Here is a 114312-nt window from a genome sequence, read left to right as displayed (position 1 = left end):
CATCTTCATGGTCACGGCACCGCTGTTGACGACCGGTGTCAACGTCAACCTGCCGCAGGCGCCGGCCAAGGTCATGGACATGGCCGACGATGATCCGATCGTACTGACGGTGACCGCGGACGGCGACATGTCGCTCAATGTCGGGGAATCGACCGATCAGCCGCTGACCCCTGACGAGGTGACGAATACGGTCGCCAAGGTACTCAACGCGCGGCCCGACGCGCCGGTCGCCGTGCGCGGCGATGGTGAGGGTACGTATGCGAGTGTCGTACGCGGGATGGTGTTATTGCAGCAGGCGGGCGCCGAGCACGTTGGTCTGATCACGGACAACGTCGATCGCGATAAAGCACGGAGTGGTCGATAGTGCTGGATTGGTTGGAGCGAGTCGGTGAGCATTGGCGCGCAGTCGTCGCTGCCGTACTCGTACACGTGATTCTCGGTGGGCTGCTCTTTTTCAGTCTCGACTTCTGGCATTCGGACGCGAGCCAGGGCAATCAAGGCCAGACTATCGTCGATGCGTCGGTTCTCACCGGGGCGGCCGGTTCCGATGCGCCGACACCCAAGCCGGATCCAACGCCGAAGCCGGCGCCCGAGCCGGACCAGAACCAGAACAAGCTGCAGCCGGACGACACACAAGCCGACGAGGACCCGGCGCAGGCACAGGAACAAGCCGCCCGCGAAAAGAAAGCCGCACGGGAAAAAGCCGAGCGACAGAAAGCTGCTGAAGCGAAGGCTGCCCAGCAGAAGGCCGCGCAGGAGAAGGCTGCCCAGCAGAAGGCTGCCCAGCAGAAGGCTGCCCAGCAGAAGGCCGCGCAGGAGAAGGCGGCTCAGCAGAAGGCCGCGCAGCAGAAGGCCGCTCAGGAGAAGGCTGCTCAGCAGAAGGCCGCGCAGCAGAAGGCTGCGCAGGAGAAGGCCGCTCAGGAGAAGGCCGCTCAGGAGAAGGCCGTTCAGGAGAAGGCTGCTCAGGAGAAGGCTGCTCAGGAGAAGGCCGCGCAGGAGAAGGCTGCTCAGGAGAAGGCTGCTCAGGAGAAGGCTGCTCAGGAGAAGGCCGCTCAGGAGAAGGCTGCTCAGGAGAAGGCTGCTCAGGAGAAGGCTGCTCAGGAGAAGGCCGCGCAGGAAAAAGCGGCTCGCGAGAAGGCGGCGAAAGAGAAGGCGGCCAGGGAAAAAGCCGCGCGTGAGAAGGCCGCGCAAGAAAAAGCGGCAAAGGAAAAGGCTGCACGCGAGGCAGCGGCCCGTGCCGATCTGCAGGAAGCACTCGAACAGGAATCGGCCGGGCGTCAAAAGGCCGCGGATCGCAAGGCCCTGGCCGGCTACGTACAGGCCATCAAGGACAAGGTCGAAGGCAACTGGATTCGCCCGCCGGGTGCCAGCAATATTTCCTGCCAGGTCCATGTCACCCAGTTGCCCGGCGGTCAGGTCACCGACGTGCGGCTTCTCGGATCGTGCGGCGGGCCGGCAATCGATCGTTCAGTACGACAGGCGATCTACAAATCGGACCCGCTGCCGTCGCCGCCATCAGGTAATCTGTTCCAGTCGGATATCGAATTCACGTTCAAGCCGGACCAATGACACATAAAAAACTGTATCTCCCGTTTGTCCGCCTGGCGCTACTCGTTGTGGCGGCGGTTGCCACCTTACCCGCACACGCGGCATTGCAGGTCGATATCACGCAGAGTTCGGACAGCGCGATTCCGATCGCCATAGCGCCGTTCGCCAGCCAAGGCGGCAAACTGCCCGTCGATATCGCCCAGATCGCCAGCCAAGACCTTGCGTCGACCGGGCTGTTCAAGACATTTGATCGCGCCAACATGATGGGTAGCCCCGGCACCCCCGATGAGGTGAACTACAAGAACTGGCAGACCCAGGGCGTCGACAATCTCGTGATCGGTTCCGCTGCGCCGAACGGCGCGGGCGGCTATCGAATCACCTTCTATCTGCTCGATGCCGCACAGGGTCAATCGGTCGCCAGCTACCAGATCAATGCGAGCGCCAACCAGCTGCGGCAGGCCGGTCACACGGTCGCCAATCTGATCTATCAGCGCTTCATCGGCAAGAAAGGCTATTTTCTTTCGAAAATCAGCTATATCACGGTCACCGGCAATTCCGCGGATAACCGGACATTCCGTCTGGTGGTCTCGGATTACGACGGCAGCCATCCGGCGACGGTCTATTCATCCCAGGACCCGGTCATGTCGCCGGCCTGGTCGCCGAACGGCAAGCAGCTGGCCTACGTTGCCTTCAATGTCTACAAGGGCACGAGCAGCGTCCGTGTTCAGGATCTGTCGACGGGCAACGCGCGGACGATCGCGAGCGGCCACGGCGTGAACGGCGCGCCTGCGTGGTCGCCGGACGGCAGCCGGATCGCATTCGCGAAATCGCAAAACGGCGATACCGATGTCTTCGTCTACAACATGGCCTCGGGCCAGACGCGCCAACTCACGCACAGCGGTGCCATCGACACCGAGCCGGCGTGGTCGCCGGACGGACAACACATCGCCTTCACCTCGGATCGTGGCGGTCAACCGCAGATCTATCTCATGAACACCCAGGGTGGCGATGTCCAGCGTCTGACTTACGATGGCAAGAGCAACCAGCGTGCGGATTTCTCGCCAGACGGCAAGTCTCTGGCTTTCGTTCAGAAAAGTGGCAATGGATTCCGTATTGCGGTAATGGACCTGTCGAACAATAATGTGCGTGTTGTCAGTGACGGTCCCCTGGATGACAGTCCGGCTTTCGCGCCGAACGGCCAGGCCGTGATCTACGCCAAGCAGGGTGGACGTAATTCGCTGGCCACGGTGTCGGTCGACGGCGATGCCAAGTCCTCGTTGTCGCAGGCCGGGGAAGTCCGCGAGCCGGCCTGGGGGCCGCTCGGTTACTGATCCGATCCATTTCCAATAATCAACTCATACCGAATCTTCGGCATGCATAATCACAAGGAGCTTTTCATGGATCATTCGACTCGTCCGGCCGTGCGCGGTCTGTCTATCGCCGTTGTGCTGGTCGCCGCGGCATTCACCCTGACCGCCTGCGGCGGCGGCAAGAACACACGCGGCGGCGCGCCGGGTATGCCGGCGGCCGGCATGAACGACAACGGCCAGTCCAACGGCATGTCGTCGGGGCGCGATATCGACGTCCGCGGGCTGGAAGGCATTCCGGCAGAAGACCGGCACCTGTTCACCGATCCGAACAACCCGCTGTCGACGCGAACCGTCTATTTCGACCTGGACAGCAGCGCGATTCCGTCGCGCTTCTCGCAGGCGATCCAGGCACACGGGCAGTATCTGGCCAACCATCCGAACGTCCACCTGCGTCTGGAAGGCAATACCGACGAACGGGGCACGCGCGAGTATAATGTGGCGCTCGGCGAGCGACGCGCGGACTCGGTCAAGCAGGCGATTGTGCTATCCGGTGCGAACGCCGGTCAGATATCGACCATTTCTTATGGCGAAGAGCGGCCGGCCGAACTCGGTCAGAATGCCCAGGCGTATTCGAAGAACCGTCGCGTGGACTTCATCTACACCAATAACTAGTAGGTTTTCGCATGGTCAAGCCGGTCATCATCTCGATCACGGCAGCGACGATCGGTCTGGCGACCGTCGCGCTGCCGGCCGGCGCCGCTTTCGCGGCGTCGCAGCCGATGCAGCTGGCCCAGAACAACAGCGGACCGAATCTGTTCGCGCTGTATCAGCAGATCCAGCAACTCCAGCAGCAGGTCCGCGATCTGAACGGCCAAGTCGATACGTTGCAATACAAGCTCAAGCAGCAGGAGCAAGGGCAGCGTGATCTGTATCAGAATCTTGACAAGCGGCTGAGCGCGCTCGAAAACGGAACATCCAACGGCCAGGGCGAGGGTCAATCGGGCGGCAATGGCAGCAACGGCGAACAGCCGTCCGCCAACGTTGCACCTGACGTGCAATCGGCCTACATGGACGCATTCAACAAGCTCAAGGGCGGGCAGTACGATCAGGCCGCCTCGGCTTTCAAGCAGTTCGTGCAGGCCCACCCGGATACGCCGTTGACCGGCAATGCATGGTATTGGTTGGGTGAGGCCAGCTACGTGCAGCAGAATCTCGACGAATCTCGCGAGGCGTTCGAGAGGGTCGTCAACCGGTTCCAGGCCTCGCCGAAGGTACCCAGCGCGCTCTACAAGATCGGTCTGATCCAGACCAGCCAGAATCAGAACGATAACGCGAAGGCGACGTTCCAGCGCATTCTGGATCAGTACCCGGACAGCAATGCGGCCAGTCAGGCCAAGACCAAACTCGACTCGCTCGGCAGCTGATCAGGCCGTGTCGGACATCATTGACGCCGATCGTCGACGCAATACTCGCGGCGTCGCTGAAAGCCGTTGGCCACAGCGGGTGGATGCGTTGCGCATCACCGAGATCTTCTGCTCCCTGCAGGGCGAGGCCAACGGTGCGGGCCGCGTTTGTACCTTCATCCGCCTGACCGGATGCCCGCTGCGCTGCCACTACTGTGATACGGCGTATGCCTTTCATGGCGGCGAATGGATGCCACTCGATGCCATCGTGGCGCGTGCAGAGGCGCTCGGGGCGACGGACATCTGCGTTACGGGCGGTGAGCCGCTGGCCCAGCCGAACGTGATCCCGTTGGTCGCACGTCTGTGCGATGCCGGTTATGCGGTGTCCGTGGAGACGGCGGGCGCACTGGATATCCGATCGATCGATACGCGTGCCTCGCGCGTCGTGGACATCAAGACACCGGGGTCCGGCGAAGATCGGCGCAATCGCTGGGATAATATCGAGGCGCTGACCGATCATGACCAGCTCAAATTCGTGATCTGCTCACGCGCGGACTACGAGTGGGCACGCGATACCTGGCGCGGGCTTTCGCTACCGGCCGGCGCTACCGTCTGGTTTTCGCCGAGCGCCGGCGAAATCACGGCGCGCGACCTGGCCGACTGGATCGTGGCGGATCGAATCGACGTCCGTTTCCAGCTGCAGTTGCATAAACTTCTCTGGGGCGACGCTCCCGGCCATTGAATGGCGTGGGCCGCTTCATTCCTCCATCTCTCGGAACGACGATTTGCAAAGTGCTCCCGACAAGTCTGCCATTGTCCTGCTTTCGGGCGGGCTGGATTCCACGACCTGTCTTGCCGAGGCACGTGCAGCCGGTTATGCGTGCTATGCGCTGAGTTTCGACTACGGGCAGCGCCATACCGCGGAGTTGACCGCGGCCGATCGCATCGCACGGGACGCTGGCGTCATCGAACACAAGGTCGTGCGCATCGACTTCGACGGCATGGGCGGCTCGGCGCTGACCGATGACACGATCGCGGTGCCGGAAACCCCGTCCGACGGCATTCCCAGCACCTACGTGCCGGCGCGCAACACCTTGTTTCTTTCCGTGGCGCTCGGCTGGGCCGAGGTCGTGGGTGCCGAGGCGATATACATCGGAGTCAATGCGGTCGACTACTCGGGTTATCCGGACTGTCGCCCGGAGTTCATCGCGGCCTTCGAGCGGCTGGGGGCACTCGCCACCAAGGTCGGCGTCGAGGGACAGCCGATTGCCGTGGCCACGCCGTTGATGCATCAGAGCAAGGGTGAAATCATCCAGCGCGGCGTCGCGCTCGGCGTGGATTACGGCTTGACAGTGAGCTGCTATCAGGCGGATGACGACGCGCGGGCTTGCGGTGTCTGCGATGCCTGTCGCCTACGTCGTGCCGGCTTCGAGGCGGCCGGTGTGGCCGATCCGACCCGTTATCAGCCGAATCGATGAAAACCTGCTGTATACGGGGTGGCATTTCTACTGAATTCCAGTATCATACGCGCTCTTCGCGGGGTCGTTAGCTCAGTTGGTAGAGCAGTTGACTTTTAATCAATTGGTCGCAGGTTCGAATCCTGCACGACCCACCAGACAAGAAAAGCCGGCGTGATCGCCGGCTTTTTTGTGCGCATGTGCGCTATCTCGCCTCGCTCGGTCAGGACGAGGCGCCCAAGGCGGACTGCAGCGCGGGTATGATCTCGAACAGGTCGCCGACAAGCCCGATATCGGCGATTTCGAAGATGGGCGCATCGGGGTCGGCGTTCACGGCCACGATCGTACCGGCGTCCTTGATCCCGGCCAGGTGTTGAATTGCCCCCGAGATACCGAAGCAGATATAGAGCTCGGGCGCGATGATCTTGCCGGTCTGGCCGACCTGCATGTCGTTGGGCACGTAGCCGGCATCCACGGCGGCACGCGAGGCGCCCACGGCTGCGCCGATCGAATCGGCGAATTCACGGATTATGTCGAAGTTGGCTGCACTGCCGACGCCGCGACCGCCGCTGACCACGCGTTTGGCGGTTGCCAGGTCGGGGCGGTCGGTGGCGTGGTTCTCGATGCCAACGAATCGGCTGTGTGTCGGCAGTTCGATGTCGTCGTCGAGCTGTCGTGCTGCGACATCGGCCTGAGCGTCTGCGGCGACCGGCTTGAACGAGGCCGTGCGCACGGTGGCCACCAGCGTTTCGTCGGGCGGCGTTTCCACGGTCGTCAGTGCATTACCGGCATAGATCGGCCGCTGGAAACGATGGGTGTCCAGTACGGCGGACAGGTCGGTCACCATTTCCACGCCCAGCAATGCAGCCACTCGGGGCATCATATCCTTGCCGAAGCTCGTGTTCGGTGCCAGCACGTGGCTGTAATGTCCCTGAGTGACGGCGGCAACGATCTGCGGCGCGGCAATCGCGGCGATGGGATGCGCGTTTTCGGCCCGATCGAGATGCGTCACGCGGTCGACACCGGCGAGACGGGCGGCTTCGCCGGCGATCGCCGCGCCGTCGGCGGCCAGCACCAGCACATCGAGTGCTTCATGGGCGATCTCGCGGGCGCCGGCGACGGCCTTCGCGGTGGCCGCGGTCAGCGTACCCTCGAAATGATCGGCGATGACGAGAATTCTGCTCATACGAGCCCCTTGTCGTTGAGACGCGCCACGAGCGCGTCGACCGAGTCGACCCGCTCGCCCGCCGGTCGCGGCGCTGGTGGCGTGGTGTCGACCACGCGGTGACCCGCGGCCGGGGTGACACCCAGGGCTTCGAGCGTTGTGTCCTCGATCGGTTTCTTCTTGGCTTTCATGATGTTGGGCAATTTCAGATATCGCGGCTCGTTGAGTCGCAGATCCGTTGTGATGAGGCCGGGCAAGTCGATTTCGAGTGTCTCCAGACCGGCATCGATCTCTCGCGTCACGCGGGCACTGTGGTCGCCGAGCGTGATCGCGGAGGCAAAGGTCGCCTGCGGCCAGCCGAGCAGGCCGGCCGTCATCGCGCCGGTCTGACCGTTGTCGTCATCGATGGCCTGCTTGCCGAGCAGCAGGACATCGGGCGATTCCTGTGCTGCGATCGCGGCGAGCGTGCGCGCTGCCGTGAGCGAAGAGACGGGTTGATCGGTCCGGACATGCAGAACGCGGTCACAGCCGAAGGCCAGGGCGGTGCGCAGCTGTTCGACGGCGGCATCGCCGCCGATGGTGACGGCGACGACTTCGTCGGCCGTGCCGTCTTCCTTCCAGCGGATCGCCTGTTCGAGCGCGATCTCGTCGAACGGATTGATACTGTGCTTGACGCCATCGGTGACCACGCCGGAGCCGTCGTCGGCGATCCGGATATGCACGTTGTAATCGATCGCGCGTTTGATACTGACCAGTACTTTCATAGGCATCGTGTCATGTCGTTCGGGCGGCGGTTGCCGGTCCGGGGCCCGTTGATGAGTGGTGCACGTACCGCTTTGCGGCGCGTCGCAAGTTATGTCCTGCAAGGCGTATCCGCCGATGATGGCCTTTTACGGCCGGCGCCGGCAACGCACCGATACCGGTCTCGGCCCATGCCGTCACGTGAACGCGACCACCACCGGACTGCGACATCAAGCCTTGCATTGACGTGGGCAACCTCGCGTTCGGCCAGTCCGCTCGCGCGGGGCCAGCGCGCCAGGGCTGTCGCGGCCCGGTCCGCACACTGGCCCGCGACAGGGTCTGGCTTGTCTGTGCCGCGCTCGCGAGTGTCCGCGCCGAACGACTGCATATCAAGCCCTGGATCGGCCGCGGTATCGGCTTTGATCCGGGGTGACCGCGCCCGAAAACGCAGCGATTGGCGTTCGTGTCATTGCTCCGGCACCAAAAAAGCTGACGACATCAGCTTTTTTCAAGGCCATCGAAAAATAAACACCGGCGCGTGTCCATCTTTTATTTTCAATGGTTTGACGGCCGTTGGCCGCGACGGCAGGGCCTAGAGATCCTGGTAGTTGGGCCCTGAGCCACCCTCCGGCGTCACCCAGTTGATGATTTGATACGGGTCCTTGATGTCGCAGGTCTTGCAGTGCACGCAATTGGCGGCGTTGATCTGAAGACGCGGCCCCTCGTCGCCGTCGTCCACCATCTCGTAGACCGAGGCCGGGCAGAAGCGGGTGCAGGGGTTGCCGAATTCGACCGTACAGCGGGTCGTGCAGATGTCCGGTTCGAGAATCTGGAGATGGACGGGCTGATCTTCGTCGTGCGCGGTCTGGGCATGATAGACCGAGGCCTGACGGTCACGCGGCGCCAGCATACGCGCGCGATAGCCTTGGCGTTCCGCCGGTGCCGGCTCGGTCAGGCCATCCAGATACTCGGTTGCCTGCCAGTCGGCATGGTTGGATAGCGTCCACGGGGAGAGCCCGGCTGTCGCCGTTTCCCATACGGCGTTCGCCAGGCCGGCTTTCAGGCCCTTGCGAAAGCCGGGGCGGATATTACGCACGGCCTTGAGCTCGCGGCCGACGGTCGAGGCGCGCAGCCGGGCATCGTAGCCGTGGGGTGTCTCGTTCTCCAGCCAGTGGTCGGCGGCCAGGATGCCGCTCGACATAGCCGTATGCACGCCCTTGATCTTCGGCACGTTGAGCGTGCCGGCACCGTCACCGATGAGCAGCGCGCCGGGCAACTCGACCCGCGGCAGGGATTGCCAGCCGCCTTCGACCAGCGCACGCGAGCCGGCCGACAGGATCTCGCCGCCGGCCAGCATCGGCTCGATCGTGGGGTGATGCTTCCATTGTTGAAAAGCCTCGAAAGGCGAAAAACGCGGGTCGGCGTAGTCCAGACCGGCCACGAAGCCGAGCGCGATCCGTTCCTCGTCCAGGTGATAGACGAAACTGCCGCCATAGACATCGTCATCCAGCGGCCAGCCAACGGTATGCTGGACAAGACCGGGCGTGGCCTGGCCCTTGGGTACACGCCACAGCTCCTTCAGACCGATGCCGTAAGTCTGCGGATCGGCGTCCTCGTCGAGGCCGTAGCGGGCCACGAGCGTCTTGGTGCAGTGACCACGACAGCCCTCGGCGAAGATTGTCAGCGGCGCGCGGACCTCGATGCCGGGTTCGAAGCCGGGCTTGGGCTGACCGTTGATATCCAGCCCCATGTCCGGTGTACGTACACCGGCGACGCCGCCCTCGGCATCATAGACCGGTGCCGCCGCCGAAAAGCCGGGATAGATCTCCACCCCGATCGCTTCGGCCCGGTTGCCGAGCCATGCGACGAAATCAACGAGCGAGACGATGATGTTGTCATCGTTTTTCATCTGCGGCGGGGTTGGCAGCCGCTGACGGCGATCATGCGTGAACAGCCAGAATTCATCCGCGCTCGGTTGCACGCAGATCGATGGCGGGGCGTCACGCCAGTCTGGGACGAGTTCGTCGAGCGGGCCGGTCTCGATGACCGCACCGGCGAGCGAATGCGCACCGAGCGTTGCGGCCTTTTCCAACACGCATACCGATCGCTCGGGATCCTGTTGCTTGAGGCGCATGGCGGCAGCCAGGCCGGCCGGGCCGGCGCCGACCACGACCACGTCGTAGGGCATGACTTCGCGTTCGATATCTTCCATCCGGTCTGTTGGGGCACGGCGCGATCGGGGCACTATTGTAACCGCCAACGGCCACGGATTCGCGGCGAACGCCCACACACCGGGCGCCAGCGCAAAAAAAGGCGGGCCTGTGGCCCGCCTCGTGACATCGTTGAGCTCGGCTTATTTATTGCCGCTGTGCTCGACGAGTTCGATCCAGTACCCGTCCGGGTCCTTCACGAAGGCGATATTGCTCATCCGGCCGTCTTCGGGGCGTTTCTTGAAGGTCACATCGTTGGTGTCCATCCAGTCACAGGCGGCCTGGAGATCGGGCACGGTGAAACAGATGTGGCCGAATCCCTGCGGCTCGGCGTTGCCATCGTGATAACGGGCGTTCGGGTCGTTCTCGGTGCCCCAGTTGTGGGTCAGCTCGAGAACGCCGGGCAGGGTGCCCATCAGCTCGGCGCGCGCCTGCTCGTCTTCGGGCACGTCGTAACCGTCCGTGCGGGCGAGGAAATACAGCGTGAATTCGCCGTTCGGATTTTCCTTCTGTCGCAGCAGCCGCATGCCGAAGACCTTGGTATAGAAGGCCAGCGAGGCTTTCGGGTCGACCACACGGAGCATGGTGTGGTTGAAGATGAAACCGTCGGTCTCGCTCGGCACGTCCTGATGCACGCCGGCTGCGTTCTCGGTATTGAATGCCATGTCGGTCATTCGATCGATGAGTTGTGGCGACACTATGCAACAACCGCGCGCGAGAGAAAACGCAGGCCCTGTACGGTCTGCGCGGGGCGATCGCAATGGGTACACTGCCCGGGCCACTCGCATCGCCAACAGGCTCGCCGTGAAAGCTTCCGATCTTTTTGTGAAATGCCTCGAGGAAGAGGGTGTCGAATATGTCTTCGGGGTGCCCGGCGAGGAGAACCTCGACGTCATCGAGTCGCTTCGTGCCAGCCATATTCAGCTCGTGGTGACACGCCACGAGCAGCATGCCGCGTTCATGGCCGCGACCTATGGCCGCCTGACCGGGCGTGCCGGTGTCTGCCTGTCGACGCTCGGCCCGGGCGCGACCAATCTGATGACCGGGGTCGCCTACGCGCAGCTCGGCGGCATGCCGCTGCTGGCGATCACCGGCCAGAAGGCGTTGCGCGATAATCGCCAGGGCAAGTTCCAGCTGATCGATGTGGTCGATACCTTCCGCCCGGTCACCAAGTGGAACAGCTCGCTGGCGGATTCGGGCGTCATCCCGCGCAGTATCCGACATGCCTTCAAGGTCGCCGAGGCCGAACGGCCGGGGGCGGTGCATCTCGAATTGCCGGAGGACATCGCCGGCGAGTCCATCGAGCCGACACAGCCGCAGAAGCGCCTGACGCTGCGCCGGCCCAACGCCGACGAGCAGGCCACGGATCGCGCTGCCGAAATGATTCGCCAGGCACGCCAACCGGTGATCGTCTACTCCGCCGGGGCCAACCGCAAGCGCATCACCGAGCAGCTCACCGCGCTCTGCGAGGAAACCGGGCTTTATGCCATCGGCACCCAGATGGGCAAGGGCGTGGTCGCCGACGACCACCCCCAGAGCCTGTTCGCAATGGGGATTCACAAGCACGACTACGTGCACACCGCGATCGACGAAGCCGATCTGGTCATCACGCTGGGCTACGACGTCGTGGAGTACCCGCCCTCGGTCTGGAACGAGTCCAAGGACAAGACGATCCTGCACATCGACTTCGTCCCCGCCGATCCGGATGAGTATTACAGCCCCGCGCACGAGGTCATTGGCGATATCTCGAATACGCTCAAGGCGCTGTCGCCGCGTCTGCAGGGCAAGCGATTCGATGATCCGCGCATGAAACGGCTGCACGATTACATCGCCGAGGCGCTGCACGTCTCGGAATCCGAATACAGCTATCCACCCAGGCCTCAACGCGTGGTTCAGCAGGTACGCAGCGTCATGGGCCGCGACGACATCATCAGCCTGGACAACGGGATCTACAAGATCTGGTTCGCGCGGATGTATCCCGCCTACAGCAACAACACGGTGTTGCTCGACAACGCGCTGGCGAGCATGGGCGCCGGGCTGGCGGCAGTGATGGCGGCTAAGATGGTCCATCCCGATCGGCGGGTGATGGCGATCTGCGGCGACGGCGGGTTCATGATGAACAGCCAGGATCTGGAGACCGCGGTGCGTCTGGGCCTGGACCTGGTGATTCTGCTGCTGCGCGACGATGCCTACGGTTTCATTCGCTGGAAACAGGCGGGCGACGGATTCGCCGATTTCGGCATGCGTTTCGGCAATCCGGATTTCGTCGATTACGCACGGGCCTATGGTGCGACCGGCCTGCGCCACACGGACGAGAACAATCTGTCCGAAGTGCTCGAACACGCTTACGAGAAGGGTGGGGTGGTCCTGGTCGACTGCCCGATCGACTACAGCGCCAACACGCTTCTCGACGAGCCGCATTCGGTGCCGGAGCGGGTGTTGTCCGGCGAGGCGGAATCGTCGTCCGACAGCGCGTGAGCGCAGAAGGGATGGTGCCGCCGGAGGGACTTGAACCCCCATGGCCTTTCGGCCACTAGGACCTAAACCTAGCGTGTCTACCCATTCCACCACGGCGGCGACGCAGCGAATGATAAAGCATCGTCGCCGCCAGGCCCAGACACTGTGTGCCCAGGGCCGGTTGATGTTTCGTGCGAGTCCGCGCCAAACCCGCCCTGAAATTGACGATGGGCGGCAAGACGAGGCGTCGTGCGCGCCGTGCCGCCATGCTGCACCCGCGGGCTACAACGCTGGATTGCCGTCGTGTTCTTGATATTGGGGCGCTTGTCCCTTCGGGTCGGGTCGCCCATGAAAAATCGACGATGGGCGCCCGGCGGCGTTGCGAGTCTTGCAGGACACGATTTGTGGCGCCAACGCGGCGCTCGCACGAAACATCAACAGGCCCTCGCGTTGATGAAACGGGTTCGTTCAGGGCGGATCGTCCTGCAATGCGTGCAATGCCTCTGAATCGAGACAGCGATAGACAAAAGCCGGGCGGCCGACGGCGCCGTAGGCGAATTCCTCGCTCAGAAGCCCGCGCGAGACCAGATGGCGCAGATACTTGCGCAACGAGACGCGCGACATGCCCGCGGCCTCGGCGATCTCATCGGTCGAGAAGCGCATGGCGTCGTGCGCGATGATACTGCCAACGACGCGGGCCAGCGTCGGTGCGGTCAATCCCTTGGGCAGGTCATCGGCGGCGGCGGAGCGCGGCTGGGCTCGAAAGACTGCATCGAGTGCTTGTTGATCGGCGGGCCCATGCAGGCGCGCAAGCGCGCGCCGACGGCGCGTCACGGTGTCCACGGCTTCGGCGAAACGCTCGAATGCGAAGGGTTTGACGAGATAGTCCGAGACGCCGAGGCGACGCGCGGATTGGACGGTCTCGAGTTCGCTGGCCGCCGTGATCAGGATGATATCGACGCCGGGCCGATTGGCGGCGAGCCATTCGGCGATCTCCAACCCGCTGCGTCGTCCCAGATAGACATCGAGAAGGACGAGATCGACGGTATCGGCACGCAGTCGCGCCAGCGCGCTGACCGCGTCACGGCACTGGCCGACCAGCCGCGTGTCGCGCAGCCGGGCGAGATATTGTGCGTTGAGCCGGCTGACCATCGGGTCATCCTCGACGATCAGGACATTCATGTCGTATTCGGCACGTTGAATGCGCAATCGCCGGCGTAGGGCAGTACGACTTCGACGAGCGTGCCCTGGCCGGGCGTGGAGTAGAGGGCGAGCTCTCCATCGGCCGCGGTGACTTGTCGGTCGACCAGATAAAGGCCGAGACCCCGGTCCGCGCCGTGGGATGAATAGCCGCGCTGGCGACTGTGTGCGAGCGTGGCCGGATCCATGCCGTGACCATTGTCCTGAACCGCGATCGAGAGCGTGTCGGCATCGTAGGCGATTGTCAGCGCGACTTTCGGCGTATCGCGATCGGCGACCGCATCGAAGGCGTTGTCGATCAGGTTGCCCATCACACTGACCACGCGATGGATATCCTGCTCCAGACGGGCCGGCGGAATGCGATGCTCGACCTGGACCGACAGCGCCACGCCGAGCTCGTCGGCCTCGCTGTGCTTGCCCAGTACGAAACCGCCGAGCGTGGGTTCATCGATCCGTTCGGCCAGTGCCCCGGCGGTATCGATGCGCAGAGCGATCAGCGTGCGGACGTAGCGCGCCAGTGCATCGATGTCGCCGGTCTCGACCAGGCCGAGAACGACGTGCAGACGGTTCTTGGTGTCGTGCTGGGCGGCGCGCAGGGCCTGGGCATAGCGTCGGGCGCCGGTCAGTTCCTCGCCCAGACGCTGCAGCTCGGCCGTATCGCGGAATGAGATCACACAGCCGACCGGGGTCGCGGTCGCGCCCATCGCACGCAGCGTGCCGCGAAAACGTTGATCGCCGATCACGAGCGGGCCATCCACGGCTTGTGTGTCGGCGTCGCCGTGCGGACGCGGATCGGTCAGCTGTTCGCCGATCTCCGGTGCCGGCGTGCCACCACGGGCCAGCAACCGCCGCGCTGCCGGATTGATCAGGCGCAGCCGCTGTTGCATGTCGACGACGATCAGGCCTTCGTGCACGGCATCCAGCATCGCCTGATGCTCGGCCACGAGTGCCGCGATATCGTCGGGCTCCATATCCATCAGGCGCTGCTTGATCTGACGGGCGAGCAGCAGTGCGCCAGCGCCGCCGAGGCAGACGACGAGCAGCAGCCCGCCGATCAGCGTGGTTCGTGAATTGGCTTCGAGCGGGGCGAGTGCGGACAGCGTCACACCGACCGAGACCGCGCCGATAACCGCGCCGGAAGGCGCGCGCACCGGGGCGAAACCCCGCACGCTGCGTCCCAGCGTGCCCCGGGCGATGGAGACATAGTGCGAGCCGGCCAGCGCCGGCGGCTCGTCGCCGCCGCGGAAATGATGGCCGATCCGTGCCGGCTTGGTGTGCGTCAGGCGAATCGCCCGCTTGTTCATGACCACGATGAAATCGACATCGAGGCCACGGCGCAGTGATTCGATGCGGCCCTGGATCGGCGCCTGCGCATCCGGGGCAGCGCCGGCGGCAAGTGCCGAGACCACGCTCGGCAGCCGAGCGACGGTCTGGGCGATGTTCTCGACGCGCTGGCCCTGACTGCTCTGCAGGTTCTGCCAGAGCTGCTGACTGAAGAGTAGCCAGGCCACGCCCAGACTCGCAACCACCAGACCGAACGCCCAGATACCGGTCAGCCCGGCCAGCGAGATGCGACGGGTTGCGGCATGCCCGGCTCTTGCCACGTTGTCTTTAGACCAAGGTGTCATTCCAATACGGCGTTTGTTTTTTCAACACGCTTTTCGCGCTTTCTTTAATTGCAAAAGGCTTTGTCTATTTCGAAAAGCCGCCAGCCATCATGCCGGCCCTCTACTGTGCCGTAGAGACACAACAATACCGCGTCCGCCGGTCGCGCAAGCGCATCACGGCGACGATGCGGTTAACAGCGGAGGTAAGCGATGAGCGATCTGGCCCAGCAATCCCATGCCGGCGCGGACACCCCGTGGCAGGAAAGACTGCCACACGTTCGTATTTTCGGCCTCAGTCCGGTCATGTTCGGGGCGGCTGTCGCTGTCATGATCACGGCGATGGCCACCGATACGCTGCCCTCAGGCATGATCGGCGCCTTCATGGTGATCATGCTGCTCGGCGAGTTCTTCGGTTTCGTGGGCGATCGGCTGCCGGTGGTCAAGAGTTATCTCGGCGGCGGGGCGATACTGGCCATTTTCTCGGCCGCCGCGCTGGTTCATCTCGAATGGCTGCCGGCTGATGTCACCGCCAACGTCACGGAATTCATGAAGGGTGGCGGATTTCTGAATTTCTATATCGCTGCACTCATCACGGGCAGCATTCTCGGCATGCCGTCGACGATTCTGATCAAGGTCGGCAAGCGCTTTGCGCTACCGTTGATCAGCGCGGTCGCGGGCGCCTGTCTACTGGCTGCCCTGGTCGGCATGGTGCTCGGTTTTTCGCCGACCGAGGCCGTGACCGTGATCACGCTGCCCATCATGGGCGGTGGCATGGGCGCCGGCGCGGTGCCCATGAGTCAGATCTACGAGCAGCTGCTGGGCAAACCGGCCAGCTACTATATTTCCATTCTGGTGCCGGCGCTGGCGCTCGGCAACGTGTTCGCCATCATCATCGCCGGCCTGCTGGATGCCCTCGGACGACGGGTGCCGAGCCTGACCGGCAACGGCCAGATGATGCCCGGCGTGCATATCGAAAAGAACGAGTCGACGCCGACGTTGGAGACGCTCGGCATCGGTCTGGTGGCGGCACTGACGTTCTATGTGGCCGGGGCAATCCTCGGGCGCTTCATCCCATTGCATCCGTATGCATTGATGATCGTTCTGGTCGCGGCCATCAAGATCGCCGGCCTGATGCCAGCGGCGGTGAACACGGCCGCGGCACACTGGTTCCAGTTCGTCGCGCGGAACTGGACGCTGGCTCTGTTGTTCGGCATCGGCGTGGCCTATACCGATCTGGGCCAGGTCATCGATGCGATGAGCCTCACGTATGTCCTGATCGTCTTCGCGGTCGTGGCCGGGGCGGCACTCGGGGCCGGGCTCGTGGGCCGTCTGATGGGTTTCTATCCGATCGAGGCAGCGATCACGGCCGGACTCTGCATGGCCAACATGGGCGGCACGGGCGACGTGGCCGTCCTCTCGGCCGCCAACCGAATGCAGCTCATGCCGTTCGCCCAGATTTCCTCGCGCCTCGGCGGGGCGCTGATTCTGCTCATCGCCGGCATCGTCGTGCCGATGCTGGGCTCGAGCCCGACGGGCTGATCGGACGGACCGGGCAACACACGTCTTGGCTGGCGCGTACGGGCACATGCGCCTCGTATGCGCCATGACCGAAGCGACCCCAGTCGGCCTGGAGCCGTCTGGGGCCTGTTAACACGTCCCGCGTGCGCCGCGCCGGGAATCATTTTTTGCAAGACAGGGTAGCGGGCGCGTACGGCTGTCATTCTGGCGTCGCGAACGACAACGCCGGATTGCGGAAAATGACCGCCGTCCCATCGGGCGGTAACGCGGCCACGTGCGAAGTGTTAAAAGGCCCTGGGGCCTTTTGATGTTTCGTGCGAGTCCGCGCCAAGCGCTGTATTGCCGCAAAACAGCGCTTGTCCCTTTGGGTTGGGCCGCCCATGAAAAATCGACGATGGGCGCCCTGCGGCGTTGCCCGTCTGGATCGTGGCGCGCCACGATCGGCGACTCGCGCCTTGCCGGACACACGGCGGTCTCTCGACGAAAAGACGCTCGAACGACACATCGACAGACCCTAGCCTCAGGTCGCTACGGCATGTGCCTATGAAGCGCGCTGGACCGCCGCATCGAGCTGGTAACCGATCCCATGCACGGTGCGAATCATCTTGCGTGCGGTTGGGCGCTCCAGGAGCTGGCGCAGGCGGTGGATGTGTCCGCGCAGTGCGGCATCTGACTCCGGCGGTTGATCGTTCCAGATCTGTTTCTCGATCTGGGCTCGGGTCACCACGCCGGGGAAGGCGCGTACGAGCAGCTCAAGAATACGAAAGCTGATGGGCGCGAGCTCGACCGGCACCTGACCGCAATACACGCTCTGGCGTTCCAGATCCATGTGCAGGTCGCCGGCGCTCAGCTGCGATAGCGGGTCACCGCACTCGGCCACGAGTCGATGCAGGCCCTTGAGCAGCAGCGTCGGATCGTCTTCGGCCCGGAACACGGCACTGCGCATGCGTTCGCCGCGGCAATGACACAACAGCTCGTGCCGTGCCGCCAGTGCCAGTACCGGCGTGTCGCGTCTTGCCGCATCGCGCAGCCGTTCGGTAAAACACTGTGCGTCGCCGCATTTGGGCAGGGTCGCATCCAGCAGTATGGCGTCGTAGCGATTCATTTCGCACAACCGGATGGCCAGCGGCACATCGTCTGCGAAATCAGGCTCGTCGCCCGCTGATTCGAGCGCATCGCCGATATGCATCGCCAGTTGAGGATCGTCTTCGATAATCAGTACATGCATGGCCTTTTCCGCAGGCGCGTTGTTTTCCGAGTCGTTATTTCCCTATGTGACAATCCTCATTCGTAAAGGTTTAATCCGCGGCAAAAAAAATCGCACATGAAAACGAACGGCCGGTCGGGACGCGAAGCACCGGTCTGTGACCGCGCATGAAAAAGGCGGCCTCGAAGGCCGCCTCGCAACGCACATCCGCTGTGTGTTCAGGTGCGCATCAGATCCTCGATACGGATGGGCAGGTCGCGGACGCGCTTGCCGGTCGCATGGTAGACGGCGTTGGCCACGGCCGCTGCCATGCCCGTGATGCCGATTTCCCCAATACCACGCACGCCGAGTTCGTTGAGCTTGTAGTCCGGATAATCCAGCAACACGACATCGATGCTCTCCGGGCTGTCCGCGTGGGTCGGCACGACGTATTCAGCGTAGTTGTTGTTGACCGGCATGCCGCTGCGGTGGTCGTACTCGGTAGCCTCGAACAACGCCATGCCGATACCCATCTCGATCGCGCCCTCGACCTGGTTGGTCGCGGTCTTTTCGTTGACGATCTGGCCGACATCGATGGCGCTGACCACCCGATGCACGCGCAGACGCGAGATGCCGGGATCCCAACCGATCTCGACGAAGTGGGCACCGAAGGAACGATACGAATAGCCGTCCTTTTTCTCGTCGCCACCGGTATAGGCTTCACCGAAGGCTTCGGCCAGCCGTTGGCCCTTGAGTACGGCGGTGTAATCGGTTGATTCACCGCCCTCGAGCGAGAGCGTGCCGTTATCGAAGGACAGCTTGTCGGTCGAGGCATCGGCGTAGGTTGCACCGTCCTGCGTGGCAAACCCCTTGAGCTGATCGACAGCCTTCCTGGCTGCGTTCTGGACGGCCGGCAAGGCCGAAGCCGAGGCCCAGGAGCCGCCCGAGATCGGCCCGCTAGGATAGGCGCTGTCGCCGATTTCCACGTCGATGCGATCCAGCGGCAGGCCGGTGATGTCGGCCACGGTCTGGGCAATGATCGTATACGTGCCCGTGCCGATGTCCTGGGTGGCGCAGGACACCATCGCCCGGCCATCGGCACGCAGCGCCACCCGGGCATGACTGGACTGGCGCAGTGCATCCCAGTTGCAGGCCGCCATGCCCCAGCCGAGGATTTCCGTGCCGTTGCGCATCGAGCCGATTTCGGGATCGCGCTTCGACCAACCGAATTTCTCGGCGCCGCGATCGTAGGCCTCCATCAGATGGATGCTGGAAAAGGGCTTGTCCTGGCTGCCGTCGCGCTCGGTATAGTTCTTCTTCCGGAATGCCAGCGGGTCCATGTTCAGGGCTTCGGCCATCTCGTCGATCGCCGATTCCAGCGCGAACAGACCCGGGGCGGCGCCCGGGGCGCGCATCGATGTCGGCGTACCCTGGTTGACCTGGGCCGTTCCTTCGGTGACACGGACGTTGTCGCAGCCGTACAGACTGCTCGTACAGACCCCGCAGGTCTCGACGTAGCGATTCACGAACGACGTCGAGTTCACGGAATCGTGGCTGATCGATACCAGCTTGCCGTCGTCGTCGGTCGCCAGACGCAGTTTCTGTTGCGTCGCCGGTCGATGGCCCGTCGTCGTGAACATCTGATGGCGGGGCACCATCAACTGCACGGGGCGCCCGAGCTCGCGTGAGGCGGCCGTGGCACAGACCGCGTGCGGCCAGATCCAGAGCTTGCTGCCGAAGCCGGAACCGATATAAGGCGACCGGGCATCGATGCGTGCCGGATTGATGCCGAAGATGGCCGCAATCGTGTTCTTGGCGAACACCACCCCCTGGCTGGCCTCGTAGAACGTCAGATCGCCGTCGTTCCAGGACGCCGTGGTCGCGTGCATCTCCATCGGATTATGCGTTTCGACCGGGGTGGTATAGGTGGCCTCGATCTTGTGCGGGGCCGATTGGTAGGCGCCGTCGGGATTGCCGCGCTCGTGTTGGTTCTTCTCGGACGGTTTCGAGCCGTTCTTCTGCAGCGCCTGGGAAAGACTCGTGACCGGTTCGCTCGGCGTGTACTGGACATCGACGTAATGCGCGGCATCCCGGGCGTTTTCGAACGTGTCGGCCACTACAAGCGCCACGAACTGGCCGCCGTAGTAGATCGTGTCGTCCTCGAAGGGCAGCCGGGTCTCGTCGACCTTGGTCTGGCTGGCGAAACTCGAAGGCGAGCGATGCAGATGCGGGAAATTGCCGTGATGAAAGATCTCGATCACGCCCGGCTGCTGCCTGGCCTTGGAGACGTCGATCGAGGCGATCTTGCCGGCGGCAATGGTCGAGAACACGCCGTAGGCATAGGCCATGTTCGCCGGGAAATGATCGGCCGCATAGCGTGCCTGACCGGACAGCTTGGCCGGGCCGTCGACGCGCGGCTTGGCCGCGCCGATGATGCTCTGGCTCATGAAAAGGCTCCCGTGGGGTCTGTTGATGCTCCGTACCAGACCGTGCGGAGATTGATGGGGACACAGGGGGCGACGTCTGTCGTCGTGCGCACGCCCGACAAGACGAGGCGGGCCGTGGATTGCGTGATCACGATGCCTGCGGGCCCGTGACCGTCGTCAGGGCCCGTACGATCGCCTGCTTGCCGAGCGGCACCTTGAAGGCATTGGATTCCGTCGGGCGCGCGCCCTTGAACGCGATCTCGGCGACCCTGGCGAACGTGTCTTCGCTGGCTGGCTGGCCGATGAGCGCCTTTTCGGCATCGGCTGCGCGCCACGGCTTGGTGCCGACGCCACCGAGTGCGATGCGGGCATCGCGGATGGTGTTGCCATCGGTGGCCACGATCACGCCGGCCGAGGCGAGCGCGAATTGATACGAGGCACGATCGCGCAGCTTGAGATAATGAGAGCCGGCCCCCTGAAGCGGCGCATCGAGCGTGACGTGCGTGATCATCTCGCCGGGCTCGAGCGCATGCTCCTGCGCCGGCGTATCGCCCGGCAGAAGATGGAAGTCGAGGAAATCGATATCACGCTCGCCCTGTGGGCCGTTGACGGTCACATACCCCCCGATCGCGGCCATGGCGACACACATGTCGGAGGGATGGGCCACGATGCAGTGATCGGATACGCCGAGCACCGCGAACACGGCACGGCTCTTGCCGCCGATCGCCGAACAGCCGGAGCCCGGTTCACGCTTGTTGCAAGGCGAGACGTTGTCGCGGAAATAGGAACAGCGACAGCGTTGCATGATGTTGCCGCCGGTCGTGGCCTTGTTGCGGATGCCTGTTGCGGCGCCGGCGAGAATCGCCTCGGACAACACCGGGTAGTGCTCCTGGACCAGCGGGTGGTAGGCCAGGTCGGTATTGGTCACGTTGGTGCCGATACGCAACCTGCCGTCGCTCGTGCGCTCGACCTGGTCGAGACCGGTCTTGCGCACGTCGACCAGATGCCCCGGTCGCATCACTTCAAGCTTGGCCAGGTCGAGCAACGTTGTGCCGCCTGCGATATAGGCCGCGTCCTGGCCCTGGGCGTGCGCCTTGACGGCCGCACCGACCGAGCCTGCCTGCGTATAGGAAAAATCGCGCATGGATCAGGCCCCCTGAAGCTTGCCGCGTGCCTGGGCGATCGCGGCTTCGATGTTCTTGTAGGCACCGCAACGGCACAGATTGCCGCTCATGGCCTGGCGCAGTTCGTCGCCGGAGGTGCCGATTCGCTTGTCCTTGAGGATATAGGCGGCGGTCATCATCTGGCCGGATGTACAGTAGCCGCACTGATAGCCGTCGGCTTGCCAGAAGGCCTGTTGCAGATCGCCGAGATCCTCGGCGCTGCCGAGGCCTTCGACGGTGGTGATCTCGTCGCCGTCGTGCATGACGGCCAGGCTCAGGCAGGAATTTATCACGGTGCCATTGACGTGCACGTTGCAAGCCCCGCACTGACCGTGGTCGCAGCCTTTCTTGGTACCCGACATTTCGAGATTCTGTCGGATCGCATCGAGCAGCACGGTGTTGGGTGTGACATCGACCTGCTTCATCTGGCCGTTGATCTTGAAGGTCACGCGCTGTTTGCCAGCGCCCGGTGCGTCGGCGTCTGTCTCGTCGGCGTGCTTGTCGCCGGCGGCAAAGGCACTGCCAAAGCCGGTGCTGGCGGCGCCGGCAGCCAGGCTCGACAGGCCGATATTGCGCATGAAGCGTCGTCGCGACGGCGAATGCTCGCGACCGGTGCCGGCGGCCTTGGCCTCGTCCGTCGGCCGCTTGGCGTCGTCGTGGTCGTCTTTCATTGAATGCCTCTCCATCGGGCGGCAGTCGCCGCCTTGAAGTCGCCATTGGGTTAGGAGAATTACACCTTTACGAGTGCACGGGAGACCGTCAACAAGACAGCACGACCGCGTTATGCACTCGGGTAATCAACGCGCGGTGCGCGTTGCGTCGGCCGGCCGATCGTTCGGTCGCGCGGTGAACGCCTCAGTTGCGAGTGCGTATCATTTGGCGGGTGTCGATATCGTCCGCCGACGTGCTACTGCATGGCATGTGCACGAATTGTGTGTGTCCAAGCGCGGCGAGTCCGGCGCGCAGACCGGCATCGTCGGCGCCCGATCGTGCGGGTATCGCGGCGCGCGCCACACGGACCGGATGGCCAGGGCCCCGGTCGCCGTCGGTCCGAGCTGCCAGCGCCCCGTGGCGACAGGCGCGCGCCAGAGCAGTCAGACAGTGCCGTGAGACCGTCGGGATGTCGCCCAGATGAATCAACAGCGCGCTGTCCAGACGCGGTGCCGCGCGGAGCCCGTGACCGAGCGAATGGGCGAGTCCGGCGCGCGGGCAGGGATTGCGCACGATGCGCAGACGGCGCGATATCAGTCCATGGCGTGCCAGGGTAGCGATGAGGCGCCGTGACTGATAGCCGACGACAAGGGTCACCGGCCCGCGGGTCGCCTGCAGCACGCGGGCCACGGTGATCACGATCAACGGCCGGGCGGGCGCTTGGGCAAGCAGCTTGTTGGCCGGACCAAACCGACGCGAGGCGCCGGCGGCCAGCACGATCGTGTTCATGCGAATGCAGCGATCGGGCAGGCCCTCGGCCGGGCGGCGACCACGCGGGCCACGATCGACAGGGCGATTTCGCGCGGATTGGTGGCAGCCATGTCGATACCGGCCGGCATGTCGATCCGCGCGATCTCGGATTCGGGGACGCCGCGCGCGATCAGGCGGGCCCGGCGCTCGTCGGCCTTGCGTCGGCTGCCGAGTACGCCAAGCCGAAAGGCCGGAGAGGCCAGGCCGTGCAAGAGCACGCTTTCGTCATCGTCGATGTCGTGCGTAAGGCTGTAAATGGCCGTGGCCTGATCGCAGACCACGGCCGGCAACGCAGTGGCCAGCGCTCGTGTGTCATAGAAGGCCAGCCGCACACCGGGCGGCGGCGCGCTCGGGCCATAGGGGCGCAACAGGCCCACTTCCAGTCCAAGTTGCTCGGCAAGCTGGGCCACCGCCAGGGTGATCGGATCGCCGCCGACGAGCACCAGCCGTGCCATTGCCGGATAGTGTTGACGAAACACCCCGGTGCGCGGCCCGGGGGCCTCGGCCGCCACCGCATGTTCGCTGCCGTGTTCCAGATCGATATCGAGCCAGCAATCACGGCGTGCGCGGCGTTCGGCGCGCCGATGAGCGACATGACGGCCGAGATCGTCCAGGCGCCGGACAAGGATGGCGATCCGCCCGCCGCAGGTCAGCTGCACGTCCAGCACCGGGCTGCCTGCGCCGTAGTCGAGTAGCTTCGGGCGGCCGCTGCTGATCACCTCGCCGGCTTCCGCGGCGACCGCGCCCTCGACGCAGCCGCCCGAGACATAGCCGGCGATCCGGCCATCCGCGGTGACCGCCATTTCGCTACCGAGCGGTCGCGGTGATGATCCGACGATCTGCACGAGGGTGGCCAGGGCGGCGGTGGTCACGCCCGACCGCTGCCAGGCTTCGAGCCGGGGCAGCAGGTCGTCTTCGAGGCCGTAGGTCGGCCAGGCTGGCCAATCGACGGTCGTCGGTGTACTGAGAACGCTATTCACGGTCACAAGCTTAGCGTGCGACAACCCTTTGTGTGCAACCTAAGGAACCTCTGATCTATTCATCCACGGTCGCGTTTGAGTCGCCAAAGGCCACGATACAAGGCGCATGGCGCCGCGTCATAGCCACGCCATGATCCAGCCATGCAACGCCGTAGCGCGGCCTTTTGGGCCAAACCGCTTGGCGGCCGGGCTTTTGCGCGCGCCTGAGCGGCGTTGCCGCTCGCTCATTTGCATTCAGCAAACGGCGCTCGCGGCGTCTTGTCAGACGCGCGCAAAAGACACCGGCGCGACCGTGGATGAATAGATCAGAGGTTCCCTAAATGCCGGATCAGGACGGGGTCCGTCGGGCTGTGGCCAGCGTCTTGCATACCGCCGGCCACTCCTGCCAGGTGTCCAGCACCGCATCCGGGCCGAGCTCGGCGACGTCGTTTCCGGCATAGCCGAAGCGGGTCAGCACAACGGGCAGGCACGCGGCACGCGCCGCCTCGCGGTCCACGGCCATGTCGCCGACGTAGATGGCTGCCTCGCGGTCCGAGCCCAGCGCGGCGAGACAGGCGAGCAGCGGTTCCGGGTCCGGCTTGAGCTGATACGTGCCTGCGCCGATCAGTACATCGATACGGGATTCGAGCGCGAGTCCCGCCAGCACGCGTTCGGCGATCGCCTGTGGCTTGTTGGTGCAGATCGCCAGGCGACAGCCTTGTTGCCTGGCGGCATCCAGCATCTCGAGGGCGCCGTCGTAGCACACGGTATGCGTGCAGGGGGCATCGGCATATGCGGCATGGAAATCATGCAGACGTGCCTCGAGCGTGGCTGCATCGAGGCTGCGATCGCGCGCCGCCAGAACGCGTTCGAGCAGCCGGGCGGCGCCGTCACCAATGTAATCACGAACTTCGTCGGGCTCGACCGTGATGTCGTCTGCGGAGAGCGCGCGACTGACGGCGGCCGCGATATCCGGCGCGCTGTCGATCAGCGTGCCGTCGAGATCGAAGATGATGGCTGCAGGCCAGGGGGCGTTCGCGTTCATGGCGAGCTCGGTTCTCGTGAAGACCGGCACAGTCTATCGGCTCGTGCGGACCCGTGGGCCGCTTGGGGCATGGCGTAGACTCTCGCACATCATTTCGCCGGCAATGGCACCGTCACGTGTCGGATTCCGCACACACCCCGTCGCTCTGGCCGCTGCGCCGTCAACTGTTTCACCAGACGTGGCCGATGGCGATCGGCATTCTGTCGCTGCTCGGTTTCCAGCTTGTCGATGCGGCCTTCGTTTCGCGTCTGGGAACCCAGCCCCTGGCCGCGCAATCGTTCACGTTTCCGGTCACGTTCCTGATGATCGGTATCCAGGTCGGTCTCGGTATCGCGATCGCCGCGCTCATTTCGCGCGCGATCGGCGCCGGTGAAATCGCGCGATCGCGCCGGCTCGGCTCGCTCGTGTTGTTCGGCGGGAGCATGGCGTTGGGCGTTCTGGCGGTTCTGCTGTGGTTCACCCATGCCCCAATCTTCAGCCGGCTCGGCGCCAACGCCGACACGCTGTCGCGTATCTCGCCGTACTGGGCGATCCAGCTGGTGGCGAACTGGCTCGCCGCGCTCCTGTATTTCGGCTATACGCTGTTCCGCGCGCACAACAACACGCGTCTGCCGGGCCTGCTCATGATGCTCACGAGTCTGCTCAACCTGGTGCTCGATCCGATCTTCATCTTCGGTTTTGGCCCGATCCCGGGACTGGGGCTGCCCGGCGCGGCGGTCGCGACCGTGCTCGCGTTTCTCGTGGGGCTGGTTGTTCTCGTGTGGCGGCTGTCGCAAGAAGACTGGCTGGCCCGGCACGGCCTGGGGGCCGAGATCAAGCGCTCGACGGGGCCGTTCGCGGTGATCGCCGGGCCGGCGATGATCAGCCAGCTCATGCCGCCGCTGGCGGCGATGGCCGCCACGGGCCTGATCGCCTCGCTCGGCGATTCAGCGGTCGCCGCCTGGGGGCTGGCAAGCCGGCTGGAGACCATGTCCCTGATGCTCGTGCTCGGTCTGACGATGTCGCTGCCGCCGTGGCTGGGGCATTGCTATGGGGGCGGCGACTGGGGACGGATTCGGGCACTGACCTATATCGCCTTTCAGGCCGCGCTCGTCTGGCAGCTGGTCTTCGGCCTGGTCATGGCCCTGGCAGCGCCCTGGGTCGCGGCCGGCCTGGCCGGCGCGCCCGCGGTCCAGCAGGGGCTGACCGCGCTGATCCGGTTCATGTTGCCCAGCTATGCGCTGCTCGGGATCTGCATGCTTGTCGTTTCGGCCTCCAATGCGCTCAACTGGCCGGTCCGCGGGATGCTGATTTCTTTCGCCCGGTTGTTCGTCTGCTATCTGCCCTGTGTCGCGATCGGCGTCTGGGCCGGCAGCATGACGAGCGTGGGCATGGGCGCGCTGACCGGCAATCTGCTGGCCGGCATCATGGCCTGGGCGGTGTTTCGTCGGAGCCTGGCGCAGGCCTCGCCCGACACGACCATCTCGGTGTAGCGATGGCCGAGTACGACGATACGATCGCCCCCGTGCCGCTGCCCAGACGACATGCCACGCGGCTGCGTCATTACTGGCGCAGTCAGGGCTGGGCCTGTCATGACAATATCGATCTTGACCTGTTGCGCTGGGGGCTCATCGTGGAATATCCCGAGCGCGAGATCGCCAGCCGATTCGAACTGAGTGCCGGTGGGCGCGATGCCCTGACGGCCGGACTGCAGGCCAATCGCGCGGCTCGGGCGGCGCATGCCCGGAGCGTGGCGGCCACCGCCCGGCACCTGGTCGATGGCGGCCGGCTCGTTTTCACCGAGCTGTCGATTCGCACGATCCACGAAGACAAATGGCGGACCTGCCGGCCCGATGTGCTGTCGCTCGTACCGGGGCTGCGTGCCGATCATCTGGTACCGCAGGTCCATGAGATCAAGGTTCGCCGGTCCGATCTGCTCGGCGAGCTGCGCCATGCCAAGATCGAGCGTTATCGCGAACTGGCCGCGGGCATCTATTTCGTGTTGGCTGATGACATCGCCGATGTCAGCGAGATTCCCGATGCCTACGGCGTGGCCTTTCATCATCCGAACCACGGATATCGCATCGCACGCTCTGCGCCGATCGGCGACTATCAGCTGGAAACACGCCACTGGATGGCCCTGGCCAAGGCGCGGCCGTTCGCCGAGCCGCCGCCGGAATCGCCGCAGCTGGCGTTCTGAGTGCTGCATGGGGCTCGCGTCCGCGGGGGCAGTGGCTCTAACATCAAGCCTTCGATAACCCAAGGACCGAGCGCCCATGCGTACAAGCCTCGTTCGTCGTGCCGTGCCGATACGCCCGGTAGTGATGCTGATTCTACTCGCCATGCTGGCCGGTTGCGGCGTCAACCAGATTCCCAAGGACAATCAGGCGGTCAAGGCGGCCTGGTCCCAGGTACAGAACGAGTACCAGCGTCGGGCGGATCTGGTGCCCAACCTCGTGGCGACGGTCAAGGGCTATGCCGCGCATGAAAAGGAGACGCTGACATCCGTCGTCGAGGCCCGCTCGCGGGCGACGGCCATCAATGTGGACGCGGACACGCTCGATCAGCCGCACAAGATGCAGCAATACATCGATGCCCAGGAACAGTTGACCGGTGCGCTATCGCATCTGCTGGCGATTTCGGAGCGGTATCCCGATCTCAAATCCAGCGAGAACTTTCTGACACTGCAATCCCAGCTCGAAGGCACCGAAAACCGGATTGCTGTCGCGCGACGGGATTACATCCAGGCTGTCCAGGCCTACAACACGGAACTCGTCACGTTTCCGGGCCGTTTCTGGCACTGGCTGCTCTACGGTGACATGACACAGCACGCCAATTTCGAAGCCACGACCGCTGGCGCCGCCGAGGCACCGCAGGTCCAGTTCTGATGAAGACACGCCTGATGGGATGCGCCGTTGTTCGCTACGGCCGGGTGATGCTGCTGGCGCTGCTGCTCGTGCAGGCCGCGGCGGCGGCACCGGATCTGCCGGCGCTGACCGGGCGCGTGGTCGACAAGGCCGACATGCTCTCGCCAGCGGCCGAACAGCGCCTCACCGACATGCTCGCCGGTCTGGAGCAGACCAATGGCGATCAGGTCGTGGTCGTGACCGTGCCGGATCTGGGGGATACGTCGATCGTCGATTACGGCGTGCAGCTCGGCCGGGCCTGGGGCATCGGCCAGAAGGCCAAGGACAACGGGGCACTGCTGCTCATCGCGAAGAAGCAGCGCGCGATCCGTATCGAGGTCGGGTACGGTCTGGAAGGCCAGCTCACCGATGCGCGTTCGTCGATGATCGTGCGCCGTATCATACGGCCAGCGTTTCGCCAGAACGACTATGACGGCGGCGTGATCGCCGGCACGGCGGCCATCGTCAAAACGCTCGGTGGCAATCCCGGGACCGGTCAGGGCACCTCGCAGGGCCATACTGCGCCAACCCCGCATCACGGCCCCTCGATGATGCATACGTTTCTCTGGCTCGGTCTGATGATCGGCATCGCCGGCGTTTTCGGCTCCGGCATGGGCGGGCTGTTCAACGGCCGCGGCCGTCGACGGCGTCGGCGCGGCGCGCCCTGGATCATGCCCACCGGTGGCGGTGGCTCTGGCGGTCTCGGCGGCGGCGGCGGCTTTTCCGGCGGGGGCGGCAGCTTTGGCGGCGGCGGCGCTTCAGGAGGCTGGTAGACAATGACGCTATTCGATACCAATGCGCGCGAGCGCATCGCCGCGGCGATCACCGAGATCGAGCGGCACACGGACGCCGAGGTGGTCACAGTCACCACGGCGGCTGCCGATGACTATCGCTGGATCGGCCTGCTCTGGGCCGCTTTGATCGCGCTCGTGCTCCCCGGGGTGGTCGTTTTCTTTCCCGCGTTTGTCGATACGCGCACGCTGATTCTGGTGCAGTGGGCGGTCTTCGTCGGTCTCGGGCTGATCTTTCGCCATCCGCGGATCGCGCCGCGACTGGTGCCGCGTGGCGTGCGTCACGTGCGTGCCGCGGCCCTCGCGCGCAGCCAGTTTCTGGCGCAGAATCTGCATCGGACGGCAGCAGCCACGGGTGTGCTCGTCTTCGTGGCCGAAGCCGAGCGCTATGTCGAGATTCTGGTGGACCACGGTATCGCCGAACGGGTCGACGATACAGCCTGGCAGGACATCACGCAGGCGTTTGTTGCCCGCGTGCGTGCCGGTGAAACCGAGGCCGGCTTCCTTGAATGCATTCAGGCCTGTGGCACGCAGCTGGCCGAGGCTGTCCCGGCCACCAGGGCACGCAACGAGTTGCCCAATCGGCTCGTGGTGCTCGAATGAGGCGGCTCGCGTATCAGTCTTTTGTCGCAGCCGCCGCCAGAATGCGGCGCGCTTGCTAAACTACGCCGCTTTTTAGCGACCCGAAGGGGACGAGAATGCGTACGGAAAGCCCGCTCGTCGGCGTGATCATGGGCAGTTCCTCTGATTGGGACACCATGAACCACGCGCACGAGATGCTCGAGCAATTCGATATTCCGCACGAATGCGAGATCGTCTCGGCCCATCGCACGCCGGACAAGATGCGCGACTACGCGCATGCCGCCGAATCACGCGGGCTGGAAGTCATCATCGCCGGCGCCGGGGGGGCTGCGCATCTGCCGGGCATGGTCGCGGCCCAGACGCTGGTTCCGGTGCTCGGCGTGCCCGTCAAGAGTCGTGCGCTCAACGGGCTGGATTCGCTGCTGTCGATCGTGCAGATGCCGGGTGGCGTGCCCACGGCCACCTTCGCCATTGGTGACTCCGGCGCACGCAACGCCGCACTATTCGCCATTGCGCAACTGGCCACCACGCGTCCGGCGCTGCGTCAGCGGCTGTCCGATTTTCGTACCGAGCAGGCCGCCAAGGTCGAAGGACAGTCACTGACATGAGCCGAATCGAACACGACACGATCCGGCCCGGGGCGACGATCGGGGTGCTGGGCAGCGGCCAGCTCGGTCGCATGCTGGGCCTGTCCGCGCGTCGGATGGGCTATCGCCTGGCCACGCTGTCGCCGGGGCGTGATACGCCCATGGGCCAGATCGCCGACCTCGAGATGGTGGCCGACTACATGGATCTGGATGCGGTGGCCGACTTCGCCGCGCGGGTCGATGTGGTCACCTTCGAATTCGAGAACGTGCCGTTCGAGGCCGCGGCGACCGCCGCCGAGCGGGTGCCGGTGCGCCCCGGCGGGCGAGTGCTGCACGTGGCCCAGCATCGTCGTCGAGAAAAGGATTTCCTGCACGAGGCGGGTTTTCCCACGGCGCCTTTCGAGCACGTGCCCGACCGGGCCACGCTCGACGCCGCCATCGCGCGACTGGGCACGCCTTGTGTTCTCAAGACCGCGGGTTTCGGTTATGACGGCAAGGGACAGGCCGTGATCCGCGCGCCCGAGGAAGCCGATGCCGCCTGGCAGTCGATCGGTCAGGGCGAGGCCGTACTCGAAGGGTTCGTGGATTTCGCGTGTGAAGTCTCTGTCGTCGCCGCTCGCGGCCTCGACGGCGCGTTCGCCCATTACGGCGTGACCGAGAACCGTCATCGCGATCACATCCTGGATGTCTCGATTCCCGATGCCGAGCTCGATCCGGCGGTGAGCGCGCGCGCCATCGAGATCGCGCACGGCGTGCTCGAGGCGCTGAATGTGGTCGGCGTGCTGTGTGTCGAGTTCTTCATCGGTCGTGATGGGTCGGTGGTGGTCAACGAGCTGGCGCCGCGGCCCCACAATTCCGGTCATTTTTCCTTCGATGCTTGCGTGACCGGGCAGTTCGAGCAGCAGCTGCGCAGCGTCTGCGGCCTGCCGCTGGGCAACACGCAACGTCTTCGCCCGTCGGCGATGGTCAACCTGCTCGGGGAGCTGTGGTCGGCCGGTGAGCCGGATTGGGCGCGCGTGCTCGACGATCCGGATCTCAAGCTTCATCTGTACGGCAAGCAGGCAGCGCGCCCGGGCCGGAAGATGGGACACATGACCGTGTTCGGCGCGGACCGCGAAGACGCCGCCGCCAGAGCCATTGCGGCACGTGAAAAGCTGGCCGGAGCGGCTGCGGGCACCCGTTGATCGCACGTCTGCGGCGCGCGATGCGTCGACTCGGACGCCGCACACCGACCAGCTATTTCTGGCATCTGCTCGGTTCGCCGTATTTTCGCTACCTCAACGCGCGCTATCTGCACGCGATCCGGGTCGGGGTGGCGGTCGCCGCATCCATCGGGCTCACCGCCGGCCTCGGTATTCCGCACGGGTTCTGGGCCTCGGTGACGCTACTCGTGGTCATTGGTGGCCTGCAGCATCACGGCAATATCCGTCGCAAGGCCTTCGAGCGCGGCGTGGCCACGGGCATCGGCGCCGTGCTAGGGCTGGCGCTCATCGGGCAACACGCGTTGCTCGGCTCGAACCTGCTGACCTATGCGCTCGCCTCCATCATGGCCGGTGTCTGTGCCTATCACGCGATCGGTCGAGCCGGCTATATCGCCCTGTTGACCGCCATCACGCTGGTGATCGTGGCGGGCAACGGCAGCAATCCGATCGATGTCGGTCTCTGGCGGGCGGCCAACGTGGCCATCGGAACGGTGCTCGCGCTGCTGTTTTCGTTCGCGCTTCCGCTCTATGCCACCTACGACTGGCGATTCCGGCTGGCCGACAATCTGCGCGAGTGCGCCCGTCTGTATCCACGCGTGATGATCGGTACCGCGCTGTCGGCCTCGGAACAGGTCACGGCGTTCGCACGTCTGTCGCAGCGGCTGGTGGTGATGCGCTCGCTCATCTACCCGGTCTCGCGGGAACTCGGCGTCGATGCCGCGCGGCTGGAAGAGATCCAGCGTCTGCATCGCTCGATCCTGTGTGGGCTCGAAATTCTGGCCGCGGCCAACGATGGGCGCGACGATGCGCCGCACTGGGGCGATACGCATGAGCTGCTCGGCATACGACGCTCCGTGCTTCGGCGCCTGTTGCTGGCGATGTCGCGTGCCCTGCGTTCGGGAGATACTCGCCGACTGGGACTGCTGGTGGCCCGACATCGGCCGGATGCGCCCGGCCCCGCGCCCGACCGGGCGCTGGCCTATCACATGCAGGGCAGCTACTGGCTCGCCCAACGACTGGCCGAGCAGGTCCACGCGCTGGCCGATGAAATCGCGCGTCTACAGTTGCGATAGTCGAGACCGGCACGCCGGCTGGCGTCGGTCGCCCGACGTGTTACTTTAGCGATACGGCAATCAACTAAGAGTTGCGTCATATCATGAGAAAAAAAGTAGCGCGCAATTATATTGTTTCGGCGTGCGCTGTGTCACTGGCAACCGCGTTCACTGTGCTGCCGGCCTTCGCGGCCGATACGGCGTCCCAGACCCAGCATCTTCGCGGGGTGATCACGGCCAGCACGAAGCAGAGCGTCAAACTCAAGACCGATAACGGCCAGGTTCGGACCGTGGCTCTGACCGCCGATACCGGGGTAGCCACGGCCGTGCCGGGTGATCTCGACCACATCGAGCAGGGCACATTCATCGGCACGGCCAACGTCGAGCGCGGCGGCCAACATCAGGCGCTGGAGATGGTGATCTTTCCGCCCAGCATGAAAGGGACCGGACTCGGCGATTATGGCTGGGATCTGTCGCCTGCCGAGGCCGGACAGGGAAACGGCTCGATGACCGCAGGCTCGAGCATGACCAATGGCACAGTACAATCGAAGTCGAGCGGCTCGATGACCGCCGGATCGTCCATGACAAACGGCACCGTCGAATCGAAATCCGGCGGCGCGATGAGCGCCGGTTCCAGCATGACCAACGGCACCGTGAAGCATACGAACAGCGGCGGCGACACGATCACGCTGAAAGTGGATTACGGCCAGGGCACCAAGACCATCGTCGTGCCGCGGGATGTGCCGACGGTCAAGGTTGCCCCGGGCGCGGTCCCGGATCTGAAAACGGGGGCACATGCCTTCGCGATAGTCACAAGCAACGCGGACGGCCGTTTGACGGCCAAGAAAGTGATCGTCGGCAAGAACGGCACTGTGCCGCCGATGTAGACAGCGGTTTCGAGCGCTGCTCGACGACAAAGCGGCGCCTCGGCGCCGCTTTTTTCATGCCGGAGCCCGTGGCCAGGGCCTGTTAACACGTCCCGCGTGCGCCGCGCCGGCGCGCATTTTTTGCAAGACAAGGCATCGGGCGCGTACGGCCGTCATTCTGGCCTCGCGAACGACCACGCCGGATGGCACAAAAATGACCGTCGTCCCGTCGTGTTGCGCCCAAAAACCGGCCACGCGGCTACGTGCGAAGTGTTAACACGCCCTAGCGATACTGGTCGTCGAGTGCCCAGAGCCGGGCCAGCGTGTCAATATCGGGCGTGCCGTCATACCGGCTGGGCCGGAAATGCATCTGGAAGGCGCGCAGCACCTGACGTGTTCGCGCGTCCATCACGCCGGTTACGTCCAGATCGTAGCCGTAATGCGCAAGCCGCGACTGCATGGCGCGGACGTCGGGTCGCTGGCTTGCGAACAGGCGGCGATAGCGCGCCACGCGTTGCGCATCCGGCCAGGCGCCAACCCCGGCGCGATGCAGGGCCTGCCAGGGAAATGCCGGGCCGGGGTCGATCTTGCGGCCCGGCGCGATGTCCGAATGGGCTACCACGTTGGCCGGATCGATATCGTATCGATTGATGATGTCTCGAGCGAGAGCGGTAACTGCGGCGATCTGCTGCGCATCGAACGGGTGCCATCGATCCAGGCGTTGTCGATCGTACGGGCCCTGATTGACGATCTCGATGCCGATCGATGAATCATTGATCTGGTGTCGGCCGGCCCAGCTCGACACTCCGGCGTGCCAGGCCCGTTCGTTTTCCGGAACCAGCTGACGCACGATCGGAGCGCCGCCGCGGGTGGCTGGTGTTTGCCCGACCAGATAATGTGCGCTGACGCGCGGGCCGGTGAGGACTTTGAGCGACCGGGGGCCGTCGCTGTCGGTGTAATGCAGCACCAGAAACCGCACGCGATGGTTGTAGGCTGTGGCCGCCACGCTCTGGTCGGCCCAGTAACCGGCACGCGGCTTGAGCGTGGCCGGCGCGCCGCAGGCCGAGAGCAGGGCGCACACGAGGCCGAGCAGGGCGAGACGTCGCAGGCCCGAGGCAAGACGCGGCATCAATCGGGTTTTTCCGGATCGCCGAAGCGATCACGACCGTAGGTGATCTGGGTCTTGCCGTGGGGTTGGGGCTTGCCGTTCTCGTCGACTGCCACAAAGACCAGTTCTTCGATGGTCAGGATCGACTTGCGCGAGATCATGTTGCGCACGGCGGCGTGCATGGTGATGGACGTGCGGCCGAATTTCGTGGCCTCGATGCCGAGCTCGATGATGTCCGACTGGACCGCGCTGGAAACGAAATTGATTTCCGAGATGTACTTCGTGACGATACGCGGGTTGTCGAGCTGGATGATGGCGTAGATCGCTGCTTCCTCGTCGATCCAGCGCAGCAGGCTACCGCCGAACAGCGTGCCGTTGGGGTTCAGGTCCTCGGGCTTGATCCACTTGCGCGTATGAAAATTCATGTTGGCTCGGTGTGAAATCACCCAAGCCTAGCCCAAGCGTGGCCCCGCGTCAGTGCCTGCGGGCGCGCCCAGCCGAGAGAGATTGTTTGACCGCCCGCGAGACTGATACCCAAATCCTGCTGGCCGAGGCACGCACGCGTGATCGGCATCGGCTGGCCATGCGCCTTGAGCGTGCCGAGGGCAAGGCACGCGACGCGGTGATCCGCGAGCTCGAAACGAGTGCCGCGACGACGGCGGCCCGGCGCGATGCCCGCCCGCCGATCACACTGGCCGAGGGCCTGCCGGTCACCGAACGGGCCGATGAGATTCGCGAGGCGTTGATCGACCATCAGGTCGTCATCGTCTGCGGCGAGACGGGCTCCGGCAAGACGACACAGCTGCCCAAGATCTGTATGCAGGCCGGACTGGGGGCCGCCGGACGCATCGGCCACACCCAGCCGCGCCGGCTGGCCGCGCGCAGCGTCGGCCAGCGAATCGCTGCCGAGACCGGCACCGAATTCGGCGCGCTGGTCGGCTTCGCCACACGTTTCGAAAGCCAGGTAGCGGATACGACCCAGGTCAAGTTGATGACCGACGGCATCCTCCTGGCCGAGACGGCGCGCGATCGCTATCTGAACCAGTACGACACGATCATCATCGACGAGGCCCACGAGCGCACGCTCAATATCGATTTTCTGCTGGGCTATCTCAAGCGCATCCTGGCGAAACGCCGCGACCTGAAAATCATCGTCACGTCGGCGACGATCGATCCGGAGCGGTTCGCGGCATTCTTCGACAATGCGCCGATCATCAATGTCGAAGGCCGGGGTTATCCGGTGACTGTGCGCTATCGGCCGCCGGCCAACGACGATACGCCGAGCGCGGTGGAGCGTGCGATCCGCGAGCTCTGGCGCGAAGGCCCGGGGGACGTGCTGGTGTTTCTGCCCGGCGAGCGTGATATCCGCGATGCCGAGCAGCATCTGTCGAAAGCGTTGACCGGGGGCAAGACGCCCGCCGAAGTGGTACCGCTCTATGCCCGGCTGACCCGCGCGGCACAGAACCGGATCTTTTCGACCTCCAACGGCTACCGCGTGGTGCTGGCGACCAACGTGGCCGAGACCTCGCTGACCGTGCCGGGTATCCGCTACGTGGTGGACACCGGTCTGGCACGCATCAGCCGCTATTCGACCGCGGCCAAGGTCCAGCGCCTGCCGATCGAGCCGGTCTCGCAGGCCTCGTGCAACCAGCGTGCCGGTCGCTGCGGGCGCGTGGCGCCCGGTATCTGCATCCGGCTGTTCGACGAAGACGACTTTGCCAACCGGCCGGCTTTCACGGATCCGGAGATTCGGCGCACGAATCTGGCCAACGTGCTGCTCACGATGGCCGATCTGAAACTGGGCGATATCGAGGCCTTCCCCTTCATCGATCCGCCCGAGCGGCGCTATATCAACGACGGGCGCAATCTGCTGACCCAGCTCGAAGCGTTGATGGATGGGCGGATCACCAAGCTGGGCCGCCAGCTGGCGCGCCTGCCGCTGGATCCGCGCGTCGGCCGCATGCTGATTGCCGGCCAGGCGGCGGGCGTGCCCGTCGCCCTGCGGGTTATCGCCGCTGGCCTGACCATTCAGGATCCGCGCGAACGCCCGGCCGAAGCCCGACAGGCCGCGGACGAGGCGCACAAGCCGTTCGTGGATACGCGCTCCGATTTCATGGGCCTGCTGCGTCTGTGGGATGCCTTCGGCCAGGCGCGCCGCGAACTGTCCGGCAACAAGCTGCGCAGCTGGTGCAAGAGCCGATACCTCAATTTCATGCGCATGCGCGAGTGGGAGGACCTGGTCCGCCAACTGCGCCGTATCGGCCACGACATCGGTCTCGAAAGCACGCCGTCCAAGGCGCCGCTGGCCGATACGGACATCGTGGCCGTGCACAAGGCGCTGCTGCCCGGGCTGCTTGATCAGATCGGGCAGCTCGAGGTTGCGCCCGACAACGCCCGCGGCGGCGCGAAATCGCGTCGCAAGCAGAAATTCGCCGAATATCAGGGCGCCCGTGGACGCCGGTTCCGGATCTTTCCCGGCTCGGCGCTGTCGCGCCGCAACCCGCAGTGGCTGGTGGCCGGCGAGCTCATCGAGACGAGCACACTGTTCGCCCACACGGTGGCCGGCGTGGACCCACAATGGATCGAGGAAGCCGCGGCACATCTGGTGACCCGCGAGCACTACGATCCGCACTGGGAGAAGCGCCGTGGCCAGGTCGCTGCGCGCGAGCGCGTGAAACTGTTAGGCCTGACGCTATCGGATGCGCGCAAGGTCGATTTCTCGCGTATCGATCCGGCAACGGCCCGCGAGATATTCATCCGCGACGGTCTGGTGGCATTTGCCGTGGCTGACCGTCGCGGTCGGCTGCCGACGTTCCTGGCGTGGAACCAGGCCGTGGTCGAGGAGATCGAGGCCCGCGAGGCCCGTTTCCGGCGTCGCGATCTGCTGGTCGATGACGCGACACAGGCGGCCTTCTACGATGCCCGCCTGCCGGATCACGTGACCGACCGCAAGACACTCGACAAGTGGCTCCGGAACAACGACGGCGCGGTGCTCCAGTTCGACGAGGACCAGCTGTTGCGTTCTGCCGGCGTGGATCTGGCCGAGAACGCCTATCCCGAATCCATGACGCTCGGCGATCTGCCGGTCGCCCTGGACTACGCGTTCGAGCCGGGTACGGCCAGCGACGGCGTGACCGCCCGAATTCCATTGGCGGCGTTGAACCAGATGTCGGCCGAGCGGGCCGAATGGCTCGTGCCCGGCCTGCTCGAGGAGAAATTCCGCGAATATCTCAAGGCACTGCCCAAGACATGGCGCAAGTCCGTGGTGCCGGTGCCGGATTTCGCCCGCGCAGCGGCCGAACGCGCCGAGTTCGGCGCGGGCGATCCGCGCATCGCGTTACGCAAGGCGATCCGTGACATGACCGGGCTCGATATACCGGCAGACGCCTGGGCGGACTTCACGCCCAGCGCGCATCTGCGCATGCGTTTCGAGATCATCGATGACGAGGGCAACCCGATTGCGGCCGGGCGGGACATCGAGGCCCTGCGCGGCGAGCTGGGCGAACGTGCCCGCACGGCCGTGGCGGAGTCGGCCACGCACGACATGCGCCAGCAGGGGCTCACGGCGTGGCCCGATGCGGATCTGTCGGAGGCCGTGACGCTGACGCACGCCGGCGTTTCGCTCGTGGCCTGGCCGGCGCTGGTCGATCGCGGGGAAACAGTGGACCTGGAGTTGCTCGACGATGCCGATAGCGCCCGTATCGCGCAGCTCGGCGGACAGGTACGCCTGATCCGGCTGGCTGCCGCCAAGCCTTGCCGCCTGGTCAAGCGGGATCTGGGCGGGCTGAAGAAACACGCGGTGGGCGATCTGGTCGATCCGCCGATCACGGCCGGTATCGCGGCCGATATCGTGCAGGGACAGCGGGCAGACGCCGAAGGCCCGCTGGTGGCTGAATTGCTCAACGCCCTCATCCGCGCCCGGCTCAATGAGGCAGTCTGGACGGCCGCGGCGTTTTCGGCCGAAGTCGAACACGTGCGCGGACAGCTCATGCCGGATGCGGTCGCCCTGTGGGACGTGCTCGGCCCGGCACTCGATCGGCTTGCCGGATTGCGCAAGCGGCTGTCGAAGAACATCGGGCTCGACTGGATGGCCGCGATCGAGGACATCAACGATCAGCTCGCGCATCTGGTGCACGTCGGTTTTCTCGTCACGCGTGCATCGCCGCTGGCAGCGGCCCGCGATCTCGATCGTTATCTGAAGGCCATCGAGGCCCGCGTGGACAAACTGGCACGGGACGGCGCCGGCGACGACAAGGCCCGTATGCGCGAGATCGCATCCTACTGGGCGGCGTACAAGCAGCGCGCGGAAAAGACGATGCGGCGTGAGGGCCGCCTCACCGGTTCACTGGTCGAACTGCGCTGGATGATCGAGGAATATCGGGTCCAGATCTTCGCCCAGCCGCTGGGCACCGCGATGAAGGTTTCGGCCAAGCGTCTCGACGCCCAGCTGGCGGCGTGTTGAACCGCTGCGCCGACGGTCGATCGGCCGCGCTATCGGCCGGCCGTATGGCCAGCGCGGTGGGGCGTGTCTTGCGGGTTCGGGCGTCGATGATTGGTTGATCATTGCATCACAGCTCACGATGTCAGCTCAGCTGGCCCAGCGATGGCGCTATCGTCGGTGGATCACAGCAACAGCAGTGAAAGGATCCAGACGGTCACGATGCCGACAATCCCCTGAACCAGGGTGGCCATCGTCTGGGCGCGATAGGCCAGACCGACCGGTATGCGACTGAACTGGGAGACGACCCAGAAAAAGCTGTCGTTGGCGTGGGAGACGGTCATGGCGCCCGCGCCGATGGCGAGTACGGTGAGCGTACGACCGAGATCGCTGCCCAGGCCGAGATCACTCAGCATGGGCGCGACCAGCGCAGAGGTCGTCACCAGCGCCACCGTCGACGACCCCTGTGCTGTCTTGAGCGCGGCGGCGACGACGAAGGGCATGAAGATCCCGAGTCCCTGCGCGGCCAGAGTGTTGCCCAGCCAGTCGGCCAGCGGCGTGGCCTTCAACACGGCGCCGAACGCGCCGCCCGCCCCCGTGATCACCAGAATGGGTGCGGCCGCCACGATACCGTCATGGACACGTGCCGATAGCGCATCTCTTCGATTGCCGGTCGGCAACAGGGGCAGGGCCGCCACCACGCCGGCCGCGAGTGCGATTACGGGCTGACCGATGAACGTCGCCGCGGTCGCCAGGACACCGTCGCCCAGCGGCGCGGTCGGAAACGCGGCAATGGAGCCGATGCAGATGAGCGCGATCGGCAACAGGATCGGCGTGAAGGCGGCCACGCCCCCCGGCAGGGCACCGTATTCGGCTTCGAATTGCTCGAAAGCGTCGTTGGCCGATGGATCGATCGCGTTCTCGCCGAGCGTCGCAGCGCTCTCGTCTGCGTGACCGGCGAATAGCCTTGCCCAGACCAGACCGGCGAGCGCGGTGATCGCGGCCACCACGCCGCCGAGGCCGATCAGCAGACCCAGATTGGACCCGAGGCCCACGTTGCCCGCCGCCGCGATCGGACCCGGGGTGGGGGGAACGAAGGTATGGGTGGCAAAGAGCCCGGTGGCCAATGCCACGCTCATGGTCGTGATCGAGACCCCGGTCCGGGCGGCCACGGCGTTCTTCAGGCCGTTGAGGATCACGAAGGCCGAGTCGCAGAACACCGGAATCGAGACGATATAGCCGATCACGGTCATCGTCAGCGCCGGGAAACGACGTCCCACGAGGCGAATGACGATCGCGGCCATCGACAGCGCGGCGCCGGATTTTTCCAGCATCACGCCGATGATGGTGCCGAACACGATCACCAGGCCAATGCCCGACAGGATGTTGCCGAAACCCTGACCGATGAGTTCGACCACCTTGACCGGTGCCAGCCCATAGGCGATCCCGCCAATGAGTGCCGCAGCCAGTAGCACGAGAAAGGCGTGCAGACGGAACAGGGCCGTGGCAATCACGATGAACGCGATCAGGGCGACGAGAATCAGGACATAGATCATGCGCGAGACGTCTCCGGACGGCACTCGCCACACTCTGAGCAGCGGCACATCGTCTGGCCATAAGCCATTCGGTGCACAGACCAAGATTTTTCGGCGCGATGCATCGCCGGCCTGTCTCGAGGGCAGCCATTGACCAAAATCGAATACATCGATTTATGTGGTGTATGCAAGAATCGCGACGCAGCCCTGCAAGGAGATCGATGATGAAAGACTCGTGGCGCCCGGCACAGCGCCATGCGGTCGTGGCCTGTGTCGCGGCCTGGATGCTGGATGCCTTCGATTTCTTCATCCTCGTTTTCATTCTGTCGGACATCGCCGATGCGTTTTCCAGCAGCGTCGAAACCCTGTCCTACGCGATCATGCTCACGCTGGCGGTACGGCCGATCGGCGCCCTGATCTTCGGTCGTGCCGCCGAGCGCTACGGGCGTAAGCCGGTGCTGATCGTCAACATCGTTTTGTTCTCGGTATTCGAGCTGGCCTCCGGGCTGGCACCGGGACTGATCTCGCTGTTCGTCATCCGGGCGTTCTACGGCATCGCGATGGGCGGGGTCTGGGGCGTGGCCTCATCTCTGGCTATGGAGTCGATCCCGGCCCATGCGCGTGGATTCGTCTCGGGCCTGTTCCAGGCCGGCTATCCGGCCGGTTATCTGGTGGCCTCGATCGTCTACGGACTGCTGTTTTCGCTGATCGGCTGGCGTGGCCTGTTCTTCGTCGGCATCGCGCCGGCGCTGCTGGCGGTCTATGTCCATTTCTGCGTCGAGGAGTCGCCGGTGTGGAGACAGGCCCGCGCGGCCGGGACGAACGAGGTCGATCTCTGGGACATCGTGCGCCGCAACGCACGTTTCGTCGGCTATGCGGTCGTGCTGATGGCGGCGTTCAATTTCTTCTCGCACGGCACGCAGGACATCTACCCGACGTTTCTGAAGATTCAGCACGGGCTGGATGCGCATCAGGTCAGTCTGGTGGCGATCTGTTACAACATTGCCGCGATCCTCGGAGGCGTGGCCTTCGGCGCATTGTCGCAGCGGATCGGCCGTCGACCCGCGATCATCGCCGCCGCGCTCGGTTCGCTCGTGGTGGTGTATCCCTGGGCCTACGCGCAGGGGCTGGTCTGGCTGGCAGCCAGTGCGTTTGCGATGCAGTTCATGGTTCAGGGGGCCTGGGGCGTCGTGCCGGCGTATCTCAACGAGTCGGCACCGGCCGGCAGCCGTGCGGTGTTGCCCGGTTTCGTCTACCAGGTCGGCAATTTCGTGGCCGCGGCCGATGGTCCATTGCAGACCTCGATCGCCGGATCGCGCGGGGGGAACTATAGCCTGGCATTATTCTTGGTTGCCGCGATCGTGGCGGTCGCGATTGCGATTTGTGCGCTGCTCGGGCGAGAATCGCGGGGTCGCGAGCTGACACAATCAAAGGCTTGACTCGTGGGCGCGTCGTCACTCGGGTTCGTGTATCGTGACGCGCGTCTCTAGGTTCGAAGGGGAAACAGGAATTATGTCGAAATCTTTCCGGCTGTCCGCCATCGCGCTGGTTGCGGCCTCGTTCATCGGCTTGACGGGCACTGCTGCGGCTCAGGGCCAGGGGGCGAACAACGCACAGGACAACGTCAAGATCTCGCATTACAACGACTGGGAAGTCCGTTGCCCGAAAAGCGGCGGCTCGAAGGGCGATTGCGAGATGACGCAGCTGATCAACAGCCCGAGCACTGGCAAGCCGATCATGCGTGTCGTGATGGGCTATCCGCCGCAGATCGATTCGGCGGCGATGATCTTCATCCTGCCGCTGGGCACGCGTCTGGCACCGGGCGTGCAGCTGTCGGTAGACGGCGACCAGGCCCGTCGTTTCCCGTTCCAGATCTGCCTGGAACAGGGCTGCCGCGCGGATTTCCCGGTCAACGGTTCGTTGCTCAACAAGATGAAGAACGGTCGCTCGGCGCAGGTCACGATCGTCGGCCCGAAGGGCGACCAGATCAATCTCAAGATCTCGTTGTCCGGTTTCACCGACGCGAACAACGCGATCGCGAGCTGATCACCTCTTCCGCACGACATCACCCGACGCCTTGCACGGCGTCGGGTGATGCCGATCAGGTCTCGTGGCGTGCCGCGATGACCGTTTCAAGCAGATCGGCAAGCACGGGCGCGATCGCGTTCTCGAAGGCCGGTCCCTCTCGCTGTATCGCCTCGCCTGCGCTGGCGTCGGCGAGACCGCCGCGACGTTGCAGGCGCGCGCTGACATGGCGCACGGCCTGTGCTATGCCCGAAGCCTGTCGATAGCTCGCCAGCAGACGCGCGAAAGCGCGCGGCTCGGGTGGCTCAGCGCCGATGCCAGACGTCGGCCATTCCCGGTTCAACTGGTCAGTCGCACGCTCGGCAAATCGCTCGAGTGATTCGGCCGGATGATGCGCCTGCCAGTGACGTGCCAAGGCATGGTCCAGACCGATATCGACCAGAATCCCCGCATAGCGGCGCAGCGGCGGCGCGAAACGCGCCCGCAGGTCGTGGTGTCGTGGATGGGCATCGGCGGCGCTGTCGATCCGCCGATGCAGCCGGATGCCTTCGAGAAGTGGTGCATCCAGCTCGGTCCTGGTTTCAAGACGCCCCTTGATGATATCCCCGAGCAGCTGCCCGGCCATCGACGTGGCGCTATGGTCGGCCAGCCACAGGTGGGCGAGCCAGTTCATCGGTCCGCCGCCGTCAGCGGTCGTTGATACAGCCCGACATCCCACGACCGGCCGAACTTGACGCCGACGGCTTCAAGCCGGCCGGCTGCATGAAAGCCCAGCTGTTCATGAAAACGCGCGCTCGCCGGATTGGGCAGGGTGATGACCGCAATGGCCTGGCGGTGTCCGGTCTCGACGAGTTCGGCGAACAATTGCCGATAAAGCGCACGTCCGATGCCTTGTCCCTGTGCATTCGCAGCGATATAGGCCGAGGTTTCGGCGGTGGCGTCGTAGGCCGCGCGCTGGCGAAACGCGCCAGCGTAGGCATAGCCGAGACAGTCGTTGTCGTCGACGGCGACGAGCCAGAGCCGACCGCTGGCTCGATGCGCGGCCACGCGTTCGGCCATGGTCGCCGGGCTCGGCGCCTCGAGTTCGAAGGATACGGCCGAGTCCGTGACATGGGGGGCATAGATGGCGGCCATGGCCACGGCATCGGTTGCCGGATCGGCGGGGCGGATACGCCAGCTCATGAGGCCAGCTGGGACGCCAGATCGATCAGATCGCGTGCGTGGCAATCGTTGTCCCCGGGCGCGCTTGCGGTCTTGGGCGCGTCTGCTCCGAATTCCTGCGGACGCTCGATGTAAGCGGTCTGCAGACCGAAACCGGCGGCGGCATCCAGGTCGTTCTGGTGGGTGGCTACCATCATGATTTCCTGCGGGCGACAATCGAAGATTTCGGCCACACCCAGATATGTCGCAGCGTCCGGTTTGTAGCGCCGGAAATTCTCGGCCGAAAGGATGCAGTCCCAATGGATCCCGGCGTGTCGTGCCTGCTGTGTCAGCAATCCGATATTGCCATTGGAAAGCGTCACGCAGATCCGGTCGCGGCGCAGCCGAGCCAGCCCTTCGGGCACATCCGGCCACACGTCGAGCCGATGCCAGACACGATTGAAGTCGGCGCGCGCGGCCTCGTTCCAATGGTCCAGCCCGTAGTCGCCCAGCATGTCATCGAGCAGCCGTCGATGCAGTGCGTCCAGCGATTGCCAGGGCCACTCGCCGGTGGCTACGCGATCCATCGCCGGGCGATAACCGGCGCGCCAACGGCGGGCGAACGCGGCGCCGTCGATTGCGGGCTCGCGGGTGGTGATCTCGTCGCGAATCGTGCCGTGCCAGTCGGCTACGGTGCCGAAGACATCGAAGGCGAGAACGTGTGGCGACGGGGTTGTCATCGATACGACCTCATGGCGTCAACAAATGTCGCCGGCCGGGCACGCGGCGCCGATCACAATCCCGCGTGCCCGGCCGCTACCGATGTCAGCCTTCGAGGAAGGAGACGCGACCGGTTTCCACGGAGTACTCGGCGCCGACGATCTTCATGCCGTCGCTCTGGACCATGTCCTCGAGAATATCCGAGCCGTGGCGCAGCTGATCCACGGAGCGACGCACGTTCGCGCGCACGGCAGCAGCGGCCAGCGCGTCGTGGTCATGGCGCAGGTCGGTCTCGAGCAGTTCGGCGACCGAGGGCCGTACGCGATCGACGATCGAGCGCAGGTTCGGCGACTGATTCTCTGTGGGCTGCTGGAGTTCCGATAGCGTCGCGCCGATGGCGCCGCACTTGGTGTGGCCAAGGACCACCACCAGACGCGTGCCGAAGGCCGAGGCGGCGAACTCCACGCTGCCGATCTGCGAGCGCGCGACGATATTGCCGGCGACCCGGATGACGAACAGATCGCCGATCGCCTGGTTGAACACGATCTCGGCGGGCACGCGGGCGTCCGAGCAGCCGAGGATGATGGCGAACGGTTTCTGCTCCTGGACCAGTTCGGCCGGCGGGGCGCGTTCGGCGAGCGTCTCGCCGTTGGACAGACTGGCGACGAATTCGGCGTTGCCGTCCTGCAGACGTTGAATCATGGCGTTGATTTCTTGCATGAGCGAGGTGTCACTCCGGTGAGACAGGCGGGGAACTCAGGATTCTACAGACTGCGTGCTGATTCGTCGGCGGCGGTCCGGGCGATCTCTCGATGAAGGGCCCGGGGCGTGTCGTCACGAAACAGGCCGGCCAACCCGAAGGGACAGTGGGCAAGCGACGACCATCCGGCGTTATCGCTCGCTCACGTGGCTGGGCCACGCCAGGCTCGCGATGCCTTGTTTTGCCGCCGCTTGGCCGCGGGGGCGACGGCTTATCTCGTGACGACGCGCCTTGGGGCCTCGGTACCCGGCGCGAAAACCGTTCTGCCGTCACGGGATTGTCACGGTTCGCGTCTATATTCGCCCTCGATTGAAGTGTAAGGCACATCGATTTACGGGAGGTTTTCATGTGGGGGCGGAAATTCACGGTCGCGAGCGTGGCGTGCGCGGTCACGATTGCGACGATCGCCGGTTGCAACGGCGACGACGACAATGTCGATACGTCATCAGGTTCGTCGACTGGCGGATCGAGTGCGTCGCGTACCGCGACGCCGATCAAGCATCTGGTCGTCATTTTTCCGGAAAATATCTCGTTCGATCATTACTTCGGGACGTATCCGCACGCAGCCAATCCGGCCGGAGAACCACGGTTTACCGCGGCCGACGACACGCCGACGGATATCGATAATTACACGGCCGAGTTGTTGAACGATAACCCGAATCTCAACCCGGCCAATGGCGACGGCGCGACCAATCCGTTCCGCCTGGATCGCAGTCAGGCGCTGACCGCCGACCAGGACCATGCCTACGAAGATGAGCAGATGGCCTTCGACGATGGTGCGATGGATCTGTTTCCGAAATCGGTTGGGCGCGGCGGTCCGCCGCCGGACGTGACAGAAGCCACCGCGACACAGAACAAGGGGTTGGTGGCCGGCTATTACGACGGCAACACGGTGACCGCGCTGTGGAACTATGCCCAACACTACGCGATGAGCGACAACGCCTATGGCACCACATTCGGCCCGTCCACACCGGGGGCCATCAATCTGATCTCCGGTCAGACCAACGGACTCATCGATATGACCCCGGTCGACAGCACCTGGGCCTATGTCGCCGACGGCAACGGTGGCAAGACATTGATCGGAGACCCCGATCCGATGGGCGATCGTTGTTCGGGCAATACGCAGGCCCGTATGGGCGGTCGCAACATTGGCGACTTGCTCAACAAGGCGGGTGTGACCTGGGGCTGGTTCGAGGGTGGCTTCGATCTTGGCGTCGTGAATCCCGACGGCTCTACCGGCTGCGAGCGCGCCCACGTCACCCGCGTGGCGACCACGGGCAAGGACAGCAATACACGGGTGCAGTCGAACGACTACATCCCGCACCATGAGCCGTTCCAGTATTACGCGTCGACCGCCAACCCGGAACATGATCGGCCCTTCAATACGGCTTCGATCGGCCACTCGTACGAGGTGAATTCGAACGGCGAGGTCACCGACACCAAGGACCCGGCGAATCATCAGTATGATTCCCACGACTTTTTCGACGCGGTCGAAGCCGGTAACTTTCCGCAGGTCTCGTTTCTCAAGGCGCCGGCCTATCAGGACGGCCATGCCGGTTATTCCGATCCGCTGGACGAACAGGATTTCATCGTCAAGGTGGTGAATTTCCTGCAACAGCAGTCGGCCTGGAAGAACACGGCGGTGATCATTGCCTATGACGATTCCGACGGCTGGTACGACCATCGCTACAGCCCGAACGTGAATCCCTCGGCCACGACCAGCGACGTCCTCAACGGGGCCAATACCTGCAACGAGGGTGGCGATGGTTCCAAGCCGCGCGCGACGCCGCTGGACGGCATCGACGGCAAACCGGCGCAGGGTCGTTGCGGGCACGGTCCGCGGTTGCCGCTTCTGGTGATCTCCCCGTGGGCACGATCGAATTACGTCGATCACACGGTCACCGATCAGACCTCCGTGCTGCGTTTCATCGAGGACAACTGGCTGGACGGTCGACGGATCGGGCAGGGCTCTTTCGATGCGCTGGCCGGCTCGCTCGAGGGCATGTTCGATTTCAGCGCCGACGCGCCGCCCAATCAGTCGACCCTGCTTCTCGACCCCGAAACGGGAACGATCGAGAACCACGGCTGATACGCGACCCGAGCCCGTTGGCACAGGCCGGACCGGCCATGCGGCGATCTGAGCGCGCCCCGATTCCGGGCGCGCTCGCTCGTCAGCGGCCAAGATACACACGCGTCGTCGATTGCCGTTCAGGGCGCGACGACACAACCAAACAGGATTGACCGGATCGATGAACCCGACGCGACGACGTTTCATCCTGGGGGCCGCCGGATGGGGCGGTGCGCTTTCGACTGGCTGGTTGCCAGCGACCACGGCCCAGGCGGCACCCGATAAAGGTGACACGATCGATCCCCGGACGCTCGCGTCGTTCGTGGACGCGTTGCCGATACCGCCGCAGGCATCGCCGACACGCCAGCATTCGATGCCGGATGCTAGCGGCGAGCCGGTTGCGCATTACCGCATCGATATGCACGAGGCCCATATCAAGGTACACCGAGATCTGCCGGCGACCCGGATGTGGACCTACAACGGTCATTTCCCCGGGCCGACCATCGAGGTGGTGCGAGACAAGCCCATCACGGTCGAATGGGTCAACAAACTGCCGCCGAAGCACTTTCTGCCGGTCGACTTCACGATCTGCGGCATGGAGCCGGGGGCGCCGACCGCGCGCAGCATCGTTCACGTCCACGGCGGCCGCACGCCCTCGGACAGTGACGGGTATCCGGAAGACTGGTATACCCCGGGCAACGCGCGGACCTCGCGTTATCCCAATGGTCAACCGGCAACGACGCTCTGGTACCACGACCATGCCATGGGCACGGCGCGTCTGAACCATTACGCGGGGCTGATGGGGTTCTACCTGATTCGCGACGCCCAGGAAGCCGCGCTCGCGCTGCCACGCGGCGGCTACGAGATCCCGCTCATGCTGACCGATCGCTCGTTCGGCGCCGACGGGAGTCTGTACTACCCGACCTCGGGCGTCGAGGGCCGCCCGTGGGTCGCCGAGGTGCGCGGCAACGCCATACTCGTCAACGGCAAATATGCGCCTTACCTGGATGTCGAGCCGACGCGCTACCGGTTTCGCGTGGTCAATGCGTCGAACCAGCGATTCTTTCGATTGAAGCTCGCCGGCGGGCGGCCCATCACCCAGATCGGCTCCGATCAAGGCCTGCTTGCTGCGCCGGCCGAGCGCGGCGACATCCTGCTGGCGCCGGCCGAGCGCGCCGATGTGATCGTCGACTTCAGCACTTCGTCGGGCAGCCGGTTCACGCTGAACAGCGACGGCGTGCCGATCATGCAGTTTCGCGTCGCCGCTTCACCCGGGAGCGTCGTGTCCGCGCCGGCCGTGCCGGACCGGCTCGCCTCCATTCCTGCGCCGGAAACGTCGAAGGCAGTGCGCGAGCGCCATCTATCACTCGACGAGTACTTTCACACCACGGGCCGCTCCATGCTGATGCTTCTGGGCGGCAAGCGCTGGTATGCCGATGTGACCGAGGATCCGGTCCTGGGCACGCAGGAAATCTGGCATCTGATCAACACGACCGAAGACACACACCCGATCCATCTGCATCTGGTTCGGTTTCGCGTACTGGATAGACGGCCGTTCGATGTATTTCAGTACCAGAACTTCGGCCACATGCGTTTTCTCGATGCCGCGAGCGCCCCGAACGCGGGCGAGACGGGCTGGAAGGACACCGTCCAGGCGCATGCCGGCATGGTCACGCGGATACTGGTGCCGTTCGATGGTTATCCCGGGCGCTATGTCTGGCACTGCCACATCTGGGAGCATGCCGCGAACGAAATGATGCGGCCCTACGTGCTACGTGCACCCGATGACGACACGCAGCCCGCCTGATATTGAACAACGGGCCGAGACGCCCGGTTTTCGAACAGGATGGGCTTAACGCGAGAGCTCGCCGGGTTCGGAGAAGACCGTTGTCGTGCCCGCCTCGCTGTCATCGCGCTGTTCGGTCACGACGCGGCGCGTGCGCCACTCCATGGTGCAGACCACAAGCTGGATCATACCGCCGAAGGCCAGCGCGCACGGAATGGCGGCGCCGGTCGCGTCACTGGACGCGGAAGATAGCAGGGTGGTATTCGCAATCGTCAACAGCACGGCCACGACGGCGTAACCGAACAGGCCCAGCGTGGCCGGAAGAAACAGTGTCGTTTCCCCATGACGGTCATTCATGGCGTTCCCTCGATTGGTCGGATTGGGCGGCAAAGCCTTGATCCGTTTCGAGCTCAAGGTAGCAAAGCGTTTTGGTGGCGCCATCTGGACTTTGGTGGTAACACCAAAGACGTATGCGTGATGCACCTCGTCTTGCCGCAGAACAGCGTCTGGCGCGGATTCGCACGAAACCTCAACAGGCCCTAGATACGGGATCGGCGAGGCCGGTCCCGGTCCATGTTTTTCGTTGTCGTTGCGCGTTTGATGCACGACAGGTGGCATTGTTATTGCTTTGCTGAATGAGGCGTCTGCCGGCACCCGGCCCGGTTCACGACCGGGCCGATGAGCGCGGTCGGGCGTGGTGACGTGCTGGCGGCTCTGTGGTGGAGCCGCCATTTTTTCCGGCTGACAGCGGCTCCCGGCTCATGCGTCTCGCCTTCGCAGACAGGCATGCATACGGACCATCACCGCCAACGAATCAACGGATCCCGCGGGGCCCCGAAAGACCGGCATCAATGCCGTACAGGTGCCGATATAGCCCGGGATCGTGGATCATGCCATGGTCCGATGGCAGCCGCTCCGTGGCTGACTGTGGCAGGATCTCATACGCATCGATTGCGCGGCGCGCTGCAGGCTTGGCAGATCGAGCCGTCGGATCGATGCGATACGACTTGACGGCGGCTGGCCAGCTAGGGCCTATTGATGTGTCGTGCGGGCGCTGCGTTGGCGTCCGCCGATCGTGTCCTGCGAGTCGCGATATCGTGGCGTGCCACGATACGGACTGGCAACGCCGCAGGGCAGCCATCGTCGATTGTTCATGGGCGGCCCAGCCCGTCGGGACGAGGGCCCAAAATCAAAAACACGACGGCAATCCAGCGTGCCAGCACGCCGGCGCCGAACGACAGGCCATGCGTGCGATGCTTCGTCCGGCCCCCATCGTCAATCTCAGGGAGCCCTTGGCGCGGACTCGCAAGACACATCAATAGGCCCTGGAACAGGGTTGCCATAACAATTGATCGAGGAGACGGGCATGTCCCGGAATATTCTTTTGCCGCGACTGAGTGAAATCGGCGCCGGCGCGCTCGACCGAGTGCCATCGGTTTTGAAAGCGCTCGGTATCGAGCGGCCGCTGATCGTCACCGATTCGATGATGCAGACGCTCGGCTATGTCGATCGGCTGACGTCACAGCTTGAGGCGGCCGGTGTGGCGCACGCCGTGTTCGCCGACACCGTGCCGGAGCCGACCGAAAGTTCAATCAAGGCAGGGGTCTCGTGCATGACGGCCGGGCTGGACGGCGGTGCGGCCTTTGACGGCCTGATCGCACTCGGCGGTGGGAGCCCGATCGACTCGGCCAAGGCGATCGGCGTGCTCGGTCATTTCGGGGGCACGAGTCGTGATTACAAGTTCCCCAAGGAAGCCGATCGCATCGGCTTGCCAATGGTCGCGATTCCGACGACTGCGGGCACCGGATCCGAAGCCACGCGATTCACGATCGTGACCGACGATACGGCCGGCGAGAAGATGCTCTGCGTGGGCGTCGGATTCATGCCCACTGCCGCGATCCTGGACTATGAATTGACGCTTTCCGTGCCGGCGAGGGTCACTGCGGATACCGGCATCGATGCGCTGACACATGCAATCGAAGCCTACGTGAGCCGCAAGGCCAATCCGTTCTCCGACGAGCAGGCACTGGCAGCAATGCGACTGATCGGGCCGAACCTGCGTCGCGTCTATCGTCGACCGCGCGATCGCGCGGCGCGCGAGGCGATGATGCTGGGCGCGCATCTGGCCGGTGTGGCGTTCTCCAACGCCTCGGTGGCCCTGGTGCACGGCATGTCGCGCCCGATCGGCGCGGCCTTTCACGTCCCGCACGGCATGTCCAACGCCATGTTGCTGCCGGCGGTCACGGCTTATTCGATCGAGGCCGCGCCGGCGCGCTACGCTGAATGCGCCCGTGCCATGGGTGTGGCCAATCCGCTGAATACGGATCTCGCGGCGATCAACCTGCTGCGAAAAGAGCTCGTCGCACTCAATGCCGAACTGAATGTCCCCACACCCGGCGATTTCGGGATCGCGCGCGACGATTGGGCCGCGCATCTCGATACGATGGCCGAGCAGGCACTGGCGTCCGGCTCGCCCGGTAATAATCCACGCGTGCCTGATGCCGATGAGATCAAGGCAATCTATGAACGGAGCTGGTTCGCTGACGTGGATGCATGATCGCCGGGCCGGTCAGGGGGCAATCATCGTGTCGTCGGGCCCGATCGGGTGGGGCGGTTGAATCGTTCCTGATTGCTACTTGCGCGTCGGTCGCGGCGCGCATGCCAAGCCGTATCGTGTTTTCCGGAGTTTTCGTGGCTTTCAGGCAGATGTGACCGTGTTGGATGGACATCGCACACGGCCTCGCCACAATCCGATATTGGCCCGGTTCGTGACCACGGAGCGTGGCCGGTCCTGTCCGTCGAATGAAGGCCGATCAGTGCGGAGCCCGAATCGCATGTGCAGCCAACGATGATGGCATCGAGCTCGTGGCCGACAGCCGGGCGATGTGATCGGCGCACGCCGAGGATATGCGTGATGGCAACGGCATTGGCGCTATCGACGATACATGTGCGAGCGGGCTGTCTGGCGTGCGCGTTGTTACGCCGCCGGAGACTGGGTTATTTCAGCTCGCTACCCAGCTTGAGGACGCGGTCCCCGTCGTCCTGTTCGATCAGATACGCCGGATTGTCTTCGGTCCCGTTGCGCGTGATTTCGCTGCCCTGAAGCGTTTTGCTGACGCGCTCGGTATAGACCTGAACGATCCGCCCCGAACCCTCGCCATCGCCCCAGTTCCAGCGAGCGGTTTCACCTGTCTGCCTTGCCATATGTGGTACCTGTGAAAAAGAGCCCGGCGCAAGGCCGGGCTCGATGGCATATGACGGCCGATTACTGCGGCGTCATGAACGACTGAATCCGTTCGGTCAATTTCGGATCGTTCCGGGCCTGGTTGGCGATCTGGTTGTAGACCTCGGGATCGAGACCGCTGCTCTTGACGGCCTTGACAAGGGCATCGTTCTCCTGTTTCTGGAGCGTCTGCTTCTGGTCGTCGCCGTCGGCCTTGGCGATCTTGGGCTGCCATTCTTTCATCACGCTCTGGACATTGCCCTGCGCCTTGACGAACTGCTTGAGCTGCTTGTCACTGAAGTCACCCGACTGTGTCTGGGTGGCTTGATCCGCGCTGTCGGCACCGCTGTCCGCCGCGAACGCCGTACCAACCGGCGCTGCACCAATCACGCCGGCAACCGCTGTCATGGCAATCATCTGACGTAGCGTCACGAATCTCTCCAATCGAATAAAGTTGAGGCCTCAGGATACGAGAGATCGCCCCGTTTTGGCTGAACGAAGTCGCGTGCGATCAGCCGGCACGGCGTGACACGGCGGCGGCCACCTCTTTGGTATCGGTCTCGGCGCTGAACAATTGCGCATAGTGCGCCTGCATCCAGGGCCCGAGGCTGTCTGGATGGGTGTCTTCGATCAACGTAGCGAGTGCGTCGATATGCTCGCCGCCGCCGAAGGCAGCCTCGCGACGCAGCGCGTCGTGCTGGTCACGAATATAGGCCCGCGTTTCGGCGCGGCGAGCGGCATCGGGCTTGCCCGCACTGGCGTTCGTGCTCGATCGACTCGAAACCGATACGCCGTGACCGATCGTGTGCAGACCGTCGGCCGCGGTATTGGTGGTGCTGGTCAGCGCAGAACAGCCGGTGAGGGCAGCGATACCGATACCGTGGACGGCCCAGATCATCAGGCGTGGCGGAGTGAGGCGGGCATTCATCATGAGTCGTTCCGGGAAAAGGAAAACGTGTATCGTTCGGCTCAACGGCCGAGCTGCCGGGTGCAGCGGGCCCGCTCCGGCGGCCGGCCCGCTGCCGCCCCATCGTCAGCTCGTTTCCATGAGTTTGTCGAGCATGATCGGCAGGTCGCGGATGCGTTTGCCGGTGGCATGGTGGACGGCGTTGGCCACGGCGGCCTGGATGCCGGTCAGCCCGATTTCGCCGATGCCGCGAGCGCCGAGTTCGTTGAGCTTGTAGTCGGGGTGATCGAGAAGAATGACGTCGAGATCCGGCATGTCCGCGTTGACCGGCACCAGATACTCGGCGTAATTGTTGTTGACCGGGCGAGCGGTACGTTCGTCGTATTCCGTGGCTTCGAACAGGGCCGAGCCGAGGCCCATGACGATGGCGCCTTCGACCTGGTTGCGCGCTGTCCGGTCGTTGATGATCGCGCCGGCGTCGACCGCGCTGACCACGCGTCGCGCGCGCAGCCGTGCGATATCCGGCGCCCAGCCGATCTCGACGAAATGCACGCCGAACGAGCCGTACGAATAACCGGGTTCAGTGGCACCGTCGGAGTGGAAATCGCCGACCGCGCTGGGCAGGCTCAAAGGCTTCAGGATGGCCTTGGCCGATGCCTGATCGCCTTGGCCGTTCTTCACCACGCCGGCCTCGTAGATCAAGTCGTCGCCATTGGCACCTGCCATGGGCGCGCCGTCCTTGACCGCGTATTCGATGAGCCTGTCGGATGCAGCCTTGCAGGCGCCGATCACCGCAGGAAGGATCGAGGCGGTCGCCCAGGAGCCGCCGGAGATCTGGCCGTGCGGAAAGGTGGAATCGCCGATCGCCACGTGTACCCGGTCGATATCGATGCCGAGCGTGTCGGCCGCGGTCTGGGCAATGATGGTATATGTGCCGGTGCCGATGTCCTGTGTCGCGCAGTGCACCGTGGCCGAGCCGTCCGGGCGAAGCGTGACGCGGGCATCACAGGGGTTGCGCATGGCGTCCCAGTTACAGGCGGCCAGCCCCCAGCCCAGGATTTCGTCGCCATCGCGCATCGAGCCGATGGCCGGATCGCGATCGGCCCAGCCGAATCGCTCGGCGGCCCGGTCGTAGCACTCCAGCATGTGGTTCGACGAGAACGGCTTGCCGCCGTCAGGGTCGACTTCGGTGAAGTTCTTGCGCCGCAGGGCCAACGGGTCCATGTCGAGTGCGATGGCCAGCTCGTCCATCGCGGACTCCAGCGCGAACAGGCCGACGCCGGCGCCGGGGGCGCGCATGGGCGTGGGCGTGCCCCGGTCGACGACCGCCGTGGCGTGCGTCACGCGAAGATTGTCGCAGGCATACAGACTCGCCGTGGACCCGCCACAGGCTTCGACGAACGTGTTGATCGACGAGGTACTGTTAATCGACTCGTGCATGATCGATGTCAGCACGCCCTGTCGGGTTGCGCCCAGCCGGAGATGTTGCGATGTCTCCGGGCGATGCCCGGACGTCGTGAACATGTACTGGCGGGGCAGCATGAACTGCACTGGCCGACCGAGTTCGCGCGAGGCGGCGCAGGTGGCCAGGCAATGCGGCCACAGCCAGAGTTTGCCGCCGAAACCGGAGCCGATGAAATCGGCATGAATCTCGATCTGGCTGGGGTCGAGATCGAAATTCTTGGCCAGCGTGTTGCGGGCGAAGATCACGCCCTGGGTCGATTCGTGCACGACCAGCCGGCCGTCCCGCCAGTAGGCGGTCGTGGCATGCAACTCCATCGGGTTATGGGTCTCGACCGGCGTTGTATAGGTCGCATCAACCGTCACTTCCGCACTGGAGAAGCCAGCATCGGCATCACCGCGTTCGTTCCGGTTGGCCTCGGTGGTACCGCGGGCGCGGCCGTCGGCCAGCGTGGCCGCCGCCGATTCGGCGTCATAGTCGACACGAACACGGTAGGCGGCGTTGCGGGCCTGCTCGAACGTTTCGGCGACCACGAACGCCACGAACTGGCCGGCGTAGTGGACGACATCGTCCTCGAACGGCGTGCGCAATTCGTCGACCATGTTCTCTTCGGGAAAACTGGCCGGTGAGCGATGCAACTCGGGAAAATTATCGTGATGGAAGATCTCGATCACGCCCGGCATCTGCTGCGCCTGTTCGGTATCGATGGATACGACGCGACCGCGCGAGATGGTGCTGTAGACCCCGTAGCCGTAGGCCATGCCCTCGGGGTGGAAGTCCGCGGCATAGCGGGCGCGCCCGGTGAGCTTGTCGATGCCCTCGACACGAGGGACAGCGGTACCGATGGTGGCAGTACTCATGGCTTATGCTCCGTTGCCGGCCCGGGCAGCGGCATCGCGCAGGGCGCAAACGATGGCCTTGCGGGCGAGCGGAATCTTGAATGCGTTGTGTTTGTAGGGCGTGGCATCGCGCATGGCCGCGGCAGCCGCCGCCTCGAACGTCTCATCGACGGCGGGTTGGCCGACGAGCGCCTGCTCGGCATCGAGGCAACGCCAGGGCTTGGTCCCGACCCCGCCCAGGGCGATGCGTGCCTCGCGAATCCGATCGCCGTCGAGTGACACGATGGCTGCACAGGAGGCCAAAGCGAACTGATACGACGAGCGATCCCGCAGTTTGATGTACGTCGAGCCGGCGTCGGCGACCGGGGCATCGAGTGTCACATGGGTGATCAGCTCGTCGCCGGCCAGTTCGTGTTCGATGTGCGGCGTGTCGCCCGGCAGCTTGTGGAAGTCGGCGAAATCGATCTCGCGGCTGCCCTCGGCGTCTTCGACTCGAACCGTGGCGCCGATTGCGGCCATGGCGACACACATGTCCGAGGGGTGAACGGCAATGCAGTGTTCGGACGTCCCGAGAACGGCAAAGACCTCTCGATTCCTGCCCTCGATGGCCGAACAGCCGGTGCCCGGCTCGCGCTTGTTGCAAGGCGAAATGCCGTCGCGGAAATAAGAGCAGCGCACACGTTGCATGACGTTACCGGCCGTCGTGGCGCGGTTGCGCAACTGGCGTGAGGCACCCTGCAGCAGCGCCTCGGACAGCACCCGATAGTCCCGGCGGACGCGCTTGTCATGGGCGAGTGCGGTATTGCGCACGGTCGCCCCGATGCGCAGGCCGCCGTTGTCAGCGGGCTCGATCGCATCAAGGGCGAGTCGATTGACGTCGACCAGCCGCTCCGGCTGCATCACATCGAGCTTGACGAGATCGATGAGGGTCGTGCCGCCGGCCAGATAAGCGGCCGCATCGTTACCGGCGTGGGCGGCAACCGCGGCCCGGGCGTCCTCGGCGCGCTTGTATTCGAATTGTCGCATCGATGAGCTCCTAGCCGGCCTTGCGCGCGGACTGGATGGCCGCAACGATGTTCTTGTAAGCCCCGCAGCGACAGATATTGCCGCTCATGGCCTCTGCGATATCGGCATCCGTATCGCCCACGGCGTGGTTGTGCATCAGTTCGGTCGCCGAGACCATCTGCCCGGGCGTGCAGTACCCGCACTGGAATGCGTCGTGATCGAGAAAGGCCTGCTGAACCGGGGAGAGCGTCTCGCCGTCGGCCAGACCTTCCACGGTCGTGATGTCGTCGCCGTCGTGCGTCACGGCGAGCGAGAGGCAGGAATTGACGGCCTCGCCGTTGACGAGAACGGTGCAGGCCCCGCACTGGCCGTGATCGCAGCCTTTCTTCGTGCCGGTCAGGCCGAGGCGATCACGCAGCGCATCGAGCAGCACGACGTTCGGCGGCACATCGAGTTGGGTCATCTTCCCATTGATACGCAGGTCGATCGCGACATCGACAGGCATGTTCGTGGCGTCCTTCATGGCGGACCTCACTGACTGATGGTGCGCTCAATGTCGCGCATCCCCGACGGCCCGACAAGCGTGGCGATTTCTGATGTAGTCGACTATATAGCGAATTGCAGGGGCGATTCCTGGCATGAGGTTTGGTTTTTAACCTTCTGAAAATAAAAGGCTATATAAAAACAAGACGCCGCTATAAAATGGCGCACAAAATAGTGGCGCCGCTTCGCGCGACGGGTCATATCGGCTATTGTTCCGTGTAGTAACCAGCGAATCCCCGCAATTTCATGGAAAGCGTGCTGCTCTATCTGCTCATCGGTGCCGGTGGCGGTTTTCTCGCCGGGCTGTTCGGCATCGGCGGGGGCATCGTGATCGTGCCGCTTCTGGTGATTGCCTTCGGGCTGCAGGGGGTGGCCGACGAGCTCATCATCCATGCGGCGATCGGCACCTCGCTGGCCTGTATCGCGATTACGGCGGTGTCTTCGACCTGGGCACATCATCAACGCGGGGCGGTGCGCTACGACTGGCTGGGGCGGCTGCTGCCGGGCCTGGTCGTCGGCGCCGTCATCGGTGTGTGTATCGGCGACAGGCTGTCCGCCGGCGTGCTCAATCTGTTGCTCGGGCTGTTCTTCCTCGCGCTGGCGGCTCGCATGTGGATCAACAGTCGCCCACGCGGTGAAGGCGGGATCCCGGGTACGCTCGGTCTATCAGCGGCCGGAACCGTCATCGGTGCGATATCGGCACTGTTCGGGGTTGGAGGCGGCGCATTGACCGTGCCGTTTCTGAGCTGGCGCGGTGCGATCATGACGCAGGCGGTCGGGACTTCGGCGGCGTCGGGGCTTCCCATCGCCATCATCGGCGCGCTGACGTCGATGATTGTCGGCTATGGCAGGCCCGGTCTGCCGGCATGGTCCACGGGGTATGTGGTCTGGCCGGCCATGGCCAGCATCGTCATCCTGAGCGTACCGATGGCTCGTCTCGGGGCCGCGGCCGCGCATCGATTGCCGGCCCTCTGGCTCAAACGCGGTTTCGCTGTACTGCTGGCGATCGTGGCCATCAAGTTTCTGGTCTGACGAGCCGACGCGCGCGTCGGTTCGTGCTGTCAAACGCAGAGGTGATCGACATGCCCCCTGTCATATCGGGCGCTCGCCCATGGATCGGACCGGTCCTCGTCTGCGTGATGCTGTCGCTGACGGCTTGCACGGCGGATGCTCCGAGTGCTGAGCAGAACACAGACCCGGCCAACGCCGACACCAGCGCAGCCGTGCATGCGTCTGCCGAAAAACCAACGGATGTCGATACATTACCGAGTGGCGCGGCTGACGTCATACGGCGCTATTACGACGCGATCGATCACCGTGATTATTCGACGGCCTACCACCTGTGGGGCCCACGAGATGGCGATCGCAACGCCAGCGGCAAGACGCTCGCCGACTTCCGGCAAGGCTTTGCCGATACGCAATCCAGTCGCGTCGCGGTGGGCACGCCGCGACAGCCGGAGGGCGCGGCCGGCTCGATCTACATCACTGTCCCGGTCACGGTCATCGCGACACAGGACTCCGGCGCGCAAAAGCGCTTTACCGGGACCTACGTCCTCCGCCGGGTGAATGATGTCGACGGTGCCACCCGGGCGCAGCGGCGATGGCATCTGTATTCGGCCGATCTGCATGCGACCGGAACCGACTGAGCCCTGTCTTCCGGCCGCAACTGTATTAGGGCCTGTTAACACGTCCCGCGTGCGCCGCGCCGGCGCTCATTTTTTGCAAGACAAGGCATCGGGCGCGTACGGCCGTCATTCTGGTGTCGCGAACGACAACGCCGGATTGCGGAAAAATGACCGCCGTCCCGTCGGGTTGCGCGCAGGAACCGGCCATGCGGCGTTGCACGGCTTGACCTTGCCGGCGCCATGCGCCTTGCCTGGCCGGTTTCTGGGCGGCAACGCGGTCACGCGCGAAGTGTCAACAGGTCCTGATATGCCGGCGCATGCTCGGGCACCGGGCGCTCGACGAGCAGGGCGTCGTACCGAGTTTTGGTTCTCCCGCGCTGGCACGGCGCCGAGATTCGTCTTCAGAAACGAAGATCGCCGCGGCGCAGGGCTTCAACGGCTGTCACGGCCCGGGCGAATCGGGTTTCGAAGTCACCACGTAGCGTGATTGACGGCACCGGCAGGGCCGCGAGCGCGGCTTGCCACCGTTCGGCCAGGCGGGCCCGTTCGCTCGGCCTGGCGAATGTGCGCTGGCCGTCGTCGACCCAGGGCATATCGATATCGCAATACAGATACAGGGCGAATCGTGTCGCGCGGCGGGGAGCCATACTGCGAACCCAGGGTGGGCAGCGTCCCGGAAACAGGAGGTCCACCCAGAGCCGGTGCGTGAGCAGATCGGTATCGCAGAAGACGAGATCGGTCGCGCGCGCGGCCGCGGCCTCCTCGTTCGCGATCTGACCGCGCGCGATCATCGGCAGATCGGCAGCCGTGACATGCCCATCTCGTGCAGCGAAGAACCCGCGAACGTATTCCGCGCTCCAGGGCGCATTGAAATGGGCCGCCAGGGCCGAAGCAAGTGTTGTCTTGCCGGTGCTTTCGAACCCGAACAGCGCGACGCGAGCGATCATGTCGTGTCTTCGTGCTGCATCGAGCGCCGCCAGGAGACGAGGCCAATGAACGACAAGACGAGATAGATCAGATACAGGCCAACGAACCAGTACAGGCCGATGGCGGCGTAGACACCGATGCCGGCGAGGTTGACCATGACCCAGCCCAGCCAGGCTTCGATCTTCTTGTGTGCCTCGAGCCACTGCGAAATGACGCCGAAGGCGGCGATGAACGCATCCCGCCAGGGCATCGGATCCCCCACGCGGTCGAGCAGCAGACCCCAGGCCAGACAGGCCATCAGCCCCGCGACGACGAACCAGATACGATGACGCGTGGAAAGCGTCGTGACCGGCAGACTGGCTCGGCGATCGTTCGCGGGGTGCGTCCAGCACCACCAACCCCAGGCCAGGGCGATGAAATAGACGGCCTGCAGGCAGGCATCGGCGAAAAGACGCTGCTGAGAGAATACGATCCCGGCCAGAACCACCTGCACGAGGCCGACCGGGAAGTTCCAGAGACTCTGACGGGTCGCCAGCCACACGCCGAGCAGCCCGAGGATGGTGGCGCTCTGTTCGAGCGGGGTTGCGCCGGCCAGGCCCTGCCAGATCGTCTCGATCAGCGCGGTCACGATGTGCCCGGTTGTCGGCACCGGCGCCGGTGACGGTTCGACATGCGATATTCCTTTCCTACGCCGGCATCATCCGGATCAGGTTCAGGGGTCGTTCCAACGGAACCTCTCAGCCAAGGGCTCCCCCAGGTGCGGTTATCGTAGAACCTGTGGCGCGGTCTTGCACGGACGGCGATCCGGCGACGGCCGAGCCCCAGGTATCGAGGGCCGATAGCGGTGCCCGTGGCCGGCGTCGAGCCAGCGGCGCACAAACGCTTGACGCACGTCCGATAGCGCCTAGCATTGAGTCTCCAACGACATGGGACTGATGTCATGACGTCCGACACACTGGTTCTCGGCGCAGGCATGGTGGGCGTATCGATTGCCTGCCATCTGCAGGCGCGCGGTCGATCCGTCACGCTCGTCGATCGGCGTGCGCCCGGACGCGAGACGTCTTTCGGCAATGCCGGCCTGATTCAACGCGAAGCGGTACAGCCGCATCCCTTCCCGCGTGACTTGGCCAACCTCTGGCGCGTGCTGCCGAACAAGAGCATCGACGTGCGTTACCGCGCGGGGGCGATGTTCTCCGAAGCCAATCCATTGTGGCAATACTGGCGGTATTCGGCGCCGCGGGCCTTCGAGCGCATCGTGCCCGAATACGCGGCGTTGATCATGCGCTGCACCGCCGAGCACGAAGCCCTGTTTCAGCCGGCCGGCGCCAGCGCGCTCGTGCGTCGGGACGGTTGGTTGCAGGTGTTTCGCACGCAGACCGCATTCGAGCAGTTTCTGGCCAAGGCCGAGGATTTCCGGACCCGCTTCGGTGTGACCTATGAGCGAATCGATCCCCCGCGGCTCCGGGAGATGGAGCCGGATCTGTCGCTGGAGGTCGTGGGCGCCGTGCACTGGACCAATGCCTGGTCGGTGATCGATCCCGGTGGACTCGTCCAGGCCTATGCCGACTATTTCCGCTCGCTCGGCGGGCAGGTGGTCCAAGCCGAGGCGACCGATATCGCACGACGCGCCGGGCAATGGCATCTGGAGACCGCGGGCGGTCGGCTGAGCGCCACCGACATGGTGCTCGCGACCGGTCCATGGTCGCCGGCCTGGCTCGCGCGGCTGGGTTACGACATGCCCATGTTCGTGATGCGCGGCTATCACATGCATTACGATCCGGCGCCCGGCGCCACCCTGCATTACGGCATCATGGACGCCGAGAAGGGGTATCTGCTGACGCCGAAATCGGCCGGATTGCGCCTGACGACCGGCGCCGAACTCAACACCATCGATGCCGCGCCGCGTCTGGGCCAGCTCGAGGCCGCCGAAGCCACGGCGCGACAGTTCTTTGCCTTGGGCGAGCGCCGTGAACAGACCCCGTGGAAGGGCGCCCGGCCCTGCCTGGCCGACATGAAGCCGGTCATCGGCCCAGCGCATCGCCACGAGGGTCTATGGTTCGCTTTCGGGCACGGCCATCAGGGCTTCACGCTAGGCCCGGCCACCGGCCGCCTGATCGGTGAGATGATGGACGGCGAAACGCCGTTCATCGATCCCGGGCCCTATGCCAGTGATCGATTTCATGCCCGCGAATCGGCGATTTGAAACCTCGCGAGACGCCCCGATGATCGGAGCGTCATGCCAAACAGCCGAGCCAAGCGATGAGCAGCACTGACATGCCCCAAGCGCCGCAGGGTCACATCGACATCGGCGGCGCCGCCATACCGCGTGATGAACTGGCCAAGGTGCTGCCGGACATCGAGCGTTTCGAGGCCAACCTGACGGATGCACTGGCCGTGGACTCGCACATGAAACAGGGCGACGGCGCCGTCCCCGACTTCGTGCGCCAATGGTCCGAGGAGCGGCTGGCTGATGTGATCGTCACGCTCAAGGAGCTGGGCAGCCTGCGCGAGCAGCTGCTGCGCCATCAAAGCCCGGCGTGAGCACGCATCGTGCCGTTGCCAGATGACCGCTCGGTTATCGCGGGCGGTGCCGTATCGATTGTCGCGATCGCACGGACCGGCGCAGGCACAAACCGCGGCATGTACAGCGCTCATCACACGTCAGCCTGGCATGCCGTTTTCGACGGCCTGCGGCTCGGCACTGAAATGCCGACTTGCCGCAAGACACGGCTGTGGGCGCCGGGCCCGCCCGGCTTGTGAGCCGATCGCTTCATGGATTGCCCCCGGAATGGTCGCAGCCGCACGACACCCGGCATCCCGTTGACAGCAATACCGGCCGTCAAGGCGTCGACGAGCCGGCCGCCGGCTAGGGCCTGTTGATGTTTCGTTCGAGCGCCTTTTCGTCGAGAGACCGCAGTGTGTCGGGCAAGGCGCGAGTCGCCGATCGTGGCGTGCCGCGATTCAGACGCGCAACGCCGCCGGGCGCCCACCGTTTATTTTTCATGGGCGGCCCAACCCGAAGAGACAAGCGCCCCAAAATCAAGAACACGACGGCAATACAGCGTTCTAGCAGGCTGGCGCAGAACGACGCGCTATGCGTGCTATGCCTCGTCTTGCCGCCCATCGTCAATTTCAGGGCGCACTTGGCGCGGACTCGCACGACACATCAACAGGCCCTAGCGCGAAAACGCATCGTCGGGCCACTGTTGAAGAAGCAGAAGACGAACGCCCAAGGGCACCGTCTCGTCATCGATACGTGATTGGCCGATTTTTCCAAGGCGTCGACACGGCCCGTTGATCAGGTCGTGCCGGAACACCAGTCACGCGGATTGCGCGAACCGACCACATTTCGACGACAGAAGATGCCCAGCGCCTGCGGGCGCGGCTGTGCGGGCGCGGGTGGCCGATTGCCCGAGCGTCATCCGGCAAGCGGCTATCGACAGTGAGAAGCGATAGCGTTGCACACGGCCGGTCATGGTCCGCGCAATCACGTAGGCTGGGGGCGGCACCCGCCTGATCGGCTTTCTATGACCCGCCATCTCTTCGGTACCCATTTCGGCCTGTACGAGACCGACGATAGTGCCGCGTCGCCCGGGCTACGCGGCATCGAGGAAGATCCGAACCCGACGGCATTCGGGCGTCATTATCTGGCGCTGTCCGAACACGCGCACCGCATTGCCCGACCGATGATCCGGCGCGGCTGGCTCGCCGGTGATGAACGATCCCGGCGGGGATCAGACCGTTATGTCGCCGTGGACTGGGAGACGGCGCTGTCGCATGTTGCCGCCGAGCTTACGCGGGTATCGCAGACCCATGGCAACCGTGCGATCTATGCGGGGTCCTACGGCTGGGCCAGCGCCGGCCGGTTTCACCACGCCCAGAGCCAGCTCAAGCGTCTGCTGAACCTGGCGGGCGGCTATACCGACAGTCGACACAGCTACAGCTATGGCACGGCCGGGGCGTTTCTGCCGCATGTCCTGGGAATGCCTTATGCCGGCACCAACGCCTGTGCGCCGAGTTGGGATCAGGTCGCGGCCCATACCGATTGCCTGATCGCCTTCGGTCTGCGGCTGACCAATGCGCAGTGCGATCCGGGTGGGGTGGCCCGTCATACCGTCGAGCAATGGCTCGGCCGCGCGCTGGACCGCGGCATGCGGCTGGTCGTGGTCAGCCCGGACGCCGGCGATGTGCCCCGTCATCCGAACGCCGAGCACATTGCGTTACGACCCAACACGGACACAGCACTTTTGCTCGCCTGCGCGCATCGGGCCGTGGCGACCGGCCGGGTCGATCACGAGGCGCTGGCCCGGCAGACGGTCGGCCATGAACGTTTCATCGGTTATCTCGTCGGCGATACGGACGGCCAGGCGAAGGACGCTGCCTGGGCGTCGACGATCACGGGGGCCTCGATCACCACGCTCGAGCGTGTCTTCGACGCGTTGGACATGGATACGGTGCTGCTCAATCTCGGCTGGTCCTTGCAGCGGGCGTCCGCCGGTGAGCAACCCTACTGGGCGGCGATCGCGCTCGCAGCAATACGGGGCCAGATCGGCCGGCCCGGCGGTGGCTTCGCCTTCGGCTTGGGCTCGGTCAACTCGGTGGGCCAGCCGGTGCGCCATCTGCGCGCGCCGGGGGTCAACCAGGGCACAAACCCGGTCGGCGAATTCATTCCGGTCGCCGCGATCGCCGAGTTGCTGGATCCGAACGTCGAGACGCTGGAATATAACGGCCAGACGCTCGTATTGCCCGATATCCGGTTGGTCTACTGGGCCGGCGGCAATCCGTTTCATCATCATCAGGATCTGAACCGGCTGCAGGACGTCTGGCAACATCCGGAAACAGTGGTCGTTCACGAACCGGTGTGGTCGGCGACCGCCCGGCATGCCGATATCGTGTTACCGACGACACTGCCGTTCGAGCGCAATGATCTCGTGGTCTCCAGCCAGGATCGCTCGATCGCCTATAGCCGGGCGGTGCGGCCGCCGTTCGGCCAGGCCCGCGATGATCACGACATCTGTGCCGGCCTCGCACAACGATTGGGTCAGGGCCGGGCGTTCACCGGAGATCGCACGAAATCCGAATGGCTGGCCGATCTTTATGCCGGCTATTGCGAGCGCTTTGATGGCCTGCCGTCGTTCGAAACCCTGAAGACCGAGGGGCTGTTCACGCTCGATGCCGAAGACGAGGCGCCGGCGACCACGACCTTGCTGGCTGCCTATGCCGAAGATCCGGAACGCTATCCGCTCGAGACGCCGTCGGGGCGTATCGAGCTGTATTCGGCCACGATCGCGGCATTCGACTATGCAGACTGTCCGCCGCATCCGGCTTGGGTCGAACCGACGGAGTGGCTTGGCGGCAACACCGCGCGAACGTATCCGCTGCATCTGCTCTCGCCGCAGCCAGCCAATCGCCTGCACAGCCAGCTGGATAGCGTCGGCGACAGCCAGGCGGCCAAGATCGATGGGCGCGAAGTGGCCACCTTCGCCGCGGCAGACGCCACAGCGCGCGGGATCGCGGCCGGCGATACGGTTCGCCTGTTCAACGACCGCGGTGCGTGTCTGGTGGGCGCGGCCGTTTGCGATACCTTGATGCCGGGCGTGGTGATATTGCCGACCGGCGCCTGGTTCGCCCCGGGAAAGGACGTGCGCGGCCGCGCGATCGAGCGGGCCGGCAACCCCAATGCCGTGACCGGCGATTTCCGAGCCTCCCGCCTGTCGCAGGGGAGTGCGGCCAACAGTTGTCTGGTCGAGGCCGAACGGACCGACAGCGCACATGCGCCGACAGTCGAAGACGGCATCCACGAATGAAAGCGCAATCTTTGGCGCGTCCTAGGCAACCGGCCGGTATAGATTGGTGATCAGGATGATGTATCGGGCGGATCGGCGATGGATGACACATGCGATGACAGACGCTGGCAGGCCGTGCTGACCAATGACGACGGTGCCGACGGCATATTCGTCTACGCAGTCGCAACGACCGGGATCTATTGTCGGCCGAGCTGTCGTTCGCGTCCGCCGCGGCCGGAGAACGTGCGTTTTTTCAACGACGCCGCCGCGGCGAGGGCGGCCGGTTATCGCGCCTGCAAACGATGCCGCCCCGATCGGGATCGTGCGCGTGATCCCCGCATGGCGCGGATCACGCAGGCATGTCGGCTCATTGAAGCGAGCGACAAGTCGCCGCGGCTGGTCGACCTGGCACGCCGACTGGGCATGAGCCGCTATCACCTGCATCGCCTGTTCAAGCAGACCGTCGGCATTACGCCGCGTCAGTACGCGATCGCCTGTCGGGACCATCGTGTCCGCGCAGCACTGGCCGGCGGAAAGCGCGTCATCGATGCGCAGGTCGCGGCCGGCTTCGAGTCCAGCGGTCATTTCCATGCCGCGGCCGGCCGATCGCTCGGGATGTCGGCTTCAGCCTATCGCCGTCAGGGGGATGACCAGACCATTCGCTTTGCGGTCGGTCAGAGCCGGCTCGGCGCGATTCTGGTCGCCGGGGCGACCCGGGGCGTCTGTGCGATCACGATCGGCGACGATCCGGACGCGCTCGTTCAAGCGTTGCAGGATCGTTTCGCGCGAGCCAAACTGGTTGGCGATGACGCCGAGTTCGCGCGTCATGTGGCCCGGGTGGTGGGCTTCATCGAGACACCGGCGCGCGGTCTGGACCTGCCGCTCGACATTCGGGGCACCGTATTCCAGCAGCGGGTCTGGCAGGCGCTGCAGGCCATTCCCTGTGGCGAGCAGACAAGCTATGCGGAGATCGCCGAGCGCATCGGCGCGCCCGGCGCGGCGCGTGCTGTCGCCGGTGCCTGTGCGGCCAACCCGATCGCCATCGCCATTCCCTGCCACCGGGTCGTGCGCACCGACGGCACGATGTCCGGCTATCGATGGGGCATCGCACGCAAACGGGCGCTGCTTGCGCTCGAGGCCGAGGCGGGTGACGCCACAGACCACACCGCGAACGGCTGTGTGCCCGAGCGTTGACCGGGCCGGCGCCGGCTCGGGTCCTGTGATTAATCCGGCATCAAGACAGCTGACGACGTCAGCTGTTTTCAACGCCATCGAAAGAAACGCCGGCCCTTGTCCGTCTTTTTATTTGCAATGGTTTCACGGCCGTTGGCCGTGAAGCGCGTGCTTTTGCACACGCGCGTTATCAACCCGAAAAATCATCTGTTTTTATGCCGGGTTAATAACACGTCGCACGCAGGAAGTGTTGACAGGACCTGGCTGTGACATGGCGCGGTCTTCTGGTGTTCGGTCGGCTGTCGGTACGTCATGAATGCGTGTGAAGCCGGCAAGCCGCTGCTTGAAAGCGCACGTCTGAACGAGGCGATCGGCCATGATGGGCGGGGCCGCGAAGATCACGCGATCGTCGGGCCTGCCTGGTATCGCGTCGCGGCCGCACGTGTCGGGGTGTCGACGCCGCCGATGGAAATGGCTTTGCGCGATATGCTTTTCACGAACCGGCGATTTGCGATACGCGATATATGGCATCTAGGCTCGGCTGGTCTTGCGCATTACCGGACTTTGCGAGCGTCGGTGCCGGTTTCGGCCATCGGCGTGCGTCTTTTCGATGCCGGCGAGACATGATCGATCAGGCGTCCTCGCGCGACATCAGCCCGCGGATGGTCTGCTCGGTGAGATCCTCGCGGCAGATATTGAGGAATTTGTAGATATAGCTGCGCAGGAAATAACCGCGGCGCAGCGCGATGTAGCTGGTGTTCTTCGGGAACAGATGCGCGGCCGGCAGGAGCACGAGCCCGCGATCCCGGGCCTCGTGATAGGCCATGGACGCGATCAGCCCGACGCCGAGATTCAGCTCCACATAGGTCTTGATCACGTCGGCATCGAGTGCCGTCAGCACGAAATCCGGCGTGATTCCGGCGTCCTCGAAGACCTGGTTCAGCCGGCTGCGACCGGTGAAGCCCTTGTGATAGGTGATCAATGGAAACTCGGCGATCCGTTCGAGCGTCAAGGGCTGTCCGTCGGCCAGCGGGTGGCCTTCGGGGACAATGACCGAGTGGTGCCATTCATAGAACCGGAAGCAGGCGAAGTTGCGGGTCTCGTTGGCCAGGCCTTCGGTGGCCACGCCGATATCGACCTTACCGGCCTTGAGTAGGGAGACGATTTCTTCCGGGCCGCATTGATGCAGCTCGAGGTGTACCTTGGGAAAGGCGGCCTTGAACTGACTTACCACCGGCGGCAGCGCATACCGCGCCTGCGTGTGGGTGGTCGCGATCGACAGCTGGCCTTCCTCTTCGTGCGTGAGCTGCATGGCCGAGCGCTTGAGATTCTCCACGTCGAGCACAATGCGCTCGATCAGGCTGATCAGCATGCGGCCTTCGCCGGTCAGGCCAAGCAGACGCTTGCCCTTGCGTTCGAACAGATCGACGCCCAGCTCGCCCTCGAGGTCGCGGATATGCTTGCTGGCTCCGGATTGGGAGGTATGTAACGCGGTCGAGGCATCCGTCAGGTTGAAATCCTGACGCACCGTTTCACGCATGATGCGCAGCTGCTGAATATTCATCGAAAGCCAATCTTTAAATCGTTTTTGGGAATATAGATCACATCGCTGATATCAAAATAATATTTAAGGTCGATATGTATATTCCGAATCGCGATTACCGCTGCATTTCTTAGACCTGTCAGGCAAGACATGCAAAGCATCTTTCGCGACAAGCACTTTCTGCATTGCTATTTCCTTTGGCGCGTCCGGCTTCGTAGCGTGGGCGAACGTAATGCCCCAGCGACTTCAGGAGTGCGGCATGAGTCAACGCATCATTCTCAACGCGTTCGACATGACCTGTGTCAGCCATCAGGTGGCCGGGACGTGGCGGCATCCGGACAACCGCGCCGAGACCTACAAGGATCTGGACTACTGGATCGAACTCGCGCGGCTGCTCGAATCCGGCGGGTTCGATTCGTTGTTCATCGCCGACGTTGTCGGTGTGTACGATGTCTATCGTGATTCGGTCGAAACGTCGTTGCGCGACGCCGATCAGGTCCCGGTCAACGACCCGTTCATGCAGATCTCGGCGATGGCCGCCGTGACGTCGCATCTCGGGTTCGGCGTGACCGCGGCGCTGACCTACGAACAGCCGTATGCCCTGGCCCGCAAGTTCTCGACGCTGGATCATCTGACCAAGGGACGGGTGGCCTGGAATGTCGTGACGTCCTATCTCGATAGCGCGGCGGCCAACATGGGGCTGGCCCGGCAGATCTCGCACGACGAGCGCTACGATCTCGCTGATGAGTTTCTGGACGTCACCTACAAGCTCTGGGAGGGCTCCTGGGAGGATGGCGCGGTCGTACGCGACCGCGAACGCGGGGTGTTCACCGATGCCGAGAAAGTCCATCCGATCAGCCACCGGGGGCATTATTTCAACGTGCCCGGCATCCATCTATGCGAGCCGTCGCCCCAGCGCACACCGGTGATCTTCCAGGCCGGGGCCTCGCCGCGCGGCCAGCGGTTTGCGGCCCGACACGCTGAAGGCGTATTCGTCGCCCCGGCGACGATCGCCCAGTCGGCCGAGCTGACGGCCAGTATCCGATCCCAGGCCGAAGCGGCCGGGCGTGACCCGGCGCATCTCAAGATCTTCGCGCTGCTGACCGTGATCACGGCCGCAAGCGATGCCGAAGCCCAGGCCAAGTACCAGAGTTATCGCAACTATGCGAGCGGCGAGGGCATGTTGTCCTTCTATGGCGGCTGGACAGGCGTCGATTTTTCCCGCTACGACCCGGATCAGCCGTTGGAGGCAATCGACAATGACGCGATTCGCTCGGTGCTGGCGCTGTTGACGAAAGCCGATCCGGATCGCCAATGGACACCGCGGGACATCATCGAGCGGCGCAGTATCGGCGGCATCGGCCCGGTTCTCGTCGGCGGCCCCCAGACCGTAGCCGATGCGCTCGAGCGCTGGGTCGACGAGGGCGGCGTCGATGGCTTCAATCTGGCCTATGCGATCACGCCGGGCACGTTCGCGGACTTCATCAGCTGGGTCGTGCCCGAATTGCGGCGCCGCCGCCGCGTGCAGACCGATTACGGCGCGAACACGCTGCGTGCGGGACTGCTCGGTCGCGAGTCACCCCGCGTGCCCGACGACCATCCCGCGGCTCGTTATCGCGGTGCATTCGTCAACGCCGACAACGCCAGCGATCGCACGCTCGCGTCGCCGTTCGCGGCGTAGCGCCTGCCAATACGATACGCATGACGATAGGACAATCATCGACATGCGATGTCGTCCTGCATTCCTTCACGATTTTTTCGGCGCCACACCGGGATCGCCGCATGGGCACGCGCGGCGATGATGCATATCTCGAATGCTCACTGACCATTGACGGCTTTCCGGCGGAGATTGCCGAGGCCGGTGTGAATCATGCCGTCGTGGTCGGCCGTCAGGCCCGGGACCAGCACATCGACAACGATCGTCTGACCGGCATCGTGGTGCGGCCGCGCCGCTCGTCGGTTCGGGTCCGTGTCGATCCTGTCGGTCAGGGCGTAGAGATCGCACTGGCCGAGATTGAGCGAGCAGTCGATACGCTCGCGCGTGTCATTCAGAGATAGACAGCCGTATTACCCCGCCGGTGGTGGCAGAGAAGGCCTGCAACGCCGCGTGGCGCCCCGTCGGGACAACCCGAAGGGCCGGGCCGATCTCTGGACGACACGCTCGAGGCTGGTCACGGTCAATCTCGGGCTCGGCTTCTTCTTGCCAGCGTCCCACGCGGATGATTCACGGCAGCTGTTTCCGATCTGCAAACGCTGTGCCGCCCCCGGCGTACCGGTGGCGCTCGTGAACGGACCGACCATGCCGGATCCGGTCTTCAATGACGCGGATGCCGTGATCCGCGTGGCCCACGTGTTTCCGAGGCTACCGATTATTGGCTATCACGGCTTCTATCGCCCGTGACGCGGATCAGCGCCGGCGCGCTGCGCCACGAGAACATCTTGATCGTCCCCGACATGTATCGCCTCCTGCCTGGTAGCCCGTTGTACATCGAGGCGGCCAACGGTTTCCTGCCCGACCGGCTGCTTTTCGGATCGTCGTATTCGTTTCAGCCGATCGAACAGAGTATTGCCGATGCAAGGCAGCTCGGATTCACCGATGCCGCACCGGAAACGTTTCTCGGTGGCAATGCAAAGCACGCGCTTTCGTCGTCATGTGCGGGGCCATATACGCGAAACCGAATAGCTTTGTCGGATTTATTGTTCGGAACCGGGCAGCGGGCTGCGTAGGCTCGGGACGTCTTTGAAACATACGACATCGATCCAGGAGTCCATGTTGAATATCGTGCTCATCGCCGGTAGCCCCGGCATTCCCTCCCGTGTCGCGACTGCCGCCGATCATGTGGCCTGGCGGCTGCAAGAGCAGGGGGCAACGACCGCGACCTTCGATGTGAACGCATTCGATCCCGCGGCGTTGCTCTATGCCGATACCGAATCCCCGGCGATTCGGCAATATCTGGCGCGTGTGGCCGAGGCGGATGCGATCGTGATCGCCACGCCGGTCTACCAGTCCTCGTTCTCGGGCGTACTCAAGCTGTTGCTTGACCCGATTCCGCAGAACGGGTTGAGAAACAAGATCGCGCTGCCGATCGCCAGCGGTGGATCGCCGAATCATCTGCTGGTGCTCGATTACGCGCTGACCCCCGTACTTTCGGCGCTTGGCGCCGACAGCATCCTCAACGGGGTCTATGTCACTTCCTCTGAGCTCAGCCGAACGGAGACCGGTTATCGCATCGGCGAGGCGATTCGGGCCCGGCTCGATGATGCCGCCACCGAACTCCATACGCGGCTCGTCGGCGTGGCCAACGCTGCCACGCCGGCGAGCACCTATCGTGGCGCCCGCGATGCCGCGACGCTGATTCGCCGCGCTGCAGGCTGAGCCATGGCTGCGCCCCGAACCGCCGCTGACCTGTCGGCGCCCGCAGCGGCACAATCCACGCCCCCAAGAACGCCCGGGTCGGCTGACGAGGCTGCCGACTGGCTGGCGATTGCCGACGACGTGGCGGCTCGGCTGGACATCACGGCCGCCGAGCGGGACGCGGTCGGCGGCCACGCCGCGGCCGAGCGTGCGCTCATCCGTGGCAGCGGGTTGCTGGATCTGTCCATTCCCGCGGCGATTGGCGGCGCAGGGCAATCCTGGGCGACGATCCATGGGGTCGTGCGGCGGCTGGCGCGCGCGGATTCGGCCGTCGCCCACGTCCTGGCATTTCATCATCTCCAGATCGCGACCGTCATGCTCTACGCCACGCCGGACCAGCAACGGCGGCTGTTGCAACGGACCGTGCGCGAGAATCTGTTCTGGGGCAATGCACTCAACCCGCGTGACCGACGATGTCGGGCATACAGGCATCCGTCCGGCGGTTATGTCTTCAACGGCGACAAGTCGTTCTGCTCGGGATCGGTCGACGCCGATTATCTGACGGTTTCAGCTTATGACGAAGCCAGCGATGCGCTTGTCATCGCTGCCATACCGGGCGACCGTGCAGGTCTGGATATTCGAGGCGACTGGGATGCCATCGGCCAGCGCCAGACCGACAGTGGTTCCATCGGCTTCAATCGAGTGCGCATCACTGCCGAGGACGTACTTCTGGCCGCCGACGCGCCGACCACGACGCGTCATCAGCTGCGCAGCTGCCTGGCACAGCTTGTCCTGGTGAATCTCTACGTCGGCCTGGCCGAGGGCGCGCTGGCCACGGCACGCGAAATGACCACCACCCGGGCTCGGCCCTGGGCGGCTGCCGATGTCGAGGCGGCCATAGACGATCCTTACGTGCAGCATCGCTACGGCCGTCTATGGGTGCGCCTGCGTGCGGCACAACTGCTGGCCAATCATGCCGCGCAGGCCGTGGATGCGTTGTTTTTCCGGGACGGGTCAATCAGCGCGGCAGAGCGGGGCGACGCCGCGATCGCCGTGGCCGAGGCCAAGGTGGCCGCGCACGATATATCGCTGGAAGCCGGCAGCGAGCTGTTCGAGCTCGGCGGAACGGCGACGGTGGCACGCCCGCGTCATCTCGACCGTTTCTGGCGCAATGCGAGAACACATACCCTGCACGATCCAGTGGACTACAAGCTGCGGGACCTCGGGCGTTGGGCGATTTCGGGCACGTATCCCGAGCCTACTTCTTACTCCTGATCGAGGTGGCTTGGCATGTAGCCTCAATCCGGCACGTTTTGTGGCGCCGGTTGTCGGTCGATGCTGCAGCAAAACGGCGTTGCGGTTCTCGTCTCGGGCGAAAGATCATGCCATCCCATCCGCCGGCCCGCGTCCGGCTGTCTGTCCTGACTCGTGCGGGCTGTCCCGCGGAGGTCCTTGAACATGGCTTCGTTTCTGATCGTGCCGGGCCGCGGCGACAGCGGGCCGGGGCACTGGCAATCGATCTGGCAGTCGCGGCTTGCGGCCGAGCGCGTCTTCCAGCGCGACTGGGAGCGGCCGCAATTGGTCGCCTGGACCCGATCGGTCATCCGTTGCATCGACGCGCGCGACGAGCCGCCGATCCTCGTTGCGCATAGCTTCGGTTGTTTCGCGGCCGTCGCGGCTGCTGCGCGCCGGCCGATGCGTGTGCGGGGGCTGTTTCTGGCCGCACTCGCCAATCCGGCGCGTTTCCCGGATGACAGCGTCGCACTGCCGAGCGCTCGGCTGTCGGCGCCGAGCGTGCTGGTTACCAGCCAGGACGATCCCTGGTTGTCTGAAGAGACTGCGGCAGCCTGGGCGCGTCTGTGGGGCTGTTGCCGGATCCCGGCGGGGCGAGCGGGCCACATCAATGCTGACAGTGGCCACGGTGAATGGCCATGGGGCCGGGCACAGCTCGAACGACTTGTCGACGCCACCGCGGATGTTTCGTCACCGCTATAACGTCTCCGCCGGTCGATTGCACCGACCGGCAGCGACAAGGGCACTTCGAGCGGCTAAAGTGCGGGCCGGTACGGTCGATAACATTCGACATGACGACTCGCCCCCTGTTCTCGCGGCTGCTCGGCCGATCGATCCTGGTGCTCGCCGCGGCCGGTCCGGCCTCGTCCGTGGCACTCGCGCACGACAGTCCTGTCCCCGATCGAGTCGATCGCCCGCATTCCGATCCACATGGACCGGTCTGGCACCCGGGGTCTGGCGCGTTGCCGGACGGATATCTCTACCGCACGCTCGGTATCGATATCCGGCCCTCGCTGGAACACTGGCAGGGCAACTACCGGCCCGACAGCTATCGATTGCAGGGTTACGACGGAGAGCCCGCCGGCAGACATGTCTGTCACGGTGAACACGGCCGGACGCTGTCCAGTGCCGGGACATCCTGTCCGCCCGGCCAGAGTCCGCCCAAGGGTGGGCGACATTTGTCGACCGATCGGCCCTGATCCGGTTCGTTGTCGGTACCGGTGGACAATAATGGTTCGTTACCGGCGCGCATGATCGTGCTGCGTCGATCTGAGACATGAGCTGCATGTAGTGTCGCGGCCGTCCGTACCGGGCGCTGTCTCCCCACCGGGACCAGCCGATGGGGCGAGTCTGGCGCGATTGCGGACCGAATCCCGAGACCCGCTAAAGTCGCCGGCCGTCGTGCCGATAACAATGGCAACCGATGGGAATCGTCGTTTGATCGCCCGTTTCCGGCAAGGAGTCGTCACCCATGGCCAGTATCTCGTCTTCCACGCTGTCGTCGCTCGGCGTCGGCTCCGGGCTCGATCTGAGTTCGTTGCTGGACAATCTCAAGGCGAACGAGCAGAACCGCCTGGTGCCGCTGCAGAATCGCAAGGCGAGCTTCAACACACAGTTCAGCGCCTACGGCGCGCTCACCAATTCACTGACGAATCTGAAGGACGCGGCGGACAAGCTGGCCGGTTCCGATCTGTATCACGCAGCCAAGGTCGGGGTGGAAGGCGATGCGGTCACGGCAACGACTGATCAGGCGGCGGTGGCCGGCGGCTATGATGTCTCGGTCAGCCAGCTTGCCCGCGCCCAGTCGCTGGTCGGCGAACCGGTGGCCGACAAGGATGCGGACATCGGGGGCGGTGGCAAGATCTCGATTGCGATCGGGGACGCCGATGCCACCGAGATCAATCTACCGAAAGGCGGGAGCTCGCTGACCGATATCCGAGATGCGATCAACGGCGCGGGCGCCGGTGTTTCCGCATCGATCATCGACGACGGCAGCGACACGCCGTTCCATCTGGTGTTGTCATCCGATAACAGCGGTACCGCCAATCAGATCACGGTCAAGGCCACCGATGCCGCCGGCGCATCCGGCACGCCGCTGGCCGATCTCGTGGATTACGACAGCCAGAGCGGCCAGGGCAGCATGCGCGAGACCGTGGCGGCCCGCGATGCCAAGTTGACGGTCAACGGGGTATCGGTCACCCGTAACAGCAACACCGTCGACAATGCGATCGATGGCGTGACTCTGACGTTGCACTCGACAACGACCGAGCCCAGTCGTGTCACGACCACGCGCGACAACGACCAGATCCTTGGCGCGATCAAGAGTTTCGTCTCTGCCTACAACAGTTATCAGAAGAGAGCCGACAGCCTGACGGCATTCAACGGCGCGGATGCTTCGGGTAACGGTGTTCTGCTGGGGGATTCCACCGCGCGCTCGGTCGAGTCGGAGCTACATGCCAGCCTCACGGAGGCGACTACCGGCGGGGCGTTCTCCGTGCTCGGCGATATTGGTATCTCTCTGCAAACCGACGGCACGCTCAAGATCGAGGACGAAGACCAGCTCGATGCCGCGCTGACCGATAATCCGAACGGCGTGGCGGCGCTGTTCGGCGGTGATGCCGGCAGCGACGACGAGAACGCCGGTATCGCCGGCGGCCTGTCCGCGACGATCGCGCGCATGACCGATGACAACGGCCTGTTGAGTACCGCGCGCGACGGTCTGCAGCGCAGTATCGACGACGTCGACAAACGTATCGCCAACATGCGGGATTCGATCGACGCAACGGTCGAACGCTATCGCAAGCAATTTGTTCAGCTCGACTCGATGATGTCCAGTCTGAACTCCACCCAATCCTATCTGACAACCCAGCTGTCTCAGCTCAATGGCTCGTCATCGAGCTGAGACAGCGCACCGACACGCCTTTCGCGGGAGTAGCCTTCGATGAATACCCAGCAAGCCGCCCGGGCCTACGCCAACGTCGGGCTGAGCAGCGGCGCGATGAGCGCCTCGCCGCATCAATTGATCGTCATGCTGTTCGACGGTGCCCAGGGCGCGTTGCGCAAGGCGGAATACGCACTGTCCGTCGGTGACGTGGGCGGTCGTGGTTCGGCACTGTCCAAAGCCATCGACATCATTGAACGAGGCCTGCGCGCTGCGCTCGACATGGAGCGCGGCGGCACGCTGGCCGAACGTCTGGACGCACTCTACGACTACATGATTCGTCGCCTGATGCAGGCCAATCTGCGCGGCGATGCCGAAGCGATCTCCGAAGTCGCCCGGCTTCTCGAGGAGATCGGTTCGGCATGGAAGCAGATCGGGTGAGGGAGGAGCATGTGATGGGCGAACATGCCGAGTCGAATATCAACGGCGATATTCTCGATCGTTACGAGATCATTCGCAGCTATATGCGGGTCATGCAGCAATACGCGCGTGCCGGTGAATGGGACCATCTTGTCGAGCTGCAGACCACTTATGTGCGTGCGGTCGAGGATCTCGCCGAAGCCGAATCGGAGATCACGCTGTCCGAGGACGCCGGCGATCGCAAGCGTATCCTCATCGAGGAAATCCAGGCCGCGGAAGCCGATGTGCGCCATTGCCTGAACCAGCGCATGACCGAGCTCAGTGCGTTGATGGGCGATTCGCGCCAGCGTCAGTTCGTGGCTCGGGCTTACGAAAGTCAGGCACACGAGCCCGATGGGCGGATCTAGCCCGTGTCGAGGCCATGTATGTCCGCCGGTGCGCGCTTCGTTTGAAGGCGCGCACCGGTCAGAGCGATCTTGCGTGCTTCGACGACGCATCGGCGCCGCTCGGACGACACACCGACAGGCGCGAGTGCGTGGATGCACGAGTTCGCCTACAGCGCCGTGTTGCAACGAGACGGGAGATAGTGTGCGCTGGCGTGCCATCACCCCGAGACGTGTCATGCGCATGGCTTATCCACTCAGTCCGGGCAGCTGATCTTGGGCACGATTACGCCGGTACTCGACACGCTGTTATCGCGTATATCCGGCCGGGCCGGAGATCTCGCGCGTGTCGGAGAGCGGGCCGGTGAATCTCGCCTGTCGGCGATAAGGGCGATCGACGGTAAGGTTTCGGGCGCGTTGCCGGAACAGCAGCAGGCACAGGCGCGCGCGGGCACAGCAGACAGTGGGGCCGCGACGCGAACAGCGACGAGCCGCAATCGCGGGTTGATACCGACCTCGGATGAGACTCGTGTCCCCGGCCAGCAAGCCGGTGAGGGCGCCGGGCCAGCGGTCGATGGCAGGGCACGCTCGGTGAGTCTGCATTTGTCACGCACGGGCGGGACATTGGCCCGACTGCTCGGCGTGATTGGCGATAACGCCACGTCGACGCCGGTCCATGGGGCACACCCTCTGAGTGCTGGGCGTCCCCAGCCGACGGCTCTTGCCACGATGCTGGCCCAGCAGGTCACGGGCAGCGGTCTGTTCTATGAGTCGCATCTCGCGGCACTGGTTCGCGGCGAGATGTCCCGCACGCGCGTAATGCGAGAAGCCGAGATGCGCCTTGAGCAGGCCGCGACGTCGGGTAGTGAAAGGACGGCCAACGACCGGCATGCGGCGCGCGATGCCGGCGGGACCAACACAACGATCGACCCCCGCCTTGCGCCGCTGGTGCGTCAGCAGCTCGAGTTACTGGCTGGTAACGTCTTCCAATGGCAAGGCGAGGCCTGGTCCGGCACGCCCATGCGCTGGTCCATCGAGCAGCCGCCGGAGCGCCATGGCGAGGCCGCCACGCCTGAGCCGACGACGGCCCATGAGGCGATCACGTCGTTGTCCTTGACGATGCCGGGGCTCGGGCTGGTCGAGGCGAAGCTGCGTCTCGGCACCGAGGCCGTCGAGATCGACGTATGGACCGAATCCGATACCGGCCGGCGCCTGCTCGCCGCGGACCGCGAGACGCTTCGTCGCCGTCTGCGGGACGCCGGCCTGGGTGAGGCCACGGTGCGCCTGATCAGCGAGTCGGCGACATGAGCGACGACGAACCCGAACACGTCGCCGACGAGTCGCCGTCTGCATCCGCGCGCCGGCATGCGGTGGCGTTGCGTTATGAAACCGGCGACGACGCGCCTCGTGTCGTTGCCAAGGGATACGGCGATATCGCCGATGCGATCATCGCACGGGCCGAAACTCACGATCTGCCGGTCCACGCGGATCGGGAACTCGTGCGACTGCTCGCTCAGGTCGACCTGGACGCGCATATCCCTCCGGCGCTCTACGTTGCCGTTGCCGAATTGCTCGCTTGGGTTTACGAGCTCGATAGGGCGGCGAACCATTGAATTGTAGCCAATTAGGTGGCGATCGATGGTTGTACCATGGAAGAAGTTTTGACCCCGGGAGAATAGTTCCAATAAGTTATGCGCCGATACTACGTTGTAATACGTTAGTCTTAGGTCGCGATGCCCGTGTGCGCCAGCACGTTCACCGGGTCTGTTGATGAGGGGGGCAGGGCGCGCAGCGTGCTGTCTTGTGTCGGCACGAGGTGTTTTAGGCACGTTACGCGGCGCTTTGTAAGCGCGGTGAAACGTCGGATCGTCATCGTGTTGCCCGTGATCTGGGCTTGTCTGAAAAAAGCCAGGCTACCCTTGCAGAATTAACGGACCCCGGTCTGCTCGGGTATCGAGTAAAAAACGTGCGATTGGTTGTCTTTTGTCGCAATCGCACGATGCAAGGCACGAGGTGATCGTTGAAACTAGAACAACTGCTTGAGGACATTCGTCAGGTCAATCTGTCCTATCTGTTACTGATGCAGCGTCTGATCGGTGCCGATCGCGAGACCGCCATGTTTCGGCTGAAGATCGACGACGAAATGGCCGATCTGCTGACCAGCGTCAGCGTCACCGAACTCGCGTCACTGGCCCGTTGCAATCAGTTGCTCTGTCATTTTTCGCTCGAGGACGCCGACCAGCTGGATTCCTTGATTCGCGCCACGGCGAACGAGGACATGCGTCAGGTTCATGCTGCGATACTGCTCGGTAGCAACGAACGAAGGGCTGCCAACGATCGGCGTCGAGAAGACCGACGCCAGGGAGATCGGCGACTTCAGGATGATGGCCCGCCGAACGGCGTCGAGCGGCGCGAGACTGAACGTCGATCCGGAGAGGATCGGCGCGAGACCGCGCGACGTGCCACCGATCACGAGAACACCACATCGCCCGAGCCTCACGAGGCCGGGCGAAATAACGAGTGATTCGTTTTATTGCCGTTTTCCCGGGGGGGACCATATGGCAGAAAAGAGCGTCGTCGATGAAGGGCGACAGATCAGCTTGGCGATCGAGATGATCCAGCTCGGCGCGCGCCTGCAGGTGCTTAGAGCCGAGACCGTGATCAGTCGGCGACGCCTCATCAATCTCTACAAGGAGATCCACGGCGAATCGCCGCCCAAGGGGATGCTGCCGTTCTCGACGGACTGGTACGTGACCTGGCTACCGAATATCCATTCGTCGTTGTTTTACAACATATATTTGTCATTGTTGGGGCATCCCGACCGGGATCGCATCAGCTCGGTTGTGAGTGCCTATCGGCTCTATCTGGAGCAGGTTTCGCTCGGTGAGGATGGCAAGCCGGTCCTCGGGCTAACGCGTGCCTGGATGCTGGTGCGGTTCTTCGAAAGCGACATGATGACGTTGTCGAGCTGTCAGCGCTGCCGGGGCAATTTCGTCAACCATGCGCTGAGCCTCGATCACGATTTCGTCTGCGGTATCTGTAACCCGCCGTCGCGTGCCGGCAAGACTCGGAAGAAGACACGCGACAAGACGGCCGCGGAGCCAATGCACTAGAGCCTGTTGGCGTTTCGTTCGAGCGCCGCGTTGGAGATCGCTGGTGCAGAATGGCGGCACGGCGCGCACTACGCCTCGTCTTGCCGCAAAACAGCGCTTGGCGCGGACTCGCACGACACATCAACGGGCCCTAGGGGATGCACGGGCATCGGCGCGCGCGAAGGCAGCGCCGTCGATCGGGCGTCGCGTCACCTGATCGACCGCTATCGCCGAGCCGAGAGCCGCGAACGGGGTGCCGGCTCGCGCGTCGTCGTTTGACCGACCGCTGATCAGTCGTCGGTTCCGCCCGCGTCGATGTCGCGTGCGACAAGCCGGTTCGGTCCCGCGGACGCTATTCAAGTTCTGCCGGCCAGCGCCGTTAAGCCCTGCAGCTCCCATGGTTGTGCAACGCGATCCGGGCGATCGCGAGAGGTGTCCAAGTGCTTGTCTTAGCCGGCTTTATCGTTGTCATTGCCTCCGTGCTCGGCGGATACGCGCTCGTCGGTGGCTATATGGGCGTGCTGTATCAGCCTGCGGAGCTGATCATTATCCTCGGGGCCGGCCTCGGGGCCTATCTGGCCTCGACCAACGGCAAGGGCGTCTCCGCGATGATTCGGGTGTTCCCGAAGTTGCTGCACGGACATCGCTACAACAAGTCCACCTGTCTCGATCTGATGACGCTGCTCTATCTGTTGATGGCCAAAGCACGTCAGCAGGGCACGATGGCGCTGGAGACTGATATCGAGGATCCGGCGAACAGCAGCCTGTTCGCCAGCTATCCCAAATTGCTGGCCGACCCGCTGATCATGGCTTTCATCAGCGATTATCTGCGCCTGATGATCAGCGGCAACATGGATGCCTTCGAAATCGAGGCACTGATGGACCACGAGATCGAGACCTTCCAGCAAGAGGCCGAAGTGCCGGCGCACGGCTTGGCCACCATGGGGGACTCGTTGCCGGCATTCGGTATCGTTGCGGCCGTGATGGGGGTCGTGCACGCACTCGGCCATGCCTCGCTGGAGCCGGCCGGCATCGGGCCACTGATCGCACATGCCATGGTCGGGACGTTTCTGGGCATTCTGCTGGCCTATGGTTTCGTCTCGCCACTGGCCTCGCGTCTGCGGACCCATACCGATGATGTCGTCAAGGTGTTGCAGACCATCAAGGTCACCCTGCTGGCGCATCTCAACGGCTACGCGCCGCCGTTGGCGATCGAATTCGGGCGCAAGGCATTGTTTTCGGCCGAACGACCGACGTTCTCCGAACTCGAGACCCATGTCAGAGACGTGCGTTCCGGTTCCGGTGGCGCGCAGACATCCTCATGAGCAATAACTCCGGCGATCGGCGTCCTATCGTCATCCGGCGTAAGCGCCATACGCGTCATGCCGCCCACGGCACCTGGAAGATCGCCTATGCCGATTTCATGACGGCGCTGATGGCTTTTTTCCTGGTCATGTGGCTGTTGTCCGGGCTGAACGACTCCCAGCTTGAAAACGTCGGCGAGTACTTCCGAACGCCGCTCAAGGTCGCCCTGGCCGGCGGTGATCGGCAATCCGCGAGCAACAGTGCGATTCCCGGGGGCGGCGACGATCCGGTCCATTCGGACGGGGAGGTTGCGCTGACCTCGCCGAGGGCGACGAACTATCACGCCGACGATCGGCGACTGGCGCGTCTGCGTGCCGAGATCCAGGCGCAGATCGAACAGGATCCCAAGCTCAGCCGGATGTCCTCGCAAGTCCGAATCGAGATGGTCCCGGACGGTCTACGTCTTCAGATCTTCGACTCGCGGCGACGCCCGATGTTCAAACGCGGCAGCGCCCGGCTCGAACCGGATATCGCCCTGTTGCTCGAACGGCTTGCCGGCACCCTGTCGAGCGTGAAGAACAAAATCACCATCACCGGCCATACCGATGACCTGCCGTATGCGAGCGGCCCACAGGCCTACAGCAACTGGGAATTGTCTGCTGATAGAGCGAATGCGGCGCGACGGGCGCTGGTCACCGGTGGGATGGTGCCCACCAAACTGCTGCGGGTGATCGGTGCTGCGGATACCGATCATGTTGCGGGCGATCAGCCCGATTCGCCGCTTAATCGGCGCATCAGCATCCTGTTGCTCAACGATCGGGCTCAGCGCCGCATCGAAGAAGGTCCGGCGCGCGAGGCCGCGCCCACGACGACCGCCCGTGCCACGCCGGAAGCCGACGTCGCGCCGCGTATGCCCGCGGCCGGCGCCGTTCTGGGCTGGGTGGCGCCTAAAGTTCCGAGCGTGACGGACGATATTCAGGGGTAGCGGGCGCACGCGCCCGCAGCGACGCACGGTACAACGAGATACAAGACGCGCATGGACGGCAGCGATTTCTACGACACTTTCTTCGAGGAGGCCACCGAGCTGCTCGAGGAGATGGAACGTCTGCTCGTCGAGCTGGACACGAGTGCGCCGGACCTCGAGGCGCTCAACGCGATTTTCCGGGCCGCGCATTCGATCAAGGGTGGGGCGGGCACGTTCGGTTTCGACGCGTTGCAGAACACCACGCACCGGATGGAGAATCTCCTCGACCTGGCGCGTCGAGGCGAAGTCTGGCTCGATCGGTCGGCTGTCGATCGATTGCTAGAGGCCGGCGATGTGCTCAAGGGCCAGGTCGAGGCATACCGGGAAGGTGGTGTGCCCGACGCCGAGGCGGCGCGTCGGGTCTGCGACGTGTTGGAACGGATTGCAAACGACAAGCAAGGCACGCCGGCCGACGGCCCGTCCGATGATGTATCGCCGGATGCCGCGGCCGAGGTGAGATGCGACGATTCGCGCCGGCTTTCTATCACGATCACCGGGATCAAGGACGGCGAAGCGGATCTGCTGGCCGAGGAGCTGGCGCTGTTCGGTACAGTCGCTGATCGCCGTTCCCCGAGGACGGACGCGCTAGCGCTCTCGCTGACAACCACGGCCGCCGATGATGACATCATCGCCGTGCTGTGTTTCATCGTCGATGCCGATCAGATCGTGATCGAGACCGCCGGCGAGAGGCCGCCAGCGCCGATGCTGCGCGTCACGGTGCGGGATGTGGACGTCGCCACGCAAAATAGTCTCTGCGCCGAGCTTGCAACGCTCGGAGATGTCGGCGCGCCACGCGTCGACGGTGAGGCCTGGACGGTTGACCTGACGAGCGATCTGGCGATTGCGGACGTCGTGGCCGTGCTCGGTTTCGAGGCGGATGTCACCCGCGTGACGGTGGAATCCGTGGCGCCGGCCGACAGTGTCGATCGGGCCAACGACAAACAAGCCGGCGATGTGGCAACCGGATCGTCTGATGCGGCATCGGATGAGGCGAGCACGGGCACGCCACCGGCCACGGCGCCGCCGGCCCGTACGAGTGGTGCGAAGGACTCGGGAGGCTCGGATTCGACCTCGATCCGCGTGCCGACCGACAAGATCGACCACATCATCAATCTGGTGGGCGAGTTGGTCATCACGCAGTCCATGCTCGACCGGGCGGCCGGTGATCTGGAACGCGAACGTGGCGAAGCACTGCTGGCCGGCCTGAGCCAGCTCGCACACAATGCCCGCGACCTGCAGGAAGCCGTGATGTCGATGCGCATGGTGCCGATGGACTTCGCGTTCAATCGGTTCCCGCGCTTGATTCGAGATCTGGGGGCCAAACTCGGCAAGCGCGTCAATCTGCAGACGCTGGGCGGGGCCACCGAACTCGACAAGGGCCTGATCGAACGGATCATGGATCCGATGACGCACTTGGTGCGCAACAGTCTCGATCATGGCATCGAGGACGCCGCGACGCGTCTGGCCGCTGGCAAGCCGGAAGCAGGCCAGCTCACGCTCTCGGCACGACACGAAGGCGGTAACATCGTCATCGAGATTGCCGATGACGGGGCCGGCCTGTCCCGCGAACGCATTCTCGCGAAGGCACGGAGCAGCGGCCTGTCGATCGCCGACGACATGCCTGACAGCGAAGTCTGGCAGCTCATTTTCGCCCCGGGCTTCTCGACTGCCGACGCAGTGAGCGACGTGTCCGGCCGCGGTGTGGGCATGGACGTGGTCAAGCGCAACATCACCCGTCTCGGCGGACATGTTGATCTGCGCTCGTCGCCCGGTGTCGGGACCACGGTCCGCGTGATCCTGCCGCTGACGCTGGCCATCATGGATGGCATGGCAGTCCGAGCCGGCGGCGAGGTCTTCATTCTGCCGCTCGGCGCGATCTTGGAATCCATGCGCGTTGCGCCTTCGGATGTGCGCACCGTTGCCGCCGACGGCCACGTCATCGAAGTGCGTGGCGAATACCTGCGGCTCATCGAACTGCATCGCGTGTTCGATATCCCGGATGCGCAGACCGAGCTGGATCGCGGCATCGTGGTCGTCGTGACCAGCGAGTCGCGGCGTTTTGCCCTGTTCGTCGACGAACTCCTCGGTCAGCAGCAGGTCGTCGTCAAGAATCTGGAAACCCATTTCAGAAAGGTTGCGGGCGTGTCCGCGGCCACGATCCTCGGCGACGGTAGCGTCGCCCTCATTCTCGATGCGACGGCGCTCGCCCGCACCACCGCCATGACGCGCCCGGCGCCGCTGTCGCCGTCTCGCGCGACGACCACTCACGAGACCCTGGAGAGTCCTGTCCATGACTGATCCGATTGCCGCGACCGAAGCCGATACACGCGAAGTCCTGGTGTTCACGCTGGGCGGTGAGGAGTACGCCGTGGATATCCTGAAGGTGCAGGAGATCCGCGGGTACTCGAACATCACCCGTATCGCCAATGTGCCGGCCTTCATCAAGGGGGTGACGAATCTGCGCGGCGCGATCGTACCGATCGTCGATCTGCGTGTGAAGTTCGCCTTGGCCGAGGCCGATTACACCGCCCATACAGTGGTGATCGTTCTGAACATCGGTGAGCGCATCGTGGGTATGGTGGTCGATTCGGTCAGCGACGTGACGTCGCTGTCGAGCGATCAGATCCGGCCGGCGCCGGAGTTCGGTGCCCAGGTTGATACAGCGTATCTACAGGGTCTGGCCAGCCTGGAGGATCGGATGCTCATCCTGATCGACGCCGACGCCATGATGACCAGCCGCGAAATGGCGCTGGTCGATTCGATCGAGTCCGAAACCGCTTAGAGCGGGCGGCGATTACGGTAATCGAGCATGCCCCACGTCATCGAGGCCGACGAAACCGAAGCGACATCCGCGGGCCGCGACCTCGCGTTCACGGTGGAGGATTTCCGGCGGCTGCAGCGTATGATCGGCGAGCGCGCCGGCATCGCGCTGTCCGAGCGCAAGCAGGAAATGGCCTACAGCCGCCTGGCACGTCGCGTGCGCCTGGCGGGGCGTCAGCGTTTTGCCGATTATCTGGCGCCGCTCGAGCAGGATGCAGCGCATCCGGAGTGGGAGCATTTCGTCAATGCGCTCACGACCAATCTCACGTCGTTCTTTCGGGAGGCCCATCATTTCCCGCTTCTGGCCGAGCATGTCGCACGCTGCAGCCGTCCGGTCTCGGTCTGGTGCTGTGCAGCCTCGACCGGCGAAGAGCCTTGGTCGATCGCGATGACGCTTGCCGAGACGCTCGGCACCGCCGCCGGGCAGGGCGAGATCCTGGCCACGGACATCGACACCCGGGCGCTGGCCGTGGCCCGGGCCGGCATCTACCCGTTGGCGGCGGTGAACAAGCTTAGCGACCAACGCCGCAAGCGGTTCTTCCTGCGCGGTACGAGTGCGCGGGCCGGTCTGGCACGCATTGCACCCGAGCTGCGGCCGCGGGTCCGATTCGCGCCGCTCAATCTGGTCAGTGATCACTGGCCACTGCGTGGCCCGTACGACGCCATCTTCTGTCGCAATCTCATGATCTATTTCGACAAACCGACGCAGCAGCGAGTGCTCCAACGGTTCGCGGATCATCTCAAGCCGGACGGTCTGCTGTTTGCCGGCCACTCGGAGAATTTCAGCTATTTCGACAACCCGTTCGTCCTGCGCGGACAAACGGTCTATCGGCTGCGAGGCGGGCCGCGATGACAGCAGTCGATATCGATCTGGCGAGCCGTCAATACGTCGGCGAACACGGCGAAACGCACATCAAGCTGTTGCCGAAAGAGTATTACGTCACTGATCAGCCATTCGTCCTGACTACGGTGCTGGGTTCCTGTGTGGCGGTTTGCCTGCGCGATTCGGGCACGGGCATGGCCGGCATGAATCATTTCATGCTGCCCGATACGACCGTCGACGACGCGGCGCAAAGCATGGTCTACGGCCGTCATGCGACCCAGCGACTCGTTGATGCGTTGCTGGCGCGCGGTGCGCGACAGGCCGGCCTGGAAGCCAAGATATTCGGCGGCGCCAATGTACTGACCGACATGCGCCATGCCCGGATCGGGGCGTTGAACGCCGAATTCGCACGGACGTTTCTCGCCGAGGCGCGCATCCCGATCCGGGCCGAGGATCTCGGCGGCGTCTGGCCGCGCCAGCTTCAGTATCACGCTGGCACCGGAATCGCCCGGGTGCGCTGTCTGCGAGGCGTGACGTCCGAGCTTGCTGCCCGCGAACGACATCTGGCCAGGGCCGTTTCAGAAACCGTTTCGGGAGCAACGACATGAGTGAACCGATCAAGGTACTGGCCGTCGACGATTCGGCCCTGATGCGCCGTCTGCTGAGCGCGATCGTCGACGCCGAGCCCGACATGACGATGGTGGCCACCGCGCCCGATCCCTATGCCGCACGGGAATTGATCAAGCGCCACAATCCAGACGTGCTGACACTCGATGTCGAGATGCCGCGCATGGATGGGCTGGATTTTCTCGAAAAGTTGATGCGTCTGCGGCCGATGCCGGTGGTCATGGTCTCGTCGCTGACCGAACGCGGCTCCGAGGCGACGCTCCAGGCACTCGAACTCGGGGCGATCGATTTCGTGGCCAAGCCGAAGGTCAACATCCGAGATGGCCTCGCCCAGGCCGGTGCCGACATCGTGGACAAGCTTCGGATCGCGGCCCGTGCCCGCCCGACGGCACGCACACGCCAGGCCACGCCGGCCCGACTGCAGGCCGTGACGACTTCCAGCGAAAAACTGCTCGCCATCGGTGCCTCGACCGGCGGTACGGAAGCGCTGCGCCGGCTGCTGGTGCCGATGCCGGCCAATGCGCCGGCGATCGTGATCACCCAGCACATGCCGGCCGGTTTTACGGACTCCTTCGCCCGTCGTCTCGATTCGCTGTGTGCCTTGACGGTTACCGAAGCCTGCGACGGTCAGCGTGTGCTGCCCGGGCACGCCTACATTGCGCCGGGCGGGGCGACCCACATGCGCATCGCGCGCAGCGGCGCCAACTACGTGATCGCGCTGGTCTCGAGTCCACCGGTCAATCGTCACCGGCCGGCGGTCGACGTGCTGTTCCACTCGGTGGCCGAATGTGCGGGGGGCAATGCGATTGGCATATTGCTGACCGGCATGGGCGATGACGGCGCCGATGGCATGGTGGCCATGCGCACCGCCGGCGCGGTGACGATCGCGCAGGACCGGGCGACGTCGGTGGTCTATGGCATGCCGGCCGAGGCGGTCGCCCGTGGCGGCGCCAGCCATGAGCTCGGCATCGACGAAATCGGGCCCAAGGCGCTGTCCGTGGCCGCCGAGGCCGGGCGTGCCATACGGATTTGAACCGCCCGGCCGATATATACGATCAACTGTTGTTCGACGGAGACTGAAATGGCCACGGCCGATCTGCAAATTCTGGTGGTCGACGATTTCTCGACCATGCGCCGCATCGTGCGCAACCTGCTCAAGGAGCTGGGCTATCACAACATCGAAGAAGCCGAGGACGGCGCCGAAGCACTGAACAAGCTCGGCGGCGGCACGTTCCAGTTCGTGGTCTCGGACTGGAACATGCCGAACCTGGATGGCCTGGAAATGCTCAAACGGATTCGTGCCGATGATGCGCTCAAGCATCTGCCGGTACTGATGGTCACCGCCGAGGCCAAGAAGGAGAATATCGTGGCCGCCGCCCAGGCCGGTGCCAGTGGCTATGTCGTCAAACCGTTCACGGCTGCCACGCTCGAAGAGAAGATGAACAAGATTTTCGAAAAACACGGCCTGTGATTTCCATTTTCGGCCTCGAGAGACAGCCATGAGCGACAACGATCGCCCGACGACATCCGCTGAGACGCAGAACGGCGAATTGATCGATCGCATCGGTCAACTGACCCGTGCACTGCGGGACAGCATGTGTGAGCTGGGACTGGACAAGGAGGTCGAGCAGGCTGCCCGCGCGATCCCGGATGCGCGTGACCGGCTGGCCTATATCGCCGAAACCACCGAAGCCGCTGCCGAGCGGGCGCTAGCCGCGATTGAGGTCGCGAAACCGGTTCAGGCCAGCCTGTCCGAGGACGCCCAGGCCCTGTCAGCACGCTGGGACCGTTGGTTCGAGGCGCCCGAGGATTTGTCCGACGCCCGCGAGCTCGTTGCCGATACGCGCAGCTATCTGCAACAGCTGCCGGCACAGACCCGCGAAATCAATGCGCAACTCCATGAAATCATGATGGCGCAGGATTTCCAGGATCTGACCGGTCAGGTGGTTGGCAAGCTGGTCGGGGTGATCCGTCGCATCGAAAGCCAGCTCGTGGAAGTGTTGATCGAACACATGCCCGAAGCCGCCGAATACCGTGATCGGCGTGATGCGGACCAGGCCGACGACGAGTCGGGCCTGCTGAACGGGCCTCAGATCAACGTCACGGAGAAGACCGACGTGGTTACCAACCAGGCCCAGGTGGACGATCTGCTCGACGAGCTTGGTTTCTAGAGCCCGTCGTCAGGAGATAGATGGATAGCCGCATTGCCCGGCCGGCAGCTTCAGGCAAGACCTGCAACGCGCCATGGTGTCGCGGCCGGGCGCCACTATGAGGGGCCTACAGCCAGGCGGCGGCAATCCGGCGTGATTGTTCTTTCACGTGGCGCATACCACGTCGTGCTCGCGGCGATCGGTGTGCCGCTGGGGCGGGCTGTCGATCTTCGGACGACACGCCCGAGCCGGATTCGGCCGTCTCGGGCCTGCCACGGCGGTCGCGTGGTACGACATCGGTCGATAAGCGCGCATTAGCGAACGCAGTTCGCGGTTCGTCGCATCCCTGTGTCTCGGCATAATCGCGCCGGGTTGAGGGGGCGTTCGAGATGGCCGAGGGCAGCGACGAGGAAAAGACAGAAGACCCGACACCGCAGCGCCTGGAAAAGGCGCGTGAGGAAGGGCAGGTCGCCCGTTCGCGCGAGCTGACCACGTTTTTGCTGCTGGCCACCGGTCTCGCCGGACTCTGGTTGACCTCCGGCTGGCTGATCGACTCGGTGATGACCGTCGGGCGCTCCGGGCTCGGCTTCAGTCCAGCCATTGCACATGACCCGGCGCGCATGATGTCGCATGTGGTGGCACAGTTCTTTGCGGTCGCCCGTGGGATCGCGCCGTTATTCGTCGTGCTGGTGGTCGTCGCAATCGTTGCGCCTAATCTGCTCGGTGGGTGGCTGATCTCGGCCAAGTCGCTGAAGTTCGACGTCAACCGGCTCAATGCGATCAAGGGGCTGGGGCGCGTCTTTTCGGCCAATGCCGTTGCGGAACTGGCCAAGGCCGTAGCCAAGTCGGTGTTGATCGGCTCCGTGGCTGCCGGGTTCGTCTACGTTCATATCGGTGAACTGCTGGATCTGGCCGGTGCGGATCCGGCGACTGCGATCGTGCATGCCCTGCGCCTGGTCATCTTCTGCTGTGCGCTGATGGTGCTGGTATTTGTGGTGGTGGTGGGCATCGACGTGCCGTTCCAACTCTGGAACCACCAGAAAAAGCTGCGCATGAGCCTCAAGGAGATCAAGGACGAGAACAAAGAGAACGAGGGCGACCCGCAGATCAAGGCACGTGTTCGCGAGCAGCAGCAGCGCATGGCACGACAGCGCATGATGGCGGCGGTGCCGGAGGCCGATGTGGTCGTCACCAACCCGAGTACCTACGCGGTGGCACTGGCCTACGACGGGGATCGAATGGGCGCCCCGCGCGTCGTGGCCAAGGGCGCGGATGAGGTCGCCACGCGTATTCGCGAAAGGGCGGCTGAACATCACATTCCTCGCCTGGCGGCACCGCCACTGGCGCGCGCGTTGTATCGGCACGCCGATCTCGACGCCGAGATCCCGGCGGCACTCTACGGCGCGGTGGCCGAAGTCCTGGCCTGGGTGTATCAGCTTGATCGGGCCAGCCGCGAAGGCGACGCCGCGCCGGCCGTTCCCGACCATATCGATGTGCCGCCCGAACTGGCGGTGCCTGCCGGAGACGACAGCTCCTCATGAATACCTTGACTGCCTGGCTCGGCCGCAGCGGCCTGGACCAGCCCGGCCCCTACAAGATGCTCGCCGGGCCGCTGCTGATCATCATGATCATGGCGATGATGATCCTGCCGCTGCCGCCGTTCGTCCTCGACGTGCTGTTCACTTTCAACATCGCACTGTCGGTGATGGTGTTGCTGGTATCGATGTTCACCACGAAACCGCTGGATTTCCTGGCGTTTCCGGCGGTTTTGTTGTTCGCCACGCTGCTGCGGCTGTCGCTCAACGTGGCTTCGACCCGTGTGGTGCTGATGAACGGCCACGAGGGCGCCGGGGCCGCCGGACAGGTGATTGAATCGTTCGGCGAGTTCCTGGTCGGCGGCAATCTCGCGGTCGGCCTGATCGTGTTTCTGATCCTGATCGTGATCAATTTCATGGTGATCACCAAGGGGGCCGGGCGTATCGCGGAGGTGGGCGCACGCTTCACGCTCGACGCATTGCCCGGCAAGCAGATGGCTATCGATGCCGATCTCAATGCCGGTCTGATCGACGAAAAGACCGCGAAGTCGCGACGCGAGGAAACGGCCATGGAGGCCGATTTCTATGGCTCAATGGACGGGGCCAGTAAATTCGTGCGTGGCGATGCCATCGCCGGCATTCTGATCATGGGGATCAACCTCATCGGTGGGCTGATCGTCGGCATCGCCCAGCACGGCATGAGCATGTCCGGTGCGGCCAAGACCTATACGATTCTGACCATCGGCGACGGTCTCGTCGCCCAGGTCCCGGCCCTGGTGATTTCCACCGCCGCCGGCGTGACGGTCTCACGAGTGGCCAGCGAGCAGGATGTCGGCCAGCAGCTCATCGGACAGCTGTTCAACAACCCGAAAGTCATGTTTCTGGCGGCCGGCGTACTGGGGCTGCTGGGCCTGGTGCCCGGCATGCCGAACATGATGTTTCTCCTGTTCACGGCCGCGCTGGCCGGCATTGGCTGGTGGCTGCACCGCGAAGCACGGGCCCGTGAGTCACAGACCAGCGAAGCTGTTCCAGCCGCTTCAGCCAGTGCCGCGGCCGAGGAGGCGAGCTGGGATGATGTGCAGCTCGTGGACCCGCTCGGCCTCGAGGTCGGCTACCGCCTGATCGGCCTGGTCGACGCGGCGCAGGATGGCGAGCTGTTGCGACGGATTCGTGGCATTCGCAAGAAATTCGCGGCCGAGGTCGGATTCCTGCCGCCTGTCGTGCATATTCGCGACAATCTGGATTTTGCGCCCCATGATTATCGGGTCACGCTCAACGGTGTCGAGATCGGTCGGGGAGAAGCCTATGTCGGTCAGTTCCTGGCGATCGATCCGGGCGGAGCCGTTGGTGAACTGGAAGGCCGAGCCGGCCAGGATCCGGCCTTCGGCCTGCCGGCAACCTGGATCGAGCCGGACAAGCGCGACAGCGCCGAGGCTCGCGGTTTCACGGTCGTCGACGCCGCGACAGTGGTGACCACGCATATCAATCATCTGTTGTCGACGAACGCGGCCGCGATGCTCGGCCGGACCGAGGTCAGTCAGCTGCTCGAACGCGTGAAGAAGGATTATCCCGATCTGGTCGACGAGGTCGTTCCGAAACCGATTCCGTTGGCGACCCTGACCGTGATTCTCGAAAATCTGCTCGCGGAGCAGGTCTCGATCCGCGACATGCGACGGATTCTGGACACGCTGGCCGTGCACGGCGCCCACACCACCGACAGCGATGCGCTGACCGCGGCCGTGCGTGTGGCACTCGGCGCGGCGATCGTCGAATCGTGGTTCGGCGCGGACAAGCAGATCGATGTCATCGGTCTCGACGCCCGACTGGAGCAGATGCTCTCACAGGCACTCAGCAACGGGGGCGGCATCGAGCCGGGTCTGGCTCAGACGCTGATCGATCAGACCGAGCAGGCCGCACGTGCGCAGGCCGACAGCGGTGTATCACCCGTGCTCGTGGTCAAGCACGACCTCCGGCCGCTGCTGGCGCGGTTCCTGCGTCGCAGCATCGATTCGCTGGTGGTGCTCTCGCAGGCGGAAATTCCCGATGACCGGCGCTTGCGGGTGGCGCGTCTGATCGGCCAGGGCGGATGAGCCGGTTGGCAGCGTGGCAGGTGGCGGTAGCCACGATTGGCCTGGCCGCGCCGGTTGCGGCGACCGCGGCGGGCAGCTGGGTTGCCGAAGCGGCACTGCCGACGCTGCGGTATCACGGCCAGCGCTATGTCTCGCCGGTGCTCAAGCCAAGGCCGACCACACCGATCGCCGGCGACGGCATACACCGGGTGCACTGGACGTATGGCTACGATCGACCCGGCCCGCGACTCTCGGCGCGCTTGTGTGCAGCCGGACGCTGTATCGATGCAAGCAAGGCGCGCGGCACATCGGAGGCGTTCGCAGGCCTTGCAGTGGCGACGCCTTTTCGGCTGGTGCTGGCCGCGCCGGGCACAGGGCCGATATCCCCGGTGCTTCGGGCCGGACATATCCAGCTCGTCGTTGATTTTCAGTAATTGCTTGCCCGGCTGCGTCGGCCGGGTCATGACGCGCTGTTTACGCGCCGCCTAGCGAGCGCCCGGTGCCGCCGGCCTGTCGACGGCCATCCGGTGCATAAAGTGAGCCGGACACATTGCGGCGAACGAAGGCAAGACGTGTCTCGGTGTAGTCGAGACGATTCTGTATCGCCATGCCATTGATGGCGTTCTGGTTTCGGGCACGGGCCACGCGTTCGCTCAAGTCGGCCCAGAGTTCGCTGCACCCCAGCCGCGCTGCCATGTCGGCATCACTGACCTGTTCGTCGGCCTTGAGAGCGGCCGCAATCAGATGACCGCGCTCACGTTCCATGGTTTCGAGGGCAGCAATCTGTTGTGTCTTGGCCTCGGTGGCTTCGGCGAGTGCCGCGTAGACCACGGGCCGTGCTGCCAGTGCGACCCGCTCGCGCTCGAGCACGTCGAGAAAAGCCTGGACGGCGATATCCTGGCGTGTGAGGTGCGCGGCGTAATCGGCGGCGAGCGTCATCGCGGATCAGTCGTCGCCGGCCAGTTCACGCGCGCTGGCGATGAGGCCGTCGGCAATACGCCCGCTGTCGAAGGTCAGTGTACCGTCGGCGATGCCTTGACGAATCTCGGCCACGCGCGCCGTATCGATATCCTGACTGGTATCGCCGGTCGAAAGCCGATTCAGATGACTGGCATCGCTGCTCGGGTTCGGCGTGTCCGATCGCACGGAATCCGCGCGCCGTGTGGTGGCCGTCGAATCCAGGCCGGTGCCGGGGGTGATGCGATGGACGGAGTTATTGTTGATCGGGTCCATGGGAACGTCGGTTTCCTTGGCCGAAAGGGCCAGTCGGCATGTGACTGTCGATGATAACGGCTGGGCGCGATGAAACTTAAGTCACGATGTCGCAATTCAACGCGATTGGAGTGGAATCATCCATCTCGATCCATTGCGGCCGACCCTGTGAGGCGGCCGTGCTGCCGCTGCGGGAAGAAGCCCACCTGCTCGCGGCCAGCTCGGACGATACACCCGACACTGCGAGTCAGGGCGAAATGACGACCACGCCGGCGCTCCGCGGGATGCCGGAAATCACCGTGCCGTTGTCGGTGCGAACCCGCAGGCTGGTGCCGGCGGCGGCATTGTCGAGTGCGCGTCCGCGCGTGGTGATCGAAAACCCCGGCCCGCGAGACACGATCTTGACGCGTTCGCCGCGTCGGATCAGGTCGGGAGCCGTGAGCATGTTGGCCACGATGGCCTGGGATTCCCCGATCCGTCGCCTTGCCTGCTGGCCGATGATGGCTTTTTCATTGGCGGGCAGACGGTCCAGATTGCGGGTGATGTCGCCGTCCCGGGGGGTCAGATCGCCGGCCTCCAGAGTACGCCCCGTCTGGATATCACGGCTGGCGACATAATAAGTGCCGAAAACGCGGACATCGGCCTGGACATAGCGCGTCTCCTCGCCACCGCCGCTGCAATGCAGGCCCACGGTGATGCGGCCCGTGGTCCGGTTAGCCCGCCCGGGAAGAAAAGGCTGCGCGTCGCGGCAGCCCTTCAGATTGGCCAGTGGGGTGTTGATGTCCACGGTCACATGATCCCCGACGCCGGCGTTTTCGGCGTGCAGGAAATCCTGAATGCGGCTGGACAGGGCCTCGTGGTCGCCGGCCTGTGCGGCCAACGGTGCGGCCAGCATCGAGCCCAGGGCGAGTGCGACCAGCCCAACACCGCGCACGGTCCTTCGATTCTTCGACATGGCGCAAGTCTAGTGCGTGATCCGGGATGGCTCATCGCGGGATTAGCGCACAAACCGGGAGGCTTATCACGCGATCACCACGGCACGCGCCGCCTTAGAGTAAGCGCTGTCGTCGGCACGAGGGAATACGATGATCGACCGTCTCACTGAATCGCTGGGTTTCTACAGCCAGGCACTGAATCTGCGCGCGGAGCGTCAGAAAGTGCTGGCCTCGAACATCGCCAACAGCGATACCCCCGGCTACAAGGCGCGGGACTTCGACTTCGCCTCGTCGCTCGATGCGGCCATGGAAGCCAGCCAGACCGGCTCGCAGGTCGGATCCGGCGCCGGACTGGCGCTGGCCACTACCGAGCGCGGCCATATCGCGGGGCAGGCGCCGTCGACATCCGGTGCGGCCGGTGTCGATCTCGCCTACCGCAATCCGGATCAGCCCAGCCTGGACGGCAACACGGTCGATATGAACACCGAACGTGTCCAGTACATGGACAACGCCGTGCACTACCGAGCCGATCTGCAGATCCTCGGCAGCCAGATCAAGGGTCTCAAGGCCGCGATGGAGCCGAGTCGCTGAGAGCGATCGTAATCGAAGGGGGAATTCATGGCAGTCAACAATATTTTCGGCATCGCCGGTTCGGCGCTGACCGCGCAATCCCAGCGGATGAATGTCGCGGCCAGCAACATGGCCAACGCCGACAGCGTCGCCGGCCCGAACGGCGAGCCTTATCGTGGCAAGGAAGTCGAGTTTCAGGTGGCATCGGCCGCGGGTTCGCAAGTGGGCGGTGTTGCCGTGGCCGGCGTGCGCGAGAATCCGGCGCCGTTTCGTCAGGAGTACCGTCCGGACAGTCCATTGGCCAACGCGCAGGGCTACGTCCAGATGCCCAACGTCAATCCCACCGACGAGATGGTCAACATGATCTCGTCGGCGCGATCCTACGAAGCTAACGTGAACGTGCTCAGCACCGCCAAGGATCTGGCGCTGCGCACGCTCACTCTCGGGGAGTAGGAGCTCATCGCCATGCCAGCCGATTCCCTGACCTCTCTGTATTCGAGCCCCGGCTCGAAGGCTGCGGCCGATGCCGCATCACGGACACCCCATACGCGCAGCGACTCGACATCGACGTCGGCCGGACAGCGCACCCAGGATCTGAGCAACCGATTCCTGACGCTGCTCGTCGCCCAGATGAAGAATCAGGATCCGTTGAATCCGACGGACAATTCCAAGGTCACGTCGCAGATTGCGCAGATCAATACCGTCACCGGTATCAACGATCTCAACGACACGCTCAATCAGATCAACGGGCAGATCGACAAGTCGCAGCAGCTGCAGGCCAGCGCTTTGATCGGCCACCAGGTGCTCGTGCCCGGTCAGGGTGTCAAGGTTGGCGATGACGGCACGGCGACCGCGTTCGGCGTCGACCTGCCCAAGAACGCCGCGGAAATGTCGATCACGATCACCGACGATGCCGGCAACGTGGTCCACAAGTCGGATTACGCCAACCAGCCGGCCGGGGTGCAGTCCTTTTCATGGGACGGCAAGGACCCGAGCGATGCGAAAGTCGATCCGGGCCGCTACAAGGTGAACATCACAGCTATCGACAGCCAGGGCGAGGCCATCAAGGCAAGGCCGCTGGAAACCGGGTATGTCAATGGTGTGGTCGCCGGACAGTCCGGCCCGCAGCTCGATCTCGGGCCGAGCGGCCTGATCGCGCTCGACGACGTGTATCAGATCCTCTGACGAGGGCATCTCAAATGACTGCGGGCGACCGTCGGCACGAACCGGCGTGTTCTTCGCACGAAAAAGCGCGCGAAACAACCGCTGTTCGCATGATTGAAAACACGCGACGCGCCCGATACTGGGCACGCTTTGCATCTACAGACACGAGGGTGGGGACATGGGATTCACGCAGGGTATCAGCGGCCTGAAGGCTGCTTCGGCCGATCTCGACAACATCGGCAACAACATCGCCAACTCGCAGACGACCGGCTACAAGTCGTCGAGCACGCAGTTCGCCGATATCTACGCCAATGCACGAACCGGTCTCGGCGTTTCGGTGGCCGGCATTTCACAGAATTTCGCGACCGGCTCGTTGTCGACCACCGATCGGAATCTCGATGTGGCGATCGATGGCGGCGGTTTCTTCCGGCTGTCGAACAACGGCACCACGCAGTACTCGCGTGACGGCCAGTTCCAGCAGACCCGCAATGGCACGCTGGCCAACAGCAGCGGTGCGTTGCTGACGGGCTACAACGTGTCGAATTTCAACGACCCGAATGCGTCTGCGACGGTCAATGCCGGCGGTACGCCGCAGGTGATTCAGCTGCCCAACGAGGGCCTGAATGCGCGGGCGACCAGTCTGGCGTCCTTGCCGGCTGCGCTGAACGCGGGCACCGAGATCAAGTCGGGCGATAACTTCAATGCCACGGATGCGACCACCTACGACTGGTCCACGCCGAACACGGTCTACGACTCGCTGGGCAACGCGCACAGCGTGAACATGTATTTCACGAAGATCGGCGAGAACCAGTGGCAGGTCAACAGCCAGATGCCGCTGGGCAGTGATGCCACGCTACCCTCCCAGGTGCCGGCCAATGGCGATGCTGCCGGTGATCTCGACGCAGCCACGGTCGCGCAGCTGCAATCCGCCTCCAGTGGCACGTACGCGGTGACCATCGACGGCACGGATTACACCGCGCGTGTCAGCGGTGCCACCAACAACGGCAACGGCCCCTATACCGGCGGCACGGTGACCTACACACAGTCGCTGCCGGTCACGACGCTGAACTTCGACAGCGCCGGGAACCTGCAGAACGCGACCACGCCGAACAAGGCCGAGGGCCTGTCGGATTCGCGGGTCGCCTACAGCCTGAATGCGCGAAACGGTTCCGCGCCGATCGATTTCAGCTTCGATTTCGCCGGCTCGACCCAGACCGCGCAGTCGTTCTCGGCCGGCAACCCGTCGCAGGACGGCTACGCCTCCGGCGCGTTGACCGGTGTCACCGTTCAGGACAACGGCATGGTGACGGGCAGCTACGACAACGGTCAGTCCGTGAACCTGGCACAGGTCGCACTGGCCAGCTTTCGCAACGAGAACGGGTTGCAGCCGGTTTCCGGCAACGCCTGGACCGAAACCGCCGAATCCGGCCAGCCGGCTCTGGGTGTGGCCGGCAGCGGCCAGTTCGGTGATCTGCGCGGCGGCACGCTGGAGTCCTCGAACGTGGATCTGTCGCAACAGCTCGTCGACATGATCGTCTCGCAACGCAACTACCAGGCCAATGCGCAGACCATCAAGACGCAAGACCAGGTTCTGCAGACCGCGGTCAACCTGCGCTGATCGGCGCGCGCCACTAGGACGCCATCATGGATCGTCTGATCTATACCGCGCTTTCCGGCGCGAGCCAGATTCTGGACCGGCAATCGGTCGTGGCCAACAACCTGGCGAATGCCTCGACCACCGGCTTCAAGGCCGAGTTGTCGGCGTACCGGGCGGTCCCGGTCAACGGCGGCGGGTTGGCCACGCGTGCGATCACCGCGCAGACCACACCCCAGGCCGATCTGTCGCAGGGCGGGATCGAACACACCGGCCGTTCGCTGGATGTGGCCGTGGACGGGGCCGGCTGGCTGTCGGTGCAGGCCGACGACGGATCCGAGGCCTACACCCGCAACGGCAATCTGCAGATGGATGCCACGGGCATGTTGCGCAGTGCAGGGCGGCCGGTGCTGTCCCGCAACGGTCAGCCGATCGTGTTGCCACTGAATGCCACTGTATCGATCGCGGCCGACGGCACCATCTCGGCGCTGGGTGGCGGCGAAGAGCCGAACACGATGACAGACGTCGGCCAGCTCAAACTGGTCGGGGCGGGCGACAACGGCATGCATCGCCGGGGTGACGGGCTGTTCCAGCGCGGCGCGCCGGGTACGCCGGACGATGGCCCGGCGCCGTTCGATGGCACCGTGCGGCTAGTTTCCGGTGCGCTGGAGTCGAGCAATGTCTCGCCCACGGAAACGATGGTCAGCATGATCGGCGATGCACGCCAGTTCGAGATGCAGATGAAAATGCTCTCGTCCGCCGACGACAACGCCCGTGCAGCCAACCGGCTGCTCGACGTCACCTAAACCGCACAGCACGGCTGCCGGTCTCGGTAGTCCTTCGATCGCTTTTCGCGGTCGTTCAAACGGGGGAAAACATGATTCGATCGCTCTGGATCGCCAAGACGGGCCTGGAAAGCCAGCAGACCAAACTGGATACGATCTCCAACAATCTGGCCAACGTATCCACGAACGGTTTCAAACGATCGCGGCCGGTCTTTCAGGATCTGCTCTATCAGGATGTTCGTCAGCCGGGCGCCTCATCGTCGGTGCAGACGAATCTGCCGTCCGGTCTGCAGATCGGCTCCGGGGTGCAGGCCATGGCCAACGAGCGTCTGCATACCCAGGGCAGTCTGGAGCAAACCGGTAATTCCAAGGATGTTGCCATCGAAGGCAAGGGGTTCTTTGCCGTGCAGATGCCCGACGGCACGACCTCCTATACGCGAGACGGCAGCTTCCAGCTCGATCGGAACGGTCAGCTTGTCACGGCGTCGGGCTTTCCGGTCGAGCCGGGCATCACCGTGCCGCAGAACGCGCTGTCGATCAGCGTTGCCCAGGACGGCACCGTGTCCGTGACCCAGCCGGGCAGCGCCGAGAACAACGAAATCGGCCAGATGCAGTTGTCGACGTTCATCAATCCGGCCGGTCTGCAGAGCATCGGCAACAATCTCTACAAGGAGACCACGGCCTCGGGTCCGCGCAACGACAATCCGCCGGGCATCAACGGGGCCGGGCTGTTGCGCCAGAAGTACGTGGAGACCTCGAACGTCAACGTCGTCGAGGAAATGGTGGACATGATCGCGACCCAGCGCGCCTACGAGATCAACTCCAAGGCCGTGGAAACGTCGGACCAGATGCTGCAGCGTCTGTCGCAGCTCTGATTGATCGTGCGGGCATTCTGGACAAGTGTGGCCCGGCGCGGGCCGGCCATGGCACGCGGTCTGCTCCTGGCCGGCGCGGTCGTCTCGTTGCTGGGCGGATGTGCACAGCTGCCACGTCACGACATCGTCACCGGGCCGACGACCGCGCAGCCGCAGCCGCCGCCACGCCAGGAAAGCAATGGCTCGATCTTCCAGGCGGCCTACAACAAGCCGTTGTTCGAGGATCGTCGTCCGCGTCAGGTCGGCGATATTCTGACGATCGTGCTCAACGAGGATCTGTCGGCGACGAAATCCTCGGCCGCCAACGCCAGTCGCCAGGGGTCGGTCGGCTTCAACCCGACGGCCGTGCCGGCGGCGATCGGCAACTGGCTCAGCCGACAGGATACCGACATTTCCGGCACGAATGATTTCCAGGGCTCGGGAGATGCCAACGCATCGAACACGTTCACCGGTCGGATTACGGTGACCGTCATGCAGGTGTTGCCCAACGGCAATCTGCAGGTGGCCGGCGAGAAACGCATCGGCATCAATCAGGGGACGGAATTCTTGTTGTTCTCCGGGGTGGTGAATCCACGCACGATCGGCGCCAACAGCACCGTCACGTCGTCCCAGGTCGCCAATGCGCGGCTTGAGTATTACGGCGACGGTTACATCGATGAAGCGCAGCACATGGGATGGTTGCAGCGCGCATTGCTCAATATTTCGCCGTTCTAGGCAAGAGGGTCGTCATGAAATGGGGGTTCATTCGCGCTGTCGCGTTCGCATTGGCCAGCGTGTGTCTGGTCATGGGCATCAATGTCTGTGCCAGCGCACAGCGGCTCGGCGATATCGCGACGTTCGACGGCGTGCGCTCCAACCCGTTGGTGGGTTACGGGCTGGTCGTGGGGCTGAACAATACGGGCGACCAGACCACACAGACGCCGTTCACCGGCCAGTCCATCCGCAACATGCTCACCCAGCTCGGCGTGACCGTGGCCGGTGGCACGAACATGCAGCTCAAGAACGTGGCAGCGGTCATGGTCACTGCCGACCTGCCGGCGTTCGCGGCCACCGGCCAGAACATCGACGTAACCGTGTCGTCGATCGGCACGGCCGATTCGCTGACCGGTGGCACGTTGCTGATGACACCGCTCAAGGGGGCCGACGGCAATATCTACGCGCTGGCGCAGGGTAGTGTGCTGGCGCCGGGGCTGAGTGTGCAGGCCGCCGGGTCGAGCGTGCAGGTGAACCAGACCGCGGCCGGACGGATCCCCGAGGGCGCGGTCGTCGAGCGCAAGGTCGAATCGAAGCTTGCCGATAAAGGCACGCTCGATCTCGAACTCAAGCACGCCGATTTCGCGACCGCCACACGGGCGATGAATGCCGTGAACGACCGCTTCGGCCAGCGGATCGCGACCGCGCACAATTCACGTCTGATATCGATCGCCGTGCCTTCGGGCATCGACTCGACAGTGGCTTTCATCGCCGCGATCCAGGATATCCGCGTACAACAAGGCACGCCGCGGCCTCGCGTGATCGTCAATTCGCGGACCGGCTCCGTGGTCATGAATGGGCGCGTCACGCTCGACGAGGCCGCCGTGGCGCACGGCAGCCTGTCGGTGACGATCGACTCCAACCCGATCGTTTCGCAGCCCAATGCGCTTTCCGGCGGCCAGACCGCCGTGGTGCCGAATGCCGACATCAACGTGCAGCAGGACGACGGCTCGCTCAATTACGTGCCGCAGAGCACATCCTTGCGGCAGGTCATCGATGCCTTGAACCGGCTCGGTGCCACGCCAGTCGATCTGATGGCGATTCTCGAAGCACTCAAGGCAGCCGGCGCGCTCAATGCCGATCTGGAGGTGATCTGATGGCCGGCGATATTGCCAACGGTGGCGCGATGGCCTACGACGTCAGCGGCCTGGACAAGCTCAAGTACACCGCGGCACACAAGCCGGATGCCGGCCGGCATGAAGCGGCCAAGCAGTTCGAGGCCATGTTCATCAAGCAGATGCTGTCGAACATGCGCAAGGCCATTCCGCTGTCCCATCTGCTGGGCGACTCGTCGGCGAGCAAGCAGTATCAGGACATGATGGATGCACAGTGGTCGCAGACCCTGGCCCAGCGGGGCATCGGACTGGCCACGATGCTCGAGAAACAACTGGGCGGCGCGGGGGCGACGTCCGCGTCCGCGCCGCGCGAGACGGATCTGGCCAATGCGAGCGGCGTGCCCGAAGCCAAGCCCCGCGCGCTGGCGCCGTCGGAGTCCCTGGCGGCGATCGAGGCTCAGCGCGCGGCCAGTGGACAGAACCACGCATCAATGACCGGCCACGAGACCGCACCCGTGGTGGGCATGTCTCAGAGCCCGGCCGAGCCGCTGTTCGCTCTCGACGATGTCCGCGACGTATTCGACAACGCGTTGTCGCCCAAGGTGCGGGCGTTCGTCGATCAGCTGGGCGGTCCGGCCCGCATGGCGGCCGGCCGAACCGGGCTGTCGCCCCAATTGATCCTGGCACAGGCGGCGCTCGAGACCGGCTGGGGTCGGCACGAGATCACGACCGACTCGGGCCAACCGAGTTTCAATGTCTTCAACATCAAGTCCACCGGCTGGGACGGCGCGACGGCACAAGTCACGACGCACGAATACACGGACGGCACGAAACAGGCCACCCGCGCCGGTTTCCGCGTCTATGATTCCTACGATCAGGCGTTTTCCGACTATGCGCGGCTGATCAACGACTCGCCGCGCTACGCCGCCGCACGTGAAGCAGCGACGCCCGATGCCGCGGCCCGGGCGCTCCAGGACGGCGGTTATGCGACCGATCCGGCGTACGCCGACAAGCTGGTTTCGGTGATGAAATCCTTGCCGGCAAGCCACACGCCCGGTCTATTCTCCGACAGTCATGGCCCGATCGTGGACATGTCAGCCACCGGCAATCCGCTGACATAGTCGGGTCAGCCCGCCTCGGTCCGGCTTGCCGAGGCACCCGCAAAGCGCGCAGCACGCCAGCGTGCATGCCCGATACCAGCAGCCACGGCATGCGGTGATCGCGTCGCGAACGGTTGGCGATTCGCATCGGTCGGATCCGACGCGGTACGTACCCGTATGGCCGACTGCCCGCCGGATCCGCCCATTACGTGCCGCTCAAGTTGATGGCGCATCGGCCGATAGAACAGGACCGCGCGGATCGTCGGTCTGATGGCGTCGCCCACCTGCCGTGCGTTGCCGCGTCGAGTGTCGCCTGCGACCACCCAGAGGTTGTCGGCGTCGGTCTCTTTTCAACGCGCTTATCAGGTCTTTCCAATGCTGGATTTCTTCAGAACCGTCAAAGCCAAAATGGGGTTGGGCTTTGGTGTCATCCTGATCCTCGTGATCATTCTTGGCGTGACATCCGTCGTCGCACTCAAGCAATCGAGTGCGGCCGAGGATCGGATGTTCTCGAAGAACGTGCTCGGGCTCCGTTATCTGACCGCCGTCAATACACTGCTCGGCCAGACTCAGTCCAAGGCGTTGCGATTACTGAAGAACCGCGATGACGATGCCGTCCGCGACCTGGCGTCGTTCTTTGAACAAGCGAACCCGAAGATCGAGACAAACTTCGGCCAATATTATCCCGGCAAGATTCGGGCAGAGTCGGAGAAGCTGGAAGCGCGCCAGGCGATCGACAACTATCACGAGTTCGCCTCGATGATGGAACGTTTCATCAGCGCGGCCCAGTCGGGCAACTACGAGCAGGCCAACACTTTATACCTGTCGCGTATCGCCTCGCCGTTCGAAACGCTTCGCAACAACTTGCATGATCTGGCAGATGCGCAGGTTTCCCAGGCCGAGGCCGCGCACGCGGCCGCTTTGACAAGCGCGCACCGCAAGGAGCTGTTCGTCATGGTGTTGCTCGGCATCGTGCTGTTGCTGACATTCGCCACCACGATCTGGCTGGCGCGGATGATCACCATTCCGCTGGCGCGTGCCCGGTCGGTGGTCGGGGCCATCAGCGAGGGTCGGCTGGATAACGAGATCGACAATCCGTTCAAGGACGAATTCGGGGCGATGCTGGCAGCACTGTCGAACATGCAGTCCCGGCTGACGGACGTGGTGCGTCAAGTGCGCGACAGCTCCGAGTCGGTCGGTGTCGGCGCCGGCCAGATCGCCAGCGGCAACGACGAGCTCAGTACCCGAACGCAGGAACAGGCCGCCAGCCTCGAACAGACCGCGGCTTCCATGGAGCAGATGACCTCCACGGTGAAACAGAATGCCGATAACGCCGCCCAGGCCGATCAGCTCTCGCAGGACGTTCGACGACAGGCACGTCTCGGCGGTGAAGTCGTCGGCCGTGCCGTGACGGCGATGGACGAGATCAGCGCGTCGAGCCGCAAGATCAGCGACATCGTCGGCCTTATCGATGATATCGCCTTCCAGACCAATCTCCTGGCGCTCAATGCCTCGGTGGAGGCCGCTCGCGCCGGCGAGCAGGGCCGCGGCTTTGCCGTGGTGGCGACCGAGGTGCGTAATCTGGCCAGTCGCAGCGCGGCGGCAGCCAAGGACATCAAGGAACTCGTCGAGGACAGCACCGCCAAGGTGGCTGATGGTTCGCAGGAGGTCGCGCGGTCGGGCACGACACTCGAGGAGATTGTCGAGTCGGTGACCAAGGTCAGCGATCTGGTCTCGGAAATGGCCTCGGCCAGCAAGGAACAGGCCGAAGGCATCACACAGGTCAATACGGCCGTGAGCCAGATGGACAGCATGACGCAGGAGAACGCGTCTCTGGTCGAGGAATCTGCGGCAGCCAGCCGCTCGCTGGAAGAGCAGGCACGCGCGCTCAAGACACAGGTGGCCTTCTTCCGGATCGCAGCCGGCGAGGCTGTGATGCAGTCGAGTGTGCCCGCGGCGGCCACGGCGCCCAAACAGTCGCATGGCGCGACCACTACCACCAAGCCCACGGCGCCGCAGCGTAAGACACCGGCCCGTGAAGAGGCCGTGCCGGAAGAAAGCGACGACGACGATAACTGGACGTCGTTCTAGGGCCTGTTGAGGTTTCGTTCGAGCGCCTTTTCGTTGAGAGGCCGCAGTGTGTCCGGCAAGGCGCGAGTCGCCGATCGTGGCGTGCCACGATTCAGGCTCGCCACGCCGCAGGGCGGGATTTGTGGCCCAACACTTCGGGACAAGCGCCCCAAAATCAAAAACACGACGGCAATACAGCGTTGTAGCCCGCTGGTGCAAATAACGGCACGGTGCGCACTACGCCTCGTCTTGCCGCCCATCGTCAATTGCAGGGCGCGCTTGGCGCGGACTCGCACGAAATCCTAGCCAGTACCGCGCACCGCCGGGGAGCCGGCGGCCGTCGCTTGTCGGGCCGCTTGCGCGTATCAGCGCGACGGCCCTTTTTGTGCGCCGCATGCGGACAGACATGTCGAGAGCCTCTTTCGAGGTGTCGCCCGAATCGGCCGCGCGTGTCTCGAGACCGACTGGCGACGAGACGAGGCGTCGGGTCTGATATCAGGCGTCCCGTCCGCCCAAGTGCGCTGGATTGGCAGCATGTCCGGGGTTTCGTCCGGCGCATCGGAGCATGCATGACGGTTGATCATGGTGTCCGAGGCGTTGCCGGTCGCGATCGGGGCAGGGCGCAGCCGCGACTCGCGCCGCGGTAGGGCACGATTCATGGCTCAACGCTTCGGCACAGGCGCCGCGAAATCGAAAGCACGAAGTCATCCAGTGCGCCATCACGCCGCTACAGAGAGCGACACGTCAAACGCGCGATGCCTCGTCTCGCCGCTGATAGCCCATTTCAGGAACCCGTTGGCGCGGACTTTTACGACATGGGTATCGGATCGGCTTTGCAGAAAACGAGCGCGTCCGCACACATATCGACGGGTGCCATGCGATGTCGTTCATCGCTTGTAGCTAATACACCAGACTGCGCCCGATTGGGTCTACGAGTGATCGCATCGACCGCGCGGTGTGTTCCTCGGCCATGCGCGTGGTGGGCATCGTGATATTGAGCTTGGCACGTTGATTGACGGAGCAATCCCCGCGCGCCGGGGTTACCCGCGTGACGGACGTCGCCCGGCGATGCCGCGGTCGCGCTTATGGGACGCCAAAGCAGCTCGCACGACGATGATCGCCGCTGCGGCGCCATATCCTGGCGTGCGCAAGCCCCCGGGCGGGTGAATCCGGGATCCGACGTCGTATGCCGAGCCTTGTTTCGAGACAGGCCCTAGCCGCGATTGAACATCGAGGCCTGTTGCACGCTCATGAACGCCTGTTGTGCGGCAGAAAGTGCAACCTTCGCAAGCGATAAATCCGAGATGGTCGAGACCATGTCGGCATCTCGAATATCCTTGATGCGGGATTCGTCGGTCACTTTCTGTGTATCGCCCGCGTCATCCAGGGTATCGAGGGCGTTGAGCCGCAGGCCCAGATTGGACCGCACGGACAGCACGTTGTCGAAGGCATTATCGACCTGACGCATCGTCCGGTTCACGGTGTTGCTGAGCCGGGCACGGTCGGTTTCGCTGTCGGCCGGCTGGCGGAGCGTATCGACTGCGCGTGACAGAGCGTTCAGGATATTGTTATCGGCGGGCGCGTCCTTGGCGAAGGTGTAGCTGTCGCCGTCGGCCGGATCGCCCTTGATCGTGGTCTGGAGCCCATCGCCGAGGGCGACCGTCTGACCGGGCTGATAGGCCTGTCCGGATACGCGTGTCTGGCCGCTCGTCTTGTCAATGACGCTGTACGTGACATCGCTGCCACTGCCCTGGAAACGCAGCTCGAAGTCGTGACCGTAGTCGGCAGCGTTGGCGTCGGTGACGTCCAGGGCGGCATACGTCGTGCTGCCGGCATTGTCCCCGGCCGTCGCCACATAGGCACTCGTTGCGGTCGTGCTGGTAAACACAGCCGAGCCGGAATCGTTGACGGCCATCTGGCGCGAGCTGTCGACCTGGAGCTGGCGTTGGCCCTCGTCGCCTTGATAGGTGAGGTTGCCCCGATCGCCGCTGAATGGCGTCACGTCCGACTTGAAACCGGCGAAGATATAGTCCCCGTTGCCGTCGCGGGCATTAGCGGCGGCCAGCATTTGCTGGTAGACGCCATCGAGGCGGTTGGCCACCGATTCGCGGTCGCCGTCGCTCAAGGTGCCGTTGCCGGCCTGGACAAGTGCCTGCTTAGCCGAATCAAGTGCCTTGGTCACCTGGTTGAGCTGATTCTCTTCCGAGGACAGATGGGTTTCTGCGGTCGATCGGGTGGCCGCGTACTGGGCATGCATCTGACGGGTCTGTTGCGTGTCCAGCAGTTGCGCTGCGCCGCGCGGATCGTCCGAGGGTTTGTTGATCCGGTTGCCGGTTGCCAGCTTCTCGCTGATCTGGGACAGGCGCGTCTGCTGATCAAGGATCGACTGGGTGCTCTGCGCGTAAATCGTATTGGTGCTAAGACGCATGGCTAATCTCTCAGTTTCCCAAACCCAGAATCGTGTCGAAGACGTTCGAGGCCGTCTGGATGACACGGGCGTTGGCTTGATACATCTGTTGGTAATACATGAGATTGACGTTCTCTTCCTCGAGATTGACCCCGGCTACGGATTGTTGTGCCTGAGTCAGTTCGTCGGTGATCGCGCTCTGTGAATCGGCGTTGACCTGGAGGGCCTGGGTCCGATTGCCGATGTCACCGACCAGCTGTGAGTAATTGTCGGCGAAACTGCGGTTGCCCTCGACCGTGTCGGCCTGTTGCAGGTCGGCCAGGGCGCTGGCATTGGTGTTATCACCCTTGCCGTTGCCCTGGCCGGCAGCCAGGTGCGCCGGATCCGAAACCGCCACCGAGAATGCCGCAGCTGCGCCGTCCAGCGGACGCACGCTGAAAGCGTCGCCATCATCAGGGGTGCCCGAGACCGTGACATCCAGCCCGCCGAAGGCGAGCGTGTTCGTGTCCGGGTCGAATGAAGCTTCGACGGTACTGCCATCGCCGGCCCGCGTGACTCGATAACCACTGTCGTCGTCGTAGGTCACGCGATATTGGTCGGCGGTCACGGCCGAGGTCTGCTGCGGGTCGAAGGTGGCCGTGAGCGAGGCGTTACCGGTATTGCGCTGACCCGCGTAGACACTCGGCCCGTTGATGTTGAACAAGGCCTGGCCCGGGTTGCCCGCAAGGTCGGTGCCGGCTTCGTGTTGGGCGTTTACGGCGACGGCCAGATCATGGGCGGTCTGGTCAAGCTTGGCCTGAATCGGGTCGAGCGAATCGGTGGCGAAGGACAGCAGACCACCGATTTCGCCGCCAGCAACGCGGTCGTTGGGTATTTCACGATCGACCCCGTCGGCGCCGGTATAGAACAGGCGGGGTTGTGTGGGATCCTGCTCGCCTTTGGCGATCCGCAGCGCGTGGCTGCCGGTGGAATCGACGATCGCTTGACCGCCCACGGCGAGGTTGTAGCTGCCGTTGTCGTTCTGGGTGACATCGACATCGACCAGTTTGGCGGTCTGGGTCACCAGTTGATCCCGCTGGTCGAGAAGATTGTTCGGCGGCTGGCCTGTCCGGGACTGGGTCGTGGCGATCTTGTCGTTCAAACGCGCGATCTCGCTCGCGTTGGTGTTGACCTGCGCGACCGCACTGTTCAGCTGCTTGTCGACCGCCTTGCCCATATCGGAGAGCGTGCCGGCGAACGAACGGAAACGGCCCGCCATGTTGTCGGCCGCGCCGAGAACCGCGTTCCGTGCCGAGGCGTCTGACGGTGAGCCGGCGAGGCCCGCGAGGCTGTCGAAGAAATCCTGCATTCGCGGCCCGACCCCGGCATCGCTGTCGGACAGCAGATTGTCGATCTGCGACATCTGATCGAGATGGCTGGACGTGGCGGCGGCCGTGGACTGTGCGCTATTGAGTTGGCTTGTGAGGAACTGTGCGTAATGACGCTGAATGCCGGTGACGGTCACGCCGTTGCCCTGACCGGAACCCGCGGTTTCCGCCAGCGTGGTCGTGCGCCGTGTATAACCGACCGTGTTGACGTTACTCATGTTATTGCCGGTCGTATTCAATCCCGCGCGTGCGGCACCGAGACCGGACAGGCCGATTTGGAAGAGATTGGACATGCCCGGAATACTCCTGTCGTCGCGTCGGGACTGAAGAACGCCTACCCGAGGGTTAACGGCGATCAATCGAAAAACTTGAGTCGTATGACACGGTCGCGTCGATGGTGCCGTGACATCGCCTTTCCTTGTGATCGCGGTCGATCATGGTAGGGCGTCCGGCGTTGACCGGCCGGCCAGCGCTCCGACGACACTCAGCATGCGTTCGAACAACGTATCGAACAGCCGATGAAGAAACGCACCCAGGTCGGGAATCAGAAACGTGATCACGACGAGGCCGGCCAGCAACGTCATGGGGAAGCCAATCGAAAAGATCGACAGCTGCGGCGATGCGCGATTGAGGATGCCCATGGCCATGTTGATCGTCAGCAGCGTTGCGATCAGCGGCAGCGCGAGACTGACACCGGCGGTAAAAAGGATGCCGCCGGTACGTGCGGCCAGCCACCATCCGTCGCCGTGCAACTCATCGACACCGATCGGCAGCAACGTGAAACTACGGGCCAGGATGTCGAGCAGGATCAGGTGGCCGTTGAAAGCGAGAAACAGCAGCATCGCGAACGTATTCAACAACTGGCCCAGGACCATCGTGTTTGCCCCGAGTGCCGCGGAATAGAACGAGGCGAAGCCGAGGCCCATCTGCATACCGATGAATTCGCCGGTGGATTGGACGACGCCGAATGCCAGTCGCATCACGAGTCCAAGGGCAGCGCCGATCATCACCTGCTGGACGACGAGCCATACGCCGGCGATCGAGAGGGGCGGCACATCGGGGATCGGGCCGAGCGTGGGGGCGATAACAAACGCCAGCAGAGCGGCAAGCGCGATCTTGATTCGGCGCGGGACCATGTTTTCGCCAAAGAGTGGGGCCGTGGACACGAACGCCAACAGCCGGACAAAAGGCCAGAAGATAGACATCACCCAGCCGACCAGCTGGCCGCTCGTGAAATCGATCACAGGCGTGGTCCGGGCGGCCCCTGGGGGCGATCGGCAACGGCCGGTCGGCGTCTGCGATGACAACGTGTGTACGACATCGAGGCGCGTTATTGAACGAAGTTGGGAATATTGAGGAACAGATGACGGGTGAAGTCGATCAGTTCCCCGATCAGCCACGGCCCGGCGATGATCAGCACGACGAAGACCGCCAGGATTTTCGGGATGAACGACAGCGTCATCTCGTTGATCTGCGTGGCCGCCTGAAACAGGCTGACCAGCAGGCCGACCAGCAACGCTGTGCCGAGCAATGGGCCGGCGATCAGGAGCGTCAGTTTCATACCCTGATATGCCAGGTCCATGACGGTTTGTGGCGTCATGCAACGTCTCCCCGGGGGCGTGGTGGCGGCTGCATCAGGAAAAACTCTGCGCCAGTGAGCCGATCAATAGCGTCCAGCCGTCGACCAGCACGAACAGCATCAGCTTGAAGGGCAGCGAAATGGTCGCGGGCGGGACCATCATCATGCCCAGCGACATGAGCACACTGGCGACCACGAGATCGATCACCAGAAATGGTATGAAGATCGTAAAACCGATCTGGAAGGCCGTCTTGAGTTCGCTGGTCACGAAAGCCGGCAACAGGACGCGCATCGGGGTGTCCTGCGGTGTCTGGATGGCGCCGACGTTACCCAGATTGGCGAACATCGCAATATCCGGTTCGCGGGTCTGGCGCAGCATGAAATCGCGCATCGGCACGGCGCCGCGCTGCAGGGCTTGCTGGAACGTGATGTCGTCGTTGGATAGCGGCTCGTAGGCCACGTCGTAGACCTGATGGAAAACGGGCGACATCACGAAGAAGGTCAGAAAGAGCGCCAGGCCGAGCAACACCTGGTTGGGCGGCGCGGTCGGCGTGCCCAGCGCACTGCGCAGCAGGCTCAATACGATGATGATCCGGGTGAAGCCTGTCATCAGCAGGAGCACGGCCGGGAGAAACGCCAGCGCGGTAAACAGCACGAGCGTCTGAACGGATACATTCCACTCGGTACCGCCGCCGGCGAGCGGTTGGCTGACCACGCCCGGCAGGCTGCTGCTGCCACCCGACTGTGCCGAGGCCGTCTCGACGATCAACAGACCGCAGGTCAACAGCGTGGCGCGAATATATTTCATCACGAGCGCCGACCGGTAAAGCGCGCGAGACTGTCGGCAAGCGCCTGACCGAAAGCCGATCGCTCGGTCGTGGTGGCCTGCGGTGAGGGCGTCGTGACGGCAGTTTCGGTCGGGGCCGGTCGGCGATGCAGGGCTGTGATGTTCTGCGGTGTCACACCGAGCACCAGCCACTCATCCTCGAGCGCGACCACGACGACCCGCTCGCGCTGGCCGAGACTGCGAGAGGCCACGATCGGCAGGGACTGGCGACGCTGGTCGCGCTGAAAGCCCAGTCGTTTGAGTGCCCATGCACAGATCAGGATGATCCCGATGACCGCGAGTAGGCCGATCGATGTCCGCCCGATCAGATGCGAGGGCAGATCGGTACCGGTCTGCGCCGGTGTCGTGGGCGCGGTCGTGGCTGTGGCCGTTCCGGTGGGCTTTCGATCGGACATCGCATTGCCGGCGACGAACCAGGCCGGCGGGATGGCGCCGCCCGTATCGGTTTCCGCGGCACCGGGTGCCGGCGTTGTCTCGCTCATCGATTGAGCTTGCCAATGCGCTCGGCGCGATCGACGATGTCGGTGATTCGGATGCCGTACTTGTCCTCGACTACCACGACTTCGCCCTGCGCGACGAGATAGCCGTTGACCAGGATATCCATCGGCTCTCCGGCAAGGCCGTCCAGCTCGACGATGGAGCCCTTCGCCAGATCCAGGAGCTCGCGGATCGTCAGGCGAGTCGAGCCCAGCTCGACCGACAGGGTGACCGGGATCTCCATGATCATTTCCAGGTCACGCGGCGTGCTTTCGCCGGCCTCGCCGGTCAGTGGTCGGAACACGTCGTCGCCGGCGTTACGCGGTGTGGCCTCGGCCTGTGGTGCGGTGGCGGATTGCTGTTCCGCCATGGCTTCGGCCCAATCATCCGCAGCGCCGCCGCTTTCTGCGGCAGCCTGTTCGGCTAGCGCTTCGGCCCAGGCATCGTCGGTTCCGGTCTGGTTTTGCGTATCGTCTTTCGGGGAATCGGTCATGGCTGGTGGTCCTGAGACGTGGGCGTCGAGGCGTGGTCGATCATCTGGGCGACCCGTAGCGCCTTGCGTCCGTTGAGGCGGCCGAACACGGCCTTGAACACCGAAACGCCGTCGACGCGCGCGGTGACGTGGTCGGGCAGGTCGATCGGCAGAACATCGCCGACGGCCAGTCGACTGAGCTCGCCGATGGTCGACTCGACGGTGGTGAATTCCGCGTTAAGCGGCACGTGGCTACGCTCGACTTCACCGGCAAGACGGCGGGCACGGGCGTTCTGTTCGTCCGGGTCGGCTTTCTGCAGCGCGGTGTTGCTCAGAACCTCCCGGATCGGCTCGATCATCGCGTACGGGATACAGATGTTGAAATCGGCACCGAACGAACCGACCTCGAGATGAAACGTCGTGTTCACGACCAGTTCCTTCGGTGAGGTCGTGATGTTGGCAAAACGTACCTGCATCTCGGCCCGCTGGAATTCCAGCTCGAGCGGATAGACGCTGCGCCATCCCTGGTCATAGCTGTCCATGGCCAGCTTGAGCAGTCGGCTGATGATGCGCTGTTCGGTGTGCGTGAATTCCCGGCCCTCGGAGCGCGTGAGAAACCGGCCATCGCCCCCGAACAGGCTGTCGACGACGAGAAACACCATATTGGGCGGGAAAACCATCAAGGCGTTGCCGCGCAACGGTTTCATCGAGAACAGGTTGATGTTGGCCGGGACCGGCAGATTACGGGTGAATTCGCTGTAGGGCTGGATTCGGACCGAGTCGACCGTGATGTCCGCATTACGCCGGATCAGATTGAACAACGACATACGGAAATCGCGTGCGAAACGCTCGTTGATGATGTCGAGCGTGTGCAATCGGCCACGCACCACGCGTTGTTGCGTGGCCGGATCGAATGCCCGGATCCGCTTGCCTGTCGCTGTTTTCTCCTCGGCGACCGGCTCGTCGTCGCCGCTCACACCCTTGAGCAACGAGTCGATCTCGGCCTGCGAGAGCATGTCGTCGTCAGCCATGGTTACTGAACGATGAAATGAGTGAACAGAACGTTGTTGATCGCCATCGGCTTGCCCCCGTCGTTATAGGGCTTGCGCAGGGTCTCGCGCAGTGTCCCGGCGATCTTGCGCTTGCCCTCGGCCGTGGTCATCCGGTCGGCCGATTGATCGCTTAGGGTGATCAGCATGCGGTTGCGAACCTCGGGCATGTGCGACTCGAGCGTCTTGGCCGTTTGTGCGTCGGCCACGTTGAGCGACAGGCCGATATAGAGCACCCGGGCATCGCCGGAGATGTTGACGGTCATCGGGTCGACGGTGACGAACGTGGGCTCCGGCGGCGGGACATCGGCCGGCTTGGCGTTCTCGTCCGTGCCGTGCATGAAATAGAACGCCGCGGCGCCGCCAGCAGCGAGCAACAGGACCAGCATGGCAATACCGACCAGTAGAAACGTACGGGCTGCGCCGCGCTGATGCTGCAGATAAGGCAATGGATCGGATCGGGTCATGGAACGGTCGGTTGAAGAGAGGTCGATTACTATCCGCGACGGGGCACTCAAGCGAAGATATCGATGCCGCCGCGTGTTGACGGCATCGCGGCATGCGGGACGGGCTCGGCCGCGTCACGCGTGGCATCGCTGACCACGGTGACATCGCCGTCGTGGGTCCCACGGTGCGCATGGCGTGAATCGTCGCCGCCGGCAAAGGCCGGCTGGCTGTTCTGATCACCCACCGACGCCTGCCCCAGGGAAAGGCCACCGGCGGCGAGCGATTGACGCAGCTGGGGCAGGGCTGCTTCCACTGCATCGCGCACGTGGGCATGCGCGCTCGCCAGATGAATCTGGGCCTGTTGATGATCGTTGACTGTGACCGAGATGCTGAGCGGTCCGAGTTCACGGGGGTGAAGCTGGATTTGGGCCTGTTGTTGCCCGCCCTGACCGGCGAGACGCAACGTTTGCTGGCCGAGCGCCTGGTTCCAGTCGTCGCTGGCGATCGGGGCCCCGATAATGGTCGTCGTTGACGCGAGCGACGCGCCGGGTCCGGTCACGGCGGGCTGGGCCGGTGTGCTCGCGCTGAACAACGGCCCGTTGCCGGCACTGTCGCTATGGGCGTGATGCGCCTGCAGGATACCGAGGCGCGTCTGAGGCCCAGCATCGTCGGACGTGGCAGCGGGATTACGGCCATTGCCGGCGCTCACGGCATCGAGCATCGCTGCCAGCGTATCGCGTTGATTCGAGGCGTGGCCCGCATCGAGCGCCTGGCCGGTCGTGGGGCGGCGGCCGTCGAGCTGGATCAGCTGTTGCCAGCGTGCGCGCAGACTCTCTTGTTTCGCATGATCGCCGCTCGACCGAACGGCATCCGTCGGTGCTGTGTCCGTCGACGCCGCGCGCGCTGTCGGCATCAGTGGCGCCTGGATCAGCGCAGCGATCGGGCCCGGCGGCTGATGGGGCTCCGGTGAATCTTCGCGCGAGCGTTCGACGTGGGGCTTGCGATCGTCATCGCGCAGGGCCTTATCTGCTGCGTTGATGCGGCCTTGGGCTGCCGTGTCCGGGTGCGCAGGCGTCGTCGCGGCCAGCTCGCCGGGATCCGGCACGGTTGATCGCGACGCGGTGGCCGCGGCACGTCCCTCGTCGAATTGGCGACTCGCGGCGTTGTGCTCCGATGGTCCGCTGATGTATCGACGACGGATGTGGGCCGAGGCATCGACGTCGCGATCGGTGGATCCGGTCGCGGACGGCGCGGCACGGGTCGACGCATCGGCGGGCGGGTTCGTACCGCGGTCGGCATGGAGCCGCGATACCGCCCGTTCACCCGGCTTGCCGGCGGTCTCGCTCTTGCGGTCCCCGGATGTGCCGGGGGCTGAATCGCGTGTCTTTCTCGAGTTTGCCAGCGTGTGCGAGAAATCCGCCTCTCCCGCGCTCGACGGCTTGTCCGATGTCGTGGTTTTCGGCGACGCATTGCGCGCAGGGGCCGTTGTCAGTGCCGGATTGATCGCCATGATCTGCTCGCTCGGTTGCGTCAGAGATGAACACATCGCGAGGCGCGTCCGGCCGCCTCGTCGTTGTCCTGTTGTTCGCGCCGTGCCTCGCGCTGGGCCTGGTGGCGTCGCCCCCGCTCAGCCAAGGTATCGAACGATTTCAATCGACGCTGCCGGTCCTGCCACTGGTGTCGACCATCGACCAGTCGATGCTCGTTGGAGGCGACGATGTCCTGCTGCTGGGCTATGGCTGCATCAAGCGCGGCCAGGAAACGCTGGTCGTTTTCCAGGCGATGCATGGACAGGCCATCGGCCATGGCCTCGGCCAGGCGATGCCCGTATTCGGCCCGATAACGCACCAGGGCATCGAGCTGGGCCTGGCTTTTTGAACGCGCCGTCTGCAGTTCGCCGAGCGCCGCGGCTGCACTGTCGCGTTTCTCGGTCGCGATTTCGATCAGGGCGTCGAGCGATGATTGATTCATGAAGTGGCCTCGTTGCCGGCGACGAGAGCGGCCAGACCGGCGGCGGCATCGTGGTGATCACTGCGCTCGCTCATGCCCTGCTGCAGGAATGATTCCATCTGCGGGTGCAAAGCGATGGCTTCGTCGAGTGTCGGATCGCTGCCCGCCGCATAAGCCCCCACGGCGATCAGGTCACGGCTGCGCTCGTAGCGCGAGAACATGCGTTTAAAGTACTGCACGCGCGAGAGCTGTGTTGCGTCGATAAGCGCTGTCATTGCGCGGCTTATTGAAGCTTCGATGTCGATGGCGGGGTAGTGACCGGCTTCGGCGAGCTGTCTGGACAGCACGAAATGCCCGTCGAGAATGGCGCGCGCGGCATCGGCGATCGGGTCC

At 64.2% G+C, this 114312-nt stretch carries 112 protein-coding genes, 2 tRNA genes and 1 riboswitch (2 of these 115 running past the window's edge); of the genes, 68 read left to right on the top strand and 46 right to left on the bottom strand.

Annotated elements, in window-relative coordinates; translation table 11 throughout:
* The 8 genes from tolR to D3260_RS01505 form a co-directional block, all read left to right on the top strand.
* Positions 1 to 364, top strand: partial view of a protein TolR gene (gene tolR, locus D3260_RS01540; protein ID WP_120096787.1) — the 3' portion only. 80 nt of this gene lie to the left of the window's left edge; the window shows 364 of its 444 coding nt (coding positions 81-444); its start codon lies off the left edge, out of view; the stop codon is at positions 362 to 364.
* Complete coding sequence (gene tolA / locus D3260_RS01535) at positions 364 to 1569, top strand: cell envelope integrity protein TolA (protein WP_233543906.1); 1206 nt, start codon at positions 364 to 366, stop codon at positions 1567 to 1569. Before tolR ends, tolA begins: the two co-directional genes overlap by 1 nt.
* Positions 1566 to 2879, top strand: a complete 1314-nt coding sequence (tolB, locus tag D3260_RS01530) for a Tol-Pal system beta propeller repeat protein TolB (protein ID WP_120096785.1) — start codon at positions 1566 to 1568, stop codon at positions 2877 to 2879. Before tolA ends, tolB begins: the two co-directional genes overlap by 4 nt.
* Before the next feature lie 66 nt (positions 2880 to 2945).
* Positions 2946 to 3530, top strand: a complete 585-nt coding sequence (pal, locus tag D3260_RS01525) for a peptidoglycan-associated lipoprotein Pal (RefSeq protein WP_120096931.1) — start codon at positions 2946 to 2948, stop codon at positions 3528 to 3530.
* 11 nt (positions 3531 to 3541) lie between these two features.
* Positions 3542 to 4282, top strand: a complete 741-nt coding sequence (ybgF, locus tag D3260_RS01520; protein WP_120096784.1) for a tol-pal system protein YbgF — start codon at positions 3542 to 3544, stop codon at positions 4280 to 4282.
* 79 nt (positions 4283 to 4361) lie between these two features.
* A complete protein-coding gene (gene queE / locus D3260_RS01515) occupies positions 4362 to 5003 on the top strand; it encodes a 7-carboxy-7-deazaguanine synthase QueE (protein ID WP_305000216.1) in 642 nt (213 codons plus the stop codon).
* A 43-nt stretch (positions 5004 to 5046) separates the two neighbouring features.
* Positions 5047 to 5739: a 7-cyano-7-deazaguanine synthase QueC gene (gene queC, locus D3260_RS01510; RefSeq protein ID WP_199671301.1), complete on the top strand. Its 693-nt coding sequence runs from the start codon at positions 5047 to 5049 to the stop codon at positions 5737 to 5739.
* Positions 5740 to 5800: 61 nt separating this feature from the next.
* Positions 5801 to 5876 (top strand) — tRNA-Lys (locus D3260_RS01505).
* Between the two features lie 65 nt (positions 5877 to 5941).
* Here the strand turns inward: D3260_RS01505 and D3260_RS01500 are convergent.
* The 4 genes from D3260_RS01500 to gloA all read right to left on the bottom strand — a co-directional run bounded on the left by D3260_RS01500 (position 5942) and on the right by gloA (position 10499).
* Positions 5942 to 6904, bottom strand: coding sequence for an electron transfer flavoprotein subunit alpha/FixB family protein (locus tag D3260_RS01500; protein ID WP_120096781.1), 963 nt, complete (start codon positions 6902 to 6904; stop codon positions 5942 to 5944).
* Positions 6901 to 7647, bottom strand: coding sequence for an electron transfer flavoprotein subunit beta/FixA family protein (locus D3260_RS01495; RefSeq protein ID WP_120096780.1), 747 nt, complete (start codon positions 7645 to 7647; stop codon positions 6901 to 6903). Before D3260_RS01495 ends, D3260_RS01500 begins: the two co-directional genes overlap by 4 nt.
* 569 nt (positions 7648 to 8216) lie before the next feature.
* Positions 8217 to 9836: an electron transfer flavoprotein-ubiquinone oxidoreductase gene (locus D3260_RS01485; RefSeq protein WP_120096778.1), complete on the bottom strand. Its 1620-nt coding sequence runs from the start codon at positions 9834 to 9836 to the stop codon at positions 8217 to 8219.
* A gap of 141 nt (positions 9837 to 9977) precedes the next feature.
* Positions 9978 to 10499 carry a lactoylglutathione lyase gene (gene gloA / locus D3260_RS01480; RefSeq protein ID WP_120096930.1) on the bottom strand — a complete coding sequence of 174 codons (522 nt, stop codon included), beginning with the start codon at positions 10497 to 10499 and terminating at the stop codon, positions 9978 to 9980.
* A 139-nt stretch (positions 10500 to 10638) separates the two neighbouring features.
* Here gloA and D3260_RS01475 point away from each other — a divergent pair, with 139 nt between their 5' ends.
* Positions 10639 to 12312 carry an acetolactate synthase large subunit gene (locus tag D3260_RS01475; protein WP_233543904.1) on the top strand — a complete coding sequence of 558 codons (1674 nt, stop codon included), beginning with the start codon at positions 10639 to 10641 and terminating at the stop codon, positions 12310 to 12312.
* Between the two features lie 12 nt (positions 12313 to 12324).
* On the opposite strand, the gene D3260_RS01470 is transcribed toward D3260_RS01475, so the two are convergent.
* The 3 genes from D3260_RS01470 to D3260_RS01460 all read right to left on the bottom strand — a co-directional run bounded on the left by D3260_RS01470 (position 12325) and on the right by D3260_RS01460 (position 15119).
* Positions 12325 to 12411, bottom strand: a tRNA-Leu gene (locus D3260_RS01470).
* Positions 12412 to 12759: 348 nt separating this feature from the next.
* Entirely contained in the window at positions 12760 to 13473 is a 714-nt protein-coding gene (locus D3260_RS01465; protein ID WP_120096776.1) for a response regulator, read from the bottom strand.
* Complete coding sequence (locus D3260_RS01460) at positions 13470 to 15119, bottom strand: sensor histidine kinase (RefSeq protein WP_120096775.1); 1650 nt, start codon at positions 15117 to 15119, stop codon at positions 13470 to 13472. Before D3260_RS01460 ends, D3260_RS01465 begins: the two co-directional genes overlap by 4 nt.
* 189 nt (positions 15120 to 15308) lie before the next feature.
* Between D3260_RS01460 and D3260_RS01455 the strand changes: the two genes are divergently transcribed.
* Entirely contained in the window at positions 15309 to 16637 is a 1329-nt protein-coding gene (locus tag D3260_RS01455) for a 2-hydroxycarboxylate transporter family protein (protein ID WP_120096774.1), read from the top strand.
* A gap of 520 nt (positions 16638 to 17157) precedes the next feature.
* Here D3260_RS01455 and D3260_RS01450 read toward each other — a convergent pair.
* From D3260_RS01450 to gph, 7 genes are all read right to left on the bottom strand, one after another.
* Positions 17158 to 17844 (bottom strand): response regulator transcription factor, encoded by a 687-nt coding sequence (locus D3260_RS01450; protein WP_120096773.1) that lies wholly within the window; start codon positions 17842 to 17844, stop codon positions 17158 to 17160.
* A gap of 197 nt (positions 17845 to 18041) precedes the next feature.
* Positions 18042 to 20249 carry a xanthine dehydrogenase family protein molybdopterin-binding subunit gene (locus D3260_RS01445; RefSeq protein ID WP_120096772.1) on the bottom strand — a complete coding sequence of 736 codons (2208 nt, stop codon included), beginning with the start codon at positions 20247 to 20249 and terminating at the stop codon, positions 18042 to 18044.
* 127 nt (positions 20250 to 20376) lie between these two features.
* The gene (locus D3260_RS01440) at positions 20377 to 21372 is read right to left on the bottom strand and encodes a xanthine dehydrogenase family protein subunit M (protein WP_120096771.1); all 996 of its coding nucleotides are present in this window, start codon (positions 21370 to 21372) and stop codon (positions 20377 to 20379) included.
* Between the two features lie 3 nt (positions 21373 to 21375).
* The gene (locus D3260_RS01435) at positions 21376 to 22062 is read right to left on the bottom strand and encodes a (2Fe-2S)-binding protein (protein WP_120096770.1); all 687 of its coding nucleotides are present in this window, start codon (positions 22060 to 22062) and stop codon (positions 21376 to 21378) included.
* 184 nt (positions 22063 to 22246) lie between these two features.
* On the bottom strand, positions 22247 to 22831 hold the full coding sequence (locus D3260_RS01430) for an NTP transferase domain-containing protein (protein ID WP_120096769.1): 585 nt from the start codon (positions 22829 to 22831) through the stop codon (positions 22247 to 22249).
* Positions 22828 to 23832, bottom strand: a complete 1005-nt coding sequence (locus D3260_RS01425; RefSeq protein WP_120096929.1) for an XdhC family protein — start codon at positions 23830 to 23832, stop codon at positions 22828 to 22830. Before D3260_RS01425 ends, D3260_RS01430 begins: the two co-directional genes overlap by 4 nt.
* Positions 23833 to 24160: 328 nt before the next feature.
* A complete protein-coding gene (gph, locus tag D3260_RS01420) occupies positions 24161 to 24856 on the bottom strand; it encodes a phosphoglycolate phosphatase (RefSeq protein ID WP_120096768.1) in 696 nt (231 codons plus the stop codon).
* Between the two features lie 116 nt (positions 24857 to 24972).
* On the opposite strand from gph, the gene D3260_RS01415 reads away from it, so the two are divergent.
* The 9 genes from D3260_RS01415 to D3260_RS01375 all read left to right on the top strand — a co-directional run bounded on the left by D3260_RS01415 (position 24973) and on the right by D3260_RS01375 (position 32842).
* Positions 24973 to 26328 carry an MATE family efflux transporter gene (locus tag D3260_RS01415; protein WP_233543903.1) on the top strand — a complete coding sequence of 452 codons (1356 nt, stop codon included), beginning with the start codon at positions 24973 to 24975 and terminating at the stop codon, positions 26326 to 26328.
* A 2-nt stretch (positions 26329 to 26330) separates the two neighbouring features.
* Entirely contained in the window at positions 26331 to 27035 is a 705-nt protein-coding gene (locus tag D3260_RS01410) for a hypothetical protein (RefSeq protein ID WP_120096767.1), read from the top strand.
* A 124-nt stretch (positions 27036 to 27159) separates the two neighbouring features.
* Entirely contained in the window at positions 27160 to 27723 is a 564-nt protein-coding gene (locus tag D3260_RS01405; protein WP_370456273.1) for a LemA family protein, read from the top strand.
* Positions 27723 to 28514 carry a YgcG family protein gene (locus D3260_RS17910; RefSeq protein WP_255415791.1) on the top strand — a complete coding sequence of 264 codons (792 nt, stop codon included), beginning with the start codon at positions 27723 to 27725 and terminating at the stop codon, positions 28512 to 28514. Before D3260_RS01405 ends, D3260_RS17910 begins: the two co-directional genes overlap by 1 nt.
* A 3-nt stretch (positions 28515 to 28517) precedes the next feature.
* Complete coding sequence (locus D3260_RS01395) at positions 28518 to 29135, top strand: TPM domain-containing protein (RefSeq protein WP_120096765.1); 618 nt, start codon at positions 28518 to 28520, stop codon at positions 29133 to 29135.
* Between the two features lie 95 nt (positions 29136 to 29230).
* Positions 29231 to 29722: a 5-(carboxyamino)imidazole ribonucleotide mutase gene (gene purE, locus D3260_RS01390; RefSeq protein WP_120096764.1), complete on the top strand. Its 492-nt coding sequence runs from the start codon at positions 29231 to 29233 to the stop codon at positions 29720 to 29722.
* Positions 29719 to 30885, top strand: a complete 1167-nt coding sequence (locus D3260_RS01385) for a 5-(carboxyamino)imidazole ribonucleotide synthase (protein ID WP_120096763.1) — start codon at positions 29719 to 29721, stop codon at positions 30883 to 30885. Before purE ends, D3260_RS01385 begins: the two co-directional genes overlap by 4 nt.
* A 20-nt stretch (positions 30886 to 30905) precedes the next feature.
* Complete coding sequence (locus tag D3260_RS01380) at positions 30906 to 31976, top strand: FUSC family protein (RefSeq protein ID WP_120096762.1); 1071 nt, start codon at positions 30906 to 30908, stop codon at positions 31974 to 31976.
* A 128-nt stretch (positions 31977 to 32104) separates the two neighbouring features.
* A complete protein-coding gene (locus D3260_RS01375) occupies positions 32105 to 32842 on the top strand; it encodes a metal ABC transporter permease (RefSeq protein ID WP_120096761.1) in 738 nt (245 codons plus the stop codon).
* A 262-nt stretch (positions 32843 to 33104) separates the two neighbouring features.
* Here the strand turns inward: D3260_RS01375 and D3260_RS01370 are convergent, their stop codons facing one another.
* Both D3260_RS01370 and D3260_RS01365 read right to left on the bottom strand, forming a co-directional pair.
* Entirely contained in the window at positions 33105 to 33950 is an 846-nt protein-coding gene (locus D3260_RS01370) for an N-acetylmuramoyl-L-alanine amidase (protein ID WP_120096760.1), read from the bottom strand.
* A complete protein-coding gene (locus tag D3260_RS01365; RefSeq protein ID WP_120096759.1) occupies positions 33950 to 34354 on the bottom strand; it encodes an acyl-CoA thioesterase in 405 nt (134 codons plus the stop codon). Before D3260_RS01365 ends, D3260_RS01370 begins: the two co-directional genes overlap by 1 nt.
* Before the next feature lie 86 nt (positions 34355 to 34440).
* On the opposite strand from D3260_RS01365, the gene hrpA reads away from it, so the two are divergent.
* Positions 34441 to 38391: an ATP-dependent RNA helicase HrpA gene (gene hrpA / locus D3260_RS01360; protein WP_120096758.1), complete on the top strand. Its 3951-nt coding sequence runs from the start codon at positions 34441 to 34443 to the stop codon at positions 38389 to 38391.
* A 161-nt stretch (positions 38392 to 38552) separates the two neighbouring features.
* Here the strand turns inward: hrpA and D3260_RS01355 are convergent, their stop codons facing one another.
* Entirely contained in the window at positions 38553 to 39923 is a 1371-nt protein-coding gene (locus tag D3260_RS01355) for a GntP family permease (RefSeq protein WP_120096757.1), read from the bottom strand.
* 203 nt (positions 39924 to 40126) lie between these two features.
* Between D3260_RS01355 and D3260_RS01350 the strand changes: the two genes are divergently transcribed.
* Positions 40127 to 41341 (top strand): MFS transporter, encoded by a 1215-nt coding sequence (locus D3260_RS01350; protein WP_120096926.1) that lies wholly within the window; start codon positions 40127 to 40129, stop codon positions 41339 to 41341.
* A gap of 73 nt (positions 41342 to 41414) precedes the next feature.
* Complete coding sequence (locus tag D3260_RS01345; RefSeq protein ID WP_120096756.1) at positions 41415 to 41948, top strand: invasion associated locus B family protein; 534 nt, start codon at positions 41415 to 41417, stop codon at positions 41946 to 41948.
* 55 nt (positions 41949 to 42003) lie between these two features.
* Here D3260_RS01345 and D3260_RS01340 read toward each other — a convergent pair whose 3' ends face one another.
* From D3260_RS01340 to D3260_RS01325, 4 genes are all read right to left on the bottom strand, one after another.
* A complete protein-coding gene (locus tag D3260_RS01340) occupies positions 42004 to 42600 on the bottom strand; it encodes an ACP phosphodiesterase (RefSeq protein WP_120096755.1) in 597 nt (198 codons plus the stop codon).
* Positions 42597 to 43109, bottom strand: a complete 513-nt coding sequence (locus tag D3260_RS01335) for a GNAT family N-acetyltransferase (protein WP_120096754.1) — start codon at positions 43107 to 43109, stop codon at positions 42597 to 42599. Before D3260_RS01335 ends, D3260_RS01340 begins: the two co-directional genes overlap by 4 nt.
* The gene (locus D3260_RS01330; protein WP_120096753.1) at positions 43106 to 43807 is read right to left on the bottom strand and encodes a haloacid dehalogenase type II; all 702 of its coding nucleotides are present in this window, start codon (positions 43805 to 43807) and stop codon (positions 43106 to 43108) included. Before D3260_RS01330 ends, D3260_RS01335 begins: the two co-directional genes overlap by 4 nt.
* A gap of 85 nt (positions 43808 to 43892) precedes the next feature.
* Complete coding sequence (locus tag D3260_RS01325) at positions 43893 to 44489, bottom strand: carbonic anhydrase (protein WP_233543902.1); 597 nt, start codon at positions 44487 to 44489, stop codon at positions 43893 to 43895.
* A gap of 404 nt (positions 44490 to 44893) precedes the next feature.
* Between D3260_RS01325 and D3260_RS01320 the strand changes: the two genes are divergently transcribed.
* A complete protein-coding gene (locus D3260_RS01320; protein WP_120096751.1) occupies positions 44894 to 46636 on the top strand; it encodes a phospholipase C in 1743 nt (580 codons plus the stop codon).
* A 160-nt stretch (positions 46637 to 46796) separates the two neighbouring features.
* A complete protein-coding gene (locus D3260_RS01315) occupies positions 46797 to 48422 on the top strand; it encodes a multicopper oxidase family protein (protein ID WP_120096750.1) in 1626 nt (541 codons plus the stop codon).
* Between the two features lie 45 nt (positions 48423 to 48467).
* Here D3260_RS01315 and D3260_RS01310 read toward each other — a convergent pair whose 3' ends face one another.
* Positions 48468 to 48758, bottom strand: a complete 291-nt coding sequence (locus D3260_RS01310; protein ID WP_120096749.1) for a GPR1/FUN34/YaaH family transporter — start codon at positions 48756 to 48758, stop codon at positions 48468 to 48470.
* A 1009-nt stretch (positions 48759 to 49767) separates the two neighbouring features.
* Here D3260_RS01310 and D3260_RS01300 point away from each other — a divergent pair.
* A complete protein-coding gene (locus tag D3260_RS01300; RefSeq protein ID WP_120096925.1) occupies positions 49768 to 50958 on the top strand; it encodes an iron-containing alcohol dehydrogenase in 1191 nt (396 codons plus the stop codon).
* A gap of 440 nt (positions 50959 to 51398) precedes the next feature.
* Here D3260_RS01300 and D3260_RS01295 read toward each other — a convergent pair whose 3' ends face one another.
* The 6 genes from D3260_RS01295 to D3260_RS01270 all read right to left on the bottom strand — a co-directional run bounded on the left by D3260_RS01295 (position 51399) and on the right by D3260_RS01270 (position 56360).
* Positions 51399 to 51605 carry a DUF2945 domain-containing protein gene (locus tag D3260_RS01295; protein WP_120096747.1) on the bottom strand — a complete coding sequence of 69 codons (207 nt, stop codon included), beginning with the start codon at positions 51603 to 51605 and terminating at the stop codon, positions 51399 to 51401.
* 61 nt (positions 51606 to 51666) lie between these two features.
* The gene (locus D3260_RS01290) at positions 51667 to 52056 is read right to left on the bottom strand and encodes a DUF4168 domain-containing protein (protein ID WP_147418072.1); all 390 of its coding nucleotides are present in this window, start codon (positions 52054 to 52056) and stop codon (positions 51667 to 51669) included.
* A 79-nt stretch (positions 52057 to 52135) separates the two neighbouring features.
* Positions 52136 to 52555, bottom strand: coding sequence for a DUF3015 family protein (locus D3260_RS01285; RefSeq protein ID WP_233543901.1), 420 nt, complete (start codon positions 52553 to 52555; stop codon positions 52136 to 52138).
* Between the two features lie 102 nt (positions 52556 to 52657).
* Complete coding sequence (locus D3260_RS01280; RefSeq protein ID WP_120096745.1) at positions 52658 to 54853, bottom strand: xanthine dehydrogenase family protein molybdopterin-binding subunit; 2196 nt, start codon at positions 54851 to 54853, stop codon at positions 52658 to 52660.
* 3 nt (positions 54854 to 54856) lie between these two features.
* Positions 54857 to 55858, bottom strand: a complete 1002-nt coding sequence (locus D3260_RS01275; RefSeq protein ID WP_120096744.1) for a xanthine dehydrogenase family protein subunit M — start codon at positions 55856 to 55858, stop codon at positions 54857 to 54859.
* Positions 55859 to 55868: 10 nt separating this feature from the next.
* Positions 55869 to 56360, bottom strand: coding sequence for a (2Fe-2S)-binding protein (locus D3260_RS01270; protein WP_120096743.1), 492 nt, complete (start codon positions 56358 to 56360; stop codon positions 55869 to 55871).
* Positions 56361 to 56626: 266 nt separating this feature from the next.
* Here D3260_RS01270 and D3260_RS01265 point away from each other — a divergent pair, with 266 nt between their 5' ends.
* On the top strand, positions 56627 to 57412 hold the full coding sequence (locus tag D3260_RS01265; protein ID WP_120096742.1) for a sulfite exporter TauE/SafE family protein: 786 nt from the start codon (positions 56627 to 56629) through the stop codon (positions 57410 to 57412).
* A 50-nt stretch (positions 57413 to 57462) separates the two neighbouring features.
* Entirely contained in the window at positions 57463 to 58026 is a 564-nt protein-coding gene (locus tag D3260_RS01260; RefSeq protein WP_147418071.1) for a hypothetical protein, read from the top strand.
* Positions 58027 to 58406: 380 nt separating this feature from the next.
* On the opposite strand, the gene D3260_RS01255 is transcribed toward D3260_RS01260, so the two are convergent.
* On the bottom strand, positions 58407 to 58952 hold the full coding sequence (locus tag D3260_RS01255; RefSeq protein ID WP_120096740.1) for an AAA family ATPase: 546 nt from the start codon (positions 58950 to 58952) through the stop codon (positions 58407 to 58409).
* Positions 58949 to 59560: a nicotinamide riboside transporter PnuC gene (gene pnuC, locus D3260_RS01250; RefSeq protein WP_158583338.1), complete on the bottom strand. Its 612-nt coding sequence runs from the start codon at positions 59558 to 59560 to the stop codon at positions 58949 to 58951. Before pnuC ends, D3260_RS01255 begins: the two co-directional genes overlap by 4 nt.
* Before the next feature lie 38 nt (positions 59561 to 59598).
* Positions 59599 to 59697, bottom strand: a riboswitch (TPP riboswitch).
* 175 nt (positions 59698 to 59872) lie between these two features.
* Here pnuC and D3260_RS01245 point away from each other — a divergent pair.
* The 4 genes from D3260_RS01245 (at position 59873) to ada (ending at position 65912) form a co-directional block, all read left to right on the top strand.
* Positions 59873 to 61135, top strand: coding sequence for an FAD-binding oxidoreductase (locus D3260_RS01245; RefSeq protein WP_120096738.1), 1263 nt, complete (start codon positions 59873 to 59875; stop codon positions 61133 to 61135).
* A gap of 56 nt (positions 61136 to 61191) precedes the next feature.
* On the top strand, positions 61192 to 61473 hold the full coding sequence (locus tag D3260_RS01240; RefSeq protein WP_120096737.1) for a hypothetical protein: 282 nt from the start codon (positions 61192 to 61194) through the stop codon (positions 61471 to 61473).
* 986 nt (positions 61474 to 62459) lie between these two features.
* The gene (locus D3260_RS01225; RefSeq protein ID WP_120096734.1) at positions 62460 to 64739 is read left to right on the top strand and encodes a molybdopterin-dependent oxidoreductase; all 2280 of its coding nucleotides are present in this window, start codon (positions 62460 to 62462) and stop codon (positions 64737 to 64739) included.
* Positions 64740 to 64817: 78 nt separating this feature from the next.
* Positions 64818 to 65912 carry a bifunctional DNA-binding transcriptional regulator/O6-methylguanine-DNA methyltransferase Ada gene (gene ada / locus D3260_RS01220; protein WP_120096733.1) on the top strand — a complete coding sequence of 365 codons (1095 nt, stop codon included), beginning with the start codon at positions 64818 to 64820 and terminating at the stop codon, positions 65910 to 65912.
* Between the two features lie 610 nt (positions 65913 to 66522).
* Here ada and D3260_RS01210 read toward each other — a convergent pair.
* Complete coding sequence (locus tag D3260_RS01210) at positions 66523 to 67455, bottom strand: CysB family HTH-type transcriptional regulator (protein WP_120096731.1); 933 nt, start codon at positions 67453 to 67455, stop codon at positions 66523 to 66525.
* 238 nt (positions 67456 to 67693) lie between these two features.
* Here D3260_RS01210 and D3260_RS01205 point away from each other — a divergent pair, with 238 nt between their 5' ends.
* From D3260_RS01205 to D3260_RS01075, 27 genes are all read left to right on the top strand, one after another.
* Positions 67694 to 69115 (top strand): LLM class flavin-dependent oxidoreductase, encoded by a 1422-nt coding sequence (locus D3260_RS01205; protein WP_120096730.1) that lies wholly within the window; start codon positions 67694 to 67696, stop codon positions 69113 to 69115.
* Positions 69116 to 69135: 20 nt separating this feature from the next.
* The gene (locus D3260_RS01200; RefSeq protein ID WP_147418069.1) at positions 69136 to 69492 is read left to right on the top strand and encodes a hypothetical protein; all 357 of its coding nucleotides are present in this window, start codon (positions 69136 to 69138) and stop codon (positions 69490 to 69492) included.
* Positions 69476 to 69835, top strand: a complete 360-nt coding sequence (locus tag D3260_RS01195) for a hypothetical protein (RefSeq protein WP_147418068.1) — start codon at positions 69476 to 69478, stop codon at positions 69833 to 69835. The genes D3260_RS01200 and D3260_RS01195 overlap by 17 nt, the downstream gene beginning before the upstream one ends.
* Entirely contained in the window at positions 69832 to 70161 is a 330-nt protein-coding gene (locus D3260_RS01190; protein WP_120096727.1) for a hypothetical protein, read from the top strand. The genes D3260_RS01195 and D3260_RS01190 overlap by 4 nt, the downstream gene beginning before the upstream one ends.
* A gap of 55 nt (positions 70162 to 70216) precedes the next feature.
* Positions 70217 to 70810 (top strand): NADPH-dependent FMN reductase, encoded by a 594-nt coding sequence (ssuE, locus tag D3260_RS01185; RefSeq protein ID WP_233543919.1) that lies wholly within the window; start codon positions 70217 to 70219, stop codon positions 70808 to 70810.
* A gap of 3 nt (positions 70811 to 70813) precedes the next feature.
* Positions 70814 to 72064 carry an acyl-CoA dehydrogenase family protein gene (locus D3260_RS01180; RefSeq protein WP_120096725.1) on the top strand — a complete coding sequence of 417 codons (1251 nt, stop codon included), beginning with the start codon at positions 70814 to 70816 and terminating at the stop codon, positions 72062 to 72064.
* Positions 72065 to 72247: 183 nt separating this feature from the next.
* Entirely contained in the window at positions 72248 to 72784 is a 537-nt protein-coding gene (locus tag D3260_RS01175; RefSeq protein WP_120096724.1) for an alpha/beta hydrolase, read from the top strand.
* A gap of 89 nt (positions 72785 to 72873) precedes the next feature.
* The gene (locus D3260_RS01170; RefSeq protein WP_120096723.1) at positions 72874 to 73281 is read left to right on the top strand and encodes a hypothetical protein; all 408 of its coding nucleotides are present in this window, start codon (positions 72874 to 72876) and stop codon (positions 73279 to 73281) included.
* Positions 73282 to 73553: 272 nt separating this feature from the next.
* Positions 73554 to 74984, top strand: coding sequence for a flagellar filament capping protein FliD (fliD, locus tag D3260_RS01165; protein ID WP_120096722.1), 1431 nt, complete (start codon positions 73554 to 73556; stop codon positions 74982 to 74984).
* Between the two features lie 39 nt (positions 74985 to 75023).
* Positions 75024 to 75404, top strand: coding sequence for a flagellar export chaperone FliS (gene fliS, locus D3260_RS01160; protein WP_120096721.1), 381 nt, complete (start codon positions 75024 to 75026; stop codon positions 75402 to 75404).
* A gap of 14 nt (positions 75405 to 75418) precedes the next feature.
* On the top strand, positions 75419 to 75790 hold the full coding sequence (locus D3260_RS01155; protein ID WP_158583336.1) for a flagellar protein FliT: 372 nt from the start codon (positions 75419 to 75421) through the stop codon (positions 75788 to 75790).
* A 567-nt stretch (positions 75791 to 76357) separates the two neighbouring features.
* Positions 76358 to 77074, top strand: a complete 717-nt coding sequence (locus D3260_RS01150) for a flagellar hook-length control protein FliK (protein WP_147418066.1) — start codon at positions 76358 to 76360, stop codon at positions 77072 to 77074.
* A complete protein-coding gene (locus tag D3260_RS01145; protein ID WP_120096716.1) occupies positions 77071 to 77379 on the top strand; it encodes an EscU/YscU/HrcU family type III secretion system export apparatus switch protein in 309 nt (102 codons plus the stop codon). Before D3260_RS01150 ends, D3260_RS01145 begins: the two co-directional genes overlap by 4 nt.
* A 407-nt stretch (positions 77380 to 77786) precedes the next feature.
* Complete coding sequence (flhD, locus tag D3260_RS01140; protein ID WP_120096714.1) at positions 77787 to 78290, top strand: flagellar transcriptional regulator FlhD; 504 nt, start codon at positions 77787 to 77789, stop codon at positions 78288 to 78290.
* 34 nt (positions 78291 to 78324) lie between these two features.
* Positions 78325 to 78879: a flagellar transcriptional regulator FlhC gene (flhC, locus tag D3260_RS01135; protein WP_120096713.1), complete on the top strand. Its 555-nt coding sequence runs from the start codon at positions 78325 to 78327 to the stop codon at positions 78877 to 78879.
* A gap of 419 nt (positions 78880 to 79298) precedes the next feature.
* The gene (motA, locus tag D3260_RS01130) at positions 79299 to 80183 is read left to right on the top strand and encodes a flagellar motor stator protein MotA (protein WP_120096711.1); all 885 of its coding nucleotides are present in this window, start codon (positions 79299 to 79301) and stop codon (positions 80181 to 80183) included.
* Positions 80180 to 81148 carry a flagellar motor protein MotB gene (gene motB / locus D3260_RS01125; protein WP_120096709.1) on the top strand — a complete coding sequence of 323 codons (969 nt, stop codon included), beginning with the start codon at positions 80180 to 80182 and terminating at the stop codon, positions 81146 to 81148. Before motA ends, motB begins: the two co-directional genes overlap by 4 nt.
* 51 nt (positions 81149 to 81199) lie before the next feature.
* Entirely contained in the window at positions 81200 to 83485 is a 2286-nt protein-coding gene (locus D3260_RS01120) for a chemotaxis protein CheW (RefSeq protein ID WP_120096708.1), read from the top strand.
* Entirely contained in the window at positions 83478 to 83969 is a 492-nt protein-coding gene (locus D3260_RS01115) for a chemotaxis protein CheW (RefSeq protein WP_120096706.1), read from the top strand. The genes D3260_RS01120 and D3260_RS01115 overlap by 8 nt, the downstream gene beginning before the upstream one ends.
* A gap of 27 nt (positions 83970 to 83996) precedes the next feature.
* Positions 83997 to 84860: a CheR family methyltransferase gene (locus D3260_RS01110; protein WP_120096704.1), complete on the top strand. Its 864-nt coding sequence runs from the start codon at positions 83997 to 83999 to the stop codon at positions 84858 to 84860.
* A complete protein-coding gene (locus D3260_RS01105) occupies positions 84857 to 85438 on the top strand; it encodes a chemoreceptor glutamine deamidase CheD (RefSeq protein WP_120096703.1) in 582 nt (193 codons plus the stop codon). The genes D3260_RS01110 and D3260_RS01105 overlap by 4 nt, the downstream gene beginning before the upstream one ends.
* On the top strand, positions 85435 to 86490 hold the full coding sequence (locus tag D3260_RS01100; protein ID WP_120096701.1) for a chemotaxis response regulator protein-glutamate methylesterase: 1056 nt from the start codon (positions 85435 to 85437) through the stop codon (positions 86488 to 86490). The genes D3260_RS01105 and D3260_RS01100 overlap by 4 nt, the downstream gene beginning before the upstream one ends.
* Positions 86491 to 86538: 48 nt before the next feature.
* Positions 86539 to 86928 carry a chemotaxis response regulator CheY gene (cheY, locus tag D3260_RS01095; protein WP_120096700.1) on the top strand — a complete coding sequence of 130 codons (390 nt, stop codon included), beginning with the start codon at positions 86539 to 86541 and terminating at the stop codon, positions 86926 to 86928.
* A gap of 28 nt (positions 86929 to 86956) precedes the next feature.
* A complete protein-coding gene (cheZ, locus tag D3260_RS01090) occupies positions 86957 to 87628 on the top strand; it encodes a protein phosphatase CheZ (protein WP_120096698.1) in 672 nt (223 codons plus the stop codon).
* Between the two features lie 368 nt (positions 87629 to 87996).
* Complete coding sequence (flhB, locus tag D3260_RS01085; RefSeq protein ID WP_120096696.1) at positions 87997 to 89148, top strand: flagellar biosynthesis protein FlhB; 1152 nt, start codon at positions 87997 to 87999, stop codon at positions 89146 to 89148.
* Positions 89145 to 91232: a flagellar biosynthesis protein FlhA gene (gene flhA / locus D3260_RS01080; RefSeq protein ID WP_120096695.1), complete on the top strand. Its 2088-nt coding sequence runs from the start codon at positions 89145 to 89147 to the stop codon at positions 91230 to 91232. The genes flhB and flhA overlap by 4 nt, the downstream gene beginning before the upstream one ends.
* Entirely contained in the window at positions 91229 to 91645 is a 417-nt protein-coding gene (locus D3260_RS01075; protein WP_120096693.1) for a flagellar protein FlhE, read from the top strand. Before flhA ends, D3260_RS01075 begins: the two co-directional genes overlap by 4 nt.
* Positions 91646 to 91685: 40 nt before the next feature.
* Here D3260_RS01075 and D3260_RS01070 read toward each other — a convergent pair whose 3' ends face one another.
* The 3 genes from D3260_RS01070 to flgA all read right to left on the bottom strand — a co-directional run bounded on the left by D3260_RS01070 (position 91686) and on the right by flgA (position 93378).
* A complete protein-coding gene (locus tag D3260_RS01070; protein ID WP_120096692.1) occupies positions 91686 to 92150 on the bottom strand; it encodes a flagella synthesis protein FlgN in 465 nt (154 codons plus the stop codon).
* Between the two features lie 6 nt (positions 92151 to 92156).
* Positions 92157 to 92444, bottom strand: coding sequence for a flagellar biosynthesis anti-sigma factor FlgM (gene flgM / locus D3260_RS01065; protein WP_120096690.1), 288 nt, complete (start codon positions 92442 to 92444; stop codon positions 92157 to 92159).
* A gap of 226 nt (positions 92445 to 92670) precedes the next feature.
* Positions 92671 to 93378 (bottom strand): flagellar basal body P-ring formation chaperone FlgA, encoded by a 708-nt coding sequence (flgA, locus tag D3260_RS01060; protein ID WP_120096689.1) that lies wholly within the window; start codon positions 93376 to 93378, stop codon positions 92671 to 92673.
* Between the two features lie 130 nt (positions 93379 to 93508).
* On the opposite strand from flgA, the gene flgB reads away from it, so the two are divergent.
* The 10 genes from flgB to D3260_RS01005 all read left to right on the top strand — a co-directional run bounded on the left by flgB (position 93509) and on the right by D3260_RS01005 (position 103345).
* Positions 93509 to 93949: a flagellar basal body rod protein FlgB gene (flgB, locus tag D3260_RS01055; protein WP_120096687.1), complete on the top strand. Its 441-nt coding sequence runs from the start codon at positions 93509 to 93511 to the stop codon at positions 93947 to 93949.
* Positions 93950 to 93976: 27 nt separating this feature from the next.
* The gene (gene flgC, locus D3260_RS01050) at positions 93977 to 94381 is read left to right on the top strand and encodes a flagellar basal body rod protein FlgC (RefSeq protein ID WP_120096686.1); all 405 of its coding nucleotides are present in this window, start codon (positions 93977 to 93979) and stop codon (positions 94379 to 94381) included.
* A gap of 12 nt (positions 94382 to 94393) precedes the next feature.
* A complete protein-coding gene (locus tag D3260_RS01045) occupies positions 94394 to 95113 on the top strand; it encodes a flagellar hook assembly protein FlgD (RefSeq protein WP_120096684.1) in 720 nt (239 codons plus the stop codon).
* Between the two features lie 157 nt (positions 95114 to 95270).
* A complete protein-coding gene (locus D3260_RS01040; RefSeq protein WP_120096683.1) occupies positions 95271 to 96710 on the top strand; it encodes a flagellar hook-basal body complex protein in 1440 nt (479 codons plus the stop codon).
* A 26-nt stretch (positions 96711 to 96736) separates the two neighbouring features.
* The gene (locus D3260_RS01035; RefSeq protein WP_120096681.1) at positions 96737 to 97492 is read left to right on the top strand and encodes a flagellar basal body rod protein FlgF; all 756 of its coding nucleotides are present in this window, start codon (positions 96737 to 96739) and stop codon (positions 97490 to 97492) included.
* A gap of 71 nt (positions 97493 to 97563) precedes the next feature.
* On the top strand, positions 97564 to 98346 hold the full coding sequence (gene flgG, locus D3260_RS01030; protein ID WP_120096680.1) for a flagellar basal-body rod protein FlgG: 783 nt from the start codon (positions 97564 to 97566) through the stop codon (positions 98344 to 98346).
* Between the two features lie 48 nt (positions 98347 to 98394).
* Positions 98395 to 99060, top strand: coding sequence for a flagellar basal body L-ring protein FlgH (locus tag D3260_RS01025; protein ID WP_120096923.1), 666 nt, complete (start codon positions 98395 to 98397; stop codon positions 99058 to 99060).
* A gap of 14 nt (positions 99061 to 99074) precedes the next feature.
* Positions 99075 to 100196, top strand: a complete 1122-nt coding sequence (locus D3260_RS01020) for a flagellar basal body P-ring protein FlgI (protein ID WP_120096678.1) — start codon at positions 99075 to 99077, stop codon at positions 100194 to 100196.
* A complete protein-coding gene (flgJ, locus tag D3260_RS01015) occupies positions 100196 to 101275 on the top strand; it encodes a flagellar assembly peptidoglycan hydrolase FlgJ (protein ID WP_120096677.1) in 1080 nt (359 codons plus the stop codon). Before D3260_RS01020 ends, flgJ begins: the two co-directional genes overlap by 1 nt.
* A gap of 354 nt (positions 101276 to 101629) precedes the next feature.
* On the top strand, positions 101630 to 103345 hold the full coding sequence (locus tag D3260_RS01005) for a methyl-accepting chemotaxis protein (protein ID WP_120096674.1): 1716 nt from the start codon (positions 101630 to 101632) through the stop codon (positions 103343 to 103345).
* 1192 nt (positions 103346 to 104537) lie between these two features.
* On the opposite strand, the gene flgL is transcribed toward D3260_RS01005, so the two are convergent.
* The 12 genes from flgL to fliI form a co-directional block, all read right to left on the bottom strand.
* A complete protein-coding gene (flgL, locus tag D3260_RS01000; RefSeq protein ID WP_120096672.1) occupies positions 104538 to 105752 on the bottom strand; it encodes a flagellar hook-associated protein FlgL in 1215 nt (404 codons plus the stop codon).
* Positions 105753 to 105762: 10 nt separating this feature from the next.
* On the bottom strand, positions 105763 to 107391 hold the full coding sequence (gene flgK / locus D3260_RS00995) for a flagellar hook-associated protein FlgK (protein ID WP_120096671.1): 1629 nt from the start codon (positions 107389 to 107391) through the stop codon (positions 105763 to 105765).
* 141 nt (positions 107392 to 107532) lie between these two features.
* Positions 107533 to 108342 carry a flagellar biosynthetic protein FliR gene (gene fliR / locus D3260_RS00990; protein ID WP_120096669.1) on the bottom strand — a complete coding sequence of 270 codons (810 nt, stop codon included), beginning with the start codon at positions 108340 to 108342 and terminating at the stop codon, positions 107533 to 107535.
* 86 nt (positions 108343 to 108428) lie between these two features.
* On the bottom strand, positions 108429 to 108698 hold the full coding sequence (gene fliQ / locus D3260_RS00985) for a flagellar biosynthesis protein FliQ (protein ID WP_120096667.1): 270 nt from the start codon (positions 108696 to 108698) through the stop codon (positions 108429 to 108431).
* 34 nt (positions 108699 to 108732) lie between these two features.
* Positions 108733 to 109485, bottom strand: a complete 753-nt coding sequence (fliP, locus tag D3260_RS00980; protein ID WP_120096666.1) for a flagellar type III secretion system pore protein FliP — start codon at positions 109483 to 109485, stop codon at positions 108733 to 108735.
* Positions 109485 to 110006 carry a flagellar biosynthetic protein FliO gene (gene fliO / locus D3260_RS00975; RefSeq protein WP_120096664.1) on the bottom strand — a complete coding sequence of 174 codons (522 nt, stop codon included), beginning with the start codon at positions 110004 to 110006 and terminating at the stop codon, positions 109485 to 109487. Before fliO ends, fliP begins: the two co-directional genes overlap by 1 nt.
* On the bottom strand, positions 110003 to 110494 hold the full coding sequence (gene fliN / locus D3260_RS00970; RefSeq protein WP_120096663.1) for a flagellar motor switch protein FliN: 492 nt from the start codon (positions 110492 to 110494) through the stop codon (positions 110003 to 110005). Before fliN ends, fliO begins: the two co-directional genes overlap by 4 nt.
* The gene (fliM, locus tag D3260_RS00965; protein ID WP_120096661.1) at positions 110491 to 111504 is read right to left on the bottom strand and encodes a flagellar motor switch protein FliM; all 1014 of its coding nucleotides are present in this window, start codon (positions 111502 to 111504) and stop codon (positions 110491 to 110493) included. Before fliM ends, fliN begins: the two co-directional genes overlap by 4 nt.
* Before the next feature lie 2 nt (positions 111505 to 111506).
* Positions 111507 to 111989 (bottom strand): flagellar basal body-associated protein FliL, encoded by a 483-nt coding sequence (gene fliL / locus D3260_RS00960; protein WP_120096659.1) that lies wholly within the window; start codon positions 111987 to 111989, stop codon positions 111507 to 111509.
* A 47-nt stretch (positions 111990 to 112036) separates the two neighbouring features.
* Positions 112037 to 113479, bottom strand: coding sequence for a flagellar hook-length control protein FliK (locus D3260_RS00955; RefSeq protein WP_158583334.1), 1443 nt, complete (start codon positions 113477 to 113479; stop codon positions 112037 to 112039).
* A 20-nt stretch (positions 113480 to 113499) separates the two neighbouring features.
* Positions 113500 to 113940 (bottom strand): flagellar export protein FliJ, encoded by a 441-nt coding sequence (gene fliJ, locus D3260_RS00950; RefSeq protein WP_120096655.1) that lies wholly within the window; start codon positions 113938 to 113940, stop codon positions 113500 to 113502.
* On the bottom strand, positions 113937 to 114312 hold the 3' portion of the coding sequence (gene fliI / locus D3260_RS00945) for a flagellar protein export ATPase FliI (protein ID WP_120096654.1). It continues 1016 nt past the right edge of the window; 376 of the gene's 1392 nt are visible here — the last part of the coding sequence; its start codon lies off the right edge, out of view — the gene reads right to left on this strand; the stop codon is at positions 113937 to 113939. Before fliI ends, fliJ begins: the two co-directional genes overlap by 4 nt.

Origin of the sequence: Salinisphaera sp. Q1T1-3 (assembly GCF_003602005.1) — a bacterium.
Classification (GTDB): Bacteria; Pseudomonadota; Gammaproteobacteria; order Nevskiales; family Salinisphaeraceae; genus Salinisphaera.
Note: the sequence above shows the minus strand (reverse complement) of the source record. Positions and strands in the feature narration are given on the sequence as shown.

Excerpts from the sequence above, each read along its gene's own strand:
- tolB (WP_120096785.1), top strand. The coding sequence starts at position 1,566 with ATGACACATAAAAAACTGTATCTCCCGTTTGTCCGCCTGGCGCTACTC.
- pal (WP_120096931.1), top strand. The coding sequence starts at position 2,946 with ATGGATCATTCGACTCGTCCGGCCGTGCGCGGTCTGTCTATCGCCGTT.
- ybgF (WP_120096784.1), top strand. The coding sequence starts at position 3,542 with ATGGTCAAGCCGGTCATCATCTCGATCACGGCAGCGACGATCGGTCTG.
- D3260_RS01500 (WP_120096781.1), bottom strand. The coding sequence starts at position 6,904 with ATGAGCAGAATTCTCGTCATCGCCGATCATTTCGAGGGTACGCTGACC.
- D3260_RS01495 (WP_120096780.1), bottom strand. The coding sequence starts at position 7,647 with ATGAAAGTACTGGTCAGTATCAAACGCGCGATCGATTACAACGTGCAT.
- D3260_RS01485 (WP_120096778.1), bottom strand. The coding sequence starts at position 9,836 with ATGGAAGATATCGAACGCGAAGTCATGCCCTACGACGTGGTCGTGGTC.
- gloA (WP_120096930.1), bottom strand. The coding sequence starts at position 10,499 with ATGGCATTCAATACCGAGAACGCAGCCGGCGTGCATCAGGACGTGCCG.
- D3260_RS01465 (WP_120096776.1), bottom strand. The coding sequence starts at position 13,473 with ATGAATGTCCTGATCGTCGAGGATGACCCGATGGTCAGCCGGCTCAAC.
- D3260_RS01460 (WP_120096775.1), bottom strand. The coding sequence starts at position 15,119 with ATGACACCTTGGTCTAAAGACAACGTGGCAAGAGCCGGGCATGCCGCA.
- D3260_RS01455 (WP_120096774.1), top strand. The coding sequence starts at position 15,309 with ATGAGCGATCTGGCCCAGCAATCCCATGCCGGCGCGGACACCCCGTGG.
- D3260_RS01450 (WP_120096773.1), bottom strand. The coding sequence starts at position 17,844 with ATGCATGTACTGATTATCGAAGACGATCCTCAACTGGCGATGCATATC.
- D3260_RS01445 (WP_120096772.1), bottom strand. The coding sequence starts at position 20,249 with ATGAGCCAGAGCATCATCGGCGCGGCCAAGCCGCGCGTCGACGGCCCG.
- D3260_RS01440 (WP_120096771.1), bottom strand. The coding sequence starts at position 21,372 with ATGCGCGATTTTTCCTATACGCAGGCAGGCTCGGTCGGTGCGGCCGTC.
- D3260_RS01435 (WP_120096770.1), bottom strand. The coding sequence starts at position 22,062 with ATGAAAGACGACCACGACGACGCCAAGCGGCCGACGGACGAGGCCAAG.
- D3260_RS01430 (WP_120096769.1), bottom strand. The coding sequence starts at position 22,831 with ATGAACACGATCGTGCTGGCCGCCGGCGCCTCGCGTCGGTTTGGTCCG.
- gph (WP_120096768.1), bottom strand. The coding sequence starts at position 24,856 with ATGAACGCGAACGCCCCCTGGCCTGCAGCCATCATCTTCGATCTCGAC.
- D3260_RS01410 (WP_120096767.1), top strand. The coding sequence starts at position 26,331 with ATGGCCGAGTACGACGATACGATCGCCCCCGTGCCGCTGCCCAGACGA.
- D3260_RS01405 (WP_370456273.1), top strand. The coding sequence starts at position 27,160 with ATGCTGATTCTACTCGCCATGCTGGCCGGTTGCGGCGTCAACCAGATT.
- D3260_RS17910 (WP_255415791.1), top strand. The coding sequence starts at position 27,723 with ATGAAGACACGCCTGATGGGATGCGCCGTTGTTCGCTACGGCCGGGTG.
- D3260_RS01395 (WP_120096765.1), top strand. The coding sequence starts at position 28,518 with ATGACGCTATTCGATACCAATGCGCGCGAGCGCATCGCCGCGGCGATC.
- purE (WP_120096764.1), top strand. The coding sequence starts at position 29,231 with ATGCGTACGGAAAGCCCGCTCGTCGGCGTGATCATGGGCAGTTCCTCT.
- D3260_RS01385 (WP_120096763.1), top strand. The coding sequence starts at position 29,719 with ATGAGCCGAATCGAACACGACACGATCCGGCCCGGGGCGACGATCGGG.
- D3260_RS01380 (WP_120096762.1), top strand. The coding sequence starts at position 30,906 with ATGCGTCGACTCGGACGCCGCACACCGACCAGCTATTTCTGGCATCTG.
- D3260_RS01370 (WP_120096760.1), bottom strand. The coding sequence starts at position 33,950 with ATGCCGCGTCTTGCCTCGGGCCTGCGACGTCTCGCCCTGCTCGGCCTC.
- D3260_RS01365 (WP_120096759.1), bottom strand. The coding sequence starts at position 34,354 with ATGAATTTTCATACGCGCAAGTGGATCAAGCCCGAGGACCTGAACCCC.
- D3260_RS01355 (WP_120096757.1), bottom strand. The coding sequence starts at position 39,923 with ATGATCTATGTCCTGATTCTCGTCGCCCTGATCGCGTTCATCGTGATT.
- D3260_RS01350 (WP_120096926.1), top strand. The coding sequence starts at position 40,127 with ATGAAAGACTCGTGGCGCCCGGCACAGCGCCATGCGGTCGTGGCCTGT.
- D3260_RS01345 (WP_120096756.1), top strand. The coding sequence starts at position 41,415 with ATGTCGAAATCTTTCCGGCTGTCCGCCATCGCGCTGGTTGCGGCCTCG.
- D3260_RS01340 (WP_120096755.1), bottom strand. The coding sequence starts at position 42,600 with ATGAACTGGCTCGCCCACCTGTGGCTGGCCGACCATAGCGCCACGTCG.
- D3260_RS01335 (WP_120096754.1), bottom strand. The coding sequence starts at position 43,109 with ATGAGCTGGCGTATCCGCCCCGCCGATCCGGCAACCGATGCCGTGGCC.
- D3260_RS01330 (WP_120096753.1), bottom strand. The coding sequence starts at position 43,807 with ATGACAACCCCGTCGCCACACGTTCTCGCCTTCGATGTCTTCGGCACC.
- D3260_RS01325 (WP_233543902.1), bottom strand. The coding sequence starts at position 44,489 with ATGATTCAACGTCTGCAGGACGGCAACGCCGAATTCGTCGCCAGTCTG.
- D3260_RS01320 (WP_120096751.1), top strand. The coding sequence starts at position 44,894 with ATGTGGGGGCGGAAATTCACGGTCGCGAGCGTGGCGTGCGCGGTCACG.
- D3260_RS01315 (WP_120096750.1), top strand. The coding sequence starts at position 46,797 with ATGAACCCGACGCGACGACGTTTCATCCTGGGGGCCGCCGGATGGGGC.
- D3260_RS01310 (WP_120096749.1), bottom strand. The coding sequence starts at position 48,758 with ATGAATGACCGTCATGGGGAAACGACACTGTTTCTTCCGGCCACGCTG.
- D3260_RS01300 (WP_120096925.1), top strand. The coding sequence starts at position 49,768 with ATGTCCCGGAATATTCTTTTGCCGCGACTGAGTGAAATCGGCGCCGGC.
- D3260_RS01295 (WP_120096747.1), bottom strand. The coding sequence starts at position 51,605 with ATGGCAAGGCAGACAGGTGAAACCGCTCGCTGGAACTGGGGCGATGGC.
- D3260_RS01285 (WP_233543901.1), bottom strand. The coding sequence starts at position 52,555 with ATGATGAATGCCCGCCTCACTCCGCCACGCCTGATGATCTGGGCCGTC.
- D3260_RS01280 (WP_120096745.1), bottom strand. The coding sequence starts at position 54,853 with ATGAGTACTGCCACCATCGGTACCGCTGTCCCTCGTGTCGAGGGCATC.
- D3260_RS01275 (WP_120096744.1), bottom strand. The coding sequence starts at position 55,858 with ATGCGACAATTCGAATACAAGCGCGCCGAGGACGCCCGGGCCGCGGTT.
- D3260_RS01270 (WP_120096743.1), bottom strand. The coding sequence starts at position 56,360 with ATGAAGGACGCCACGAACATGCCTGTCGATGTCGCGATCGACCTGCGT.
- D3260_RS01265 (WP_120096742.1), top strand. The coding sequence starts at position 56,627 with ATGGAAAGCGTGCTGCTCTATCTGCTCATCGGTGCCGGTGGCGGTTTT.
- D3260_RS01260 (WP_147418071.1), top strand. The coding sequence starts at position 57,463 with ATGCCCCCTGTCATATCGGGCGCTCGCCCATGGATCGGACCGGTCCTC.
- D3260_RS01255 (WP_120096740.1), bottom strand. The coding sequence starts at position 58,952 with ATGATCGCTCGCGTCGCGCTGTTCGGGTTCGAAAGCACCGGCAAGACA.
- D3260_RS01245 (WP_120096738.1), top strand. The coding sequence starts at position 59,873 with ATGACGTCCGACACACTGGTTCTCGGCGCAGGCATGGTGGGCGTATCG.
- D3260_RS01240 (WP_120096737.1), top strand. The coding sequence starts at position 61,192 with ATGAGCAGCACTGACATGCCCCAAGCGCCGCAGGGTCACATCGACATC.
- D3260_RS01225 (WP_120096734.1), top strand. The coding sequence starts at position 62,460 with ATGACCCGCCATCTCTTCGGTACCCATTTCGGCCTGTACGAGACCGAC.
- ada (WP_120096733.1), top strand. The coding sequence starts at position 64,818 with ATGGATGACACATGCGATGACAGACGCTGGCAGGCCGTGCTGACCAAT.
- D3260_RS01210 (WP_120096731.1), bottom strand. The coding sequence starts at position 67,455 with ATGAATATTCAGCAGCTGCGCATCATGCGTGAAACGGTGCGTCAGGAT.
- D3260_RS01205 (WP_120096730.1), top strand. The coding sequence starts at position 67,694 with ATGAGTCAACGCATCATTCTCAACGCGTTCGACATGACCTGTGTCAGC.
- D3260_RS01200 (WP_147418069.1), top strand. The coding sequence starts at position 69,136 with ATGACGATAGGACAATCATCGACATGCGATGTCGTCCTGCATTCCTTC.
- D3260_RS01180 (WP_120096725.1), top strand. The coding sequence starts at position 70,814 with ATGGCTGCGCCCCGAACCGCCGCTGACCTGTCGGCGCCCGCAGCGGCA.
- D3260_RS01175 (WP_120096724.1), top strand. The coding sequence starts at position 72,248 with ATGGCTTCGTTTCTGATCGTGCCGGGCCGCGGCGACAGCGGGCCGGGG.
- D3260_RS01170 (WP_120096723.1), top strand. The coding sequence starts at position 72,874 with ATGACGACTCGCCCCCTGTTCTCGCGGCTGCTCGGCCGATCGATCCTG.
- fliD (WP_120096722.1), top strand. The coding sequence starts at position 73,554 with ATGGCCAGTATCTCGTCTTCCACGCTGTCGTCGCTCGGCGTCGGCTCC.
- fliS (WP_120096721.1), top strand. The coding sequence starts at position 75,024 with ATGAATACCCAGCAAGCCGCCCGGGCCTACGCCAACGTCGGGCTGAGC.
- D3260_RS01155 (WP_158583336.1), top strand. The coding sequence starts at position 75,419 with ATGGGCGAACATGCCGAGTCGAATATCAACGGCGATATTCTCGATCGT.
- D3260_RS01145 (WP_120096716.1), top strand. The coding sequence starts at position 77,071 with ATGAGCGACGACGAACCCGAACACGTCGCCGACGAGTCGCCGTCTGCA.
- flhC (WP_120096713.1), top strand. The coding sequence starts at position 78,325 with ATGGCAGAAAAGAGCGTCGTCGATGAAGGGCGACAGATCAGCTTGGCG.
- motB (WP_120096709.1), top strand. The coding sequence starts at position 80,180 with ATGAGCAATAACTCCGGCGATCGGCGTCCTATCGTCATCCGGCGTAAG.
- D3260_RS01120 (WP_120096708.1), top strand. The coding sequence starts at position 81,200 with ATGGACGGCAGCGATTTCTACGACACTTTCTTCGAGGAGGCCACCGAG.
- D3260_RS01115 (WP_120096706.1), top strand. The coding sequence starts at position 83,478 with ATGACTGATCCGATTGCCGCGACCGAAGCCGATACACGCGAAGTCCTG.
- D3260_RS01110 (WP_120096704.1), top strand. The coding sequence starts at position 83,997 with ATGCCCCACGTCATCGAGGCCGACGAAACCGAAGCGACATCCGCGGGC.
- D3260_RS01105 (WP_120096703.1), top strand. The coding sequence starts at position 84,857 with ATGACAGCAGTCGATATCGATCTGGCGAGCCGTCAATACGTCGGCGAA.
- D3260_RS01100 (WP_120096701.1), top strand. The coding sequence starts at position 85,435 with ATGAGTGAACCGATCAAGGTACTGGCCGTCGACGATTCGGCCCTGATG.
- cheY (WP_120096700.1), top strand. The coding sequence starts at position 86,539 with ATGGCCACGGCCGATCTGCAAATTCTGGTGGTCGACGATTTCTCGACC.
- cheZ (WP_120096698.1), top strand. The coding sequence starts at position 86,957 with ATGAGCGACAACGATCGCCCGACGACATCCGCTGAGACGCAGAACGGC.
- flhB (WP_120096696.1), top strand. The coding sequence starts at position 87,997 with ATGGCCGAGGGCAGCGACGAGGAAAAGACAGAAGACCCGACACCGCAG.
- flhA (WP_120096695.1), top strand. The coding sequence starts at position 89,145 with ATGAATACCTTGACTGCCTGGCTCGGCCGCAGCGGCCTGGACCAGCCC.
- D3260_RS01075 (WP_120096693.1), top strand. The coding sequence starts at position 91,229 with ATGAGCCGGTTGGCAGCGTGGCAGGTGGCGGTAGCCACGATTGGCCTG.
- D3260_RS01070 (WP_120096692.1), bottom strand. The coding sequence starts at position 92,150 with ATGACGCTCGCCGCCGATTACGCCGCGCACCTCACACGCCAGGATATC.
- flgM (WP_120096690.1), bottom strand. The coding sequence starts at position 92,444 with ATGGACCCGATCAACAATAACTCCGTCCATCGCATCACCCCCGGCACC.
- flgA (WP_120096689.1), bottom strand. The coding sequence starts at position 93,378 with ATGTCGAAGAATCGAAGGACCGTGCGCGGTGTTGGGCTGGTCGCACTC.
- flgB (WP_120096687.1), top strand. The coding sequence starts at position 93,509 with ATGATCGACCGTCTCACTGAATCGCTGGGTTTCTACAGCCAGGCACTG.
- flgC (WP_120096686.1), top strand. The coding sequence starts at position 93,977 with ATGGCAGTCAACAATATTTTCGGCATCGCCGGTTCGGCGCTGACCGCG.
- D3260_RS01045 (WP_120096684.1), top strand. The coding sequence starts at position 94,394 with ATGCCAGCCGATTCCCTGACCTCTCTGTATTCGAGCCCCGGCTCGAAG.
- D3260_RS01040 (WP_120096683.1), top strand. The coding sequence starts at position 95,271 with ATGGGATTCACGCAGGGTATCAGCGGCCTGAAGGCTGCTTCGGCCGAT.
- D3260_RS01035 (WP_120096681.1), top strand. The coding sequence starts at position 96,737 with ATGGATCGTCTGATCTATACCGCGCTTTCCGGCGCGAGCCAGATTCTG.
- flgG (WP_120096680.1), top strand. The coding sequence starts at position 97,564 with ATGATTCGATCGCTCTGGATCGCCAAGACGGGCCTGGAAAGCCAGCAG.
- D3260_RS01025 (WP_120096923.1), top strand. The coding sequence starts at position 98,395 with ATGGCACGCGGTCTGCTCCTGGCCGGCGCGGTCGTCTCGTTGCTGGGC.
- D3260_RS01020 (WP_120096678.1), top strand. The coding sequence starts at position 99,075 with ATGAAATGGGGGTTCATTCGCGCTGTCGCGTTCGCATTGGCCAGCGTG.
- flgJ (WP_120096677.1), top strand. The coding sequence starts at position 100,196 with ATGGCCGGCGATATTGCCAACGGTGGCGCGATGGCCTACGACGTCAGC.
- D3260_RS01005 (WP_120096674.1), top strand. The coding sequence starts at position 101,630 with ATGCTGGATTTCTTCAGAACCGTCAAAGCCAAAATGGGGTTGGGCTTT.
- flgL (WP_120096672.1), bottom strand. The coding sequence starts at position 105,752 with ATGCGTCTTAGCACCAATACGATTTACGCGCAGAGCACCCAGTCGATC.
- flgK (WP_120096671.1), bottom strand. The coding sequence starts at position 107,391 with ATGTCCAATCTCTTCCAAATCGGCCTGTCCGGTCTCGGTGCCGCACGC.
- fliQ (WP_120096667.1), bottom strand. The coding sequence starts at position 108,698 with ATGACGCCACAAACCGTCATGGACCTGGCATATCAGGGTATGAAACTG.
- fliP (WP_120096666.1), bottom strand. The coding sequence starts at position 109,485 with ATGAAATATATTCGCGCCACGCTGTTGACCTGCGGTCTGTTGATCGTC.
- fliO (WP_120096664.1), bottom strand. The coding sequence starts at position 110,006 with ATGAGCGAGACAACGCCGGCACCCGGTGCCGCGGAAACCGATACGGGC.
- fliN (WP_120096663.1), bottom strand. The coding sequence starts at position 110,494 with ATGACCGATTCCCCGAAAGACGATACGCAAAACCAGACCGGAACCGAC.
- fliM (WP_120096661.1), bottom strand. The coding sequence starts at position 111,504 with ATGGCTGACGACGACATGCTCTCGCAGGCCGAGATCGACTCGTTGCTC.
- fliL (WP_120096659.1), bottom strand. The coding sequence starts at position 111,989 with ATGACCCGATCCGATCCATTGCCTTATCTGCAGCATCAGCGCGGCGCA.
- D3260_RS00955 (WP_158583334.1), bottom strand. The coding sequence starts at position 113,479 with ATGGCGATCAATCCGGCACTGACAACGGCCCCTGCGCGCAATGCGTCG.
- fliJ (WP_120096655.1), bottom strand. The coding sequence starts at position 113,940 with ATGAATCAATCATCGCTCGACGCCCTGATCGAAATCGCGACCGAGAAA.